91 protein-coding genes, 1 tRNA gene, 1 rRNA gene and 1 pseudogene (1 of these 94 running past the window's edge) are annotated in these 115,343 nt (G+C 71.1%); 55 read left to right on the forward strand and 39 right to left on the reverse strand.

Features of this window, described 5'->3' with window-relative positions; translation table 11 throughout:
• The 3 genes from rrf to CI089_RS09125 form a co-directional block, all read left to right on the forward strand.
• Window positions 1-78, forward strand: a 5S ribosomal RNA gene (rrf, locus tag CI089_RS09115); the annotation flags it as partial.
• A 99-nt stretch (window positions 79-177) separates the two neighbouring features.
• A complete protein-coding gene (locus CI089_RS09120) occupies window positions 178-834 on the forward strand; it encodes a GntR family transcriptional regulator (protein ID WP_094261329.1) in 657 nt (218 codons plus the stop codon).
• Window positions 835-859: 25 nt separating this feature from the next.
• Window positions 860-1,882: a 1-aminocyclopropane-1-carboxylate deaminase gene (locus CI089_RS09125; protein ID WP_094261330.1), complete on the forward strand. Its 1,023-nt coding sequence runs from the start codon at window positions 860-862 to the stop codon at window positions 1,880-1,882.
• A 6-nt stretch (window positions 1,883-1,888) separates the two neighbouring features.
• On the opposite strand, the gene CI089_RS09130 is transcribed toward CI089_RS09125, so the two are convergent.
• Window positions 1,889-3,013 (reverse strand): class I SAM-dependent methyltransferase, encoded by a 1,125-nt coding sequence (locus CI089_RS09130; RefSeq protein ID WP_094261331.1) that lies wholly within the window; start codon window positions 3,011-3,013, stop codon window positions 1,889-1,891.
• Window positions 3,014-3,081: 68 nt separating this feature from the next.
• Between CI089_RS09130 and CI089_RS09135 the strand changes: the two genes are divergently transcribed.
• Complete coding sequence (locus CI089_RS09135; protein WP_094261332.1) at window positions 3,082-3,477, forward strand: DoxX family protein; 396 nt, start codon at window positions 3,082-3,084, stop codon at window positions 3,475-3,477.
• Here the strand turns inward: CI089_RS09135 and CI089_RS09140 are convergent.
• Window positions 3,456-4,109 (reverse strand): response regulator, encoded by a 654-nt coding sequence (locus CI089_RS09140; RefSeq protein ID WP_094261333.1) that lies wholly within the window; start codon window positions 4,107-4,109, stop codon window positions 3,456-3,458. The genes CI089_RS09135 and CI089_RS09140 overlap by 22 nt on opposite strands.
• Entirely contained in the window at window positions 4,106-5,764 is a 1,659-nt protein-coding gene (locus CI089_RS09145) for a sensor histidine kinase (protein WP_094261334.1), read from the reverse strand. Before CI089_RS09145 ends, CI089_RS09140 begins: the two co-directional genes overlap by 4 nt.
• A gap of 152 nt (window positions 5,765-5,916) precedes the next feature.
• Here CI089_RS09145 and CI089_RS09150 point away from each other — a divergent pair, with 152 nt between their 5' ends.
• Window positions 5,917-7,446, forward strand: coding sequence for a CitMHS family transporter (locus tag CI089_RS09150; protein WP_094261335.1), 1,530 nt, complete (start codon window positions 5,917-5,919; stop codon window positions 7,444-7,446).
• A gap of 6 nt (window positions 7,447-7,452) precedes the next feature.
• Here CI089_RS09150 and CI089_RS09155 read toward each other — a convergent pair whose 3' ends face one another.
• On the reverse strand, window positions 7,453-8,466 hold the full coding sequence (locus CI089_RS09155; protein ID WP_094261336.1) for a Gfo/Idh/MocA family protein: 1,014 nt from the start codon (window positions 8,464-8,466) through the stop codon (window positions 7,453-7,455).
• A gap of 51 nt (window positions 8,467-8,517) precedes the next feature.
• On the opposite strand from CI089_RS09155, the gene CI089_RS09160 reads away from it, so the two are divergent.
• Window positions 8,518-9,849: a M20/M25/M40 family metallo-hydrolase gene (locus CI089_RS09160; protein WP_094261337.1), complete on the forward strand. Its 1,332-nt coding sequence runs from the start codon at window positions 8,518-8,520 to the stop codon at window positions 9,847-9,849.
• Here the strand turns inward: CI089_RS09160 and CI089_RS09165 are convergent.
• A complete protein-coding gene (locus tag CI089_RS09165) occupies window positions 9,842-10,348 on the reverse strand; it encodes a hypothetical protein (RefSeq protein WP_143738975.1) in 507 nt (168 codons plus the stop codon). The genes CI089_RS09160 and CI089_RS09165 overlap by 8 nt on opposite strands.
• A gap of 188 nt (window positions 10,349-10,536) precedes the next feature.
• On the opposite strand from CI089_RS09165, the gene CI089_RS09170 reads away from it, so the two are divergent.
• The 5 genes from CI089_RS09170 (at window position 10,537) to mmsB (ending at window position 16,494) form a co-directional block, all read left to right on the forward strand.
• Window positions 10,537-11,544 (forward strand): LacI family DNA-binding transcriptional regulator, encoded by a 1,008-nt coding sequence (locus CI089_RS09170; RefSeq protein ID WP_094261339.1) that lies wholly within the window; start codon window positions 10,537-10,539, stop codon window positions 11,542-11,544.
• A 160-nt stretch (window positions 11,545-11,704) separates the two neighbouring features.
• The gene (locus CI089_RS09175) at window positions 11,705-12,421 is read left to right on the forward strand and encodes an L-ribulose-5-phosphate 4-epimerase (RefSeq protein ID WP_373441606.1); all 717 of its coding nucleotides are present in this window, start codon (window positions 11,705-11,707) and stop codon (window positions 12,419-12,421) included.
• A 63-nt stretch (window positions 12,422-12,484) separates the two neighbouring features.
• Window positions 12,485-13,612 carry a multiple monosaccharide ABC transporter substrate-binding protein gene (gene chvE / locus CI089_RS09180; RefSeq protein WP_179223301.1) on the forward strand — a complete coding sequence of 376 codons (1,128 nt, stop codon included), beginning with the start codon at window positions 12,485-12,487 and terminating at the stop codon, window positions 13,610-13,612.
• Between the two features lie 96 nt (window positions 13,613-13,708).
• Window positions 13,709-15,238 carry a multiple monosaccharide ABC transporter ATP-binding protein gene (gene mmsA, locus CI089_RS09185; RefSeq protein ID WP_023950245.1) on the forward strand — a complete coding sequence of 510 codons (1,530 nt, stop codon included), beginning with the start codon at window positions 13,709-13,711 and terminating at the stop codon, window positions 15,236-15,238.
• Between the two features lie 23 nt (window positions 15,239-15,261).
• Complete coding sequence (gene mmsB, locus CI089_RS09190) at window positions 15,262-16,494, forward strand: multiple monosaccharide ABC transporter permease (RefSeq protein WP_094261340.1); 1,233 nt, start codon at window positions 15,262-15,264, stop codon at window positions 16,492-16,494.
• A gap of 107 nt (window positions 16,495-16,601) precedes the next feature.
• Here mmsB and CI089_RS09195 read toward each other — a convergent pair whose 3' ends face one another.
• From CI089_RS09195 to CI089_RS09255, 13 genes are all read right to left on the reverse strand, one after another.
• Complete coding sequence (locus CI089_RS09195; RefSeq protein ID WP_094261341.1) at window positions 16,602-17,543, reverse strand: quinone oxidoreductase family protein; 942 nt, start codon at window positions 17,541-17,543, stop codon at window positions 16,602-16,604.
• Window positions 17,544-17,563: 20 nt separating this feature from the next.
• Window positions 17,564-21,517 (reverse strand): ATP-dependent RNA helicase HrpA, encoded by a 3,954-nt coding sequence (gene hrpA / locus CI089_RS09200; protein ID WP_094261342.1) that lies wholly within the window; start codon window positions 21,515-21,517, stop codon window positions 17,564-17,566.
• 31 nt (window positions 21,518-21,548) lie between these two features.
• A complete protein-coding gene (locus CI089_RS09205; protein ID WP_256977748.1) occupies window positions 21,549-22,331 on the reverse strand; it encodes a hypothetical protein in 783 nt (260 codons plus the stop codon).
• Window positions 22,328-23,776 (reverse strand): serine/threonine protein kinase, encoded by a 1,449-nt coding sequence (locus CI089_RS09210; RefSeq protein ID WP_094261343.1) that lies wholly within the window; start codon window positions 23,774-23,776, stop codon window positions 22,328-22,330. The genes CI089_RS09205 and CI089_RS09210 overlap by 4 nt, the downstream gene beginning before the upstream one ends.
• A complete protein-coding gene (locus CI089_RS09215) occupies window positions 23,769-24,623 on the reverse strand; it encodes a PP2C family protein-serine/threonine phosphatase (RefSeq protein WP_023950256.1) in 855 nt (284 codons plus the stop codon). Before CI089_RS09215 ends, CI089_RS09210 begins: the two co-directional genes overlap by 8 nt.
• On the reverse strand, window positions 24,623-25,918 hold the full coding sequence (locus CI089_RS09220; protein WP_094261344.1) for an FHA domain-containing protein: 1,296 nt from the start codon (window positions 25,916-25,918) through the stop codon (window positions 24,623-24,625). The genes CI089_RS09215 and CI089_RS09220 overlap by 1 nt, the downstream gene beginning before the upstream one ends.
• 51 nt (window positions 25,919-25,969) lie before the next feature.
• Window positions 25,970-28,474 (reverse strand): transglutaminase domain-containing protein, encoded by a 2,505-nt coding sequence (locus CI089_RS09225; RefSeq protein WP_094261345.1) that lies wholly within the window; start codon window positions 28,472-28,474, stop codon window positions 25,970-25,972.
• Window positions 28,471-29,826 carry a DUF58 domain-containing protein gene (locus tag CI089_RS09230; RefSeq protein ID WP_094261346.1) on the reverse strand — a complete coding sequence of 452 codons (1,356 nt, stop codon included), beginning with the start codon at window positions 29,824-29,826 and terminating at the stop codon, window positions 28,471-28,473. Before CI089_RS09230 ends, CI089_RS09225 begins: the two co-directional genes overlap by 4 nt.
• A complete protein-coding gene (locus CI089_RS09235; RefSeq protein ID WP_094262425.1) occupies window positions 29,823-30,788 on the reverse strand; it encodes an AAA family ATPase in 966 nt (321 codons plus the stop codon). The genes CI089_RS09230 and CI089_RS09235 overlap by 4 nt, the downstream gene beginning before the upstream one ends.
• 30 nt (window positions 30,789-30,818) lie before the next feature.
• Complete coding sequence (locus CI089_RS09240) at window positions 30,819-36,749, reverse strand: Ig-like domain-containing protein (RefSeq protein ID WP_094261347.1); 5,931 nt, start codon at window positions 36,747-36,749, stop codon at window positions 30,819-30,821.
• A 1-nt stretch (window position 36,750) separates the two neighbouring features.
• Complete coding sequence (locus CI089_RS09245) at window positions 36,751-37,896, reverse strand: serine/threonine-protein kinase (RefSeq protein WP_094261348.1); 1,146 nt, start codon at window positions 37,894-37,896, stop codon at window positions 36,751-36,753.
• A 113-nt stretch (window positions 37,897-38,009) separates the two neighbouring features.
• Entirely contained in the window at window positions 38,010-39,053 is a 1,044-nt protein-coding gene (locus tag CI089_RS09250) for an FHA domain-containing protein (protein ID WP_094261349.1), read from the reverse strand.
• Window positions 39,054-39,085: 32 nt separating this feature from the next.
• Window positions 39,086-40,681: a dolichyl-phosphate-mannose--protein mannosyltransferase gene (locus CI089_RS09255; RefSeq protein WP_256977751.1), complete on the reverse strand. Its 1,596-nt coding sequence runs from the start codon at window positions 40,679-40,681 to the stop codon at window positions 39,086-39,088.
• 22 nt (window positions 40,682-40,703) lie between these two features.
• Here CI089_RS09255 and rsmI point away from each other — a divergent pair, with 22 nt between their 5' ends.
• On the forward strand, window positions 40,704-41,528 hold the full coding sequence (gene rsmI, locus CI089_RS09260; protein WP_094261350.1) for a 16S rRNA (cytidine(1402)-2'-O)-methyltransferase: 825 nt from the start codon (window positions 40,704-40,706) through the stop codon (window positions 41,526-41,528).
• Between the two features lie 89 nt (window positions 41,529-41,617).
• Here rsmI and CI089_RS16705 read toward each other — a convergent pair whose 3' ends face one another.
• From CI089_RS16705 to CI089_RS09285, 5 genes are all read right to left on the reverse strand, one after another.
• Window positions 41,618-43,963, reverse strand: coding sequence for a glycosyl hydrolase 53 family protein (locus tag CI089_RS16705; protein WP_094261351.1), 2,346 nt, complete (start codon window positions 43,961-43,963; stop codon window positions 41,618-41,620).
• Between the two features lie 105 nt (window positions 43,964-44,068).
• Window positions 44,069-44,962, reverse strand: a complete 894-nt coding sequence (locus tag CI089_RS09270) for a sugar ABC transporter permease (RefSeq protein ID WP_023950273.1) — start codon at window positions 44,960-44,962, stop codon at window positions 44,069-44,071.
• Entirely contained in the window at window positions 44,962-46,590 is a 1,629-nt protein-coding gene (locus CI089_RS09275) for an ABC transporter permease subunit (RefSeq protein WP_094261352.1), read from the reverse strand. Before CI089_RS09275 ends, CI089_RS09270 begins: the two co-directional genes overlap by 1 nt.
• 61 nt (window positions 46,591-46,651) lie before the next feature.
• Window positions 46,652-47,884, reverse strand: a complete 1,233-nt coding sequence (locus CI089_RS09280) for a sugar ABC transporter substrate-binding protein (protein WP_094261353.1) — start codon at window positions 47,882-47,884, stop codon at window positions 46,652-46,654.
• 147 nt (window positions 47,885-48,031) lie between these two features.
• Window positions 48,032-50,053, reverse strand: coding sequence for a beta-galactosidase (locus tag CI089_RS09285; protein WP_094261354.1), 2,022 nt, complete (start codon window positions 50,051-50,053; stop codon window positions 48,032-48,034).
• A 198-nt stretch (window positions 50,054-50,251) separates the two neighbouring features.
• On the opposite strand from CI089_RS09285, the gene CI089_RS09290 reads away from it, so the two are divergent.
• From CI089_RS09290 to CI089_RS09300, 3 genes are read left to right on the forward strand one after another with little or no spacing between them, the layout of a single operon-like run.
• Window positions 50,252-51,268 (forward strand): LacI family DNA-binding transcriptional regulator, encoded by a 1,017-nt coding sequence (locus CI089_RS09290; protein ID WP_094261355.1) that lies wholly within the window; start codon window positions 50,252-50,254, stop codon window positions 51,266-51,268.
• Between the two features lie 59 nt (window positions 51,269-51,327).
• Window positions 51,328-52,896, forward strand: a complete 1,569-nt coding sequence (gene metG / locus CI089_RS09295; protein WP_094261356.1) for a methionine--tRNA ligase — start codon at window positions 51,328-51,330, stop codon at window positions 52,894-52,896.
• A gap of 2 nt (window positions 52,897-52,898) precedes the next feature.
• Window positions 52,899-53,837, forward strand: coding sequence for a TatD family hydrolase (locus CI089_RS09300; RefSeq protein ID WP_094261357.1), 939 nt, complete (start codon window positions 52,899-52,901; stop codon window positions 53,835-53,837).
• Window positions 53,838-53,841: 4 nt separating this feature from the next.
• Here CI089_RS09300 and CI089_RS09305 read toward each other — a convergent pair whose 3' ends face one another.
• Both CI089_RS09305 and CI089_RS09310 read right to left on the reverse strand, forming a co-directional pair.
• Window positions 53,842-54,819, reverse strand: a complete 978-nt coding sequence (locus tag CI089_RS09305) for a LacI family DNA-binding transcriptional regulator (RefSeq protein WP_094261358.1) — start codon at window positions 54,817-54,819, stop codon at window positions 53,842-53,844.
• Complete coding sequence (locus CI089_RS09310) at window positions 54,816-56,132, reverse strand: glutamyl-tRNA reductase (protein ID WP_094261359.1); 1,317 nt, start codon at window positions 56,130-56,132, stop codon at window positions 54,816-54,818. Before CI089_RS09310 ends, CI089_RS09305 begins: the two co-directional genes overlap by 4 nt.
• 116 nt (window positions 56,133-56,248) lie before the next feature.
• Here CI089_RS09310 and hemE point away from each other — a divergent pair, with 116 nt between their 5' ends.
• From hemE to CI089_RS09360, 10 genes are all read left to right on the forward strand, one after another.
• Window positions 56,249-57,319 carry a uroporphyrinogen decarboxylase gene (gene hemE / locus CI089_RS09315; RefSeq protein WP_256978069.1) on the forward strand — a complete coding sequence of 357 codons (1,071 nt, stop codon included), beginning with the start codon at window positions 56,249-56,251 and terminating at the stop codon, window positions 57,317-57,319.
• Window positions 57,316-58,722, forward strand: coding sequence for a protoporphyrinogen/coproporphyrinogen oxidase (locus CI089_RS09320; RefSeq protein WP_094262428.1), 1,407 nt, complete (start codon window positions 57,316-57,318; stop codon window positions 58,720-58,722). Before hemE ends, CI089_RS09320 begins: the two co-directional genes overlap by 4 nt.
• On the forward strand, window positions 58,719-59,411 hold the full coding sequence (gene hemQ / locus CI089_RS09325; protein WP_094261360.1) for a hydrogen peroxide-dependent heme synthase: 693 nt from the start codon (window positions 58,719-58,721) through the stop codon (window positions 59,409-59,411). Before CI089_RS09320 ends, hemQ begins: the two co-directional genes overlap by 4 nt.
• On the forward strand, window positions 59,411-60,625 hold the full coding sequence (locus CI089_RS09330) for a ferrochelatase (protein WP_094261361.1): 1,215 nt from the start codon (window positions 59,411-59,413) through the stop codon (window positions 60,623-60,625). The genes hemQ and CI089_RS09330 overlap by 1 nt, the downstream gene beginning before the upstream one ends.
• Window positions 60,622-61,602, forward strand: coding sequence for a hydroxymethylbilane synthase (gene hemC / locus CI089_RS09335; RefSeq protein ID WP_256977754.1), 981 nt, complete (start codon window positions 60,622-60,624; stop codon window positions 61,600-61,602). Before CI089_RS09330 ends, hemC begins: the two co-directional genes overlap by 4 nt.
• Complete coding sequence (locus CI089_RS09340) at window positions 61,599-62,369, forward strand: uroporphyrinogen-III synthase (RefSeq protein ID WP_094261362.1); 771 nt, start codon at window positions 61,599-61,601, stop codon at window positions 62,367-62,369. Before hemC ends, CI089_RS09340 begins: the two co-directional genes overlap by 4 nt.
• On the forward strand, window positions 62,366-63,361 hold the full coding sequence (gene hemB, locus CI089_RS09345) for a porphobilinogen synthase (protein WP_094261363.1): 996 nt from the start codon (window positions 62,366-62,368) through the stop codon (window positions 63,359-63,361). The genes CI089_RS09340 and hemB overlap by 4 nt, the downstream gene beginning before the upstream one ends.
• On the forward strand, window positions 63,358-64,677 hold the full coding sequence (hemL, locus tag CI089_RS09350; protein WP_094261364.1) for a glutamate-1-semialdehyde 2,1-aminomutase: 1,320 nt from the start codon (window positions 63,358-63,360) through the stop codon (window positions 64,675-64,677). Before hemB ends, hemL begins: the two co-directional genes overlap by 4 nt.
• 57 nt (window positions 64,678-64,734) lie before the next feature.
• Entirely contained in the window at window positions 64,735-65,580 is an 846-nt protein-coding gene (rsmA, locus tag CI089_RS09355; protein WP_094261365.1) for a 16S rRNA (adenine(1518)-N(6)/adenine(1519)-N(6))-dimethyltransferase RsmA, read from the forward strand.
• A 100-nt stretch (window positions 65,581-65,680) separates the two neighbouring features.
• Entirely contained in the window at window positions 65,681-66,601 is a 921-nt protein-coding gene (locus CI089_RS09360) for a phosphodiesterase (RefSeq protein ID WP_094261366.1), read from the forward strand.
• On the opposite strand, the gene CI089_RS09365 is transcribed toward CI089_RS09360, so the two are convergent.
• A complete protein-coding gene (locus tag CI089_RS09365; RefSeq protein ID WP_094261367.1) occupies window positions 66,546-68,180 on the reverse strand; it encodes a stealth conserved region 3 domain-containing protein in 1,635 nt (544 codons plus the stop codon). The genes CI089_RS09360 and CI089_RS09365 overlap by 56 nt on opposite strands.
• 86 nt (window positions 68,181-68,266) lie before the next feature.
• On the opposite strand from CI089_RS09365, the gene CI089_RS09370 reads away from it, so the two are divergent.
• The 8 genes from CI089_RS09370 (at window position 68,267) to CI089_RS09405 (ending at window position 75,182) form a co-directional block, all read left to right on the forward strand.
• Entirely contained in the window at window positions 68,267-69,337 is a 1,071-nt protein-coding gene (locus CI089_RS09370) for an aldo/keto reductase (protein ID WP_370877307.1), read from the forward strand.
• Entirely contained in the window at window positions 69,334-70,275 is a 942-nt protein-coding gene (locus tag CI089_RS09375; protein ID WP_094261369.1) for a 4-(cytidine 5'-diphospho)-2-C-methyl-D-erythritol kinase, read from the forward strand. Before CI089_RS09370 ends, CI089_RS09375 begins: the two co-directional genes overlap by 4 nt.
• Window positions 70,272-71,585: a GNAT family N-acetyltransferase gene (locus CI089_RS09380; protein ID WP_094261370.1), complete on the forward strand. Its 1,314-nt coding sequence runs from the start codon at window positions 70,272-70,274 to the stop codon at window positions 71,583-71,585. Before CI089_RS09375 ends, CI089_RS09380 begins: the two co-directional genes overlap by 4 nt.
• Before the next feature lie 113 nt (window positions 71,586-71,698).
• Entirely contained in the window at window positions 71,699-71,989 is a 291-nt protein-coding gene (locus CI089_RS09385; protein ID WP_094261371.1) for a DUF427 domain-containing protein, read from the forward strand.
• Between the two features lie 4 nt (window positions 71,990-71,993).
• Entirely contained in the window at window positions 71,994-72,815 is an 822-nt protein-coding gene (locus CI089_RS09390; RefSeq protein ID WP_094261372.1) for an ABC transporter ATP-binding protein, read from the forward strand.
• Between the two features lies 1 nt (window position 72,816).
• On the forward strand, window positions 72,817-73,500 hold the full coding sequence (locus CI089_RS09395) for an ABC transporter permease (protein ID WP_094261373.1): 684 nt from the start codon (window positions 72,817-72,819) through the stop codon (window positions 73,498-73,500).
• Entirely contained in the window at window positions 73,497-74,210 is a 714-nt protein-coding gene (locus CI089_RS09400) for an ABC transporter permease (protein WP_094261374.1), read from the forward strand. Before CI089_RS09395 ends, CI089_RS09400 begins: the two co-directional genes overlap by 4 nt.
• 54 nt (window positions 74,211-74,264) lie before the next feature.
• Window positions 74,265-75,182: an ABC transporter substrate-binding protein gene (locus CI089_RS09405; RefSeq protein WP_094261375.1), complete on the forward strand. Its 918-nt coding sequence runs from the start codon at window positions 74,265-74,267 to the stop codon at window positions 75,180-75,182.
• 57 nt (window positions 75,183-75,239) lie between these two features.
• On the opposite strand, the gene CI089_RS09410 is transcribed toward CI089_RS09405, so the two are convergent.
• Together CI089_RS09410 and CI089_RS09415 are read right to left on the reverse strand one after the other, a co-directional pair.
• Window positions 75,240-77,063: an ABC-F family ATP-binding cassette domain-containing protein gene (locus CI089_RS09410; RefSeq protein WP_094261376.1), complete on the reverse strand. Its 1,824-nt coding sequence runs from the start codon at window positions 77,061-77,063 to the stop codon at window positions 75,240-75,242.
• A gap of 59 nt (window positions 77,064-77,122) precedes the next feature.
• Complete coding sequence (locus CI089_RS09415) at window positions 77,123-77,641, reverse strand: MarR family winged helix-turn-helix transcriptional regulator (RefSeq protein WP_094261377.1); 519 nt, start codon at window positions 77,639-77,641, stop codon at window positions 77,123-77,125.
• 98 nt (window positions 77,642-77,739) lie between these two features.
• Here CI089_RS09415 and CI089_RS09420 point away from each other — a divergent pair.
• The 7 genes from CI089_RS09420 to CI089_RS09450 all read left to right on the forward strand — a co-directional run bounded on the left by CI089_RS09420 (window position 77,740) and on the right by CI089_RS09450 (window position 86,158).
• Window positions 77,740-77,811 (forward strand) — tRNA-Gln (locus CI089_RS09420).
• Window position 77,812: 1 nt separating this feature from the next.
• On the forward strand, window positions 77,813-79,285 hold the full coding sequence (gene glmU, locus CI089_RS09425) for a bifunctional UDP-N-acetylglucosamine diphosphorylase/glucosamine-1-phosphate N-acetyltransferase GlmU (protein ID WP_094261378.1): 1,473 nt from the start codon (window positions 77,813-77,815) through the stop codon (window positions 79,283-79,285).
• Window positions 79,260-80,294, forward strand: coding sequence for a ribose-phosphate diphosphokinase (locus CI089_RS09430; protein ID WP_094261379.1), 1,035 nt, complete (start codon window positions 79,260-79,262; stop codon window positions 80,292-80,294). Before glmU ends, CI089_RS09430 begins: the two co-directional genes overlap by 26 nt.
• A gap of 162 nt (window positions 80,295-80,456) precedes the next feature.
• Window positions 80,457-83,162, forward strand: coding sequence for an HAD-IC family P-type ATPase (locus CI089_RS09435; protein ID WP_094261380.1), 2,706 nt, complete (start codon window positions 80,457-80,459; stop codon window positions 83,160-83,162).
• A gap of 88 nt (window positions 83,163-83,250) precedes the next feature.
• Window positions 83,251-83,745, forward strand: a complete 495-nt coding sequence (locus tag CI089_RS09440; protein ID WP_094261381.1) for an FMN-binding protein — start codon at window positions 83,251-83,253, stop codon at window positions 83,743-83,745.
• Complete coding sequence (locus CI089_RS09445) at window positions 83,742-84,614, forward strand: FAD:protein FMN transferase (RefSeq protein WP_094261382.1); 873 nt, start codon at window positions 83,742-83,744, stop codon at window positions 84,612-84,614. Before CI089_RS09440 ends, CI089_RS09445 begins: the two co-directional genes overlap by 4 nt.
• Window positions 84,611-86,158 (forward strand): FAD-dependent oxidoreductase, encoded by a 1,548-nt coding sequence (locus tag CI089_RS09450; protein WP_094261383.1) that lies wholly within the window; start codon window positions 84,611-84,613, stop codon window positions 86,156-86,158. The genes CI089_RS09445 and CI089_RS09450 overlap by 4 nt, the downstream gene beginning before the upstream one ends.
• Window positions 86,159-86,265: 107 nt before the next feature.
• Here CI089_RS09450 and CI089_RS09455 read toward each other — a convergent pair whose 3' ends face one another.
• From CI089_RS09455 to CI089_RS09465, 4 genes are all read right to left on the reverse strand, one after another.
• The gene (locus CI089_RS09455; RefSeq protein ID WP_143738978.1) at window positions 86,266-86,916 is read right to left on the reverse strand and encodes an HNH endonuclease signature motif containing protein; all 651 of its coding nucleotides are present in this window, start codon (window positions 86,914-86,916) and stop codon (window positions 86,266-86,268) included.
• Window positions 86,917-86,962: 46 nt separating this feature from the next.
• Window positions 86,963-87,670, reverse strand: a complete 708-nt coding sequence (locus CI089_RS16265; protein ID WP_143738980.1) for a hypothetical protein — start codon at window positions 87,668-87,670, stop codon at window positions 86,963-86,965.
• 181 nt (window positions 87,671-87,851) lie between these two features.
• The gene (locus CI089_RS09460; protein WP_306426967.1) at window positions 87,852-89,537 is read right to left on the reverse strand and encodes a sensor histidine kinase; all 1,686 of its coding nucleotides are present in this window, start codon (window positions 89,535-89,537) and stop codon (window positions 87,852-87,854) included.
• Window positions 89,534-90,265: a response regulator transcription factor gene (locus CI089_RS09465; protein ID WP_094261384.1), complete on the reverse strand. Its 732-nt coding sequence runs from the start codon at window positions 90,263-90,265 to the stop codon at window positions 89,534-89,536. The genes CI089_RS09460 and CI089_RS09465 overlap by 4 nt, the downstream gene beginning before the upstream one ends.
• An 88-nt stretch (window positions 90,266-90,353) precedes the next feature.
• Between CI089_RS09465 and CI089_RS09470 the strand changes: the two genes are divergently transcribed.
• Window positions 90,354-91,367, forward strand: a complete 1,014-nt coding sequence (locus CI089_RS09470; protein ID WP_256977758.1) for a magnesium and cobalt transport protein CorA — start codon at window positions 90,354-90,356, stop codon at window positions 91,365-91,367.
• Window positions 91,368-91,447: 80 nt separating this feature from the next.
• On the opposite strand, the gene gndA is transcribed toward CI089_RS09470, so the two are convergent.
• Entirely contained in the window at window positions 91,448-93,040 is a 1,593-nt protein-coding gene (gene gndA / locus CI089_RS09475) for an NADP-dependent phosphogluconate dehydrogenase (RefSeq protein ID WP_094261385.1), read from the reverse strand.
• A 68-nt stretch (window positions 93,041-93,108) separates the two neighbouring features.
• A complete protein-coding gene (gene eda, locus CI089_RS09480) occupies window positions 93,109-93,771 on the reverse strand; it encodes a bifunctional 4-hydroxy-2-oxoglutarate aldolase/2-dehydro-3-deoxy-phosphogluconate aldolase (RefSeq protein WP_094261386.1) in 663 nt (220 codons plus the stop codon).
• A gap of 97 nt (window positions 93,772-93,868) precedes the next feature.
• On the opposite strand from eda, the gene CI089_RS09485 reads away from it, so the two are divergent.
• Window positions 93,869-95,311 (forward strand): gluconokinase, encoded by a 1,443-nt coding sequence (locus CI089_RS09485; protein ID WP_179223303.1) that lies wholly within the window; start codon window positions 93,869-93,871, stop codon window positions 95,309-95,311.
• Between the two features lie 8 nt (window positions 95,312-95,319).
• Window positions 95,320-96,276: a phosphoglycerate dehydrogenase gene (locus tag CI089_RS09490; RefSeq protein ID WP_179223304.1), complete on the forward strand. Its 957-nt coding sequence runs from the start codon at window positions 95,320-95,322 to the stop codon at window positions 96,274-96,276.
• Here CI089_RS09490 and CI089_RS09495 read toward each other — a convergent pair.
• The gene (locus CI089_RS09495) at window positions 96,251-96,946 is read right to left on the reverse strand and encodes a FadR/GntR family transcriptional regulator (RefSeq protein ID WP_094261389.1); all 696 of its coding nucleotides are present in this window, start codon (window positions 96,944-96,946) and stop codon (window positions 96,251-96,253) included. The genes CI089_RS09490 and CI089_RS09495 overlap by 26 nt on opposite strands.
• Window positions 96,947-97,110: 164 nt before the next feature.
• Between CI089_RS09495 and CI089_RS09500 the strand changes: the two genes are divergently transcribed.
• The 3 genes from CI089_RS09500 to CI089_RS09510 are packed head-to-tail and all read left to right on the forward strand — an operon-like array spanning window position 97,111 to window position 100,324.
• Complete coding sequence (locus CI089_RS09500) at window positions 97,111-98,499, forward strand: GntP family permease (protein ID WP_094261390.1); 1,389 nt, start codon at window positions 97,111-97,113, stop codon at window positions 98,497-98,499.
• Between the two features lie 28 nt (window positions 98,500-98,527).
• Window positions 98,528-99,295 (forward strand): glucose 1-dehydrogenase, encoded by a 768-nt coding sequence (locus CI089_RS09505; RefSeq protein ID WP_094261391.1) that lies wholly within the window; start codon window positions 98,528-98,530, stop codon window positions 99,293-99,295.
• A gap of 15 nt (window positions 99,296-99,310) precedes the next feature.
• A complete protein-coding gene (locus tag CI089_RS09510) occupies window positions 99,311-100,324 on the forward strand; it encodes a zinc-binding dehydrogenase (protein WP_094261392.1) in 1,014 nt (337 codons plus the stop codon).
• 50 nt (window positions 100,325-100,374) lie between these two features.
• Here the strand turns inward: CI089_RS09510 and CI089_RS16615 are convergent, their stop codons facing one another.
• On the reverse strand, window positions 100,375-100,497 hold the full coding sequence (locus tag CI089_RS16615) for a hypothetical protein (RefSeq protein WP_023950368.1): 123 nt from the start codon (window positions 100,495-100,497) through the stop codon (window positions 100,375-100,377).
• Window positions 100,498-100,709: 212 nt separating this feature from the next.
• Here CI089_RS16615 and CI089_RS09515 point away from each other — a divergent pair, with 212 nt between their 5' ends.
• From CI089_RS09515 to mfd, 3 genes are all read left to right on the forward strand, one after another.
• A complete protein-coding gene (locus CI089_RS09515; RefSeq protein ID WP_094261393.1) occupies window positions 100,710-101,348 on the forward strand; it encodes a 50S ribosomal protein L25/general stress protein Ctc in 639 nt (212 codons plus the stop codon).
• Between the two features lie 66 nt (window positions 101,349-101,414).
• Complete coding sequence (gene pth / locus CI089_RS09520; RefSeq protein ID WP_094261394.1) at window positions 101,415-101,996, forward strand: aminoacyl-tRNA hydrolase; 582 nt, start codon at window positions 101,415-101,417, stop codon at window positions 101,994-101,996.
• 57 nt (window positions 101,997-102,053) lie between these two features.
• Entirely contained in the window at window positions 102,054-105,650 is a 3,597-nt protein-coding gene (mfd, locus tag CI089_RS09525; protein WP_179223305.1) for a transcription-repair coupling factor, read from the forward strand.
• Window positions 105,651-105,665: 15 nt separating this feature from the next.
• Here mfd and CI089_RS09530 read toward each other — a convergent pair whose 3' ends face one another.
• The 3 genes from CI089_RS09530 to CI089_RS09540 form a co-directional block, all read right to left on the reverse strand.
• Entirely contained in the window at window positions 105,666-107,057 is a 1,392-nt protein-coding gene (locus CI089_RS09530; RefSeq protein WP_094262433.1) for a basic amino acid/polyamine antiporter, read from the reverse strand.
• Window positions 107,058-107,178: 121 nt separating this feature from the next.
• A complete protein-coding gene (gene gdhA / locus CI089_RS09535) occupies window positions 107,179-108,537 on the reverse strand; it encodes an NADP-specific glutamate dehydrogenase (RefSeq protein ID WP_094261395.1) in 1,359 nt (452 codons plus the stop codon).
• A gap of 127 nt (window positions 108,538-108,664) precedes the next feature.
• Entirely contained in the window at window positions 108,665-111,337 is a 2,673-nt protein-coding gene (locus tag CI089_RS09540; RefSeq protein ID WP_094261396.1) for a phosphoenolpyruvate carboxylase, read from the reverse strand.
• A gap of 116 nt (window positions 111,338-111,453) precedes the next feature.
• Between CI089_RS09540 and CI089_RS09545 the strand changes: the two genes are divergently transcribed.
• From CI089_RS09545 to CI089_RS09570, 6 genes and pseudogenes are all read left to right on the forward strand, one after another.
• Entirely contained in the window at window positions 111,454-112,113 is a 660-nt protein-coding gene (locus tag CI089_RS09545; RefSeq protein ID WP_094261397.1) for a MazG family protein, read from the forward strand.
• 31 nt (window positions 112,114-112,144) lie between these two features.
• On the forward strand, window positions 112,145-113,401 hold the full coding sequence (hisS, locus tag CI089_RS09550) for a histidine--tRNA ligase (protein ID WP_218823050.1): 1,257 nt from the start codon (window positions 112,145-112,147) through the stop codon (window positions 113,399-113,401).
• A 60-nt stretch (window positions 113,402-113,461) separates the two neighbouring features.
• Window positions 113,462-113,713 (forward strand): hypothetical protein, encoded by a 252-nt coding sequence (locus tag CI089_RS09555; RefSeq protein WP_094261399.1) that lies wholly within the window; start codon window positions 113,462-113,464, stop codon window positions 113,711-113,713.
• Window positions 113,710-114,297 carry a hypothetical protein gene (locus CI089_RS09560; RefSeq protein ID WP_256977764.1) on the forward strand — a complete coding sequence of 196 codons (588 nt, stop codon included), beginning with the start codon at window positions 113,710-113,712 and terminating at the stop codon, window positions 114,295-114,297. Before CI089_RS09555 ends, CI089_RS09560 begins: the two co-directional genes overlap by 4 nt.
• Window positions 114,298-114,576: 279 nt before the next feature.
• A pseudogene (locus tag CI089_RS09565) lies at window positions 114,577-115,116 on the forward strand (SGNH/GDSL hydrolase family protein); the annotation flags it as partial.
• Between the two features lie 96 nt (window positions 115,117-115,212).
• A protein-coding gene (locus tag CI089_RS09570; RefSeq protein WP_094262435.1) for an O-methyltransferase crosses the window boundary here: on the forward strand, window positions 115,213-115,343 show its start. The gene runs 547 nt beyond the window's last position; the window shows 131 of its 678 coding nt (coding positions 1-131); it begins with the start codon at window positions 115,213-115,215; the stop codon falls past the right edge of the window.

Genomic DNA, 115,343 nt, shown 5'->3' on the forward strand with positions numbered 1-115,343 from the left:
CCGAACCCGGAAGCTAAGCCTCACAGCGCCGATGGTACTGCAGGGGGGACCCTGTGGGAGAGTAGGACACCGCCGGACTTCTTTCGTAAGAGGGCCACCCAATGTTGGGTGGCCCTTTTTCGTGCCCGCGTGACGGCTGAGTTGACTCTCGTGGCTGTGTGGTGTGCAATATACTGCATGTCGCTGACCCCCGTCTCCCGTCCGTCATCGCTGCGCGACCACGCGTACACGGCGCTGCGCGACGCGATCGTGAGCGGCCGGCTCGAGCCCGGCGCGCGTCTGCGGGACAGCGAACTGGAGGAGTGGCTCGGCGTGAGCCGCACGCCCATCCGCGAGGCGATCGCCCGCCTCGAACTCGCGGGCCTGGTACGCACGCGTCGCGCGAAGGCGACGGAGGTCGCGCCACTCGACGAGCGCGAGGCTCTGGCCGCGCAACGCATCGCGGCCTCGCTGCACGAACTCGCCACCCGGGAGGCGGTGCCTCAGCTGACGGCGTCGGGGCTCGATGCGATGCGCGCCGCCAACGAGCGCTTCGCGCTCGCGCTGCGGGTCGGCGACGTGGACTCGGCGGTGGCGGCGGACGACGACTTCCACGGCGTCGTCGTGACGGCGAGTGCGAACCCCTTGCTGAGCACGTTGCTCGACCAGGTGACCCCGCTGCTGCGGCGTCTCGAACGTGCGCGATTCTCGAGCCTCGCGGGGCGCGACTCCGTGTCGGCTCACGAGCGCATCATCGAGCTCGCTGCCGACGGCGACGTCGACGGAGCGGCAGCCGCGACGCGCGAGAACTGGTTGACCCTCGAGCGTCTTCTGACCCATCCCGATCCCGCGTGAGCTCCACCCGACTCCAGGAGAACCCATGTCCCTCGCCGACTTCCCGCGCCACCCGTTGACCTTCGGTCCGAGCCCGGTCCATCCTCTCGATCGTCTGTCGGCGCATCTCGGGGGTGCGCGGATCTGGGCCAAGCGGGAGGACGTGTCGAGCGGTCTCGCCTACGGCGGCAACAAGACCCGCAAGCTCGAGTACATCGTTCCCGACGCGCTCGCACAGGGCGCTGACACGCTCGTGTCGATCGGCGGTATTCAGTCGAACCACACGCGTCAGGTCGCTGCGGTCGCCGCCCACCTCGGACTCCGCGCCGTGGTCGTCCAGGAGAACTGGGTCGACTGGCCGGATGCCGTCAACGACCGTGTCGGCAACATCCTCCTCTCCCGCTTGATGGGCGCCGACGTGCGTCTCTCGCCCGCAGGATTCGACATCGGCTTCCGGGACTCGTGGAAGGAGGCCATTGCGGATGTCCAGGCCGCGGGCGGCAAGCCCTATGCGATTCCCGCGGGGGCGAGCGACCACCGCCTCGGCGGTCTCGGCTTCGCCAACTGGGCGCACGAGGTGCGGCAGCAGGAAGAGCAGCTCGGGGTGTTCTTCGACACGATCGTGGTCTGCACGGTGACGGGGTCGACCCACGCGGGGATGGTGGCCGGCTTCGCAGACCTCGCGGCCAACTTCGGCGACCGGCCGCGGCGTGTCCTCGGGATCGATGCATCGGCGACGATCGAGAAGACCCGCGCCCAGGTCGAGCGCATCGCGCGCCGTACGGCCGAGCTGATCGGTGTCGGCCGTGAGCTTCGTGACGACGAGATTCAGGTGTTGGAGGGCTGGGCGGGAGAGAAGTACGGCATTCCTGTCGCTTCCACGGACGAGGCGATCCACCTCACGGGCCGGCTCGAGGGGGTCATCCTCGACCCTGTCTACGAGGGAAAGTCCATGGCGGGTCTGATCGACCTGGTCTCCTCCCGCGACATCCCCGCCGAGTCGAACGTGCTCTACGCGCACCTGGGCGGCCAGCCGGCGATCAACGCCTACAGCGGCCGCTACCACTGAACGGCGTCAGTGTCGCGTCGAGGCCGTCACGGTGAACTTGGGGTCACGAGCGATCTGACGCGTCGGCCCGATGATCCGCTCGAGCTCGGGGCGGTACCGCAGGGCGGAGTTCCACACGCACCAGAGCTCGCCGCCGGGGCGCAGCACCCGAGCGGCGTCTCGGAACAGGCGCGGCGCGACGCGGTCGCTCACAGCGGCGCCGGAGTGGAACGGCGGGTTCAGCGCGATCAGAGATGCACTCGCGTTCGGCCGGCGAGACAGCAGGTCGTCGCGAGCGACCTCGACGCGGTCGGAGACTCCGTTGGCGTGCATGGTGGCGGTCGCAGACGCGACGGCCACGGCGGACTGATCGGAGGCGTAGACACGGGCGCCCGGGTGGCGCCGAGCCCACGTGGCCGCGACGACGCCCGTACCGCACGCGAAATCGATCCACGGGTCCTCAGCGGTGCCGCCCGCGGGGGAGGACGGGAGGTTCGCGAGCAGCAGCCGCGTGCCGATGTCGATGCGCGCGCCGGCGAAGGCGCCTCCGAAGGCGCGGATCTCGAGTCCATCGATCCGGGCCGCGCGCGCCTGGGGAGGCGAGACCGCGCGAGGTGTCCGCGCGATGAGCACCCGGGACTTCGCTCGCGCGTGCGTGACATCGACCCGCTCGAAGGCGCCGCGCAGGACGTCGTTCATCGCGATGGTCATGTGCTTGACACGGCCACCGGCGTAGACGACGACATCGGGGGATGCCGCTGCCGCGACGGTCGCCGCGATGTCGGCCAGGGCCTCGAGCGAGCGAGGCAGGCGGAGCAGCACGACGTGGGCGGCGGAGACGAGCGCTGCATCGAGCGGGAGTGAGCCGAATGTCGCCTGCGGCATGAGACGCTTCGCGTTGGCGGCGAGAGCGGCCTCGCCGCTCAGGGGATCCTGGTGGACCCGGATGCCCTGGGCTCCCGAGGCCGCGGCGCCCAGGGTGAGCGCTCCGTAGCTGTCTCCGATGATGGTCAACTCGCCCGGCCCGATCGCTGCGCGGGCCGCGCTGGATTCGTCGAGGATCAAGTGGTCGGCGCCGTCTGCGGCGACCAGGCCGGGCGCCTCGACATCGGGCCAGCGGCGGAGACGGGACAGATCGAGCGCGCCGGACACCCGGGTAAGCCTAGTGCGATCGAATGCAAGGGCTCGTCGGACGGCCGTGGAGCGCGCAGACTGAACGCATGAGAACCGTGCTTCGCTGGCTGCTCGCCGGCGCCATGATCTTCGCCGGTCTGAGCCACCTGTTCTGGGCGCGACGCGACTTCCAGGCGCAGGTGCCGGATGCCATCGTCGACAAGCTTCCGATCGATCGCGACGGCGTGGTCGTCGCCTCGGGCGCCGTCGAGGCTCTGTTCGGGGTGGCCCTTCTCGCGCTGCCGCGCGAGCGCTCGCGAATCGGCGCCCTGCTCGCGGCTTTCTTCATCGCGGTCTTTCCCGGCAACGTCGACCAATGGCGGAAGGGACGCAGCGCGTTCGGGCTCGACACCGATCGGCGTCGCTTCGTCCGGCTCTTCTTCCAGCCGGTGCTCGTCGCGTGGGCGTGGTGGTCGACGCGTCAGCCGCGCGACACCGCGTAACGGTGTTCCGGCCGGCCCGTCGAGCCGTAACGCAGCCGCACCTCGACGACGCCTCGGCCGGCCATCGTGGCGAGATGACGCTGCGCCGTCGCGCGTGAGATGCCGCACTCGGCCGCGATCTCACCTGCCGACGCCTCTCGGCTGCCGAGTGTCGTGAGGATCATCTGCTCGGTCGCCGAGCGCGTCGTCGTCACGGGACCGCCGTGGACGATCGACAGTGCTCGGTCGACGTCGTCCTGCTCGAGCTCGACGGCATCGAGGACGTTGCGGTAGCGGGCGTACCGCTCGAGGCGCTCGCGCAATGCTCGCGCCTCGAAGGGCTTGATCAGGTAGCCGATGGCGCCGGCGCGCAGAGCGCGGCGCACCGTCTCGGCGTCGGCCGCGGCCGACAGCACGATGGCATCGACGTCGATCGAGCGCACGAGCTCGACACCTTCGCCGTCGGGCAGGTAGTTGTCGACGAGAACGAGGTCGGGTCGCTGCTCCGCGATAGCGGAGCGGGCGGCCGCGACGGACCGGGCCGGCTCGAGCGCCCGGAAACCGGGCACCGCGTCTACCGCGTCGCGGTGCAGGCCGGCGACGCGGAAGTCGTCGTCGACGACGAGCACGCGCAGCGGGTCAGTCGTGGTCATGAGCCGTCCTCCTCGGGGCGGGACGCGGTGGGGTCGTGGGATGCGGCGGTGCGGAGCACGCCGGGCAGACGCGCGGCGAAGACGGCTCCGGATGCCGCGGGGCCGGGGCCACCGGGATCGATCAGCCACACGTCGCCGCCCAGACGGCGCGCGAGCTCGCGCGACAGCGGCAATCCGATCCCGCGCCCTCGGACGCGGTCGTCGCTCGGCTCGGTCGACGGCGCGAACACATCGCGGCCGGCCGGAACCCCCGGTCCCGAATCGGCGACGGTCGTCACGAGCGCATCGCCGTCGCCGAGGAAAGTGACCTCGACCCAGCGGGGCTCAGTTCCGCGCCCGGCGGCCGTCACCGCGTTGTCGATGAGATTGCCGATGACTGCGGCGGCATCCTCCACGCGCGCGAGCTCGCCGAGCACGAGGGTGTCCTCGCCGACCGCGATGCTCACACCGCTCGTGGCCGCGTCGGCCGCTTTCGCCGCGAGCAGGGCCTGCAGGAACAGGTCGTCGACTCGCTCGATGTGTGCGACGGCTGTCGGCACGCTGCCCCGCTCCAGCAGCTCGTCGAGGAACGCCCGCGCGTCGGCGACCCGCTCGGCGTCGATCAGGCCCGCGGCGACGTGCAGACGATTCGAGAACTCGTGCCGCTGCACCCGGAGGGCACCGGTCACGGTCTGGACCGAGGAGAGCTGCTCGCCGAGCTCGGCGACATCCGTCCGGTCGCGGACGATGACGACGTCGCCGAGCTCGCGGCCACCGCGCCGCACAGGATGGACGTCCACGGCCACCACGCGCGCGCCCACCACGACGTCATGCAGGGGGATCCCGCCCGCGATCGCGGACATGACGGTCTCGGGCAGGGGCAGCGCGGTGAGAGGCCTGCCCACCGAGCCCTCGATCCCGAGCAGCCGTTCTGCCGCCTTCGACGCGACGCGGACGATGCCGTTCTCATCGAGGGCGAGCACGCCGTCGCCGATGCCGTCGAGCACGGCGCTCTGCTGCTGCACGAGGGCCGTCAGTTCCTCCGGCTGCAGTCCCAGGGTCGTCTTCTCCCAGCGGCGACGCAGGACGGAGCCCGCCGCGACGCCGACGCCGAGCGCGAGCAGCGCGGCGATCCCGATCGCGAGCAGGACCGTCGGCAGGTCATCGAGTACGCTGCCCTCTTCGAAGCCCACGCTCACCTCGCCGACCGGCTCACCGCCGTCGGGCGCCAGGACGGGCACCTTCGCCCGCGCCGACCGTCCGAGGGTTCCGACCTCCCAGTCGACGACCTCCTCGCCGGCGAGGACACGATCGAACGGGGTCGACACGGTCTCGCCGAGCCGCTGCGGGTTGGGATGCGCGAGTCGGATGCCGTGATCGTCCGTGATCACGACGAAGAGTGCATCCGTCCGCTCGGCGACGGCCGCGGCGGTGTGCTGCAGCGGCCCCTCGATGAGATCGGCGGCGGCCGGGGTGCCCGGGTCGGCCGACCACCGGGCGACGGCGGCTCGCACCTCCGGCGCCGCCGCGACCGAGCGAGCGATGTTGAGGGCGTTCTCCTCCGCCGCTGCGCGCACCTGCGTCACCGCGATCACGGCGAACGCGGCCGTGCACACGAGCAGCACGGTGGCGACGACCGCCAGCTGCACGAGGAAGAGCCGCGTGGTGAACCGCATCCGACCCTCCTCGCTCGCGCGCAGAATGCGCAGAACACACGCTACGCGCTCAAGTCGCCGGAATGCGCCCAAGCGCGCGACTCGGGCGCGACGCGGCCTAAGTTCGACGGATCGCACCGCTGGCCCGTGCGCCCGCCGACGAAGGAGTCGACATGACCCACCCCGCCATCCTCGCGGCCGCTGCCGCCGCAGACGAGGGCTACGACCTCGCCTTCATCCCGCCCGAGGGCGTGCTCGTCGCGCTCGGGTTCACGATGGTGCTCACCTTCATGGCGCTCATCATGACCCGCCGGCTCACCCCGATGGTCGCCCTCATCCTCGTGCCGACGGCCTTCGGCCTCTTCGCCGGCGCCGGCCTGGGTCTCGGCGACATGATCATCGACGCCATCACGAGCATGGCGCCGACGGCGGCACTGCTCATGTTCGCGATCATGTACTTCGGCATCATGATCGACGTGGGCCTGTTCGACCCGCTCATCCGGGTCATCACGCGCGTGCTGAAGGACGACCCCGCGAAGGTCGTGCTCGGCACCGCCGTGCTCGCCGCGGTCGTCTCGCTCGACGGCGACGGCTCGACGACCTTCATCATCACGACCTCGGCGATGTTGCCGATCTATCTGCGCCTGGGCATGAGCCCGGTCGTGCTCACGTGCGTCGCGGGCCTGATGAACGGCACGATGAACATCGTTCCGTGGGGCGGTCCGACGGTGCGCGCAGCGTCGGCGCTCGGCCTGCAGCCGACCGACGTCTTCGTGCCGATGCTGCCCTCGCTCGCGGCCGGCATCGTCGTCTCGCTGACCTTCGCCTGGTTCCTCGGGCTCTCGGAGCGTCGCCGGCTCGCCGGCAGCGTCGACACGTCCCGCCTCGGCGGGGGAGACGGCGTGCTCGGCGGCCCGAAGCTCTTCCGCGGCGCCGATCCCCGCCCGGGCGCTCTCGCGACGCTGCGCACCGGCAACGTCGTGACCGTGCGCGGCCGGAAGCCGGTTCCGGCGGCGCAGTGGGTCGAGGAGCGCGACACCGCGATGGCCGACACCATGCTCGACCCGAACCGTGCGACCCTGCGTCCGCGCCTGGTGTGGGTCAACCTCGCCCTCACGCTCGTGGTGATGGTCCTGCTGGTGCTCGACCTGTTCCCGCTCGCCTACGTGTTCATGGTGGGTGCGGCACTCGCGCTCGTCATCAACTTCCCGAAGCTCAAGCAGCAGGCCGATGAGATCGTCGCCCACGCGCCGTCGATCGTCGGCGTGGTCTCGATGGTGCTCGCCGCGGGCGTGCTCGTGGGCGTGCTGAACGGCACCGGGATGGTGGCGGCGATGGCCTCGTGGGTCACCGAAGTGATCCCGTCGCAGCTCGGACCGCACCTGGCGGTGATCACGGGCGTCCTGTCGATCCCGTTCACGTTCTTCATGTCGAACGACGCCTTCTACTTCGGCATCCTCCCGATCCTCGCCGAGAGCGCCGCGACCTACGGCATCGAGCCGGTCGAGATGGCGCGCGCATCCATCACGGGACAGCCGGTCCATCTGCAGAGCCCGCTCGTTCCCGCGATCCTGCTGCTGGTGTCGCTCGCGAACGTCAACCTCGGCGACCACCACAAGAAGGTGCTGTGGCGCGCGTCGATCGTCTCGCTCGTCATGCTCGCCGTCGCCGTGCTCGTCGGGGTGGTGCCCTTCGCGGCGTGAGGGCGCTCAGCTCTCCTGCGGGTAGCGCACGCCGATCTGAGCGCGGATGTCGTCGAGGACGCCCATGATCGCGACGGTCTCGGCGATCGGCAGGATGTCGCCGTCGGTCCGCCCGGCGGCGACGAGGGCCTCGGCCTCGAGCGCCTGGAACTGCATCCCGCGCCCCTCGATCTCGGACCGGTACTCCTCGAGGACGGTGCCGTCATGCGAGAGGACCCGGAAGTCGGTGGCGGCGTACCAGACGCCCGAGATCTCGATGCGGGCCTCGGTTCCGACGATATGAGCGGTGTTGGGCCCGGCACCGCGCGAGGACGACACGGTGGTCGAGACCGCACCCGAGGGGTGCGTCATGACCGTGGCGACCTCGGCATCGGCGCCGGTCTCCATCAGCCGCGCGACGGCGCGGGTCTGCGTCGGCAGTCCCAGCAGGTCGCAGACGAACGAGACCGGGTAGATGCCGAGGTCGAGCAGCGCCCCGCCGCCGAGTGACAGGTCGTTGAGCCGGTGGGCGGGATCGTCCGAGATGCGCTGCGTGTGATCGGCGAACACCGTCCGGACCTCTCCCAGGGTCCCCGCGGCGACGATCTCGCGCAGCCGCACCATGTGCGGGAGGTACCGGGTCCACATCGCCTCCATGACGAGGACGCCCGCGTCCGCCGCGAGGTCGCGCAGCGCGACGGCCTCGTCGCGGTTCAGCGTGAATGGCTTCTCGACCAGGACATGCTTGCCGTGCTGGATCGCCAGCGCGGCGGCATCGCGGTGACCGGGGTGGGGCGTGGCGATGTAGATGATGTCGACCTCGGGATCGGCCGCGAGCTGCTCGTACGAGCCGTGGGCATGAGGGATGCCGTACTCGTCCGCGAAGCGGGCGGCGGACTCCTGCGTCCGCGAGCCGACCGCCACGACCTCGCGGCCGGCCGTCCGCAGATCGCGGGTGAACGCGTGGGCGATCCCGCCGGTCGCCAGGATGCCCCACCGCAGGCCGGCGTGCGAGGCGCCGGAGGTCGTCTGATTCGTCATACCGCGAGCCTAGCCAGGGGTGCGCCCGCGCGCGCGGCGTAGGCTCGCAGGGTGGACACCGCCGCCGTCGAACGCTTCCGCGAGCTGCTGCGGATCCCGACCGTCTCGCACACCGATCCGGCCGCGTCCGACGCGGCGTCGTTCGCCCGCTTCCGCGACACGGTCCGCCGGCTCTACCCGCTCCTGCACGCCGAACTCGAGCACGCGCTCGTGGGTGAGCACGCGATGCTCTACCGCTGGCGCGGCCACGCGCCCGACGCGCCGCTCGTGCTCATGGCGCACTACGACGTCGTCCCCGTCGTACCCGGCGAATGGACGCATCCGCCCTTCGAAGCCGTCCTGACCGGCGAGGGGGAGGAGGCGACGATCCATGCCCGCGGAGCGATCGACGACAAGGGCTCGCTCGTCGCGATCCTCGAAGCCGTGGAGGCTCTCGTCGGTGAAGGGTGGCGGCCGGCGCGCGACGTGTACCTCGCGTTCGGTCACGACGAGGAGGTCGCCGGGCTCGGCGCCCCCGCGATCGTCGAGGTGCTGCGCGCCCGGGGCGTTCGGCCCGCCCTCGTCCTCGACGAGGGCGGCGCGGTCGTCTCGGGCGCGGTGCCGGGCGTCGGCGTCGAGACCGCAATGATCGGCGTCGCCGAGCGCGGGGTGATGACCCTGGGCCTCACAGCCCGCGAACCGGGCGGCCACGCATCCACGCCGCCGCCCCTTCCCGCCACCGCGAGGCTCGCACGAGCGATCGACCGGCTGCAGCGGCATCCCGCTCCGGTGCGGCTCGTCCCGCCGGTGCGGGCGATGTTCCGCACGCTCGCGCCGTTCGCCCGTGAGCCCTTCCGCTCCGTCTTCGCGAACCTCGCGGTCACCGGTGCCCTGCTCGCGCGGGCGCTGCCCCGCTTCGGAGCCGAGACGAACGCGCTCGTGCGGACGACCGCCGTCGTCACCGAACTCAGCGGCGCGGACGGCGAGAACGTCCTCGCGACGACGGCTCGCGCGGCGGTCAACATCCGCCTGCTCACAGGCGACTCGGTCACCGCCGCGACCGAGCGCGCGCGCCGGGCGATCGCCGACCCGTTGATCGAGATCGAGGTCCGCCACGGCTCGGATCCCTCACCCGTGTCGCCCTGGCGCGGTGAGGGGTGGCGCCGCATCGCGACGGCGGTCGGCTCGGCCCTCGGTGCCGATGTCGTCCCGACGCCGTACCTGCAGCTCGGCGCGAGCGACAGCAGATGGTTCGCCGCGATCTGCGAGAACGTCTACCGGTTCGCGCCATTCCGGCTCACGACATCCGAACGCGAAGCCCTCCACGCGCACGACGAGCGCATCAGGGTCGACGTGTGGCTGCGGGGGATCGGCTTCTACCGCGACCTGCTTCGTCTCAGCTGATCGGCGTCCGCCGCGGCGGGGTGTCGGATACGCCCGTGAGGAACGCCACGATCTCGTCGGCGCTCGCCGAGATCTCGGGACCGCGACCGAATGTCCAGCCGGCATCGGTCGCGCGGACGGTGTGCCCCGCGATCGCCGCTCGTCGCGCGAACGGAGCTTTCGTCGAGGCTGCGAGCGCGACCGCGCCCGCGATGTCGAAGGGGAGCGGCGGCCGGTCGTCCGGCAAGCCGAGGTAGGCGCGCGTGACCGCGGTCAGTTCGCGGATGCTGCGCCGGCGTCCCTTCGCGATCTCCTCGGCGAGCTCACCGAGGGACGCGCGGTCGTCGTCGTGCGACAGTCCCGCCTCCTCGAGAAAGGCGCGCCGGCGTTCGCCGGAGGCCGCGTCGAGCACCGGGGCGGCGAGGGCGAGGAGGGTCGCGATCTGAGCGCGCCGGTCGGGCGTTGCCACGTCGTCCGGAGAACGGTGACTCAGGGGCAGGAAGCGCGCCACGTCGGACATGCGGTCAGCATACGGCGGCGGCGGGGTCTCGGCCTCGCGAGTCGACGGTGTGACGATGAGGGACGCCGTCACACGCGCGCGGCGCCCTCCCGTGTGACTGTCACATTCCGCAGGCGCGTGTTTTCGAAACTTGCCGGTGCATAATGGGCTCGAGCCGATGTGAACGTGCGCATCGGGCCGGAGGAAGCATGAGCGAAGACGCTGCGGGCCGTCGTCCGAGCATTCGCGATGTCGCGCGTCTGGCCGGCGTCTCGCACCAGACGGTGTCGCGCGTCCTGAACAACCACCCGAGCATCCGCCCCGAGACCAAGGAGCGCGTGCTCGCCGTGATGGCCGAGCTCGACTACAGCCCCAATCGTGCCGCCCGTGCACTCGTGACGAGCAGGTCGCACACGATCGGCGTGCTGACCTCGTCCGCGACGCAGTACGGTCCGGCATCCTCCATCGCGGCCATCGAGTCGGCCGCCCGCGAGCGCGGCTACTGGGTCTCGACCGCCAACGTCGACGCCCGGGACCCGAGTTCCATCCAGGCTGGGCTCGCCCATCTGGTGGCGCAGGCGGTCGAGGGGCTCGTGGTGATCGCGCCGCAGGTGCGCGTGTTCCGTGCCCTCGCCGCCCAGCCGATCGGCATTCCGTACGTGACCCTGCAGTCCACCGAGGTCGACCCCGGCCACGCGCTGTCGGTCGACCAGATCGCGGGAGCCCGGCTGGCCACGCGTCATCTCATCGAACTCGGCCACCGGTCGATCTACCACATCGCCGGCCCGCAGGACTGGATCGAGGCGGAGGCGCGGATGCGCGGATTCCTCGAAGAGATGAGCGACTCGGACATTCCGACGACGGCTCCCGTGCTGGGGGACTGGACCGCGGAGTTCGGCTACTACGCCGGTCGTGAGCTGCTGCGCGTCCGCGATTTCACCGCGATCTTCTCGTCGAACGACCAGATGGCGCTCGGGCTTCTGCACGCGATCCGCGACGAGGGGCTGGACTGCCCGCGCGACATCAGCATCATCGGGTTCGACGACATCCCCGAGGCGGCGCACTTCTGGCCGCCCCTGTCGACCGTGCGCCAGGACTTCGCCGAGCTGGGGCGCCGCTGCGTCGATCTGCTGCTCGGCCAGGGCTCGGGCGAGGTGGACCCGGCCGTGCTCGTTCCCGAGCTGGTCGTGCGTTCCTCGACCGGCCCGCGCCGCTGAGTAGCCGTCGTTATCGATCCGAGACACGCCGGGAGTTGACACCCCCGTTCGGACCGTGGCTATAGTGTCGCAATGTGAACGGTCACATCGACCGTCACACGATCGAGGCCCGCCGATGGTGGCCGGGCGAAGGAGCACTCGAGTGGCACGCAACGCAGCGATCAGCAGCGAGTACGTCGACGGCGTGAAGATCGAAGTCGCGGTTGCGCGGGTTCGGGCCGAGGTGGCGTCGTTGCACGCGGAGCTGGTGCGTTACGGGCTGGTCGTGTGGACCGGCGGCAACGTGTCGGGGCGGGTTCCGGGGGCTGATCTGTTCGTGATCAAGCCGTCGGGGGTGTCGTATGACGAGTTGGCGCCGGAGAACATGATCGTGTGCGATCTGGACGGCGTTGTGGTGCCGGGGACGCCGGGCAGTGACCGGGCGCCGTCGAGTGATACGGCGGCTCATGCGTATGTGTATCGGAACATGCCCGAGGTGGGTGGTGTGGTGCACACGCATTCGACGTATGCGGTGGCGTGGGCGGCGCGGGGTGAGGAGATCCCGTGTGTGATCACGGCGATGGCCGATGAGTTCGGGGGTCCGATCCCGGTGGGGCCGTTCGCGATCATCGGTGATGACTCGATCGGCCGGGGGATCGTGGAGACCCTGCGGGGGCATCGTTCTCGGGCGGTGCTGATGCAGAATCACGGGCCGTTCACGATCGGGTCGAGTGCGAAGGATGCGGTCAAGGCCGCGGTGATGGTCGAGGACGTCGCCCGCACGGTGCATATCGCCCGGCAGGCGGGGGAGTTGATCCCGATCCCGCAGGACGCGATCGATGCGCTGTACGACCGGTATCAGAACGTTTACGGACAGACCACCGACGACCGCCGGTAGCCCCGCACCGGGGCGCGGTCACCATTTCCCGCAAGACAGTGAAGTCACTGGAAAGGACACACAGTGAACAAGAAGTTCCTGTTCGCAGCAGCGACGCTCGCCGTCGGCGCCCTGGCGCTCTCGGCCTGCTCCAACACCGGCGGCGGCTCCGGCGGCGGTGAGGGCGGCGGAGACGGCGGCCTCATCGGCGTCGCGATGCCCACGAAGAGCTCGGAGCGCTGGATCCAGGACGGCGACGCCGTCAAGAAGGCACTGGAGGACCAGGGCTACCAGGTCGACCTGCAGTACGCCGAGGACGACATCCCGACCCAGGTCTCGCAGATCGAGAACATGATCACCAAGGGCGCCGAGGCGCTCATCGTGGCCTCGATCGACGGCACGACGCTGACCGAGGCGCTGCAGAACGCTGCAGACGCCGACATCCCCGTCATCGCCTACGACCGCCTCATCAAGGGCACCGAGAACGTCGACTACTACGCCACGTTCGACAACGCGCTCGTCGGCCGTCAGCAGGCATGGACCGTCCTCAACGGACTGGGCCTGACCGACCTCGAGGGCAACCCGATCGACGGCGCCCCCGCGGGCCCCTTCAACATCGAGCTGTTCGCCGGCTCGCTCGACGACAACAACGCGTTCTTCTTCTGGGACGGCGCGATGGAGGTGCTCAAGCCCCTCATCGACGACGGCACGCTCGTCGTGAAGTCGGGCCAGACCGACATCGAGCAGGCCGCGACGCTGCGCTGGGACGGCGAGACCGCTCAGAGCCGCATGGAGGACATCCTCACGGCCAACTACTCCGACGGCACGCAGGTCGACGCGGTCCTCTCGCCCTACGACGGCATCTCGCGCGGCATCATCTCCGCGCTCGAGGGCGCGGGATACTCGCTCGGCGCCGAGTGGCCGATCATCTCGGGCCAGGACGCCGAGGTCGACTCGGTCAAGGCGATCCTCGCCGGTGAGCAGTACGCCACCATCTTCAAGGACACCCGCGAGCTGGCCAAGGTCGCTGCCGACATGGCCGCCGCTGCCCTCAAGGGCGAGGAGCCCGAGGTCAACGACACCGAGACGTACGACAACGACGTGAAGGTCGTGCCCTCGTTCCTGCTGGCCCCGGTCCCCGTCGTGAAGGACAACGTCGAGTCCGCTCTCGTCGAGACCGGCTACTGGACCGCCGCCGAGCTCGGACTCTGAGCCGCGGCATCCGCCCATCCTCGGTGCGGCGGCGGGAGCTCATTGCTCCCGCCGCCGCACCCGAGAAACCATCCACCCCACAAGGAAGTCGGAGACGTGAGCGAAACCATCCTCGAGATGCGCGGGATCACCAAGACCTTCCCCGGCGTCAAGGCGCTCTCGAATGTCAATCTCGCCGTCCAGCGCGGCGAGATCCATGCGATCTGCGGTGAGAACGGCGCGGGGAAGTCGACCCTCATGAAGGTGCTGTCGGGGGTCTACCCGCACGGCACCTACGACGGCGAGATCGTCTACGCGGGCGACACCGTCGAGTTCAAGAATCTGCGCGACAGCGAGGCGCGCGGCATCGTCATCATCCACCAGGAGCTGGCGCTCAGCCCGTACCTCTCGATCGCCGAGAACATCTTCCTCAACAACGAACGGAAGGGCGTCGGCGGCCTCATCGACTGGAACAAGACCAACTTCGCCGCCGCCGAGCTGCTGCGTCGCGTCGGGCTCAAGGAGAACCCGACGACGAAGGTCAACCAGATCGGCGTCGGCAAGCAGCAGCTGGTCGAGATCGCGAAGGCCCTGTCGAAGGAGGTCAAGCTCCTCATCCTCGACGAGCCGACCGCCGCGCTCAACGACGAGGACTCCGACCACCTGCTCGACCTGATCCTGAGCCTGCGCGAGCAGGGCATCACGTCGATCATCATCAGCCACAAGCTGAACGAGATCAAGAAGGTCGCCGACACCGTCACGGTCATTCGCGACGGCAAGACCATCGAGACGATCTCGAAGAACGACGTCACCGAGGACCGCATCATCAAGGACATGGTGGGCCGCGACCTCGAGCACCGCTACCCCGACCACGAGCCGCAGATCGGCGACGAGCTGCTGCGGGTCGAGAACTGGACCGCGCACCACCCGCAGGACCCGACCCGCGTCGTCGTCGACGACGTGTCGGTGACCGTCCGTGCGGGCGAGATCGTCGGCATCGCGGGGCTGATGGGCGCCGGGCGCACCGAGTTCGCGATGAGCCTGTTCGGTCACAGCTACGGCACCCGCATCTCGGGCAAGGTGTTCATGCGCGGCAAGGAGATCCGCACGCGCACCGTCTCCGAGGCGATCGCCAACGGGCTCGCGTACGCCACCGAGGATCGCAAGACCTACGGTCTGAACCTCATCGAGGACATCAAGCGCAACATCTCCATGGCGTCGCTGAAGAAGCTCGAGAAGGCCGGTCTGGTCGACGACAACGAGGAGTTCTCGGTCGCCAACCAGTACCGCAAGAGCATGAACATCAAGGCGCCGACCGTCCTCGCCAAGACCGGGAAGCTCTCCGGCGGCAACCAGCAGAAGGTCGTGCTGTCGAAGTGGATCTACTCCGACCCCGAGGTGCTCATCCTCGACGAGCCCACCCGCGGTATCGACGTGGGGGCGAAGTACGAGATCTACACGATCATCAACAAGCTCGCCGCAGCGGGGAAGGGGATCATCGTGATCTCGTCCGAGCTGCCCGAACTGCTCGGCATCTCCGACCGCGTGTACGCCCTCTCGGAGGGGCGCATCACGGGTGAGCTGCCCATCGCCGACGCGACCCCCGAGTCGGTCCTCAAACTCATGACCATGGAGAAGCCCCGCTGAGCGGGGCCGCAGGAGATCCTCGAATGTCTCAGAACACGATCGCTCCCGAAACCGCTGCCGGCGGCGGGATCAACCCGAACGAGAACCGCTTCACGCGGTGGCTCGGACACATCCTCGCCGACCTCGGCAAGAACGGCATCTTCATCGCGCTGATCGCGGTGGTCGCCCTCTTCGCCATCCTCACCAACGGCATCCTGCTGCGCCCGCAGAACCTGTCGAACCTGGTGGTGCAGAACGGTTACATCCTGGTGCTGGCCATCGGCATGGTGATGATCATCATCGCCGGCCACATCGACCTCTCCGTCGGCTCGGTCGCCGCGTTCATCGGTGCCGTGTCCGGTGTGTTCGCCGTGAAGATGGGGATGCCGTGGTGGCTCGCCATCGTCCTGTCGCTCCTGATCGGCGCGCTCGTGGGGGCTTGGCAGGGCTTCTGGGTCGCCTACGTCGGCATACCCGCGTTCATCGTGACATTGGCGGGCATGCTCATCTTCCGCGGTCTCGCGCTCGTGGTCCTGGGCAACGCGAACATCGGTTCGTTCCCCACCGAGTACCGAGCTCTCGGCAACGGCTTCCTGGCGGGCATCTTCGGTGAATCCGATCCCGACCTGTTCACCCTCGTCATCGGTGCGCTCGGTATCGTCGCGCTGATCGTGCAGCAGTGGCGTACCCGCGCCGGACGCCAGAAGTACTCGCAGGACGTCGAGCCGCTCGTGTGGTTCGTCGCGAAGCTCGCTCTCATCGCGGTCGTCATCGGTTGGTTCACGTGGGCCCTCGCCTCGTACAAGGGCATCCCCGTCACCCTGATCGTGCTCGCGGTGCTGGTGCTGGTGTACGGCATCGTCATGAACCGCACGGTGTTCGGTCGCCACATCTACGCGATCGGCGGCAACCGCCACGCGGCCGAGCTCTCGGGCATCAAGACGCGCCGCGCGGACTTCTGGCTGTTCGTCAACATGGGCGTGCTCGCCGCTCTCGCCGGTCTCATCTTCACCGCGCGACTGAACCTCGCCGGCCCCAAGGCCGGTGACGGCTTCGAGCTCGAGGCGATCTCCGCGGCCTTCATCGGAGGCGCGGCGGTGCAGGGTGGCGTCGGCACCATCGGCGGCGCGATCATCGGTGGTCTCATCATCGGTGTGCTCAACAACGGCATGTCGATCATGGGCATCGGCATCGAGTGGCAGCAGGCCGTGAAGGGTCTCGTGCTGCTGCTCGCGGTCGCCTTCGACGTCTACAACAAGCGGCGCTCGGGCAACTGATCCCAGCGCGCACATGAAGCGGCGCCCGTGCCGGCATCCCCCTGGGGGATTGCCGGTGCGGGCGCCGCTTCGCTGTGGTCGGGCGTGGCGGCCGGGCGGTCAGCCGGTCAGGGCACGAGGGTGATCTTGCCGGGCGTGTGGGCGGCGACGAGACGGTGGGCCTCGGCGGCCTCGGCGAGGGGCAGCTCGGGTCCGAGCTCGACGCGGAAGGCGCCGGCGGCCAGCAGCGCCGCCACCACCGGGATCGCCTCGGCCCGCCACGCCAACTGCTGCTCGGTGAGCGGGTCGGGGCTTCCTCCAGAGAATGCGCGGATGCCGAGCCCCGCGGCATCCGCTCCCCGCACGATCGTCGCGATGCGGGAGCGGTCGGCGACGAGCTCGAGAGAGACCTCGAGCGCCTCGTCGGTGCCGGCGCAGTCGAGAGCCACGGTCACCCCGTGCGGTGCGGCCGCCCGCACGCGGTCGGCGAGTCCGTCGCCGTACCCGACGGGCGTCGCGCCGAGGTCGCGGACGCGGTCCGCGCGGGCATCGCTCGCCGTGGCGATGACGGACGCTCCCCGGAGCCGGGCGAACTGGATCGCCGCCTGACCGACCGAGCCGCTGCCGCCGTGGAGCAGCAGGGTGTCGGCGGGGCCGACATCGAGGGAGCGCAGCGACTGATAGGCCGTCGCCACCGGGATGCCGAGCGCCGCGCCGACGGCGGGGGAGACGCCGGCGGGGAGAGGCATGAGCTTGTCGGGCGTGACGACGATGTCGGTCGCATAGACGCCGCTCGCGCCGAAGACCACGACGTCGTCACCGACGCGGAAGCCGTCGACATCCGCGCCGACCTCGGTGACGACGCCGGCGCCGTCGTTGCCGACGCGTCGGGGCTTCGAGATCGTGGCGGAGGGCCGAAGACCCGCACGCAGCTTGTGATCGATCGGGTTGACCCCGGCCGCGGTCACGCGCACCCGTACCTGGCCGGGACCCGGCGCGGGCACCTCGATCTCGCGGAGGGTGAGGACCTCGGGTCCGCCGAACTCGGAATACGTCACTGCGTGTGCCATGGGGCCACGCTACCGACTGATCAGTCCTTGCCGGCGAGGGTCTTGGTGATCCGCTGGATCGACACCGGCTCGGCGGTGCCCAGGCGCTGGGCGAACAGGCTGACGCGGTACTCCTCCAGCAGCCATCGGGCATGCCGGAGGTTCGGCGGAGCGTCGTCGGCCGGCGGGATCGTCCCGCCCGCCTCGGAGAAGAGCGCCGCGGCGCGCTCGAACTCCGTGAGGCGCTGCCGGTCGCGTCCGGGATTGTCGCTCAGGGTCGACACACGGTCGAGGGCACCCTGGAGGTAGCGGGGCAGGTGCGTGAGACGGGCGGTTCCCGTGCGCGAGAGGAACCCGGGGAACACCAGCCCGGCGAGCTGCTGCTTCACGTCGCCGAGAGCGGCGAGCAGGACCATCGAGTTCTCCTTGCGGATCGCCCGCTCGACGTCGCGCTGGAGGGTGAGGATGCGGGCGCTGAGCGAGACGGTCTGGAACAGCTCCTCGACCACGGCCGCCGAGAACGCGGCGCGCACCGCCTGGAACTGCGCCGGCGTGCGGACGGATGCCGCGGTTCGGCCGATGACGGCATCCGCCACGGCGACGCGCGCGTCTTCGATGAGCGCCTTGGCCGACGGATAGGGGGATGCCGCGAGCGCGAGCTTCTCGGGCGCCGTGAGATGGTCGAGGACATAGGTCGCCGGAGATGGGACGGACAGCAGGACGAGTCGCCTGACGCCCGCGCGGGTCAGGCGGTGGGCTCGTTCCGGGGTCGCCTCGATGCGCAGGGCGACGGAGGCTCCCTCGTCGACGAGGGCGGGATATCCGCGCACGACGCCGCCCGCGACCCTCGTGTCGACGAGCTCGGGAAGATCGCCGAAGGTCCAGTCGGTCAGCCCGGTCTGCTCGGCGATCCCGGACCGCTGGTCGCCGCCCGGACCGGCTCCCGTCGCCCCGGCGGGTGACGGTGCGGGCTGCGCGCCGGGACGCGGGGCGGCCTTCGCGAGGGAACGCGCGACGGAGGCCCGGCTGCGGTTGGCGAGTCGCTGCTGCAGCTCGGCGAGGTCGCGCGACGAGCCGAGCGGGCGCCCGCGCTCGTCGACGGCGCGGAACGACATCGACAGGTGGGCGGGCACGCGCTCGAGGTCGAAGTCGGCCGCCGTGACGGGCTGGTTCGCGACGCGCTGGATGCGAGCGGCGAGCGCGTCGCGCAGGGTGCGTGCGGGAAGGCCGTCGCGCGACTCGGGGCCGTCGCCGGCCAGCTCCTCGGCGAAGCGCGACGCCCAGTCGGCCGCGGGGACGACGTGCCGGCGGATCGCCTTGGGGAGCGCGCGCAGAAGGCCTGCGATCAGCTCGTCGCGCAGCCCCGGCACCTGCCAATCGAACCCGTCTGGGCGGAGGGAGGCGAGCAGTGCGAGCGGGACGACGACGCTGACGCCGTCATCGGGAGCGCCGGGCTCGAAGCGGTAGGCGAGCGAGAGCACCTGGTCGCCCTGACGCCAGCGCGCGGGGAAGGCGCGCTCGTCGCTGCCCGCGGCATCTCCCGCCAGGTCGCCCTCGGTCATGTCGAGCAGGCGCGGCGTGCGCGCTGCGGCATCGCGCCACCATGCCTCGAACGACCGCACGTCGAACACGTCGCGCGGGATGCGGGCGTCGTAGAAGGCGAAGACCGCCTCGTCGCCGACGAGGATGTCGCGGCGGCGCTCGCGTTCCTCGATCTTCTCGAGGCGTCGCCGCAGCTCGAGATTGCGCCGTTCGAAGGCCGTCAGGCGCTTGTCGAGGTGCGCGGAGTTCCAGTCGCCCTCGACGAGCGCGTGCCGGAGGAACAGTTCGCGGGCGAGCTCGCGGTCGCGTCCGGCGAGCTGCACGCGCCGGCGCGGGACGATCTCGACCCCGAACAGGGTGACCTTCTCGGCGGCGACGGCGGCTCCGGCATCCTTCGACCAGTGCGGGTCGCTCATCGACCGGTGGGCGAGATCGCCGGCGAGCTCCTCGGCCCAGGCGGGATCGATCGCGGCCACCGTGCGCGCATACAGTCGCGACGTCTCGACGAGCTCGGCGGCCATCACCGCGTCCGGCGAGGCCTTGCGCAAGCCCGACCCGGGGAAGATCGCGAACTTCGCGCCGCGCGCGCCGCGGTACTCGGCACGCGGGCGCGTGGGCTTGCCCCCGCCGCTCCGGGCGGTCGCGGCGCGGGCGGTCGTGGTGCTCCGGGTGTCGAGCACACCGATCTGCGAGAGGAGACCGGCGAGGATCGCGCGGTGGATGCGGTCGGGATGCGCGGCGCCCGTTCCGTTCGAGGTGCGCTCGTCGCGCCCGCTCCGTGCCCGGTCGCGATCGCCGCGGGCGAGCGTGCTCAGCTGCCGGTGGACGTCGAACCATTCCCGCACGCGGACGTAGTTCAGGTGCTCCGCCCGGCAGGCGCGGCGGAACGCGCTGGAGCCGAGCTCGCGCTGCTGGTCCTGGAGGTGGTTCCACAGGTTCAGCAGCGTCAGGAAATCGCTCGTCGGGTCGGTGAACCGCGCGTGCAGCCGGTCGGCTTCCTCGCGTCGCTCCTCGGGGCGTTCGCGCACGTCCTGGATCGACATGCCGGCCACGATCGCGAGGACATCGCGGGTCACGCCGAGCGCGCGCGCCTCGGCGAGCATGCGCGCGAATCGCGGATCGATCGGCAGGCGCGAGATCTCGCGGCCGGTGTCCGTGAGCCGCCAGGCGCCCTTCTCGTCGCGGCGTACCGCACGCAGCTCCACGAGCAGATCGAAGGCGGCCTTGACGCCGCGGGAGTCCGGCGGGGTCAGGAACGGGAAATCCGCGATGTCGCCGAAGCCGAGCGCGAGCATCTGCAGCACCACCGACGCGAGGGAGGTGCGGAGGATCTCCGGCTCGGTGAACTCCGGACGTGCGGCGAAGTCGTCTTCGGCGTAGAGCCGGATGGCGATACCCGCCGAGGTCCGGCCGGCTCGCCCGGCGCGCTGCTGCGCGGATGCCTGCGACACGGCCTCGATCGGCAACCGCTGGATCTTCGACCGGTTGCTGTAGCGCGAGATGCGCGCCGTGCCCGCGTCGACGACATAGCGGATGCCGGGAACGGTCAGGCTCGTCTCGGCGACGTTGGTGGCGAGGATGACCCGGCGCCGGACGCCCGCGACCCGCGAGGGCTCGAAGACGCGGTGCTGCTCGGCGGCGGAGAGCCGCCCGTACAGGGGAAGCACCTCGGTGGGGCGGGCGTCCTTCGCGTACGCCGAGCGCACGGCATCCATCGCGTCGCGGATCTCGGCTTCGCCGGGAAGGAAGACGAGCACGTCGCCGTCGGCTTCGCGGTCGAGCTCGCGCAGTGCCGCGACGAGCCCGTCGACGTCATCGGCGGCCGTCTCCTCATCGCCGGAGTCGTCGTGCGGCCGGTACCGCACCTCGACGGGGTACGTGCGCCCCGACACCTCGATGATCGGCGCGGGGGCGCCCTGGGCATCGGCGAAGTGCGCGGCGAAGCTCTCGGGGTCGATCGTCGCCGAGGTGACGATGACCTTCAGATCGGGGCGGCGGGGGAGGATGCGGCGCAGGTAGCCGAGGAGGAAGTCGATGTTGAGCGAGCGCTCGTGCGCCTCGTCGATGATGATCGTGTCGTACCGGCGCAGCATCCGGTCGCGGTGGATCTCGTTGAGCAGGATGCCGTCGGTGACCAGCGCGACCTGGGTCTCGGCCGAGACCTGGTCGGTGAAGCGGACCCTGTAGCCGACGGCCCCGCCGAGCGGGACCTCCATCTCGGCGGCGATGCGCTCGGCGACCGTGCGCGCGGCGATCCGGCGCGGCTGCGTGTGCGCGATGCTCGTGCGCCCGAGCTCGAGGCAGATCTTCGGCAGCTGCGTCGTCTTCCCCGAGCCGGTGGCACCGGCGACGATCACGACCTGGTGATCGCGGATGGCGCGCGCGATCTCGTCCCGTGCGGCGCTGACGGGCAGCTCGGGCGGGAAGGAGATCACAGGGGCGGGCGTGGACACAGCCCTCCATCGTACGGCGCTGTGGCGCGTTTCAGGCCTGTTCGTTGCGGATCTCGTCGAGGAGCGGCAGATCCGCCGCCGTGACGAGCCGGGACAGGACGGCATGCTCCACGAGACGCGCTCGGCGATTGGTGGCGAGCTTGCCCACGCCGCCGCGGAGGCCGCGCACGCCCTCGCGGTCGAGCTTGTCGCACACGTTGTCGAGCTTGCGGTTGAACGTCGTCAGCGGCCAGCCCAGCCGCTCCGCCGCAGCCGCCGACGTGGGCACCTGGCTCGTGCCCACCATGCCGCCGCGCAGGATCGGCTCGCACATGGCCAGCAGCAGCAGGCGCTGGCTGGCGGTCAGTGCGACCGCGCCGACGGTCGTCGTGCCGACGTGCTCGTCTGCGGTGCGGGGGAAGCTGTCGCGGACGGTGAAGCGCGACCCGTCGGTGTGCACCGTCAGCTCGTACGTGTACGCGCCGGCCGTGAACATCACCACGAGAGCGGGGAACACCAGCGGAACCCGAGCGCCGGGGCCCAGCACCGCCTGATACGCCCCGTCGGGCGTGGCCAGACTCACCGAGATCGACTGCCCGATGTTCGACAGCCACCACAGGCCGTGCTCGGCGTCGATCGCGAGCAGCCGTCGGTGCAGGTAGGGGTTCGTGTCGATGATCAGGTCGGCGTCCCGACCGATCGCGTAGGTGGTTCCCGCGACGGGGCGGAACCACTCGCCGCAGAACTCGATCGCGACGCTCTCGGCGGTCTCGCCCGCGGTGGCGCCCACCTCCTCGCGGTCGTGCTCGTCGGTGTCGTTGCCGATGGCTGTCATGCTCCTCCTCCGATCATCATCACGACGGCTGTCGCAGCGGCGCCGAGGACGATCGCCCCGACCCCGATGACCGCGACGACCGTTCCCGCGCCGCGACGTCGCGACGCGGTTGTCGGCGTGGTCTGTCGAACCGGCGCCTCCACGCGGACTCGGGAGACCTCGGCGAGCTGGGGTGCCGCTCGGACCCGGTAGCGCTCGCCGTCGTCGGGCCCCGTGGCCAGACGCTCGGTGTCGACGCGGCCCCGCACGAGGTCGCCGCGCCGCTCCCGGCGCACGAACGCCGTCGGCTCGCTGTCGGGATCTGCCGCAGGAAGCTCTTCGCGAGCGGGCGGATCCGTCGCCGCGGGCACCGACCGGGACACCAGGCGCGTGCGGTCGTCGTCCGGGCCGGTGTTCCGGACGGACAGCACGGTGCGGTCGTCGTCGAGGCCGGACGTCCGGGCCGAGAGGACGGTGTGCTCGTCGGAATCCTGATCGACCGGGCCGTCAGCCCCGGGGCCGCGCCGGCGATGGGCGAGAACGGTGTGGTCGACATCGTCGGGCTCGGGTCCGGCGTCGTCTCCGACCCGGCGCCGGCCGGCCCGCACGGTGTGGTCGTCCGCGGGGGCATGCCGGGCCGACAGCACGGTGTGATCGTCACCGTCGTGGGAGTCCGCGCTCGGCTCGCGCACGTCGAGGTGCGTGATCGGGAGGTGCCGGTCCGCCTCGATGCGCTGCAGCGCCAGACCCAACTCCGCGGCAGTCGGACCGCCGTCCGCCTCGCTCGCCGCGAGAGTCGCGAGCACGAGCGCCTCCAACTCCGAGGGCACCGAATCGGCGCCCTCGAGGGGCGAGGCCGTCTCGGCGATGGGCCGTCCCGTCAGCAGTTCGGTGGCCGCGACGGCCAGGCCGTGCACATCGGCTGCCCGCGCCGCCGGGGTCACGTGATGCTCGTCGCGGCGGAGCAGGGCATCGGTGTCGAAGCCGATCAGCGCCGGCCACCCGTAGTCGGTCGTCAGGACGTTCTCGATGCGGATGCGCCCGTGAGCGAGGCCGTGCCGGTGGGCGGTCTCGACAGCGCCGCACAAGCGGACCAGCAGCCGCAGGGCCTCGGGCACGCTCATGGGGCGACGCGACGCCGTCTCGGCCAGGTCGGCGCGAGAGCAGTACTCCATCACGAGGTACGGGCGGCCGTCCTCGGTCGTGCCGGAGGCGTGGACGGTCGCGACGCTGGGGTGGGTCGACAGGGCGACGAGCCGCGAGGAAGCCGCCGTGAAGACCGTGCGCTCGTCATCGTCGAGCGGATCACGGAGCACCTTCACGGCCGCGGGGTTCCGGCCCGCGGCATCCCGGTACAGGTGCACGTCGGCGCGGTCGCTCGACGCCAGGATCCGGTCGGGCCGGCGGCCGTCGATGTCGCCCGGAGCCGGCAGCGGATGACGCGACCGCCGGCGCAGCTCAGCCATGGTCCGCTCGGCGGCGTCGGGAGCGCGCCGTGGCGACCTCGACCGTCGCGGTGACGGATTCGCTGTTCATGATGCCCCCGGTCGTGTCCTCGAGGCGGGGACTGATGCCGCCCGCGACGACGTCCAGCACGATCGTGCTGATGTTGTCGCGGCCGCCGTGCGCCAGAGCCTGGGCGACGAGCGACTCCGCCGTCTGGGCGGGGGAGCCGCCCATCATCAGGCCGGCACGGAGCGCCTCGTCGGAGAGCTCTCCGGTCAGCCCGTCGGAGCAGACGACGATGCGCTCACCGGTGACGATCGGGATGAGCCAGAAGTCGGCGCGGCTGCGCTCGCCGCCGATGGCCCGGGTGATGACGTTCCGGCCTTCGTAGGTCGCCATCTGCTCGCGCGTGAGCTGACCGGCGTCGACCAGCTCCTGTGCCACCGAATGGTCGATCGTCAGCTGCTCCAGCCGCTCGGCGAGCAGCCGGTAGACCCGCGAGTCTCCGACGTTGACGATGAGCCAGCGCCGCACACCGCCCTGCTGGACGGCCACGACTCCCGACAGGGTGGAGCCGGCTCCGCGGGAGGTTCCGGCAGCGACGACGGCGACCGCCGAATGAGCCCGCTCGACGGCGTCTGCGACCTCTTCGGGACGCAGGTCGTCGCGACCCACCAGAGGCCGGAAGACCTCGATGACCGCGGCCGAGGCCCGGTCGCCCGCGTCGTGTCCGCCCATGCCGTCGGCCACGACGAACACGGGATACTCGGCCAGCAGAGCATCCTCGTTCACGGACCGACGGCGCCCCGTGTCCGTGCGGCTGCCGCTCGTCACGTGGACATCGATCGGAGGCGTCGCGGTGGTCATCAGGCCTCGGTGAGCTCGAGCTCGGCGTCGCCGAGGTGGAAGACGCCCGACACGGGCGTCGGCCCCGAGGCCTCGACGTCGTCGGGGCCCACGAAGACCCCGTTGGTGGAGGCGAGGTCGGTGATCGTCCAGCCCGTGCCGGTGTGCTCAAGCAAGGCGTGCGTCTTCGAGACGGTGCGGGTGACGTCGTCGATCGCGATCGCCTGCGCGTCCGGCGCCCGATCGGGCGCGAGCGGGTTGCGTCCGAGCACGACGGCCGTGGCAGACAGTGCGACGGATGACCCGTTCGGCAGCCGGAGGGTGGCCTGCGGGCCGCGGCGCGCGGCGAGGACGGTGCGTTCGTCGACGTCCGCATCGTCGGCCGCGGGAGCCGGCCCGGGAGCCGGAGTGGGAGCGGGCGTGGGAGTGGGAGCGGGAACCGCAGCCGGGGCGGGGGTCGGGGCCGACCACGACTGCGGAGCCGGATCGGCCCCTGCCGCCTCGGCCGGCGGAGGCGGGGGAGCCCATGGGCTCGCGCTGATGGGCTCGGATGCCGCGGGCGGTGCCGGCGCGGCGGGCGGAGCGGGAACACCGGGTACGGGGCTCGACGGCGCGAAGAGCGGCGGGGCGGGCACGGCCGCGGGTGCCGGTGTCGCGAGCGACGCCGCGACGGGCGATGACGGCACCGCCGGACCCGCGGCCGGGGCCGCGGACGTACGGAACGGCCCGGGCTCGGCCGGTGCCTCACGGCCGAGCCAGCGCGCCGAGCCCCAGCCGACGACGCTCGCCCACACCGGGAACAGCAGGGCGCCCAGCACGACGTACCCGGTGCCCAGTCCGAACCCGCGGCACAGGGCGCGCAGCATCCGGACATGGATCACCAGGGCGAACGCGATGAAGGCGAGCCAGATGAGAGAGGGCACGATCGCGGCGGCGGCGAGCGCGCCGGCCGCGCTGCCGGCGTCACCACCGAAGCCCGCGTTGAGCGCGATCCCGGCGAAGATGCCGGCGACGACGCCGGAGATGATCGTCACGAGGACGGCGCCGCCGGCGAGCACCGCCGCCCACCACCCGCGCATGCCGGCCAGGACGAAGAGCTCCCAGATGTTCAGCACCGGCACCCAGGCCCGCCACGGGTCGATCCCCGTCTTTCGGAACACCGCGGTGAGCGCGAATGCCGTCCAGACGTAGATCCCGATGCCGAGCACGACCTGCACGACCCCGAGCGCTGCGAAGGCGCCCGTGGGGCCGCCGTCCGAGCCGCCGAGCGCGATGACCGCCGTTGCGTGGTCGATCGTGAAGCCCTGTGCCGTCACCTGTTCTCCTGACCTCGAGCGCGGACCGTTCCGCGCGTGCCGCGTGCCACCTTATCGATCCCGCAGGCCGCGCGGCAGCCGTTGCGCTCGGCCGATGCGCCGCTGCGGTCGCACCAGCGAGCGAAGCGACACCCGCGCACGGAGCCGGGCCCAGAAGCCCAGCCCCTCGTCGAGCCGTGAGCGCTCGGATTCGACGATGCGCCAGAAGCGATCCGCGTCGTCCTCGTCGGGCGGTGCGACGTCGAACACCGACCGGTCGGCGAGCGTCGCCAGTTCGGTCGCCCCGGCCGATCCGCCGTACGCTGCCACGAGCTCCTGCCGTGTCAGCGAGCCGGGCCCGGGGAGCCCGTGGTCCACCGCGGAATCGACGAACTCCTGCCAGCCGCCGGTGAACCGCTCCACCGGGTCGGTGCTGGCGCGGCGGCCGCGGCGCCGCACGAGCTTGACCAGCACGATGAGAGCGAAGGGCCCGACCAGCAGAAGCAGCACGAGGAGCGAGATCCCGCCGACCCGAAGAGCCGTCCACAGCGCGGTGAGGTCCCGCGAGGTCGCCGTGTCGTCGCTGGGGCTGCGGCCGCCGTCGCTGGGGTTCGCGTCGGCGGGCTGAACCGTCTCGGCCTGTTCCTGCCGCACATCGGTCGGGATCTTCGGATCCTGCCGCTGCTGCGTGTCGGGGGAGGGGAACACCGCGTGCTGGGGCGTGACGTCGACGGCGACCCAGTCGGGACCGAGACCGCGCACCTCGAGCCACGCGGAGATGTCTCCGGCCGTGCAGAGCCCGTCATCGCAGGTCGCGAGCGTCTCGTCGGTCGACTGCAGCCGCGTGCCCACGACGATCCGGGTGTCGAAGCCGAGCCGGTCGGCGATCATCATCGCGGCCACGGCGAACTGCTCATCGTCGCCGATGGCCGCGACCAGTGCCGCGTCGTCGTCACCACCGACCTCGTCCTCGCGAGCCAGAAGGTCTGCGAAGAGCTGGTCGATGCGGTCGGTGGAGTGGCCCGCCCGGCTCGGCTGGAACGCGTAGTCGCCCAGGTCGGTGGTCCACGCCGGCGGTGCCGCCGCGTCGATCGTGAGGGCGTGACTGAGGAATCCGCGTGCGCGGAGCAGGTCGATGAGGTGCTCCAGTCCCGCCCCGCCGGAGCCGTTCGCGTGCTCGTCCACCCACCGCACGAGGCTCTCGGGCACGACGTCGTCACCGAGCGTGGGAGTGGCCCGTGCGGGCTCCAGCGAACCGAGGGCGGGAACGGCCTCGGGATGAGCGGTGCCCTGCCGGTACTCGGCGCCGGGCTGCAGGCCCGGGTCGGACAGCTGCACACCCGCCGACGTCTCGGCGTTGTAGTAGAAGCCGTCGGCCAGGGTCGCGGCATCCGCGCCGTCGAAGTCGACGGAGGTGACGGCGCCGACCGTCGGCATCCAGACGCCGTCCCAGCCCTCGATCGCGATGCGCGCGGATCCCGTGACCGATCCGGCGCCGGCGGGGAGCGCCGAGGGGACCCGGGTGAAGGACGAGCGCGGGTCACCGGCGGGCGCGGCAGGGTCGACGACCCGCGCGACCCTGCCGTCGTAGAACGGCAGCGTCGCGAGCCTCACGCGGTCGACGCCCTCGGGCGCCGTGACGCGGAACATCGGCTGGTCGAAGCGATCGTCGGAGAACCAGGTGCGGTACTGCCCGAGCGGGCTCAGCTCGGCGGCGAGCTCGAGACGCGGGTCGACGTCGGCCCGCAGCACGTCGCGCGGCGTCCCCGCGAGCGCCCACGGCGCGACGATCGTCGCGCCGACCAGGCCGACCGCGACCATCCCCGCGGCGGTGGCGATCCGCCCGGCGAGCCCGCGGATCGGCCGGCTGCCGCTTCGGACGCCGGTCGCGGCCGTCGCCGTCGCGATCGCGCGCCGCCGGTCTGCCGTGGTGCGCCACACGATCGCGACGAGCGCCGCCACCAGAGCTGCCATCCCCACGAGCGCTTCCCGGTCGAGCGTCACCGGCCCGACGGTCGGGCCGGGCATCGGCGCCGTGGATCCGAACGCGACGCCGAACACCGCGGGGACGAGCGCCGTCACCACGGCGAGCGGCCACCATCGTCCGCCGCGCCACGCGACCGACAGTGCGAGCACCGTGGCCCCGAGGAAGACCAGCAGCGCGGGCGCGAGCGTGGCCTGATAGCTGCCGAGCGGCAGCTCGAGGGTCAAGAGGTCCTTCCACCCGGTGACCGGTGCCGTCACGACGCCCCTCAGACCCTGCAGCGCCTGCGGGAGCGAGCCGAGCGACCCGGGGGCCGCGAGCGGGAGACCCAGGACGATGTACGTCGCGATCGCGACGAGCGCGATCCACCAGCCGTTCAGGCGCCAGCGCAGTCCGGCCGCCGCGATGGCCGTCCCCGCGATCAGCGCCGCGGCGACGACGACGACGAAAGCCGTACTGCGGTAGATCGGCCACGCTGCGAACGCGCCCACGGCGAGCACGAGCAACAGCACGAGGGCCTGCAGGACGAGGAAGCGCCACGCGATCCGGGAGGTGCGTCGAGCGCGCAGGTCGCGCCGTGCGGGGGCGCTCACGACTGCGCCGCCCGCGACAGCAGCTGGCGGAGGTCGTCCAGCAGTCCGATCGAGAGCACCGACATGCCCCCGAGCGTGCGGAAGCCGGGCTCGGCCTCGAGCGAGCAGGTCACCGCGATGACGCCGACGTCGGCGGGGAAGGCGAGAGCCGCGGACTGCAGCTGGGCAGCGGTGAGCGCTGAGCCGCAGACGAGGAACCCGATCGAGACGTCGGGGTGGCTCTCCGCGGCGAGCGACGCGGCATCGCGCAGCGGGCTGACATGCTCGATGCGGTCGAGGCCGGCGAGGTCGTCGAGCAGCGTGCGGGTCGTGATCGTCGTGAGCTCGCGGATGGTGCGGATGCGGCGGCGGGCGAACTCCGGCACCTCTCCGCCGACCACGACGTCGACGTCGCGGCCATCGCGGATGCCGCGGATGCCGAGCGAGGCTGCGGCGCTGACGGCGAGCTCGAACTCGTCGTCGGAGGCGTACTCGTCGTCACCGACCGCGAGGGCGATGACCATGCGGCTGCGCCGCGTCTCCTCGTACTGCCGCACCATGAGGGTGCCGGTCTTCGCGGTCGACTTCCAGTGGATCTGGCGCTGCGAGTCGCCGGCGACGTAGGGGCGGATCGCGTGGAAGGAGAAGTCGGCATCGACGACCGTGCGCGACGCGCTGCCCTCGAGATCGCGGATGTAACCGGTCGTCGTGCTGCGGAGCGCCGTGGTGACGGGATGGATGTAGAGCGTGTGCACGTCGTCCCACGTGCCCTCGCGCTTGAGGATGCCGAGGGGGTCGCCGCGCACGGTGCGAGCGGGGCCCACCGTGATGATGCCGCGCCGGTGGGTGGGCACCACGACCTGTTCGGTGTGGGTGTGGCCGTGGCGCAGCAGGGGAACGTGCACGTCGACGATGCCGTCTCCCACGGGCACGTCGATGCGGCCGGGGAGGGCGGGCGCCGCGCCGACGTTGGTCACGACGAGCGTTCCTTCCACCTGCGTGCCGGCGACGACCCGGTCGTGCTCGAGACGCAGGTCGACCTGGTAGGCGCGGGCGCTGAAGAGGAAGGGCACCGACAGCACGAGGAGCACGAGGGCGACGACGCCGGCGGCGGTGAACTCCATGAGACCGAGGGGCAGGCCGATGCCGAGCCCGAGGGCAGCGGTGACCACCATCAGCCACCCGGCGACCGTGACCGTCTCGGCGACCCATCGCGCCGTCGCCGTGGCGGCCCGCCGCAGACGTCGCCACGACTGCACGCCGCGCACCGCGAGCACGGTCGTGCGGCCGGTCGTCCCGAACCGCGTGCGCGCGAAACCCGTGCCCTCCGAGACGGAGGTACGGGTCAGGCGGGACTCGGTGTCGAAGCTCACACGGTCTCTCTCTGGCTGGGCGGCACCGTGTCGAGCAGAACCTGCCCGATGACCGCCCCGGCCGTCACGCCGTCGAACTCCGCCTCGGGGTCGAGGATCAGACGGTGCGCGAGCACCGGCTCGGCGAGGGCCTTCACATCGTCGGGCGTGACGTAGCTCCGGCCGTGCGCGATGGCCCAGGTCTTCGCGGCCTTCGTCAGCGCGATCGCCCCGCGGACGCTCACCCCGAGTCGCACCTCGGTCGCCAGCCGCGTCGCCTCGATGAGGCGGGCGATGTAGTCGAGGACGAGGGCGTCGAGGTAGACCCCGCGTGCGATGTCGGCCATGCTCACCACGCCCTGGGGCGTGATGACGGGGGAGACCTCGCGGCGCGTCTCGGCGGCACCCTCGAGGATGCGCACCGTCGCGGCGTGATCGGGGTAGCCGAGCGTCGTCTTCATCAGGAAGCGGTCGAGCTGCGCTTCGGGCAGACGGTAGGTGCCCGCCTGCTCGACGGGGTTCTGCGTCGCGACGACGAGGAAGGGCACGCCCACGCGGCGGCTCACCCCGTCGACCGTGACCTGGCCCTCCTCCATGACCTCCAGCAGCGCGGACTGCGTCTTCGGGGAGGCGCGGTTGATCTCGTCGGCGAGGACGACGTTGGCGAAGATCGGGCCCTGATGGAACTCGAACTCGCCGCGGCTCTGGTCGTAGACCGTGATGCCGGTGACGTCGCCCGGGAGCAGATCAGGCGTGAACTGGATGCGGCTGCTCGTGCCCTGCACGGTCTGCCCCATCGCGCGGGCGAGCGACGTCTTGCCGGTTCCCGGGTAGTCCTCGAGCAGGAGGTGACCTTCGGAGACCATCGCGGTGAAGGCGAGCTCGATGACGTGGCGCTTGCCGAGGACGACCTTCTCGACGTTGTCGACGAGCGTCGCGAACGTCTCCTGGAACCAGGTGGTCTGCTCCGGTGTGATGCTCATGGGGTCCTCTCGGTTCGCCATCCGGCGGGGTCAGGGGTTCGTGGGTTCGGCCGGCTGGCTCGGCTCAGACGACGGCGGCGCGTCGCATGTCACCGTCACCGTGAACGGGCGGAGCGGTTGAAGACGGCCGGTCCAGGTCACGGTGTACTCGACCGAGGAGATCGCACCGGCCGTCCCCGAGATCTGCGAACCGATGTCGTATGTCAGCTGACGGTCCCATCCGGGGTTCCATCGAGGCGCAGCCTGGTCGGATTGGACACACGTCGGCAGGTTCTGGATCGCGACCGAGACGGGGCTCGATGCACTTCCGGAGGCGGGCGAGATGGCGATGGGGTCGGAGCAGTTGCTGTCGAAACCGAGGAAGCTGTCGCACCACTTCGCCGTCCACTGATCGTCGGGACGGTTGTACTCCGGCGAGAACGAGTCGCGCCGGTTGCCGTTGACGAAGTAGACGAGGCGGGCGTCCTCGAACGGCTTCGCGCCGGGATCGCTGTGCGTTCCCTCGAGCGCGTAGGTGAAGCCGCTCTGGGCGTTTCCGCTCGGCGTCGACGACACCCGGAACGTCATTCCGGCGGGCGCCTCGACGTTGCCGACCGGGCGTGCCGAGATCTCGGCGCCGGTGACGCCGAAGCCCCGCTTGCCGTTGAACGTGTGCTCGGCGCACGCCCAGACCGTCTTGCGCTTGAACGCCTGCGCCTCGAACTGCTGGCTCGTCGCCGACCCGGTGGGAACGCAGGCCTCGGCCGACACGTCGCTGAACCCGATGAGGGTCTGCGTGCCGTCCCCGTTGGGGGTGACCGACGCGGTCACGCGCATCGAGTTCGAGGTGTTGGTCTCCGACAGGGTCAGGCCCGGGGCGCCGACACCGTGCGCCGTGACGGCACGCGACTGTCCTTCGCTCGAGCCCGCCGCGATCGGCGGCAGGTCGAACGTCGTCAGCGGCGTCGCGGTGAGCGTGGTCGCCGAGTTCGATCCGACGTCGTAGTTGGTGAAGGTCGCGGTGCCGCCGACGACAGGACGCGTGTCGGATCCGGCGCGCCCGCCCGTCAGACGGACGCTGCCGGTGGTGGCATCCAGTCCGGTCACGGTGATGGTCGCGCGGCCCCCGTCGCGTCCGTTGGGCGTCGGCTCGAACGACGATCCGGCGGGCTGCGCCGGCGGGCGGTAGGCCCACGCCTGGGTGCGCACGGTCGAGCGCGACTCGCCGACGGAGCTGTAGGCCCGCGCCTCGTACGTGATCTTCTCGCCGACGGGGGCGGAGATCGGGGAGCACGACCCGGATGCCGGGCAGGTGGCGACCTCGCGGCCGCCCGCGGTGATCCGGTAGCCCTGGACAGCGGGATAGGAGCCGCCGTCGGAGCTCACGCGCAGGCTCACCGAGTCACCGGTGTACGCCGTCCATTCCACGCGGGCGGGATTGGCCGGAAGGCCCTGCAGGTCGAGGATGACCTGCCCGTTGCGGGCACCGCTGGATTGACGCCCCTGCGCGTCCTCGACCGTGAAGCTGCCGGTGCAATCGGCTGCGCCCGGCGCATCCGCGCTCCACGTCGCCCGCACGGCGGTGTCGCTCGCGCGCGAGAACGACACGCCGGTGCAGTTGCCGGGGCCGCTGGCGCCCACGAGCCGCAGCGGCGTGCCGGGCAGCGGGTTCACTTCGCCGGCCCCGCCGATCACCTCGATCGTGCACGAGGTCGCGCCGCCGGACTGCGAGCACGTCTGCACCGCCGACCCGCCCTTGGGAAGCGTCGAGGGCGCGGGACCGACCGTCAGGAGGAGATTGGCGGGCGCGGCGTCGGAGTGGCTCGGGAGCGAGATCGCGACCGGTTCCTGACGCCCGGGGCGCGCGGCATCCGCTGCCGTCACCGTCGCGGTGCCGTCCTCGACGGTCACGGTGAACTGGTCGCCGCCGTACGAGCCCGCATAGCGGACGGAATCCCAGTCGGCGCGGCCGGCCCACTGGACCATCTGCGCCAGGTCATAGGTCTGCGTCGAGCCCGGGCTGACGGTGAGCGACGCGCTGCGCAGGGTCGGCTGCGGGATCTCGGCTTCGATCGTCACCCGGAGCGTCAGGAAGGTGGCGACGTCCTGCGTGCTCAGTCGCGCGGGGACGATGCAGCTGTCGGTCCACGGAGCGCCGGCGCCGGCGGAGTACCGGATCGTGGTGCCCGACACGACGCTGCACACGGCTTCGCCGCGAGCGCCGCCCGCGCGGATGCCCTCGTCGATGACCAGCGTCGCGCCGCGGGGGACGCGCACGGCATCGGCGAGATCGACCTCGACGCTCTCCTTCTCGCGCACCTGCAGGGGCGGGAAGCCCTCGCGCAGCGCGAGGCGGACGTCGGCCTCGCCCGGCACGCGGAGGAATCCGTAGGAGGTGACCTCGGTGCCGTCGAACGCGGTGCCGGTGACCTCGAAGGGGATGAGGCGCGAGCGCTCGGGGAGCTCGCCCGAGATCTTCCAGCCGTCGACGGCGAGATCGGTCGGCTCGCCCCACAGCGAGAGACGGAGGCCCGAGACGTCGCCGGTGTTCCACGACACCTGTCCGTCGAGCACGTCGATGCCGCGGGGGAAGTCCTCGCGGTTCTCCAGCGTCAGGACGGTGTCGCGCACGACCGGGTAGTCGGGCACCGGCTCGCGGACGGTCTTGACGACGATGAGTCCGATGGCGGTGTCGCCCCGCTCGTTGCGGACGGTGTAGGTGTACGAGAAGGTGCCGAGCACGTCGCCCGCGCGAAGGGTCACGGCGCCGTTCTCGATCGGTCCGATCAGCCCTCGCAGGGTGTCGTACTCGCTCGAGCCCTCCTGCGCGTTCGGTGCGACGTCGATCAGCTCGAGATCGGTGCCCGCGGGGTCGATGTCGTTGTCGGTGGGGCGCACGACCACGGTGCTCTCAGCGCCGACCTGGACCTGCAGGTAGTCGCTGTAGGTCACCGGGCTCGGGTCGGTCTGGGTGTCGATGACCCCGACGCGCACGTCCGCCGTCCCGGTGGCGCCGCTGGGGTCGCGCACCGCGTACCGGAACCTGATCTGACCGCTGAACCCGTCGGGGCTCGTGTAGACGATCGCCGAGCCGTCGGCCGAGATCGTCGCCGACCCCTGCTCGGGCTGCGAGACGATGCGGTCGAGCACGACGGGGTCGCCGTCGGGATCGACGGCGTAGGCGTCGAGCGGGATGCTGACCGATTGGCCGCTGAGGACCCGTCCGACCAGCGTCCGCGGGAGCGGCGCCTGGTTCGACTCGTCGCCCACGACGGTCACGGTCACGCGCGCGGTGTCTCTGACCTCGGGGAACCCGAGCCGGAAGATCGTGTACGTCAGGGCGTACGTCCCGGGCTCCTCGGGCGCGAGGTACCGCACCAGCCGGCTCGTCGCGAACGCGAGCCCGCCCCCGGTCTCGTTCACGATCGACGACGGATCGATGGCGATCGGGGCGCCCGACGGCGCGGTGTCGTTCTCGAGGACCGGAATGTCGATCTGCGTGCCCGCGCGCACCGTCACCGCGTCGTCGACCGCGATCGGCGGTTCCGCGGTCGCGGCGGGGAGCAGGACGACGGTCAGCTCGCCCTGCGCCGTCGCCGCTGCGCTGCCGGTTCCGTCCGACACGGTGTAGCGCACGACGCCGAGGCGGCCGGGCTCGCCCGAGTCGGTCGTGCCGCTCACCCGGAGCAGGCTCTGGGCGACCAGGTCGACGCCGAGTGAGGCGAAGGGGTCGCTCTCGGGCCGGATGTCGCTGAGCAGCAGCACCGAGCCGGCCGGATTCGACACGGCGGCGGCGACGTCGATCGTCGCGTCCTCGTTCGGCCGGACGAATGCGGTGAGGGGCGGAGTGGTGATGCCGGCCGTCTCGGGCGCGAGCATCGTGACCCGCACGGTCGCCGTGGCCTCGGTCAGCGAGTCGCGCACCGTGTACTGCACGAGATAGGAGCCCGGCGCCGAGGCGGTGACGACCATGCTCAGCGCGGCGGGGTTCGCCGCCGCCGTCGACTGGGCCTCGTCGAGCGGTACGACGCCGGTCAGGGACACCGGCCCGGCGGCGCCGGTGACGTACGGCGCGACGGACACGTCGAGAGGCTCGCCGACGACACCCGTGACCGCGAACGACTCGGCGGTCAGCTCGGGCGTCGGGGTGACGGTGATCGTGAGCGGCTGGGTCGCGGTCGCGCCGCGCGCGTCGGAGACCGTGACCGTGATCGTCACGGTCAGGCCCTCCGTGGCGTTCGGATCGGGATGCTGGTATGTCAGTGTTCCGTCGGGGGTGGTCGTGACCGTTCCGACGCCGGTGTCGTTCGTCGCGCCGGCGAGGAAGACCGGGTCGCCTTCCGGATCGACCCACCCCTCGAGCAGCTCGGCCGAGACCGTTCCGCCGGGAGCCACGGTGAGCGACGGCCAGGTGGCGAGGCATCCCTCGACACCGCACCACACGGGAGCGGTGTTCTGCTCGTCGTCGACGACCGTGAGTGTCACCGTCGCGAACTCGGAGAGCAGGCCGTCGGCGGTCGTGCCGTCGGTCACCCGGTAGCGGAGCGTCGCGGTGCCCGTGGCATCCGGAGACACGGCGACCGTCAGCTGCTGCTGCGCGCCGGTGATCGACGCGGTGCCGAACGACGGATCGAGGTTCTCCAGCGAGCCCGGGTCGATGCTGAGCACGTCCTCGTTCGGGTCGTGGTCGTTCAGCAGCACCGGGAGGAGGGTCACCGAACCGGCTCGGACCCCGAAGGCGTCGTCGACGGCGACCGGCGGCTTCGGGTCGACGACACGTTCGGAGGTGGCGTCCTCCTGCTGTTCGACCTCGACCTGACGGTCGAGGTCCCACTGCTGCGACGACGCGACGAGCTCCCCGTCGGGGACGTTCCAGACCCAGCCCGAGCGGCGATCGTTCAGCGCGAGCCTCGTCCCGTTGCCGATGAAGGCGGGATCGACGTTGTCACCGATGTCGGCGCCGCGGTAGTCCAGCGGCGTGACGGTGCCGGGGTCATCGCTCGACCACAGCGCACCGGCCGATTCGCCGTCGCCCAGCCAGGCGGCGTACACGGTCGAGCCGAGCACCGCGGGCTTGGCGGCGCTGCCTGCCCCGGGGCGGTCGAGCGCGCGGCTCGCCGCGGCACCGGCGAGATCCACGGCGACGACGCCCTCCGCGTCGGCGATGTAGGCCCGGTCGCCGGCGCCTGCGGCATCCTGCAGTCTCGCGCCGCCGGCGAGGCCGGTCGTGATCGCCTCGTCGCGCCCCCGCACCCAGACGTCGCCGCTCGCGTCGTCGAGCAGGACCCAGCGCGAGCCGACGACGCTCAGCTGCGCCGTCTCGAGGTCGCTCGGCGCCGCGTCCTCCCCGAGGATGCGGCCGGTGCGGGAATCGGCGCGGACGACCCGACTCTCCGCCGCCGAGAAGGCGTACACGACGCCGTCCGTGCCGACGGCGACCGACGTGGCCACGAATCGCGGCCGGTCCTCGCCCTCGGGCACCTCGGCATCCGCGTAGGGGTCGATCGGGATCCCCTCGCCACCGCCGGACAGGCTCGAGCCGAACACGGCCCCCGCCTCGGTGCGGTAGGCGATGGTGTCGCCGGTCACGGCGATGTCGGTGGTTCCGGGAGGCGTCGGGGTGAAGACGTCCTGCGCGTCCTCGGTGAGGTCGGCCGGCCGGCCCATGTCGACGTCGGAGAACTGCGATGAGCCGTTGCTGTAGACGAACAGACGGTCGGTGGTCTGCGCCAGCGCGCTGCCGTTGTCGACGCGCTTGACGGTGTCGATCTCGCCGAGCTCGAGGTTCACGCGGGCGTATCCGCTGCCGGCGCCGTTCTGCAGCGCCCAGACCGTCGGATCGTCGGGAGGCGTCGACTGCGCGTCGTACCCCGGCCAGACGACGGCGAGCGTCGCGGTGACCGCGAGCACCGCCGTCACCGCACCCGCCGCGATCCAGGTCGTCCGGCGCACGCGGGGACGCGCGCTCTCGCGCCGCGCCATCTCAGAAGCCCCCGCCGACGATGAGCAGCGTCGTGACGGCTCCGGCCCCGGCCACCAGCAGCGCGCCGCCGGCGATCAGGGCCACCCGGGCTGCGGTCCCGAGGCGGCGGACCGGTTCGGCGCCCGCGAGGATCGTGCCCTCGTCGGGACGACGATCCACGACACGCGCCGCCCGCGCCGGCCGGCGCGACTCGTACGCCACCGAGGGCCGGACGGGCCCGCGTGCGCGGTCATCGGCGAAGTCGACGGTGGCCCCCGCAGCGGCCCACTCGTCGACCGCCACCTCCATCGGCGTGTGCGGGAGCCCGAGCTCGTGCTGCACGAGCTGGAGGTCGTGCGCGAGATCGGCCGCCGTCGCGTGCCGCGCACCCGGGTCGCGGCTCATCGCGCGGGCGAGGACCTGCTCGAGACGCTCGGGCACGTCGGCCCGGCCGATCGGCGTGTACGCGGCTTTGCGGATGCGCGACTTGAGCTGCTCGCGACTGTTCTGACCGCTGCCGGCGCGCTCGAACGGGCTGCGCCCGGCGAGAAGGGAGTAGAGCGTCGCACCGAGTCCCCAGACCTCGGCCGCGACCGACCCGGAGACGCGCTCGTCGATGATCTCCGGAGCGCTCCAGGGCACCGACATCGCGAAGACCTCCTCACCGTCGGAGCGTCCCGAGATGGCGGCAGCGATGCCGAAGTCCGACAGCACCGGGGTGCCGAAGGTCGTGATGAGGATGTTGGAGGGCTTGATGTCGCGGTGGAGCAGACCGGAACGGTGCGCGGTCTCGAGAGCCGAGCCGATCTTCACCCCGAGCTGCAGCACCTCGGCGACGGGGATGACCTCGCGGCGATAGCGGTTGGTGAGCGATGTGGGGCAGTACTCCATGACGATGTACGGCCGGCCGTCGGAGGAGATCGACGCTTCGTAGATGGTCAGGATCGAGGGATGCGAGCTGAGGCGCGCCATGACGTCGGCTTCGGCGTTGAACATGCGCAGCAGGCTCTCGTCGACGATGTCCTCGAGGAGGACCTTCACCGCGACGGGGCGGCGGGGCAGGTTCTGTTCGAAGAGGAAGACATCGGCGAATCCGCCGGTTCCGAGGGGGCGGACGTAGGTGAATCCCGCAAGACCGGGCGGCGCGGAGGGCAGTCTCGACGCCACGAGTCATGCACCCCCTGTCAACGGGGGCACGATGACGTCGTCCCCCGGAATCCGAATCCGGTGAGATTTTTCTAACACACCGAGGTCGGGCCGGGAAATCGCTTGACCGGATGTCACGAGAGCGGCTCGAAGGATGCGAGCACGCCGTCACCGAGATCGAGCACGGCGCCAGGCGCGACCCGCGCTGTCGCCCCGCTCCGCAGCAGCTCGGCGTCACCCGATGCGTCGCGCACGATCGTGCCGTTGGTCGACCCCAGGTCGCGCACGACGAGCACGTCGGCGTCGAGGCGGACCTCGACGTGCGTGCCCGAGACCTCCTTGCGGGGCGAGGGCACGGCGACGATGCGGGCTCCCGGATGCTGCGCTGCGCGCGGAGCACGTCCGAGCACGATGGGGTGATCGAGCGGGTACACCCCGCCCGGCTCGAGGCGCAGGACGTAACGGCGCGGCGACGCACCGACGGGCGCGGCGGGTGCGCGGCGGGAACCGAGAACGGTGCTGTCGTCGATCTCCGCTCGCCGTTCGGCTTCGGGCTCGGGCGCCGGGTCGGGGTGCGGCTCGGGTTGCGGACGGCGCCGGGGGCCGAAGGACTCGGTCAGGGTCCGACGGTCGACCGAGACGGTCTCGAGCGGGTCGAGGTCCTCGAGCGCCGCGACGGGAGGCGCGGCGGCGACGGCGGGGGCGGCGACGCCAGGGCCGGCGACGGGCGCGGTGGAACCCCATTCCAGGGCGTCGGTGCGCACGACGCCCCGACCGATGGGGAGGAGCGAGGGGCCGGTCGCGGCACCGAGCCCGAGGGAGATGCCGGCGACGTGCTGAGCCGAGCCCTCGACCCACGTGCCGACCCCCGTGCCGGCGTAGCTGCTGCGCTGAGGACCGTGCAGGTCGATCGTCGCCGCGCCGCGCACGGCGACGGACACCGCGCTGGAGCCCGCATCGACGAGTTCGACCAGGGCGAAATCGGGCAGAGCACCGATGCCGACGGCCGCGATGACCGAGAGGACATCCTCGAACGCGGCATCCCGCGCCGTCATCGCCTCCCAGACGGCCCCGGCCAGCGCTTCGCCGGCGCTCGGGCCGAGGAGCAGCGCGAACCGATCGGTGACCATCGCGAACCCCGAGCCGCGGGCGTCGTCGGGCGTCGGGTAGCGGAACACGCGCCTAGCCTACGGGCCGCGACCGGCGGGCGTCAGACCCAGCCGGGAAGCCAGTTGTGCAGTCGATAGAACTCGTAGGGGACCGAGATCGCCGACCACAGCGGGAACCAGAACGCGGCGAGGAGCAGCACGACACCCAGGAAGACGAGCACGACCCGCTCGACGCCCCGCGTGCTCCCGCGGTCGCGCCGCGCGGACCGGACCGCTGACCGGATGACGAACACCAGCGCCAGCAGCAGGAACGGCTGGATCAGGACGGTGTAGAACTGGAAGATCGTGCGCTCGGGGAAGAGCAGCCACGGCGTGTACGTCGCGATGACACCGGTCAGGACGATGCCGTAGGCGCCGTCGCGGGTGCGGAAGAACAGGTAGGCGAGGTACAGCACGCTCGCGACGCTGGCCCACCAGACGATCGGGTTCGGCATGCTGTAGAGGATCTCCCAGCATCCGTTCGGGTCCGTGCACGATCCCGTGCCGCCGGGCGTGCTGCCCGCATACATCGAGGTCGGGCGCAGCAGGAGCGGCCACTGCGCGGCCGGACTCGCATAGGCGTGCGGCGTCGACATCCCCGCCGTCGAGCCGTACATCGACTCGTGATAGCGCCACAGGCTCTGCAGCGGCAGGGGTACCCATGACCAGAATCCCGTCGCCGGGTTCGCATCCGCCGCGTGCCGGTCGTAACCGCCGTCGGTGACGAACCATCCGGTCCACGACGCCAGATACACCACCAACGCCACCGGGACGAGGAGCACGAACGACACCACTCCCTGGCGGAGCGTCGCGTCGGCGGGCCAGTACAGGATGCCCGCGCTGCGGCGTGCCAGCGCGTCGCTGACGACGAGGTAGATGCCGATCGCCGCCAGCACCCAGACGCCCGACCATTTCACGGCCGTCGCCGCGCCCGCCGCGGCCCCCGCGGCGATCACCCAGGGCCGGTTCCACAGCACCGGGCCCCAGGCCGGGGCGCCGATGTCGTCCCACCGCGCCGCGATGCGCTCCGCGAGCACGGCGCGGGTGCGGTTGCGATCGAGGACGACGAACCAGAACGCCAGCAGCGTGAACATCGTCAGGAAGATGTCGAGCAGCGCGACCCGGCTCATCACGATCCCGAGGCCGTCGATCGCGAGCAGACCGGATGCCAGCGAGGCGAAGACGACCGAGCGGGTGAGACTGCGCGCCAGGAGGTACAGCACGAGCACGCATGCCGTGCCGGCGAGGGCCGTGCCCAGGCGCCACGCGAACGTCGAGTCGGCCCCGAACAGGGCCATCGGCAGTCCGATCAGGTACTTGCCGAGCGGCGGGTGCACGACGAAGCTGCCCGTCGTGGTGAAGATGTCGGTCTCGCCCGCGAGGAAACGCTCGTCGGCGCCGTCGGGCCAGGTCGCTGCGTACCCGAGCACCCACTGGCTCCAGGCGTCCTTGACGTAATAGGTCTCGTCGAAGACCACGGCGTGGGGATGGGCGAGGTTCCACATCCGCAGGACGGCGGCGATCAGAGTGATCACGAGCGGGGCGATCCAGGCCATCCGTCGGGCGAAGACCGGGTCGCCGCCGAATCGGGCGTGCCACCGCTCGAGAAGCGTCGTCCGACGTGTCTCGGGGAGCAGCGGCTCAGCGGTCGTCGTCACGCCGCCAGCCTATGCTGGGGCGGTGATCATCCTCGCCGCGACGCCCATCGGCAACCTCGGCGACGCCACGACGCGGCTCGTGACCGCGCTCGAACAGGCGACGACCATCGCGGCCGAGGACACGCGCACGACGCAGCGTCTGCTCCAGGCCCTCGGGGTGACCAATCGCCCTCGTCTGATCGCCCTTCACGACCACAACGAGAAGCAGCGGGCCGACGAGCTCGTCGAGCGGGCGCGGACGGAGGACGTCCTCGTCCTCAGCGACGCCGGGATGCCCACCGTCAGCGATCCGGGCTTCGGGCTCGTCGCCGCGGCCGCCGCAGCGGGGGTCACCGTGACCGTCCTGCCCGGGCCGAGCGCGGTGCTCGCGGCGCTCGCCGTGTCGGGGCTTCCCACCGACCGGTTCGCGTTCGAGGGCTTCCCGCCGCGCAAGCCGGGCGAGCGACGCAGACTCTTCGACCAGCTGGCCGGCGAGCAGCGCACGCTCGTCTTCTTCGAGGCGCCTTCCCGGATCGCGGAGGTGCTCCGTGCGATGGCCGACGCCTTCGGAGGCGACCGACGTGCGGCCGTCTGCCGCGAGCTGACGAAGCTGCACGAGGAGGTGGCGCGCGGCACGCTCGACGAGCTCGCCGCGTGGGCGGCCGACGGCGTCCGCGGCGAGATCGTCATCGTTGTCGACGGCGCCGGTGCGCGTGAGACGGACCCTGCCGACGCGCTGGCGCAGGTGCAGCGGCTCGTGGCCGACGGCATCCGACTCAAGGACGCCGCCGCCGAGGTCGCCGCCGCGACGGGCCTGTCCTCCCGCGACCTGTATCAGGCCGCGCTCGCTGCCCGAGCCCGCCCCTGACGCGGCGCAGCCTGACGCGAGAACGCACCGTCCCCGCGAGTGCGTACCGTTGACGGCACGTTTTCGCGGGGACCGTACGTTCTCGGCGGTCAGCTGCGTCGCGCGACGAGGGGGAGCCCGGCGAGGAGCAGCAGGGCGGCGGCGGCCAGCATGGCGAGGGGGAGCGTGCCGCCGGATGCGGGGAGCGAGCCGGTCGCGGTGGTTGTGGTGGCACCGGGTTCCGTGCCGGGCTGCCCCGGTGCGGGTGCGGGCGGTGCGGATGCGGCCGGGGCGGGTGCCGGGCTTCGCACGACGAGCGCATCGACGGCGGCGGTGAGGGCCGAGGTCGCGGCGTCCACCTCCGCCTGCGGCGTCGCCGTTGCGGACAGGACCGAGCGGGCCGAGGCCAGCGCATCATCGAGCGAGGCCAGTGATGCCGCGGCGTAGGGCGTCCGGTCGATCGCTTCGGCTCGGAGCACAGCGGCCGCCAGCGCCGAGAAGTCCGCGGCGGGTGCGGCGCGGACGAGAGCGACGTCGTCGATCGTTCCCCACGCGCCGGCGGGCAGATCACCCGCGATCCGCACGGTGAGTGTGTCGCCGGCAGACGCGAAAACACCGTCCGTGACGGGGGTCGACCACACGCACCAGCCGTCGAGGGCGACGTCGGCCTCGGCGGGCGCCGCGCGCGCAGCATCCGCCCCGTTGGACAGGCTCAGTCGCACGCGTCCGTCGGCGCCGGCAGCTCCGCCCTGGGCTGCGGCGGACGCGGTGTACCAGCCAGCCTCCGGCACGACGACGTCCTGCTCGAGCGAGAACGCGTACGCGGCGTCGGACCAGAAGTGCGCCGAGCGCGTTCCCGAGCGGGGGTCGTCGGTCGCCCGCAGGGTGAGTCCGCTTCCCGCCGCGCGCCACATCGAGACATCGGGGTCTTCGAAGCCGCCGTTGCGGAGCAGATTGCGCGCGATCACCGTGACGGTCGCCGACGTGGCGTGCCCCGCCGAGGTGGTGCCCGAGAACGTGTACACGCCGATGCCGTCGACGGCATCCGGCCCCGGTGTCCAGGTGACGCTCTGCGCTTCGCTCGTGCCGTCGGTGTACGACACGGTGACGGTCTCGGGCAGAGCGATCGGGTCGCCGTCCTCCACCGTCAGCGCGACGCGCTGCACGTCGCTCACGCTGCGCGGCGCGACCGCACCCGTGCGCACGTACGAGAAGACGTTCAGCGAGGCCAGCGGGTTGCCGTCGTGGTCGAAGAGCGCCTGGTTGTCCCAGGCCGATCCGCCGAACCACTGTCCCGCGTCGTGGGGCTCGTAGCCGCCGGCGTAGCTCGACGCCCAGCCGGATCCGTCGCGCTCCCAGAGCACGCGGTTGGACTCGAGCTGCTCCGGCGGTCCGACCGGCAGCCACGCGGGCTCCCAGTAGAAGACGCCGAGTCCCGCCTCGCCCACGTTCGCCACGGCTTGCACGACGTCGCGGACGGCGGTGGCCTGGCCCTGCACGCTCACGGGGTAGCGGGTCGCGTCCTCGGGCGCCTTCACGACGTTCGGATGCCCGTCGCCGTCGTCGAGCGTGTACGCCCACGAGGTCTCGGCCACCAGGACCTTCTTGTCGTACGTCGTGGCGATCTGCGACAGCACCGCCGTGAGGTTCTCGGGCGTACCGTGCCAGAACGGGTAGTACGACGACGCGAACACGTCGTAGTCGACATTCCGCGCGTCCAGCTCGTGCGCGACGTTCGCGTAGAAGCCCTCGCGTTCCGGGTTGGTGAAGTGCAGCACGACGCCGGCCGCGGGCAGGACGTCGCGGACGGCGGCCGATCCGGCGCTGAAGATCCTCGCCATGTCGTCCCAGCCGGTCACTCCGGCGATGCCGCCGTTGGTCTCGTTCCCGACCTGCACCATCGTCACGGCGACCCCGGCGTCGCGGAACCGCGTGAGCGCGTCGCGGGTGAAGGCGCCTGCTGCGGTGGCCTTCTCGTCGACGGTCATCCCCGCCCAGGCCTTCGGCGCCTGCTGCTTGGCGGGGTCGGCCCAGAAATCGGAGTAGTGGAAGTCGACCAGGACCCCGAGACCCGCCGCCGTCGCCCGCCGGCCGATGTCGACCGCCCGGGTGACATCGACATCGCCGCCCCCGTACCCGTTGCCGTCGGCGTCGAAAGGGTCGTTCCAGACGCGCACGCGGATGTCGCTCACCCCGGCATCCCGGAGGATCGCGAACAGATCGCCGGGGTTGCCGTCCGCGTCGCGGAACACGACGTCCGACTCTTCGAGCGACAGCATCGACGACACATCGACGCCGCCGATGAAGCCAGCCGGCAGATTCTCGACCCGTGGCACGGTGATCGTGCTCGGGACCGGCGCCGGGTCGTCGGCCGCCGACGCCGGCAGCGCGAGCGCCCCGACCGCCAGGACCGCCGCCGTGATGGCCGCGGCCAGCCGCGGGATGGTTCGTTGCATGGGCCTCTCCTTCGAGGTCGGGGCGCGCGGGCGCGCGACAGCGTACGTTCCCGGTGACCGTGTACCGGGGACGGTGTGGTTTCGGCGAGAGGGTGCGTACTCGCGTCAGCCCTTGACGGAGCCCGCCGTGAGCCCGCCGATGATGTACCGCTGGAGGCCGAGGAACAGCGCCAGCACGGGGATCGACGCAAGCACGGCGCCCGCCGCGAAGAGGCCCCAGTTGCTCGCGAGCTGGTTCGAGACCCACTGGAACATCCCGACGGCGAGTGTCCAGTTGTCCTGCGACACCAGCACGATCTTCGAGATGATGTAGTCGCCGAACGAGGCGATGAACGCCAGCAGCGCCACGACGGCGAGGATCGGCGTGACGAGCGGCATGATGATGCGCCAGAACACCTGAGCGTGCGTCGCGCCGTCGATCTTCGCCGACTCGTCGAGCTCCATCGGGATCGTGTTGAAGAACCCGTACATGAGGAACGTGTTCACACCCAGCGCGCCGCCGAGGTAGACGCAGATGAGCGCGAGCTTCGAGTTCAGACCGAGGGCCGGGAACACCTCGCCGAGGGCGAGGAGCATCAGGAAGATCGCGACGAACGCCAGCGCCTGCGGGAACATCTGGATGATGAGCAGCGAGGTCAGGCCCGCTCGGCGACCGCGGAAGCGGAACCGCGAGAAGGCGTACGCCGCCGCGGCTCCCATCAGCACGGCCCCGACGGCGGATGCGCCGCTCACGATCAGCGTGTTGCCGTACCAGGTCCAGTACGACGTGCTGCCGAGCGAAGCGAAGTTCGCGAGGTCGAAGACGCCGAACAGCTGATTGCTCGCGGCCAGACTGCCCCGCGGGTTGAGGGCCGCCGAGACGACGTAGAGCAGCGGGAACATCGCGTAGAAGAGGATGACGAGCGCGACGAGGTACTTCCAGCCCACCTCGAGCACCCACCGGCGACGGCGAGCGCCGGCACGGCTGGGCGGGGTGGCGACGGTGGTTGTTGCAGACATCACTGGTACTCCTCCAGCTTGCGGGTCTGGCGGAACGCCAGGGCGGAGATCACGCCGATCACGATGAACACGAGGATCGACAGGGCGCTGGCCAGGCCGTAGTCGGCAGCACCGCCCGAGACTCCTGAGATGCGCCAGATCGCGGAGATCAGGATGTCGGTGGAGCCGAGCGCGTAGGGCGCGCCGGGAATCGCCGGCCCGCCGCTGTTGAACATGTAGATCACGGTGAAGTTGTTGAAGCTGAAGGCGAACGACGAGATCAGCAGGGGAGCCGTCGACACCAGCACGAGCGGGAGGACGATCGCGCGGAACTGCCGGAACCTCCCGGCGCCGTCGATCGATGCGGCTTCGAGACTGTCGGACGGCAGTGCCTGCAGGGCACCCGTGCACACCAGGAAGTAGTAGGGATACGTCAGCCAGACGTTCACGAACAACACGGCGATGCGGGCGAGCCACGGATCACCGAGCCAGTCGATGTTCGCGCCGCCGAAGAAGAACTCGTTGATGACCCCGAACTCGGCGTTGAACATGCCGCGGAAGAGCAGCGCCGACATGAACGCCGGGAAGGCGTACGGGAGGATGAACAGCGTCCGGAGGATCTTCCGGCCCTTCACCCGCGGGTCGTTGAAGATGAGCGCCACGACGAGCCCCATCGCGAACGGGATGATGACCGAGAGCGCGGCCCACACGAACGTCCAGAGCGTCACCAGCGCGAGCGGCTCGAGGAGGCCCGGGTCGGTGACCAGCCGCAGGAAGTTGTCGAATCCGACGTTCACGACCCACCCGGTCGGGAGGGCCGCGCCGTCGGCGGAGACGAATCGGCCGTCGTCGGTCGCGGTGTAGACGACGCCGGATGCCGTGTCGGTGATGGTCTGCGCGTCGGCATCCCAGGTCAGCGTCGAGAGGTAGACGGCTCCCGTCGAGCCGTCGCGCGTGCGGATCGAGCCGTCGTTGGGGTCGTCCGAGACCGGGACGCGCAGCTCGACGATCTGCTCCTGGAGGGCGGGGTCGCCGAGGAACGTGCCGCGGGGGACGACGTTCCAGCCGGGGACGTCGGTGGGCGCGCCCGAGCCGGATGCGTCACCGACGACCTCGAGCGGACGATCGGTGGCCCCGGCCTTGATCTCACCGTCGTCGACGATGGCGAAGCCGTACTCGCCGCCCTGCTCGACGACCGAGAGCGGGTAGGACGGCGACGTGTCGATGCGCCGCTCGCCCTGGGCGAGGGCCGCGGCCACCGCCTGGTCCTGCGAGCCGACGTGCCCGGCGCCGTAGTTCGTGAAGGCGATGTACGCCGTGTAGCCGAAGATGAAGACCTGGAAGACCAGCAGGAACGCCAGTCCCGGCAGCAGGTACTTCAGCGGCAGAGCGCGCTTGGTGAAGTAGACGATGTCGGCGGCGATGAGCAGGACGGCCGCGGCGGTCGCGATGATCCACGACTCGGCTTGGACGGCGGCGAACACCCCCATCAGGCCGAAGGCGTTGACGATCGCCATCAGCACGAGCTTCACGACGAAGCCCCAGCCGATGCCGGACCAGCGCCGCCCGTGCGGCTCGGATTGCTGCGACCGTTCGGGGGAGCGGCGCGGCGGTGCGCTCTCGCTCACGGTTCCCTGGGGGACCGACATGTGCATCTCCTTCACGAGAGGGGTCCGGGGGCGGAGCTGGGCGCTCCGCCCCCGGAGGGGATCAGCCGATCGCGGCCTGGACGTCGGTCACCATGGTGTTCCAGGTGCTGACGGGGTCGCCGCCCTTGATGATCTGCACCTGTGCGGCGTTCCACAGGTCCCAGACCGAACCCATCTCGGGGATCGAGGGCTGGGGCACGCCGTTCGCGGCGGAGGCGAGGAATCCGGCGACGATGGGGTCGGACGAGACCTCGGCGGCGAGGGTCTTCCATGCGGGCAGGCGCGGGTCGGCCTCGTAGAGGGCGCGCTGCGCGTCGTCGGTCGCGAGGTAGGTGGTCAGGAACTCCTGGGCGAGCAGCTTGTTCGCGCTCTCCGAGCTGATGTAGAAGCCCTGGACGCCCACGAACGGCGCCGCGGTCTCGCCGCCGGCCGAGGGGATCGGGTTGACCTTGACGTTCACGCCGTTGGCCGTGAGCGTCTCGATGGCCCACGGGCCCTGCACCGTGTACGCGGCGGTGCCGGCGGCGAACAGCTCGTTGTTGGTGTCGTAGTCGATCGTGGTCGAGATCTCGCCCGAACCGGCCTCGCCGTGAGCACCGAGCCACGTGGCGAACGCCTCGCCGCCCGCGCCGCCCATGCCGACCTCGTTCGTGTACGAGCCCGAGGCGTCCTGCACGAAGACGGGCGCGCCGAACGACGTCTGGAAGCCGTACATCGTGTACGCGTCGCCCTTCTGGCCCGCCGTGTTGATGACGAACGGACGCTCGGCACCCGCGGCCTGGGCGCGGGCGATCATGTCATCGAAGGACGACGGCGCCTCTTCGCCGACGAGGCCGGTGTTCTGCACGAGCGCGATCGTCTCGAGCGCGTAGGGGAAGCCGTAGAGCTGACCGTCGTAGGTGAACGCGTCGACCGCGACCTTCTCGATCTGGTCGGCCTTGTCGCCGAGGTCGATCGTGTCGACGACGCCGGCCGAGACGAAGGAGCCGAGGAAGTCGTGGGCGCCCACGGTGATGTCGGGGCCCTCGCCGGTCGGCACCTGGTTGATGAAGTCGTTGCGGATGTCCTCGAAGTTCTTCTGGACCAGCTCGATCTTGGTGCCGGTCTCCTCTTCGAACGCCTTCGCCGCGGCCTCGATGGCCGGCGCGCGGTTGGCGTCGGTCCAGACGACGAGCGAGCCGCCGGAACCTTCGGCGGCGTTGCCGCTCTCGCTGGGGGTGCTGCCGCCGGAGCAACCGGCGAGCAGGACGGTGGTCGCCGCGATGGCGACGATTCCGGTCCCGATCTTGCGCATGGATCTTCCTTCCGAAGTGGTCGATCGGAAGGGCCTCGTGCGAGGTCGCTCCGTCACGACCGGTGTGGATGCCGCCGCCGGATGGCGTCGGCTTTCTCTCTCAGTGCCTGCCGCGAGACGTCGACTGTCTCCCGGTGCCGGGGGCGGTCATCGACCGCTCCCGTGTGCTGTGCGCGGAGTGCGGATGACGGCGACGTCGCCCGCACTCACCTCCAGCGTGCCCAGGACGGCGCGACCGGTCATCAGGTCGACGCCCTCCAGGGCGAGCTCAGCGTCCGTCGCCGCGTGGTTGATCGCGATGACGTAGTCGTCGGCGTCGCCCGCGCGGCGGACGATCTCGAGGCCGGCCGGTGCGTCGAGCGGGGCGATGCCCGCGTCGGCGTACACCTCGGCCATGATCGCGGCCAGGCCCGCGGCATCCGGTCGCGTGCTCACGTACCAGCCGGTCCCGGCGCCGTGCCGCTTGCGCGTCACCGCCGGCATCCCGGCACCGGGCCCGTCGACGTAGGTCGCGCGCACCTCGGCCTCGGAGACGACGAGGTGCTCGTGCCAGACGTCGGCGGTGTGCGACGCACCGTCGAACTCGATCGTGGTGGTCACCCCGGCGCGCAGCGGCAGGTGCTCCTCGACGCGGATGCCGAGCGCGGGCTCGAGCGGAGCGGCGAAGCCTCCCGCGTGCACGGCGTCGTTCTCATCGACGACGGCCGAGAAGAACGAGACGACCAGCGTGCCGCCGGCGTCGACGTACCGGTTGAGGTTGTCGGCGTCGGCCTGACGCAGGAGGTACTGCGCGGGCGCGATGACGAGCTTGTAGCCCGACAGGTCGTGACCCGGCAGGGCGAAGTCGACCGTGATGTTGTCGCGCCACAGGCGCTCGTAGTACGCGCGGATGCGCTCGTCGTGCGAGACGTCCTCCGAGGGGCGCCACTCGAGGTCCTGCGCCCAGAACGACTCGAAGTCCCACAGGATCGCGACGTCGGCGTGCACGCGCGATCCGCGCACCTCGGCGAGCCGGTTCAGCTTCGCGCCGAGATCGACGACCTCGCGGAAGACCCGCGACTCGGTGCCGGCGTGCGGGAGCATCGCCGAGTGGAACTTCTCGGCGCCGGACCGGCCGGCACGCCACTGGAAGAAGAGGATGCCGTCCGCGCCGCGTCCGAGGTGCGACAACGAGTTGCGGGCCATCTCGCCCGGGCGCTTGGCGATGTTCCGCGGCTGCCAGTTGACCGCCGAAGTTGAGTGCTCCATGAGGATCCAGGGCTTGCCGCCCCCGACCGAGCGGGAGAGGTCCGCGGCGATCGCGAGACCGATCTCGCCCTCGACGTCCGCCGCCCAGAGGTAGTGGTCGTCCGAGACGATGTCGACCTCGCGCGCCCAGGCCCACAGGTCGCAGCCGTGGTGCTGGTTCGCCATGAAGTTCGTCGTGACCGGGAGAGACGAGAAGCGCCGGATGGCGTCGCGCTCGGCGACGAAGCACGCGCGCAGCTGCGCGTCGGTGAACCGGGCGAAGTCGAGCCGCTGCGCGGGGTTCACGACCGACGGCGCGGCGGCCGGGACGCCCACGTGGTCCCACACGCCGTAGTGCTGGCCCCAGAAAGCGGTGCCCCACGCCGCGTTGAGGGCGTCGAGCGAGCCGTACTTCTCCTGGAGCCAGATGCGCCAGGCGCGCTGGGCGTGCTCGGAGTAGTCCTCGCCGACGGGAACGCCGTACTCGTTGTGCACGTGCCACATGACGACGGCCGGATGATCGGCGTACCGCTCGGCGAGCGTCGAAGCGATGCGGACGGCGGCCTCGCGGTACGCGGGAGCGGAGTGCGATGCCATGCCGCGCGAGCCGAAGCCCATCACCACGCCGTCGCGGCTGACCGCACGGGCATCGGGGTGCTCGGCGAAGAACCAGGCGGGCGGGGATGCCGTCGGGGTGCCGAGGTCGACGGCGATGCCGTTCTCGTGGAGCAGGCCGATGATCTCGTCGAGCCAGTCGAAGTCGAACACACCCGCGCTGGTCTCGATGAGCGCCCACGAGAAGATGCCGACGCTGACCAGGTTCACCCCGGCTTCGCGCATGAGGCGGACGTCCTCGCGCCAGACCTCGCGGGGCCACTGCTCCGGGTTGTAGTCGCCGCCGTAGGCGATCCCGTCGATGGCCGGCCAAACGCTCGCAGGCATGAAACGCGTCCTCGTGTCTCTCGAATGCGCCGGTCGTACTGTGACCGGTCACAGGGTGTGCGACAACTGTAAGCGAGGCCGTCATCCCGAACACGCGTCGTTATCGAACTGTGACCGGTCCCAGTGGGCGTGCCAGGCTCGGCGCCTCCTCGCGCCGCGTGCCGACCGGGCCGCGCCGCGCGGAGTAGGCTCACCGACGTGAACGGCTCCACCGGCGCGTCGCGCAAACCGACCATCCGCGATGTCGCGGCAGCGGCCGGCGTCTCGCACGGCACCGTGTCGCGGGTGATCAACGGCGGGCACTGGGTCTCGCCCGAGGCCCGCGACGCCGTCGACCGAGCGATCCGCGAGACCGGCTATACCGCCAACCATGCGGCCCGCAGCCTCGCGACCGGGCGATCGAACTCGCTGGCCTTCCTGCTCACCGAGCCTCAGCACCTGCTCTTCGCCGACCCGACCTTCGCCCTGCTCCTGCGGGGAGCCACCGAGGCGCTCGCGCAGCGCTCGATGACCCTCGTGCTCATGATCGCCGACACCGCGGCGGAGCGGGCGAACGTCGAGCGCTACGTGCGCGCGGGGCACGTCGACGGAGTGCTGCTCATCTCGTCTCACGAGTCGAACCCGCTGCTCGCCTCGCTCATCGCCGCGGGCGTCCCCACGGTCTGCACCGGCGTCCCGCTCGGCGACCGCGCGCACGTCCCCACCGTGTCGGTCGACGAGCAGGAGTCCGCGCGCACCATGACGCGCCACCTCCTCGCGCGCGGCCACCGCCGGATCGCCGTCATCACCGGCCCCGACGACACCCCGGGCGGACGGTACCGCCTGCAGGGCTTCCGCGAGGAGATGGGCGACCTGTTCGACCCCGAGCTCGTCGAGCAGGACGTCTATTCGAGCGACGCCGGTTCGGCGGCGATGACACGTCTGCTCGAGCGCGCCCCCGACATCGACGCCGTCTTCGCGGCATCCGACGTCATGGCGGTCGGCGCGATCGCCGCCATCCGCCGCAGCGGCCGGCGCGTCCCCGACGACATCGCGGTCGCCGGCTTCGACGACTCCGGCCTCGCCGAGACGCACGACCCGCCGCTGACCACGATGCGGCAGCCGTGGAACGAGATCAGCTCGGCCATGGTCGACATGGTGCTGCAGGTGATCGCGGGGGAGCAGCCCGAGCCGCTCGTGCTGCCGACATCCCTCATCGTGCGCGAGACCGCGTGACGCCTCGTCGCGGCGACACACGGCACCGGCGGTCGGCGCACTCGAACTAGAATCTCGGGGTGAGCAACGGCCGCAGCTTCTACATCACCACACCGATCTACTACCCGAGCGACCTGCCCCACATCGGGCACGGCTACACGACGGTGGCGGTGGACACGCTCGCGCGCTGGCACCGCCAGGCCGGCGACGACACGTGGATGCTGACGGGTACCGACGAGCACGGGCAGAAGATGCTCCGCGCAGCTGCAGCGAACAACGTCACGCCGCAGGAGTGGGTCGACAAGCTCGTCGAGGAGTCGTGGTTCCCGCTGCTGCGCACGCTCGACGTCGCCAACGACGACTTCATCCGCACGACTCAGGAGCGTCACGAGGAGCGGGTGAAGGTCTTCGTCCAGACGCTCTTCGATCGCGGCTACATCTACGCCGGCGAGTACGCGGCCCTGTACTGCGTCGGCTGCGAGGAGTTCAAGCCCGAGGCCGAGATCGCCGACGGCACCGGCGCGTTCGAGGGGCTCAAGGTCTGCGCCATCCACTCGAAGCCGCTCGAGCTGCTTCAGGAGAAGAACTACTTCTTCAAGCTCAGCGAGTTCCAGGACCGTCTGCTCGAGCTGTACAAGACCGAGCCCGACTTCGTGCGTCCCGAGTCGGCGCGCAACGAGGTCGTCTCGTTCGTGAAGTCGGGGCTGAAGGACCTCTCGATCTCGCGGTCGGCGTTCGACTGGGGGATCACGGTTCCCTGGGACCCCTCGCACGTCATCTACGTGTGGGTCGACGCGCTGCTCAACTACGCCACCGCGATCGGCTACGGCACCGACCCCGACGAGTTCGCCCGCCGCTGGCCGGCATATCACGTCGTCGGCAAGGACATCCTGCGGTTCCACGCCGTGATCTGGCCCGCGATGCTGATGGCGGCCGGCCTCGACGTGCCCCGCGGCGTCTTCGCGCACGGCTGGCTGCTCGTCGGCGGCGAGAAGATGTCGAAGTCCAAGCTCACCGGCATCGCGCCGACCGAGATCACCGACGTGTTCGGGTCGGACGCCTACCGGTTCTACTTCCTCTCCGCGATCGCGTTCGGCCAGGACGGCTCCTTCTCGTGGGAGGACCTCTCCGCGCGCTACCAGGCCGAGCTCGCCAACGGGTTCGGCAACCTCGCGTCGCGCACGATCGCGATGATCGAGCGCTACTTCGAGGGCATCGTCCCGCCGCCCGCCGAGTACACCGAGGGCGACCTCGCGATCCAGCGGGTCGTCGCCGATGCCGCCGTCGCCGCGGATGCCGCTATGGAGCGGTTCCGGCCCGATGAGGCGATCGCCGCCATCTGGACGATCGTCGACGCGCTCAACGGCTACATCACCGAGAACGAGCCGTGGGCCCTCGCGAAGGACGATGCCCAGCGGGCGCGCCTCGGCACCGTGCTGTACACGGCCGCGGAGGGGCTGCGCGCACTCGCCGTGCTGCTCTCGCCCGTGATGCCCGAGTCGACGCGCAAGCTGTGGGTGGCGCTCGGCATCGACGCCCGGCTCGAGGACCAGCCGCTTCGCGAGGCCGGCAGCTGGGGCGTGCTCCCCGCCGGAACCACGGTCAACGGCCTCGCCCCGCTGTTCCCCCGAGTCGAGCAGCCCGCCTGAGCATGGTCGGCTCGCCGAAGAACGCGGATCCGGCCGCCTCGACACCGGCACTTCGTGGCGAGTCGACGGATGACGTGTCGCAGTATGTGCGGCAGCGCTCCCAGGCGGCGCGGGATGTGCGCTGGCCGGAGGCGCCGGAACCGCTCGCGGTACCGGTCTACGACAACCACACGCACCTCGAGATCGAGGACGGCGACGAGCCCCGCTCCCTGGAGGAGCAGCTCGAGCTCGCGGCATCCGTCGGCGTCATCGGCGTCGTCCAGGCCGGCGGCGACATCGACTCGTCGCGCTGGTCGGCGTGGGCGGCGGCATCCCACCCGCGCGTCCTCGCCGCCGTCGCCATCCACCCGAACGAGGCGCCCCTGTACGCCGCGGCCGGACGCCTCGGCGAGGCCATCGCGGTCATCGACGAGCTGGCGGCGCAGCCCCGCGTGCGGGCGATCGGCGAGACGGGGCTCGACTTCTTCCGTACCGAGGAGGACGGGCTGCCCGCGCAGTTCGAGAGCTTCGAGGCCCACATCGAGCTCGCGAAGAAGCACGGCATCGCGATGCAGATCCACGATCGCGACGCGCACGACGCGGTCCTCGAGACGCTCGAGCGCGTCGGTGCTCCGGAGCGCACCGTGTTCCACTGCTTCTCGGGCGACGCCGAGATGGCGCGGATCGCCGCCGACCGCGGCTACTGGCTGAGCTTCGCCGGGAACGTCACCTTCAAGAACGCGCAGAACCTGCGCGACGCCCTCGCGGTCACGCCGCGTGAGCGCATCCTCGTCGAGACCGACGCGCCGTTCCTCACGCCGACTCCGCACCGCGGGCGGCCCAACGCGCCGTACCTGATCCCCGTGACGCTGCGCTTCATCGCGGCCGAGCTGGGAGCCGACGTCGACGAGCTGTCCGCTCAGATCGCCGCGAACACGCTCGAGGTCTACGGCGAGTTCTGAAGCCTCAGCGCGTCGACGAGCCGCGCACGATCTCCCAGGGCAGATCGATGACATCGGGCGCCCCGGCGTCGCGGATGCTGCTGAGGGCCTGGAACATCGCGGCGGGCGCGAGCTCGGGGTGCACGCAGACGTGCGTGACACCGAGGCGCGTGTTGACGGCGCAGTCGCTCGTGCACAGGGCGACGAACTGCATGTCGCGCGGGATGACGAAGTCCATCTCCTCGAGCTGGAGGTAGATGGCCGGGCCTTCCTCGGCGAACGAGAAGATCGCGTCGGCGCCTGCGTCGCGCAGCTCGCCGACCCGGCGGGGGAGCGCGCCGTGCTCGGCGTCGAGGTAGGCGACGAGGGGCTCGCGGCCGCGCACCGTGCTCCACGCGCGGTACGCGGTCTCGCCGATCTCGTCGCGGGGCGAGCCCGCGTCGTCGACGAGGAACCCGATACGCCGCGCTCCGCCGGTCTCGAGCAGGGCGAGGGCGGCGCGCACCGCTTCGTCGTACCCCGTCCGGACGGTGATCGACAGCTCGGTGTCGACGTAGAGGTCGTTCGTGGCGACGGGGATGCCGCGGGCGATGGCCTCGCGCAGCAGCAGGTCGTCGGCGGCCACCTCGGCGAAGTAGACGACGTCGATCTGCGCGCCGCGCAGCAGATCGGGCCGCGCGGCGGGCAGCATCGTGACCGTGAAGCCCTGATCGGCTGCAGCGCTGACGAGCGCGCCGATGTGCCGGCTGCGATGCAGCGCACCGCGCTTCGAGAGGTCGAGTTCGGCATCCTGGGGAACGACGAAGCCCACCGACATCGTGCGGCCGCTCCGCAGCGCCGCGGCGTACTTGTTGGGCTGGTATCCGAGCTCGGCCGCGATCGCCTTGATGCGCTCGCGCGTCTCGGGACGCAGGCTTCCGCGGTCGTTGAGGGCCTGACTGATGGCGGCCGTCGAGACACCCGCGCGCAGCGCGATGTCTTTCAGGGTCACCTGCCGGGTCATGACCGGCCGGCTCCCGCTTCGGTGCCGCCCGGGGCGCGCTCGGTCGGGACGGTGCCGCCCGGCGAGGTCGCTCCGGTCGCGGCGGGGAAGACCGTCGCCACCGCATCGGCCCAGGCCGCGCCCGAGCCGGAGGACGCGAGGGTGTGACCCTGCGCGATGAGACGGTGCAGCAGCACGCCGGAGAAGTGCCGCAGCGCCGCCTCGACCTGGGGTGACTCGCCACGCAGCCGGGCACGCTCGAGCTCATCGTCGAGGATGCCCGTGATGTAGCCGCGCATCGCCACGACGGACGGGGCGACCTCGTGCACGCGCCGCGCCGCCGCGTGGCGGGCCGCAGCGCCGGCGACGATCTCGCGTGCCTCGTCGAGGGTGGCGAACTCGTCGATCGGGGCGTGGATGCGGATGGTCTCGAGATCGAGCAGCTCGATGTCGGCGACGTCGCGGAGGGCGGGGTCGACGTTGCGGGGCAGCCCGAGGTCGATGATCAGCTGCGTGCGATCGGCGCCGGCCCGGCGGGCGGCGTGCTCGGCGGCCGTGAGCGCGTAGGTGTCGGTGGTCGTCGTGCAGGTCACGATGACGTCGGCGGCGGCCGCCTCATCGGCGTAGTGCTCGGCGTCGACGGCGACGAGGTGCTCGCGCTGCGCGAAGCGGCTGCGGCCCGAGCGCGAGTGCACGCGGACGTCGACGGCGCCCTTGTCGCGCAGGGCGGCGAGGGATGCCGCGGCGTAGCGGCCGGTGCCCACGAGCAGCACCCGCGCCGCGGACCAGTCCGCCACGCGCGAGGATGCGAGCTCGAGGGCGAGCCGCACGAGCGAACGGCCCGACTCGCCGATGCGCGTGCTGTTCTTCACGGCGCGCGAGGTCTCGGTGGCCCGCTGGAAGAGGTGCTCGAGGGGCGCCGTGGTCAGTCCGCCCCGTCGCGCGTCGTCGAGCGCGCGGCGCACCTGGCCGGCGATCTCGTCCTCGCCGACGGCGACCGAGTCGAGGCCGGACGCCACCGAGAAGAGGTGGTGGGCGACCTTGTTGCCGTGGGCGAAGTCGACGGTCTCGCGGACGGTGCGGTAGGGGAGATCGCTCAGCTTCGCGATCTCTTCCATCGCGGCGTCCATCGCCGGGATCGTCGAGGGGACGTCGGCGTCGTCGCGCAGGTCGAAGTACGCCTCGAAGCGGTTGCAGGTCGCGAGGACCACGGCACCCTGGATGGCGTCATGGGCCTGTGTCAACCGGGTGCCGACTTCGTCTCCGATGACGGAGAGTCGCTCGAGTGAAGCGAGCGGCGTGGAGCGCTGATGCGCGGTGAGAGCGACGAGCACGTGCGGAAGAACCCCCTGGAATCGTGACTAGTATATCGATTAACTCATTCGAGGAGATCATCATTCCGGCATCCGCCCACCCTCTCGTCACGCACGCCACCGGCACGAGCCGGCTCGTGCGCACCCTGCTCGGCGAACGCGTCGAGAAGACCCCCGTCTGGTTCATGCGCCAGGCCGGCCGGTCACTGCCCGAATACCGTGCGCTGCGCTCGCAGGGCACGATGCTCGACGCCTGCCTGACGCCCGAGCTCGCCAGCGAGATCACCCTCCAGCCGGTGCGCCGCCACGGCGTCGACGCGGCCATCTTCTTCAGCGACATCATCGTGCCGCTGGCGATCCTCGGCATCGAGGTGGAGATCGCGGCCGGCCGCGGACCCGTCTTCGCCCAGCCGCTGCGGACGGCGGCCGACATCGCCCGCGCGGTCGAGATCGATCCCGCGCTCGTGCGCGAGCGCGGCGAGGCGATCGCCCGCGCCGTCGAACTGACGACCGGGATGCTGGCCCAGGAGTCCGAGTCGCGCGGCGAGCCACTGCCGCTCATCGGCTTCGCCGGAGCCCCGTTCACCCTCGCCGCGTACCTCGTCGAGGGCGGACCGTCGAAGGACCACCTGGCCGCCCGCCGTCTGATCCACGAGGACCCGGCTGCCTGGCGAGCGCTGACGGAGTGGCTCGCCCGCGTGACGGGGGAGTTCCTCGCACTGCAGGTCGAGTCCGGCGCCAGCGCCGCGCAACTGTTCGACTCGTGGGCGGGAGGCCTGCCCCCCGAGGACTACCGCGCGGCGGCGCTGCCGGCGTCGGCGGCCTCGTTCGAAGCCGTGCGCGCGCTCCCGGTCCCCGCCGGCGCGGGCATCGACCACATCCCGCTCGTGCACTTCGGCGTCGGCACGGGCGAGATCCTGCGCGACATGGCGTCGATCGGCATCGATGCGCTCGGTGTCGACTACCGCGTGCCGCTCGACGAGGCCGCTCGTCGGGTCGGTGGCGGCCTGACGCTGCAGGGCAACCTCGACCCCGCCCTGCTCTTCGCGCCGGCCGAGGTCCGCGACGCGGCGATCGTGCGCATCCTCGAGGCCGGGCGCGCGGCACGCGCGCACGTGTTCAACCTGGGTCACGGAGTGCCCATGGAAGCGGATCCCGACGCGATCAGCTCCGTCGTGCGCACCGTCCACGCGTGGCGGTCGGCATGACGGTCGAGACCGACGTCGTCATCGTCGGGGCCGGCATCGCCGGACTCGTCGTCGCGCTCGAGGCCGTGACGGCGGGCGCGCGCGCCACCGTCGTCGAGTCGGACGACCAGATCGGCGGGATGCTGCGCCCCGGACGCATCGCCGGCGTCGACATCGACCTGGGGGCGGAGTCCTTCGCGAAGCGCACCGACGCAGTGCCGCGACTCATCGCCGATTTCGCCCTGCCGCTCGATGTCGTCGCACCGAGGTCGGGTCCGGCTCACCTGGTCTCGCAGCACGGCGTCGGCCTGCCCGGCGCCCGCTGGAGCCGGCTGCCGCTGCCGCGACGCACGGTGATCGGCATCCCGGCCGACCCGCTGGCTCCCGACGTCGTCGCGATCATCGGCGAGCGCGCGGCCGAGCGGGCCGCAGCCGAGGTGCTCGACGCACCCATCGATCCCACCGCCTCGCTCGCCGATGTCGTCGAAGAGCGCCTGGGCGAAGCGCTCCTCCGCGACCTCGTGGATCCGCTCTGCCGCAGCATCTACTCGCAGCCCGCTGCCGCCGTCCCCCTGCCGCGCCTGCACCCGAGGATGTGGTCGGCGTTCGAGCGCACCGGCTCGCTGCTCGCCGCGGCGGCGGAGGTCGCCCCGAATGCTCCGGGTGGAACCGCCGTCGGCGGAATCTCCGGGGGCATGTGGCGACTCGCCGACACCGTCGCACGCCTGGCCGTCGAACGCGGCGCCGTGATCCGCACCGGCACGGCGGTCGGCCGGGTCGACCGCGCATCCGGCCCCGGCGTCGCGGTGACGCTCGCGGACGGCGAGACGATCCGTGCCGAGCGGGTCGTCATCGCGACCGGCCCGCGAGGTGCCGCGGCCCTGCTCGGGCAGGACAGCGGTGCCATCGACGCGGCCGCGACGGCTCCGATCCAGCCCGCGGTCCGGCTGCTCACCGCCGCGGTCACCTCCGCAGACCTCGCGGCGGAGCCCGTCGGATCGGGGGTCATCGTCGCTCCTGACGCGCGCACCGCGGCCAAGGCCCTGACCCATATCGATGCGAAGTGGGCCTGGGCCCGCGAGGCGCTGCCGGAGGGGACGCACCTCGTCCGCCTGTCGGCGCGCGCCGACGACACCGCGGGCCTCGACTCCGCCGCGGCCGTGGCGCGCGAGATCTCCCACCTCACGGGCGCTCGCGTCGACCGCGGTGACATCGGGGAGATCATCACCACCCGATGGCGCGACGCCGTCGTGCCGGCCGAGTCCGACGCCTGGACGGCGACCGTCAGGGATGCCGCAGCCCGCGGCATCCACGTCACCGGAGCCGTCGCGGCCGGTACCGGACTCGCCTCCGTCATCCCGCACGCCCGCGCCCTCGCGCACGACCTCTTCGCCGCTCCCTCCGTTCGAAAGGACTCCCGATGACCGAAGAACAGATCCCGCTCGGTTACACCCTCTTCGCGATCCTCTCCGGTCCGCGACCGCGTCACCAGGCGCCCACCGACGCCGACCTGGCCGAGCTCGAGCGCGTCGTGGCCGGACTGCCCGAGGCCGGCGTCACCGTGCGCGGACTGTACGACGTCACCGGCATGCGCGCGGGCGCCGACCTGATGGTGTGGCTGCACACGGCGCCCCGGTCCGACGACGACCCGGCCGCCCTGCAGCGCGCGCTGCGCGAACTGCGCCGCACGGCGGCCCTCGCGTCCTTCGACCTGGAATGGAGCGCCATGGGCGTCCATCGCGAGGCGGAGTTCAACAAGCGGCACGTGCCGGGCTATCTGCGAGGTGAGCAGGCCCGCGACTGGTTGTGCCTCTACCCGTTCGTGCGCAGCTACGAGTGGTACCTGCTGCCCGAGGAGGAGCGCTCGGCGATGCTCGCCCAGCACGGCCGCCAGGGCGCGAAGTTCCGGGACGTCGTCGCCAACACCGTCTCGACCTTCGCCCTGAGTGACTACGAGTGGCTGCTGCCCCTCGAGAGCGACGAACTGATCAGCCTCGTCGACCTCATGCGCGACCTGCGCGCCACCGATGCGCGGCGGCACGTCCGCGAAGAGGTGCCCTTCTACACCGGCCGACGCGTCGAGGTGTCCGAGCTGGCGGAGGTGCTGTCCTGATGAGCGCGAGCGAGTTCCGTCCCAAGCCCCCGCGCGCCCAGAGCGCGCCGCCGTGCGCCCCCGGCTGCGCGGTTCCTGCCGCCGGTCCCGCGTCGTGCGGGGGAGCGCCGCACGTGAGCGAGCCCACGTCGTACGACGCGCTCCTCCTCCTCGGTTTCGGCGGCCCCGAGGGCCAGGACGACGTCCTGCCGTTCCTGCGCAACGTCACCGCCGGTCGCGGCATCCCCGACGAGCGCCTCGAAGAGGTCGCTCACCACTACCGTCACTTCGGCGGCGTGTCTCCCATCAATCAGCACAACCGCGAGCTGAAGGCCGCCCTCGAGGCAGAGATCGCCGCGCGCGGCCTCGGCCTGCCGGTCTACTGGGGCAACCGCAACTGGATGCCGTACGTCGACGACGCGCTGCGCGAGCTCCACGCCGACGGCCACCGTCGCGTCATCGCGATCGCCACGAGCGCCTACAGCTCGTACTCCTCGTGCCGCCAGTACCGCGAAGACCTGGCCGACGCCATGGAGGCGACGGGTCTGGCGGGTGAGGTCGAGATCGACAAGGTCCGACAGTTCTTCGACCACCCCGGGTTCGTCGCCCCCTTCGTCGACGGCATCCGCGATGGACTCGCGAAGGTCCGTGAGCGCGGGATCGCCGACGAAGACATCGAGATCCTCTTCTCGACGCACTCGATCCCGAACTCCGACGCCGACCGTTCCGGCCCGCCCGAGCGCCGCTTCGGACCCGGTGGCGCGTATGTCGCGCAGCACACGGCGGTCGCCGAGGCGATCGTGGCCGAGCTCGGCACGACGAGCCCCTGGCAGCTGGTGTTCCAGAGCCGGTCGGGCCCGCCGTCCGTGCCGTGGCTCGAGCCCGACATCAACGATGCGATCGCCGAGCTTCCCGCCGCGGGACGCAAGGCGGTGCTGATCGTGCCGCTCGGGTTCGTCAGCGACCACATGGAGGTGCTCTGGGACCTCGACACCGAAGCGATGGAGACCGCCGAGGAGCATGGGCTGTTCGCGGTGCGCACCGCGTCGCCCAGCACCCACCCGGCCTACGTCGCGGGTCTGGTCGACCTCGTCGAGGAGCGGGTCAACGGAACGCCCGTCGACGAGCGCCCCGCGGTGACGTCGCTCGGGCCCTGGTACGACGTGTGCCGACCGGGATGCTGCGAGAACAAGCGTCTGGGCTTCCAGCCGGCGCTCGCGGGGGTGGCGCCGTGACAGCCGGCACTCACGCCGCCGACGCGACCGCCGTTCCCGTCCTGCGTCTCGGGACCCGCGCGAGCCTGCTCGCCACGACTCAGTCGCGCCATGTCGCCGACGCGATCACGGATGCCACGGGCATCGCCGTCGAGCTCGTCGAGATCACCACTGACGGCGATGTCCTGACCGGCTCGCTCGCGCAGATGGGCGGTACCGGTGTGTTCGCCACCGCCTTGCGCGAGGCGCTGCTGCGGGGCGACTGCGACCTCGTCGTGCACTCGATGAAGGACCTTCCCACGGCGCCCTACCCGGGACTGACGATCGGTGCCGTGCCGCCACGGGCTCCGCAGCGCGACGTGCTGTGCGGTCCGACCCCCGAGACCACTCTCGACGGTCTGCCCGAGGGGTCCGTCATCGGCACCGGGTCGCCGCGCCGCGTCGCCCAGGTGCTGCGCCGCCGACCCGATCTGCGGGTGCGCGACATCCGCGGGAACATCGACACGCGCCTGCGGAAGATGCGCGATGGGGAGTACGACGCCATCGTCCTCGCCGAGGCGGGGCTTCGGCGCATCGAGCGCGACGCGGTCATCGGCGAGGTCTTCGGACTCGACCGGTGGCCGACGTCGGCCGGTCAGGGAGCCCTCGCGGTCGAGATCCGCACGGTCGACCTCGACGGGCCGATCGGTCGCGCGGTCTCGCTGATCGACGACGCCGAGTCGTCGTCGCGCGCCCTCCTCGAGCGCGCGGTGCTCCGCCGACTCGAGGCAGGGTGCGCGGCGCCGGTGGGGATCTCGGTCACCGGGCTCGCGGCCGAGTCCGTCTTCGTCGCCGAGGTCTACGCGCCCGGGGGCGACCGCACGGTGCGCGCCCAGCGCGCCCTGCGCGCCGACCTGACCTCCGAGGGCGAGCGCGAGTCGGTCGCCGCCGACGTCGTCGCCGAGCTGCTGGACGGCGGTGCCGCGGACATCGCCGATCTGCCGGGGACGAGCCGATGACGGGCGGTCTGCGCGGGCGCCGCATCCTGATCCCCCGCGGCGGCGCCTGGGGAGAGCGCGTGCGCGCCGAGGTCGAGCGCCGCGGCGCGACGGGCGTGATCGCGCCCCTCATCGAGTCGCGGCCCCCACGCGACCTCGCGGCCCGCGACGCGGCCTTCGCCGCTCTGGCGGCGGGGGAGTACGCCTGGGTCTTCATTACGAGCGCGGCCACCGTCGAGCAGCTCGTCGCGCAGCAGGTGAGCATCCCGATCGGAACGCGCATCGCCGCGGTCGGGCGGCCGACCGCGCGCGCCGTGGCCGATGCCGGCTTCGAGGTCGAGTTCGTGCCGGTCGGCACCTCGTCCGCGACGAACATGATCGCGCAGTGGTGCGCCGGCCGCTCGCCGCGATCGACGGGACGCTGTCTCGTGCTCCGATCCGACCTCGCGATGGCCGTCATCAGCGACGAGCTCGAGCTCCAGGGCTACGAGGTCGACGTCTGCATCGCGTACCGGACGGTGGGGGTCGATCTCACTCCCGAGATCGCCGAAGAGGTGCGCACCGGGAAGATCGACACCGTGCTCCTCACGTCGCTCAGCGTCGGGCGCGAGCTCCGCCGCCAGGTCGGCATCCCCGGGCCCGAGGTGTTCATCGCCTCGATCGGTCCCGGCACCACGCGCGACGCCGAGAAGCTCGGCTACACCGTGCACCACACCGCACACTCGCAGAGCGTCGACGCCCTCATCGCGGAGCTCGACGCGCGACCCGCACCAGAGGATTCCCCATGAGCACCTTCCCCGAGCGGCGCCTGCGCCGCACGCGCCGCACCCCCGCGATGCGCCGTCTGTCGACCGAGCACCACCTCGTCGCCGCGCAGCTCGTGCTGCCGGTGTTCGTCAAGGAGGGCATCGACGAGGCCCTCCCGATCGCCAGCATGCCGGGGGTCATGCAGCATCCGATCGAGGCCATCGCGAGCGTCGTGACGGATGCCGCGGACGCGGGCGTCGGCGGCATCATGCTGTTCGGCGTGCCCGCTGTCCGCGACGCCGAGGGCTCGGGGGCGGTCGCCGAGGACGGCATCCTCAACCGCGCGATCCGCGTGGCGCGCGACGCGGCCCAGGGACGCATCACGGTGCAGGCCGACCTGTGCCTCGACGAGTTCACCGACCATGGGCACTGCGGCCTGCTCGCCGCCGACGGATCGGTCGACAACGACGCGACCCTCGAGGTCTACGCCCGGATGGCGCTCGCGCAGGCCCGGGCCGGCGCCGAGGTGCTGGGACTGTCGGGGATGATGGACGGACAGGTGGCCGTCATCCGAGCCGCTCTCGACGAGGCCGGTCACAGCGACGTCGCGCTGCTGGCGTACTCCGCCAAGTACGCCTCGGCCTACTACGGGCCTTTCCGCGACGCGGTCGAGTCGACCCTGCAGGGCGACCGACGCACCTACCAGCTCGACCCCGCCAACGGGCGCGAGGGGCTGGCCGAGGCGATGCAGGACATCGCCGAGGGTGCTGACTACGTGATGGTCAAGCCCGCCGGGCCGTACCTCGATGTGCTCGCGCGCGTCGCGGACGCCGCCACGGTGCCGGTCTGGGCGTACCAGGTGTCGGGGGAGTACGCGATGATCGAGCTCGCCGCCCGTGCCGGTGCGATCGACCGCGAGCGCACGATCGCCGAGTCGCTCGTGGGCATCCGGCGCGCCGGCGCCGACGTCATCCTCACCTATTGGGCCCGCGAGGTGGCCGATTGGATCCGTGCCGGAAAGGACTTCGCATGACCCGTAACGACGATCTGTTCGACCGCGCCCGGGCGGTCATCCCCGGCGGCGTCAATTCGCCGGTCCGCGCGTTCGGCTCGGTCGGCGGCACGCCGCGCTTCTACGTGTCGGCGACCGGCCCCTACGTCACCGACGCGGAGGGGCGCGACTACGTCGACCTCGTCGCGAGCTGGGGTCCGGCGCTGGTCGGTCACGCGCATCCCGAGGTCATCGACGCCGTCGTCGACGCCGCTCGCCGGGGCCTGTCGTTCGGCGCGTCGACGCCCGCCGAGACCGAGCTGGCGGAGGAGATCCGCCGCCGGGTGCCGATCGCGGAGAAGATCCGTCTCGTCTCGACGGGCACGGAGGCGACGATGACCGCCATCCGGCTCGCACGCGGAGCGACCGGTCGCGACCTGCTCGTGAAGTTCTCCGGCCACTACCACGGCCACTCGGACGGCCTGCTCGCTCAGGCCGGCTCGGGGCTCGCGACCCTCGCGCTGCCGGGATCCGCGGGCGTCCCCGCCCCGATCGCGGCGCAGACCCTCGTGGTGCCCTACAACGACCGGGTCGCCCTCGAGGCCGTCTTCGCCGAGCACGGCCCGAACATCGCCGCGGTGATCACCGAGGCCGCCGGCGCGAACATGGGCGTCGTCCCGCCCGCACCCGGCTTCACGACGTTCCTCCGCGAGCTGACGGCCCGCCACGGCGCACTGCTCATCAGCGACGAGGTCCTGACCGGATTCCGCTCGGGGCCATCGGGATACTGGGGAGTCCTGCGCGAGGCGGGCGAGGACGTGGCCCCCGATCTGCTGACCTTCGGCAAGGTCGTCGGCGGCGGCCTCCCCGTCGCGGCCCTGGCCGGGCGTGCCGAGATCATGGATCTGCTGGCGCCCCTCGGGCCGGTGTACCAGGCCGGCACGCTCTCGGGTAACCCCGTCGCCGTCGCCGCGGGCCTCGCGACCCTCCGCCTCGCGGATGCCGACGTCTACGCCCGCATCTCGCGAGCGGCCGACACGGTCTCCGTGGCGGCATCCGCGGCTCTCGACACCGCCGGCGTCGCACACGTCGTCCAGCGAGCCGGAACGCTCTTCAGCGTCTTCTTCGGCCCCGCCGTCGTCGCGGGCGTTCCCGACTACGAGACGGCGACGCGTCAGGATGCCGCCGCCTACGCGGCCTTCTTCCACGCGATGCTCGATGCGGGGGTGTCACTTCCCCCCTCGGCTTTCGAGGCGTGGTTCCTCACCGCGGCGCACGACGACGTCGCCCTCGGCCGCATCCTCGAGGCCCTCCCGGGCGCCGCGCGGGCCGCCGCCGCTGCATCCGCCGACGCATGACCCGCGCGCCGCGTCGTCCGCGGGGCTGCGCGGCGCCGCGCAACTAGGCTGGTCCTCATGCCTGTGACCCTGCTCGGTGCCGCCGAGATCCGCGCCCTCGCGGCCGAACTCGACGTGACGCCGACGAAGAAGCTCGGGCAGAACTTCGTCGTCGACGCCAACACCGTCCGCAAGATCGTGCACGCGGCCCGGGTCCAGCCGGGCGAGCGCGTCGTCGAGATCGGACCGGGCCTGGGATCGCTGACCCTCGCGATCCTCGAGGCCGGTGCGCGTGTCACGGCCGTAGAGATCGACCACCGCCTCGCCGCGCACCTGCCGGTCACCGCCGCTCGGCACGGCGTCGCCGACGATGCGCTGACGGTCGTCGACGCCGATGCGCTCCGGGTGACCGAGCTGCCGGGTGAACCGACGGTGCTCGTCGCGAACCTGCCCTACAACGTCAGCGTGCCCGTGCTGCTGCATTTCCTCGAGACCTTCCCGTATCTGCAGCGCGGTGTCGTGATGGTTCAGGCCGAGGTCGCGGAACGTCTCGCCGCCGCACCCGGTTCGAAGATCTACGGCTCGCCGAGCGCCAAGGCCGCGTGGTACGGATCGTGGCGCCTCGCCGGTACGGTGTCGCGGCAGGTCTTCTGGCCCGTCCCCAACGTCGACAGCCTGCTGGTCGCCTTCGAGCGGGACGCCGAGTCCCGTGGCGACGACGACCTCCGCCGTCGCACCTTCCAGATCATCGACGCCGCCTTCGGCCAGCGCCGCAAGATGCTCCGCCAGGCGGTCTCGCCGCTGTTCGGCGGCACCGCGGCGACGGCCTCCGCCGCCCTCGAGGCCGTCGGCATCGACCCGACCCTGCGCGGCGAGCAGCTCACGATCGATGATTTCGTGCGGCTCGCGGCATCCGTTCACTGAATGATCATCAGCGCGTCATCGGGTTCTCCCGAAACATGCCGGTAACATTCGGGGCGAGCCGCGAGCGTCGCGGCGAGCATCACCCGACCCGGAAGAGACGATGCGAAGCGCCGAGTACCCGGCACCCGAGAGGGTGCTGCTGCACCTGAGCGACACCCACGTGCGAGCCGCCGGCTCCCAGCTCTTCGACCGCGTCGACGCGGCCGCGCATCTGCGCCGCGCCCTCGACGCGATCGAGGCGGCGGCCCTCCGTCCCGACGGCATCGTCTTCACCGGCGATCTCGTCGACCTCGGCGAGCGCGGCGCGTACGCGGAGCTGCGCGACCTCGTCGAGCCGTTCGCCGAGCGTCTCGAGACGCGCGTGTTCTGGGTGATGGGCAACCACGACGACCGTGCGGGGTTCCGCGAGACGCTGTGGCGCGAGCCCGGCACCGCCGAGGCGGCCGACCGGGTCGACGAGATCGATGGGCTCCGGCTCATCACGCTCGACACGAGCGTGCCCGGCGCGCATCACGGCGAAGTGCGCCCCGCCCAGCTCGCGTGGCTGCGAGAGGTGCTCTCGACGCCCGCGCCGCTCGGATCGATCCTCGCGATGCACCATCCACCGGTGCCGAGCGTGCTGCCGCTGGCCGCGAGCGTCGAGCTGCGCGACCAGCGCTCGCTCGCCGCCGTGCTGGCCGGATCCGACGTCCGCGCCATCATCGCCGGGCACCTGCACTACTCGACGTTCGCGACCTTCGCCGGCATCCCCGTCTCAGTGGCGTCGTCGACCTGCTACGCCCAGGACCTCACGGTCCCGGTGGGCGGCACACGGCCCCAGGACGGGGCTCAGTCGTTCAACTTCGTCCACGTCTACGACGACACCGTCGTCCACTCGGTCGTCCCGATCGACGCACCGACGACGCTCGAGTACACCGATGCCGGCGAAGCCCAGCGGCGCCTGGCCGAGGCCGGGATCGCGCCCGTCAGCGCTTCACGCCGGAGCGCGCCGCCGACGCGTCCCGTGCCTGTCCTTCGCTGACGGCCGGGATCTCCCACGGCGCCCGGATCGGGAACATCCGCTCGAGCACGTCGCGCAGCGCCGCGACCCGGATCTCTTCGGGAACCTCGGTCTCGCCGCCGTCGTTCAGGCAGAACATGTCGATGTCCCGTCGCTTCGCCAGACGCTCCATGCCGGCGAGTGAGCGGGCGAGCGTCGTCTGCACGTACCGCGTGCGCGGCACCGACGTCGGCAGCGCACGCCCGGTGAACATCGCGTAGTAGTGGTACAGCGAGTTCGTCACCGAGATGTCGGTCGCGGCGCGGAAGCGGGATGCCGCGGTGCGGCGGAAGTCCTCGGGGAACGTCTCCTCGAGCTCCTGCATGACGCTGCGGCGCAACGGGGCGGCGCAGTGCTCCAGGTCGCGCACGATGACGCGGCCGAACCGTTCCTGCAGCAGGGCGCGGTTGACGCGGAGGCCGTTGTCGTGACCCGAGCGCTCGACGCGCGGGTCGCCCGAGCCGATGCGGACGTCGCATTCGACGAACGACGAGATGCCGCCGGGCGAGAAGAACAGCTCCGGATGGACCGGTCGGCCGAAGAACATGTCGTCGTTCGAGTACAGGAAGTGCTCCGCGAGCCCCTCGATGCGGTGCAGCTGCGCTTCGACGGCGTGGGAATTGTGCGTCGGGAGCGTCGAGGGATCGGCGAAGAACTCCTCGCTGCGCACGATCGTCACCTTCGGGTGATCGGCCAGCCATGCGGGGGCGGGGGAGTCGGTCGCGATGAAGATGCGGCGGACCCAGGGTGCGTACATGTGGACGCTCCGCAGCGCATAGCGCAGCTCGTCGACGTGGCGGTACCGGGCCGGGCCGTCGTCGCCCTCGCCGACGACGTACTCCGACAGCTGCGCCGCGCGCTGTCGCTGGAACTCGCTCGCGGAGCCGTCGACCCACGAGAACACCATGTCGATGTCGTGGGTGATCTCGCGGGGGTGGGGATCGAGCATGCCGGCGACGGTCTGCCACTCGCGGCCGTACCGGGTCGCCGTGACGATGTCCACGTCCTGGGCGGGCGTGATGCGGCGCATGAGGGCGTTGGCCTGCGGGGCCTCCACGGAGGTCTCGCCGAAACGCCAGAACTCCACCCGCACGCCGTACTCGTGGTCGTAGCGCCGGCCTCCCGTAGCGCTCACGCGCGGCCGATACGCGCGCAGCGCGTGCGGCGCGGAGTCGGGGATGACGGCGTCGGCGGCGAACACCGGCGCCGCGCCCTTCGCCTTGAGGTACAGCGGCTCGCGCCGACCGAGAGCGCGCAGTGCCGTCGCCGTCCGCTCCGCGTCCGCGCGGTCGATCGCGAGCGCGGGGGTGTGGAGATCATGACGGATCAGCAGCGCGCGGATGCCGGCGGCGTCGAGCGCCTCCGCGAGCAGCAGCAGATCCGCGGTGCGGGCGGCATCGGGCGTCGTCGTGTCGTGGACGAGACGCAGAACGCCCTCGTCGAAGACGACGTCGTCGCGTCGCGCGGGCAGATCGATCCAGGGGTTCTCGCGGCGGGGCAGAGCGGAAAGGGCCAGGGTTTCCTCCTCGGGGAAAGATGTCTTCGTAGGCAGAGTAGACATTCTCCGTTACATCGGTGTTTCCGCGCACGTCGGACATCCCTCCGGGGGCGGGACTGGTCCCGGCGAGCTGTCGATAGGCTCGGATCGTGACCGCCTCGCCCCGCTTCCCCGCTTCGCGCGGCGGAGACCTGCACCGCCCCTACACCGCAGCACCCGATCGCTACGAGAGCAGCGGGTACCGACAGGTCGGGTCGTCCGGTCTCTTCCTGCCTCCGATCTCGCTCGGGCTGTGGTGGAACTTCGGCGACAACATCCCGTTCGACCGTCAGCGCGAGGTGCTGCGTCACGCCTTCGACCGCGGCATCACGCATTTCGACCTCGCGAACAACTACGGCCCGCCCTACGGCTCGGCGGAGACGAACTTCGGCCGCATGATGCGCGAGGATTTCGCCCCCTACCGCGATGAGCTGATCATCTCGTCCAAGGCGGGATACGACATGTGGGACGGCCCGTACGGCAACCACGGGTCGCGGAAGTACCTCATCGCGAGCGCCGAGCAGTCGCTGACGCGGATGAGCGTCGACTACGTCGACATCTTCTACTCCCACCGCGAGGACGACACGACCCCGATCGAGGAGACGGTGGGAGCCCTCGACGCGCTCGTGCGTCAGGGCAAGGCCCTCTACGTGGGGATCTCGTCCTACTCGGCCGAGAACTCCGCGCGCGCCGCCGCGGTGGCCCGCGAGCTCGGCACGCCGCTGGTGATCCACCAGCCCTCCTATTCGATCCTCAACCGCTGGATCGAGGACGGCCTCACCGACCAGTTGCGGACGGACGGGATGGGCGCCATCGGCTTCATGCCGCTGCAGCAGGGGCTCCTGACGGGGCGATACCTCGACGACGGCACGTCGGAGCGTTCGATGCAGCGGTTCTCGCTGCCCGACGATGGGCGACTGTCGGCATCGGCGCTGGCGGGGCTGCGCGAGCTGGGCGACCTCGCCCGCGAGCGCGGGCAGACCCTCGCGCAGCTCGCGATCCGCTGGACGCTGCGCGATCCCGTGGTCGCGTCCGCGCTCATCGGAGCCTCGCGAACGGCGCAGCTCGACGAGAACCTCGCCGCCCTCGACGGCCCCGACCTCACCGACGACGAGCTGCGGCGCATCGACGAGATCGCGGCTCGCATCGGCTCGATCTGGGACGGGCCGGACGGGTCATGAGCCTCAGTGCCGTCCCCGACCGCGTGCGTGTGCGGGCGCCCGGCAAGATCAACCTGTTCCTCGACGTCGGCTCGGTGCAGGACGACGGTTACCACGACGTCGCCTCCGTGTATCAGGCCGTCTCGCTCTACGAGGACCTGGTGGCCACCCCGGCGGACGACTTCACCGTGAGCGTCCGCGACGAGACCGGCGAGGCCGTGCCCGGCGTTCCGCTCGACGATCGCAACCTCGCCCTGCGTGCCGCGCGTATGGTGGCGCGCGAGGTCGGCTATCTCGGCGGCGTGCACCTCGACATCCGCAAGGCCGTCCCCGTGGCCGGGGGCATGGGCGGGGGCTCGGCGGATGCCGCGGCCGCGCTCGTGGCGTGCGATGCCCTCTGGGGGGCAGGGCTCACGTCGCCCGCTCTGCAGGAGATGGCGTCTCGCCTGGGCGCCGACGTCCCCTTCTCGCTCATGGGCGGCAGCGCCGTCGGCACGGGACGCGGGGATCGGTTGAGCCCGGCGCTCGGGCGAGCGCGCTTCGACTGGGTCGTGGTCGCCGACGGCGGCGGGCTCTCGACCCCCGAGGTCTACGCGGAGCTCGATCGACTGCGCGCCGCTCGGCGTCCCGACATCGCGCCGCGTCCGGAACCACCGGAGGTCGACCCCGTCGTGCTGCAGGCCCTGCGGTCGGGTTCGCCCGACCTGCTCGCGACCGCTCTGCGCAACGACCTGCAGGAGGCGGCGTGCGAACTGCGCCCCGATCTGCGTGTGCTGCTGGATCGAGCCGCCGAGCTCGGCGCCCTGGCGGGACTCGTGTCCGGTTCCGGGCCCACCCTCGCCTTCCTGGCGGCCGATGTCACGACCGCCCAGAGCCTCGAGCAGAACCTGTCCGCGATGGGCCACCGGGCCCGTCATGTCTCCGGCCCGGTGACGGGCGCGAAAGTGGTGACCCGATGACCGAAACTCCGAACCCCCTGCTGCACCGCGACGTCGACGAGGCGTCCCGTCATGCCCTCGCCGAGCGCGGCCTGGCGTACCGCACCGTGCCGCCGCACGAGCCGGCGTTCGAGGGGTGGATCCAGGCGGTCTCGCGCGGGTTCCAGGACGGCGAGCGCTCGGCCGAGCAGATCGCCGGAGCGCGCGGTCGCAACAGCGCACGGCGGTTGACGGGCGTGTTCGACGAGAGCGGCCCGATGCCCGAGGTCGCCGTCGGCACGATCGCGTCGTGGCCCTCCGAGCTCACCGTGCCGGGCGGAACGATCCCCGCCGGTGCCATCAGCGCCGTCACTGTCGCGCAGACGCACCGGCGCCGAGGCATCGCGCGGGCGCTCCTGGAGGGCGAGGTGCGCACCGTCGCGGCGGCCGGGCTTCCCATCGCCATGCTCACGGTGACCGAATCGACGCTCTACGGCCGCTACGGCTTCGCCTCGGCGGCATCGGCGGCCATCCTCGACATCGACACCCGTCGGGTGCGCTGGGCGGGTCCCACGCCCGACGGACGCCTCGACTTCATCGGCCGGACCTCCGCGCGCGACCTCGTCGCAACGCTCCACGAGCGCACGCGTCGCCGCACCCCGGGCGACATCGCGCTGCCGCCGGGACACGGCGACCGCTTCACCGGCACCGATCCCGACGAGAAGGACGGGGGAGCGATCCGCTGCGTGCAGTACCGGGATGCGGCGGGCGAGGTGCGCGGCATCCTCACGTACACGCTCGCGCCGCACGAGCGCGACATCGTCAAGGGCACGGCGAAGGTCACGATTCTCATCGCCGAGACCGACGACGCCTACGCCGCGCTCTGGCGGTTCCTGCTCGAGCTCGATCTGGTGGCCCACGTCCGCGCGGAGCTGTGCTCGGTCGATGAGCCGGTGCTCTGGATGATCGGAGATCGGCGGGCGGCGTCGGTCTCGGTCTTCGATCACCAGTACCTGCGCATCCTCGACGTGCCGGCCGCCCTCGGCGCGCGCACCTACGGCTCCGCGGGGCGCGCGTTGCTGCGGGTGAGCGATCCGCTCGGGATCGCGGCGGGGGAGTACCTCCTGGCCGTCGATCACGACGGCGCGGGCACCGTCTCGGCGGCGACGGAGGGCGATACTGCCGGCGTCGATGTGCTCGACCTGTCCGTCGTCGAGCTCGCCGCGATCTACCTCGGTGGCGTGTCGCCCGAGACTCTCGGGCGGGCCGGTCGCGTGCGCGGCACCGATCTGGCTGGAGCCTCGCGGATGTTCGCGTCGACGACGGTGCCTCGGGTCGGTCTCTGGTACTGACCCTCGCCGGGTCAGGATGCGCTGCTCTAGTCCATTTCACGACATGACGCAACACGGCCCGGTTGTCGGCTCCGAACGCTAGCGTGAGAGACCACAACGGGAGGGGCGGCGCCATGCGTGCACGACTGGGCGACACGATCATCGCCGAAGCCGACGAGAGCGATCTCGTGCGGATCGAGGGCAACTGGTACTTCCCGCCGCGGAGCATCGCGCCGGGAGTCCTGACCGAGAGCGACACGCCGTACACGTGTGCGTGGAAGGGCGACGCCCAGTACTTCGACGTCGCCGGCTCGCCCGACAAGGCATGGTCGTACCCGACGCCCTATCCGACCGCGATCGAGCGCGTGGGCACCGACTTCTCGGGGTACGTCGCGTTCGACCGCTCGGTCGTCATCGAGAGCTGAACGCGTGATCGAGTTCCGCGACGTCGTCAAAGAGTTCCCCGACGGCACCCGCGCGGTGCAGGACTTCTCGCTCGTCATCCCGTCGCACAAGACGACCGTGTTCGTCGGATCGTCCGGATGCGGCAAGACGACGCTCCTGCGCATGATCAACCGGATGGTCGAGCCGACCTCCGGTGCCATCGAGATCGACGGCGAGAGCGTCGCGACCGGATCGCCCGTGCAGCTGCGCCGCCGCATCGGCTACGTCATGCAGAACTCGGGTCTGCTGCCGCACTTCACCGTCGCCGAGAACATCGCCACGGTGCCCGTCCTCACCGGCACGAGCCGGCGCGAAGCGCGTCGCCGGGCGCTCGAGCTGATGGAGACGGTCGGCCTCGACACGCGCATGGCCGACCGCTATCCGAGCCAGCTGTCGGGCGGTCAGCAGCAGCGCGTGGGGGTGGCCCGGGGCCTCGCCAACGACCCGAACATCCTCCTCATGGACGAGCCGTTCGGGGCGGTCGACCCCATCGTCCGCGACGAGCTGCAGCAAGAGCTGCTGCGTCTGCAGCGCGAGCTCGGCAAGACCGTGGTGTTCGTCACTCACGACATCGACGAGGCGTTCCTCCTCGGCGACCAGGTCGTGATCCTCGCCGCCGGCGCGCGGAAGCTGCAGGTCGGCTCGCCCAGCGAGATCATCCGCGACCCGGCAGACGAGTTCGTCGCGAGCTTCATCGGCGTCGACCGCGGCAAGCGCGCCCTGCACGTCGAGCGGACGGCCAACGGCGCGGTGCTCGTCGATTCCGAGGGGCGCACGCAGGGCGCCCTGGTCGAAGGCGACGCCTGAGGTGTCGTGGATCTGGTCGAACCTCGACCTCATCTTCTCGCTCGCCCTCGACCACATCCGGCAGAGCGTCATCGCGATCGTGCTCGGGTTCGTGCTCTCGGTCCCGCTCGGGTGGGTCGCGTGGCGCTATCGCCTGCTGCGCGGGTGGGTCATCACCCTGACGGGACTGCTCTACACGATCCCCTCGCTCGCGCTGCTCGTGCTGCTGCCGAGCGCGCTCGGGTACGGCATCCGCACCGAGACGAACCTCATCGTCGGCCTGACGATCTACGCGATCGCGATCCAGACCCGCTCGGTCGCCGACGGCTTCGACTCGGTCGACCCGGGCGTCCGGCAGGCGGCGACGGCCATGGGATACGGCGGGTTCCGCCGTTTCTGGGCGGTCGACCTGCCGCTCTCCGGCCCGGTGCTGCTCGCGGGCCTGCGGGTCATGGCCGTCTCGACGGTGTCGCTCGCGACCGTCGGCATCCTCGTCGGCGTCACGAACCTCGGGTATCTCTTCACCAACGGCATCCAGCGCCGTCTGCTCGAGGAGGTGTTCGCGGGCATCCTCGCCGTCGCGATCATCGCCCTCGTCATCGACGCGCTGCTCGTCGTGGTCGGACGACTCGTGATGCCTTGGGCGCACGCGGGCTCGGCCCGTCGCGACCGTCGTGCGCGCCGCCGACGGGAGGCGACCGCATGAACGTCTTCGTCGACGCGATCGCCTGGGTGCTCGATCCCGCCCAGTACACCGGCAGCAACTCGGTGCCGTTCCTGATCGGCCAGCAGCTGTTCTACACCTTCGTCTCCGTCGCGATCGCCGCGCTCATCGCGGTGCCGATCGGCTGGGCCATCGGTCACACCGGCAAGGGGCGCGAGTTCGCCGTCGCCGTCTCGGGGGCGGCACGCGCCATCCCGTCGTTCGGGCTGCTGATCCTGCTGATCCTGCTGCTCGGCGTCACCCAGAAGACCGGGGCGGCGTTCATCACCTTCGTCGTGCTGGCGATCCCGCCGCTGCTCGCGGGGGCGTACAGCGGGCTTCAGGCGATCGACCGGCGCACGATCGATGCGGCTCGCGCGGTCGGCATGACCGAGTGGCAGATCCTCTGGCGCGTCGAGGTGCCTCTCGGCCTGCCGCTGCTCATCGGCGGGCTGCGCTCGGCCGTGCTGCAGGTCGTGGCCACCGTGACCATCGCGGGCTACACCGACCTCGGGGGGCTCGGCTTCCGCATCATCCAGGGCATCGACCTCCGCGCGATCGACCAGGTGCTCGGCGCCGCACTGATCCTCGCGCTCCTCGCGCTGCTGCTCGACGCCGTCTTCGCCCTCCTGCAACGTCTCAGCGTGCCGCGTGGCGTACGCGCCGCCGACGGGCCGCAGCGCAGCCGCCGGCCCATCGCCGCGACCGCCTGACCGACCATCCCGACCCACAGCACCGAACCTTCGCATCACCGAAAAGAGGAACCCATGTCCCGCTTCACCACCCGCCGCCTGTTGACGGCCGGTGTCGGCGTGCTCGCCGCCACCACCCTGTTCGCCGGATGCGCGAGCTCCGACCCGCTCGCAGAGAGCGGCGGAGAGTCGGCGGCCCCCGCCGACGGCACCATCGTCATCGGCTCGCAGGACTACTACTCCAACGAGATCATCGCCGAGATCTACGCGCAGGCTCTCGAAGGTGCCGGCAAGACCGTCGACCGGCAGTTCACGACCGGTCAGCGCGAGGCGTACCTGCCCGAGCTCGAGAGCGGGTCGCTGACGCTGTTCCCCGAGTACACCGGCAACCTGCTGCAGTACTTCGACGAGGACACCACGGCCCGCACCTCCGAGGACGTCTACGCCGCTCTCGCCGACGCGCTCCCCGAGAACCTGACGGTGCTCGATCAGGCGACTGCGAGCGACCAGGACTCGTACACCGTGACCGCGGCGTTCGCACAGCAGTGGAACCTGACCACGATCGCCGACCTTGCGAACGTGACCGAGCCGCTCACCCTCGGCGGTCCCGCTGAGCTCGAGCAGCGTCCCTACGGCCCGACGGGCCTCGCCGACACGTACGGCATCCAGGTCGGCTTCCAGGCGACCGGCGAGACGACGGTCGACGACCTCGTCGCCGGCACGGTCAACGTCGCGAACGTCTTCACGGCCGACCCGCGCATCCAGACCGACGACCTCGTCGTGCTCGAAGACCCCGAGGGGCTCTTCCTCGCCTCCAATGTCGTCCCCGTCGTGAACAAGGACCTCGCGGGCGAGGTCGAGGACACCATCAACGCCGTCAGCGCGAAGCTCACCCCCGAGGCCCTGGTCGCCCTGAACGTCCAGAGCACGGTGGACAAGCTCGAGCCGGCCGCGATCGCGAAGAAGTTCCTCGAGGACAACGGACTCGTCTGATCCGCCACGAAGCCCCCGGTGCGCAGCGCGCCGGGGGCTTCGTCGTGCGACGCGCAGTCAGCCGTCGATGGCTTCGCCGAGCTCGAGCCAGCGCTCCTCGAGCGTGGTCGTCTCGGCGACGAGCTCGTCGCGTCGTCGCTGCAGCCCCATGATCCGCTCGAAGTCGTCGTGCGCATCCGCGAGCTGCGCGTCGACGGCCGCGATCTCGCCCTGGATCTTCCCCAGTCGGCGATCGATGGCGGAGATCTCCTTCTCGGCGGCGCGACGCTCGGCTCCGCTCAGCGTCGGAGCTGCCGGGCTCGTCGATCCTGCGCCCGGACCCGTGGACGGGGCGGACGCCGCAGCGTTGGCGCCGGTGCTCTGAGGCTGCTCGCGCCGCAGCCGCAGGTACTCGTCGACACCGCCGGGAAGGTGTCGCAGCCGCCCGCCGAGGATGGCGTACTGCTGATCGGTCACGCGCTCGAGGAAGTACCGGTCGTGGGATACGACGATGAGCGTGCCCGCCCACGAGTCGAGGAGGTCTTCGATCGCCGCGAGCATGTCGGTGTCGAGGTCGTTGGTCGGCTCGTCGAGGATCAGCACATTGGGCTGGTCGAGCAGGATGAGCAGCAGCTGCAGACGCCGCTTCTGTCCGCCCGAGAGGTCTTTGACGGGCGTCGACAGCTGCGCCGAGCTGAACCCCATCCGCTCGAGCAGCTGCCCCGGGGTCAGCTCCTGCGCCTTCGACCCCGATCCGATCGTGTAGCTGGTGCGGAGGTTCGAGATGACGACGCGGACGGGCTCGTCGAGGTGCTCGTCGAGCTCGCTCATGCGCTGCGAGAGCGTCGCGACCTTGACGGTCTTGCCGTGCTTGACGCGTCCCGCGGTCGGCTCGACGGCGCCGGAGATGAGCCCGAGGAGCGTCGATTTGCCCGCGCCGTTCACGCCGAGGATGCCGGTGCGCTCGCCCGGCGCGATGCGCCACTCGACCTTCTCGAGCACGACGCGATCGCCGTAGCTGACACCGGCGTCGAGGACGTCGACGACATCCTTGCCCAGTCGCGACACCGCGAGCGACTGCAGCGCGACCCGATCGCGGATCTCGGGAACGTCGGCGATCAGCTCGTTCGCCGCGTCGATGCGGAACTTCGGCTTCGACGTGCGGGCGGGGGCGCCGCGGCGCAGCCAGGCCAGCTCCTTGCGGGCGAGGTTCTGTCGTCGGGCCTCGATGGCGGCCGCCTGCCGGTCGCGCTCGACCCGCTGCAGGATGTACGCCGCGTAGCCGCCCTCGAACGGTTCGACGATCCGGTCGTGGACCTCCCACGTCGCGGTGCAGATCTCGTCGAGGAACCAGCGGTCGTGCGTCACGACCAGGAGCGCGCCGGAACCCGCTGACCACCGGCGCTTCAGGTGCTCCGCGAGCCACGAGATGCCCTCGACGTCGAGGTGGTTGGTGGGCTCGTCGAGGAAGATGACGTCGTGATCGCCCGCGAGGAGCGCGGCGAGCGAGACGCGGCGACGCTGACCGCCCGAGAGACCGCGGATCGGGCCCTCCCAGTCGAGATCGCCGAGAAGCCCCGCGATGACGTCGCGCACACGGGCGTCGCCCGCCCACTCGTGATCGGCCAGGTCGCCCACGACGGCGTCGCGCACCCGGAGGTCGTCGTCGAGGTCGTCGGCCTGCGCCAGGACCCCCACCCGGATGCCGCCGCGGACGGTCACCCGGCCGGAGTCGGGCTCGACGAGCCCCGCGAGCATGCGCAGGAGGCTCGACTTGCCGTCGCCGTTGCGGCCCACGATGCCGATGCGGTCGCCCTCGTCGACACCGAGGGAGACCCCGTCGAACACCACTTTGGTCGGATACTCGAGGCGAAGGCCCTCGGCTCCCAGAAGATGCGCCATATTGCTTCCAGGCTAGGCCACCCCTGCCGGGCGCACGCTGTCAGCGAGTCTCGGACTCCTCAGGCGGACGGCGGCGGGGGAGAGCCGTCGAAGCCGAGCGACAGCTTGCGCAGGAGCGAGGCCAGTCGGTCGCGGTCGCTCTTGGACAGACCGGCCAGGAGCACCGCCTCCGCGTCGACGAGGCGCGTGATCGCGGCATCCACGCGGATGCGTCCGTCATCGGTCAGAGTGACCAGGACGCTGCGTCCGTCGCCCGGGTCGGACTCGCGCCGCACGAGCCGGCGGGCGACGAGCCGGTCGATGCGATTGGTCATCGTGCCGCTCGAGACGAGGGTCTGCTGGAGGAGCTGCTTGGGGCTCAACTGGTAGGGCTCGCCGGCGCGGCGGAGGGCCGACAGGACGTCCCACTCCCAGGGCTCGAGGTCACTGCGGCGGAACGCCTCGCGACGCGCGCGGTCGAGATGGCGCGACAGCCGATCCACGCGCGAGAGCACTTCGAGCGGCGAGAAGTCCAGGTCGGGACGCTGCAGCGACCACGCACCGACGATGCGGTCCACCTCGTCGGTCTCGTGTGCCATGGCCCCATTATCGCGAACCTCGCGCGCGACACCGGCGCCGCGGAGACGGGGCGCCGTGCGCTCTGGCAGACTTGTCGGGCTGCACCTCGGTGCGGCGGTCCGCCGTGGTGTAATGGCAGCACGACAGCCTTTGGAGCTGTGAGGTCTAGGTTCGAGTCCTGGCGGCGGAGCATGAGCGACACCCAACTCGACCCCCGTCTCGCCGTCGTGATCCTCGCCGCGGGGCAGGGGACGCGGATGAAGTCGTCCCTCCCGAAGGTGCTGCACCGCATCGGCGGTCGTCCGCTCGTCGGTCACGTGCTCGACACGGCGCGCGACCTCGCCCCCACCCACGTGCTCGTCGTCGTCCGCCACGAGCGCGATCGTGTCGCCGAGGCCGTGCTCGGCGTCTCGCCCGAGGTCGTGGTCGTCGACCAGGACGAGATCCCCGGCACCGGGCGGGCTGTCGAGGTCGCCCTCGATCAGCTGCCGGAGTTCACGGGCGACGTGCTGGTGCTGAGCGCCGACGTGCCGCTCCTCGACGACGGCACGCTCCGCGAGCTGCTGCGCACGCACCGCTCGACCGGCGCCGCGGCCACGATGCTGAGCGCACGGTTGTCCGACCCGACCGGCTACGGCCGCGTCATCCGCGATACCGCCGGCGGCGTCGACCGGATCGTCGAGCACAAGGACGCGACGGATGCCGAGCGCGCCGTCGACGAGGTCAACGCCGGGGTCTACGCCTTCCAGGCGGGGCCGCTGCGCGAGCGACTCGGCCGGATCAGCACGGCCAACGTCCAGGCCGAGAAGTACCTCACCGATGTCGTGGGGATGCTGCGTGCCGACGCCCTCGCCGTCGCCGCGCAGCCGGTCGCCGACCCGACCCTCATCGTCGGCGTCAACGACCGGGTGCAGCTGGCCGAGGCCGGGCGCCTGCTCAACGCCCGCACCGTGCGCCGCTGGCAGCTCGAGGGGGTCACGGTGCAGGACCCCGCGACGACATGGATCGACGTCACGGCGACTCTGGCGCCCGACGTGACCGTTCTGCCGAACACGCACATCCTGCGCGCGACGGTGATCGCGGAGGGTGCCACGGTCGGCCCCGACACGACACTGACCGACTGCGAGGTCGGTGCGGGCGCGTCGGTCACCCGGAGCGACGCGACGCTCGCCGTCATCGGGGCGGGGGCGACCGTCGGACCGTTCTCGTACATCCGGCCGGGCACGCAGCTGGGGGAGCGCGGCAAGATCGGCACCTTCGTCGAGACGAAGAACGCCGTCATCGGCGAGGGCAGCAAGGTTCCGCACCTGTCGTACGTCGGCGACGCCGAGATCGGCCGTGGTGTGAACCTGGGTGCCGGTGCCATCACCGCGAACTACGACGACCTCGCCAAGCACCGCACGGTCATCGGCGACGAGGTCCACGCCGGCTCGCACAACGTCTTCGTCGCGCCGGTTAAGATCGGTGAGGGCGCCAAGACGGGCGCCGGAGCGGTCATCCGCAAGGACGTCCCGGCCGGTGCTCTCGCGCTCAGCGTCGCCCCCCAGCGCAATGTCGCAGGGTGGGTCGAGAAGAACAGACCCGGTACTGCAGCCGCCGCAGCAGCGGCACGCGTGCGGTCTTCACAGGAAGCGGACGATGGCTCGCAAGAAGAACACGGTTGACCTCGACGTCTCGCGGGGCATCGCCCCGGGACTGGTCGCCAAGACCAAGAAGCGTCTCGTCGTGGCATCCGGTGGCTCGCACCCTGCGCTGTCGGCCGAGGTTGCGACTCAGCTCGGCACGGAGCTCGTCCCCACCGAGCACCGCACCTTCGCCTCGGGTGAGATCCTCACCCGCTTCGAGGTGTCGATCCGCGGCTGCGACTTCTTCCTCGTGCAGTCGTTCGGTCCTCCGGTCAACGAGTGGCTGATGGAGACGCTGATCATGCTGGATGCCGCCAAGCGCGCATCCGCCAAGCGCATCACCGTCGTCGCGCCGTACTACCCGTACTCGCGCCAGGACAAGAAGGGTCGCGGGCGCGAGCCCATCAGCGCCCGCCTCGTCGCCGACCTGTTCAAGACGGCCGGCGCCGACCGCGTGATGAGCGTCGATCTCCACGCGGCGCAGATCCAGGGCTTCTTCGACGGTCCCGTCGACCACCTGTTCGCCAAGCCGGTCCTGCTCGAGCACTTCGAGCGCACGCTGACCCCGGAGGACCGCGAGAAGCTCACCGTCGTGTCGCCCGACACCGGCCGCGTCCGCGTCGCCGACACCTGGTCCGACAGCCTCGGCGCTCCGCTGGCCATCATCCACAAGCGTCGCGACCCGAATGTCGCCAACCAGGTCACCGTCAACGAGATCGTCGGTGACGTGCGCGGGCGTGTCTGCCTGCTGGTCGACGACATGATCGATACCGGTGGCACCATCGTCAAGGCCGCGCAGGCCCTGAAGAACAACGGCGCCGAGCGGGTCATCGTCGCGGCGACGCACGCCGTCTTCAGCCACCCGGCAGTCGAGCGCCTGCAGGATGCCGCGATCGACGAGGTCGTCGTCACCGACACGATCCCGCTCGGTGACGACAAGCGGTTCCCGGGCCTCACGATCCTTCCGATCGCCCCGCTTCTGGCGCGCGCGATCAAGGAGGTCTTCGAGGACGGCTCCGTCACCAGCATGTTCGACGGCGCCGCCTGACTCGACCTGACCGCGGCCGTCTTACCCGGTGGGCTGGCCCCGGCGGGGCTGGCCCGGCGGGCCGACTGTCCCGTCATCAGGCTCGATGCCCACGCGGCACACGGGGATCTTCTCCGGCGGGCTCCGGTGTTTCGCAAAGCCGCGCGCCGTAGGATCGGCCCCATGGCTGCCCCTGTCTCCGAGGCGGACCTCGAGTCGCCTCGCTCCTACGCTCACCCCGTCGACGAGGTCGCTGCGGCGCTCGGGACCAGTGCCGACGGCCTGAGCTCGGATGAAGCCGCGCGGCGTCTCGACGCGGCGGGGCCGAACGTCCTTCCCGAGGGCAAACGCACCCCCGCGTGGCTGCGGTTCCTCTCGCACTTCAACGACACCCTGATCTACATCCTCCTGGCCGCCGCCGCGATCAAGGCGGTCATGGCGGACTGGCTCGATGTGTGGGTGATCCTCGCCGTCGCGATCATCAACGCGGTGATCGGGTTCGCCCAGGAGGGACGTGCCGAGAAGGCTCTCGCGGGCATCCGCGGCATGCTGTCCTCGGAAGCGAGCGTCCGCCGTGACGGTTCCTGGCGGAGTGTGCCCGCCGCCGAGCTCGTACCCGGCGACGTCGTGCGCCTGTCGCCGGGCGACAAGGTTCCGGCCGACCTCCGGCTCGTCCAGGCGAGCCAGCTGCGCATCGACGAGGCGGCGCTGACGGGCGAGTCGGTCCCGGCGTCGAAGCAGACCGATCCGGTCGACGCGGATGCCGGTGTCGGCGATCGGGCGTCGATGGCGTTCTCCGGCACGATCGTGTCGGCGGGACAGGGCCGCGGGATCGTGACGGGCACGGGCGCTCGTACCGAGATCGGCAAGATCCAGGCGCTGGTCGGCGGCGCCGGAGCCCTGACGACGCCTCTCACGAAGCAGCTCGACGCGTTCGGGCGGGTCCTGACCCTCGTCATCCTCGGCATGGCGGCCGCGATGATGCTCATCGGCCGATTCGTGCACGGGATGCCGTTCGGCGAGCTCGTCTCGGCCACGATCGGTTTCGCCGTGGCGGCGATCCCGGAAGGGCTGCCGGCGCTCGTGACGATCACGTTGGCGATCGGCGTCCAGCAGATGGCCCGGCGTCGCGCCATCACGCGGAAGCTCCCCGCTGTCGAGACCCTGGGCTCGGTGACGACCGTCTGCTCCGACAAGACGGGCACGCTGACCAAGAACGAGATGACGGTGCGACGGATCGTCACCCTCGTCGCCCGTTACGACGTCTCGGGGCTGGGCTACGAACCGGTGGGCGAGATCGAGCGCACCGACGGGGACGGGCGTTCCGGCGGTGATCTGTCGGCCGTCCTCGCCGTGGCGGACCTCTGCAACGACGCGAACGTCGTCTCGGATGACGACGGCTGGAAGCTTGTCGGTGAGCCGACCGAGGGTGCGTTGCGCGTCGTGGCGATGAAGGGCGGACACGACGGCGAGGCCGACGGCGTCCGGCGGGTCGACGTGCTCCCGTTCGACTCGGAGAACAAGTTCATGGCGACCCTGAACGAGGGTGCCGACGGCTCGCGCGCCCTCCTCGTCAAGGGCGCGCCCGACCGGCTGCTGGACCGCTCCACGCGCCAGCGCGGGGCCGCGGGGCCGGAGGAGCTCGACCGCGAGTTCTGGGAGGCGGCCGTCGCCGACCTGAGTGCCGAGGGCCTGCGCGTGCTCGCCGCCGCGCGCAAGCCGTCGCGCCTCGACGAGGTCGGGATCGATGACGTCGACGAGCTGGAGTTCCTCGGCCTCTGGGGGATTCTCGATCCCCCGCGCCCCGAGGCCGTCGAGGCGATCGCCGACTGCCACCGTGCCGGCATTCGCGTGAAGATGATCACGGGCGACCACGCGGGGACCGCCGTCGCGATCAGTCGCGAGATGGGGCTGGTGTCGGACGACGAACCCCGCGTGCTCACCGGCGGCGAGCTCGAGTCGCTCAGCCAGGAGAAGCTGAAGGATGTCGTCCGCGACGTCGACGTCTACGCCCGGACGAGCCCCGAGCACAAGATCCGCATCGTCCGTGCGCTCCAGTCGCACGGCGAGGTCGTCGCGATGACGGGTGACGGCGTCAACGACGCGCCCGCCCTCACCCGCGCGAACGTGGGGGTCGCGATGGGCATCAAGGGCACGGAGGCGACGAAGGAAGCCGCCGAGATCGTGCTCGCCGACGACAACTTCGCCACGATCCGTTCCGCGATCCGCGAGGGGCGCCGGATCTACGACAACCTCCGCAAGTCGATCGTGTTCCTGCTGCCCACCAACGGGGCGCAGTCGCTCGTGATCCTCGTCGCCGTCGTCTTCGGGTTGGCGCTGCCGCTGTCTCCCGTGCAGGTGCTGTGGGTGAACATGGTCACAGCGGTGACGCTCTCGCTCGCCCTCGCGTACGAGCCGGCCGAGCCGGGGATCATGTCGCGACCGCCCCGGTCGAGCGGAGGATCGATCATCTCGCTGCGCGAACTCCTGTTCGTGCTCGTCGTGTCGGTGATGATCGGCGGAGCGACGCTCGCGGCGTTCGCGATTGTCCGAGCAACGGGCGCCGAGCTCGACGTCGCCCGGACGGTCTCGGTCTCCGTACTCGCGCTCGGACAGCTGGCGTTCCTGTTGAACTGCCGGTTCTTGAGCCGCTCGAGCGTGACCCGAGACGTCCTGCGCGGCAACCGGGTCATCTGGTTGTCGGCTGCAGCCCTCGTCGGCCTGCAGCTCGTCTACACGTACGTGCCGTTCATGAACGCCCTGTTCGACTCGCGGCCGCTCTCGGTGCAGGCGTGGCTGCTGCCGCTGGGTTTCGCGGTGGCGATCTTCTTCGCCGTCGAAGGGCTGAAAGTGCTGTGGCGCGCATCTGAACTCGATGCAAACGCATAGGAACAACAGAGGGGAGCCATGGCGACGGCCCGCTAGCGTGAGATCAGCCCACCTCCCCCCGGAGGGGCACGACACAGGAGGACCCGTCATGATCCGCGCCACTGCCGTACCCCGTTCGCTCCGCGTGACCGCCGCCGCGGCATCCGTCGCCGGCCTCGCCCTCCTCGCCGGCTGCGCCGGGCAGGCCGAAGCCGAGCAGCCCGCCTCGGGCGCGGGGCCTTCCGCCGACGCGACGACCCAGTCCGGTTCGGCCGGTTCGGCGGGATCGTCGGGGGCGACCGGTGGCACCTACACGGACGGCACGTACACGGCGGAGGGGACCTATCAGACCCCCGAGGGCCCCGAGACGATCACCGTGAAGCTCACGATCGCGTCTGACGCCGTGACCGCGGTCGAGGTCACCGGCGAGCCGACCCGCCGCGAGAGCAAGCAGTACCAGTCGCAGTTCATCGGCGGCATCTCGGACGCCGTCGTCGGCAAGAGCCTCGACGACGTGAAGGTCGACCGCGTGGCGGGCTCGTCGCTCACGAGCGGTGGCTTCAACGCGGCGGTCGAGGAGATCCGCACCGACGCGGCGGCATGATCGCCGCGACTGCCGGCTTCGGGCGGTGGGAATTCGGCGCCATCGGAACCGCATGGTGCGTCGACAGCGAGGTGCCGCTGCGTGACGACGATCGGGCAGCTGTCATGTCGCTCGTGGAGACGTTCGACCGGGACTGGTCGAGGTTCCGCCCGGACTCGACCGTGAGCCGGGTCGCGGCCGGCGGGTCGGTCGCGGCGCCTCCTGACGCGGCAGCCATGCTGGCGCTGTACGGCGAGCTGGCCGACGCCACGAACGGCTCGGTCAACCCGCTCGTCGGCGACGCGCTCGCGCGGCGCGGTTACGACGCGTCGTACTCCCTGCGCGATCGCGGCGCGCTGGCTGCGCCGGACCGGTGGCGCGACGTCATCGAGCTGGCGGACGACCGCCTCACGCTCCACAGCCCGGCGACGATCGACGTGGGGGCCGTAGGCAAGGGTCGCCTCGTGGATCTCGTGATGTCGGAGCTGCGGCGGCGCACGCCCGGCTGGCTCGTCGTCGACGCGAGCGGCGACCTCGCGATCGACGGGGTGCGGCAGCGTGTCGCGCTCGAGCACCCGTATGACGCGTCTCGGGCCGTCGGAGTCTGGACGCTGGACGTCGGGGCGCTGTGCGCCTCCGCGACCAATCGTCGAGCGTGGGGCGATGGCCTGCATCACGTTCTCGACGCCCGCACGGGCGAACCGGTTCGGGAGTACGCGGCGACGTGGGCGGTCGCTTCGGACGCGATGACGGCGGATGCCGTCGCCACAGCCCTCTTCTTCGACGGCGGCCCGCGCTTCGCGGAGCGCAGCAGGGCTTCGTGGGTGCGGATGCGCACCGACGGATCCGTCGAATGGTCACCCCACTGCGAAGCGGAGTTGTTCGTATGACATCCCTGACGGCCCTTTGGAACCGCGTCGTCGGCGCGCTCGGACGCGTGTCGATGTACCGGTTCGTCCTCATGGCGCTCTCCGTGCTCGCGGTCATCGCCTTCGTGCTGACCGTCGCCGGTCAGATCGCGGGCGATCCGCTCGCGCTCCCGGTGTCGCTCGTCGTGCTGGCCGCCGCGATCATCGTGGTGGATGCCGTGGCGCAGCGGCTGCTCGGCCGGACGTGGCGCATCGAATCGGCGGTCATCACCGCGCTCATCCTGCTGTTCGTGCTGCGCCCGACGCTCGATCCGGCGGGGCTCGCGGGGCTCGCCGTCGCCGCTGCCGTCGCTTCCGCATCGAAGTACCTGCTGGCCTGGCGCGGGCGGCACATCTTCAATCCCGCCGCGGCGGGCGCGACCGTGCTGACTGTCCTCAGCATCCCGTTCCCCGACCTGGGCGCGTCGGCCTGGTGGGTGGGTTCGCCCGTTCTCGCGGTGCCCGTCATCCTGCTCGGCGGTCTCGTGCTCGTGCGCACGGAGAAGGTGCGCGTGGTCGCGGTCTTCCTCGTCGTCGCGGTCGTCGTCGCGCTCGTGCGGACGTTCGTGCAGTACTCTCAGGTCTCGCTCCCCGTCGATGCGACCGTCATCGGGCAGGTGCTGTGGTCGTCGCCGTTCCTCTTCCTGGGTGCGTTCATGCTGTCGGAGCCGCTGACTCTTCCGCCGCGTCGGAGGCAGCAGTACGCGGTCGCCGCGCTGGTGGGGGCACTGGCCGGCTGGCCGATCCTCATCGGTGACGTCAGTCTCGGACAGGAGCGTGCGCTGCTGATCGGCAACCTGCTCGCGTTCTTCTTCGCCTACCGCGCGGCGGTGCGGCTGACCTTCGTCGAACGCAGGGCGCTGACCCCCTCCGTGCGGGAGCTGACGTTCCGCGCTCATCGTGGCTTCCGATTCCGTCCCGGACAGTACCTCGAGCTCGAAGTGCCGCATCGCCGGCCCGACGCGCGGGGCACGCGGCGCGAATTCTCGATCGTTTCGGCGCCCGCGGAGCTGCCGGAGGTGCGGATCGCCATCCGCGAGGGGTCGCAGTCGAGCTACAAGAAGGCCCTCGCCCTCGTTGAACCCGGCCGCGATCTTCCCGTGACGGGCGTCTGGGGCGACTTCGTGCTGCCCGCGCGGACGGAGGCCAAGGTGCTGCTGGTGGCGGCGGGGATCGGCGTGACGCCGTTCGTGTCGCAGCTGCGCGAGATGCGGCTCGCGGGTGAGCAGCGCGACGTCGTCATGATCTATGTCGCGTCGGATGCCGAGGAGCTGGCGTTCCGCGACGACATCATCGCCGCGGGCATCCCGGTGATGGTGGTGACGCGGAATGAACCTCGGAACCTTCCCGACCATTGGCGATGGACCGGGGGAGAGCGGCTGAGTGCGGCTTCCCTGGCGGGCCTCGTGCCGGACCTCAACGAGCGGCACGCGTTCATCTCGGGTCCGCCTCGGCTCATCGCCGACCTCGCCCCCGCGCTGTCGAAAGCCCGATCGCTCACCACCGATGCGTTCGCCGGCTACTGACCTCGCAGCCTGCCCGGATCCGACACGCGCCTCGGCCCTCGCCGAGTCCGTCAGGTGAGTTCGGCGCCCGTCGCTCTTCGCGGCCCGTCCCGAGATCGCTCGATTCCTCAGAAGGGTGGCGGTTGTCCCGGCGGTGGTCCGCCGGTTCCGGCATCCGGTGGCGGATCGGCGGTGTCGACGGTGAAGCACACCGCCGGTATGGGGACGTCTTCGCGGTAGACCCGGCCGAGGGGTGAGGTCCATTCGAGGACCCCGCCGCCGACCTGTCGGACTTCCCACTTGGTGAATTGCTTCATCGAGTGGTGCCTTTGGCAGAGGTGGGCGAGGTTGAAGATGTGGGTGTGCCCGCCGAGGGCGTGGTCGATGGTGTGGTCGAGTTCGCATCGGATGGCGGCTCGTCGGCATCCGGGGAACCGGCAGTGCTGATCCCGGGCGGTGAGGAGTTTCTTCATCGATGCGGTGGGCCGGTAGGTGTCGATCTCGACCGGGGTTCTGGTGACGGGGTCGATGAAGAGCCGGTCCCATTCGCTGACCTGCCCGGCGAGCTGTCGCGCCGTGTCGGCGTCGATCAGCGCGCCCCCGACTGCTTCGGCGGGGTGCTCGTCGCGCCCCATCAGGGTTTCCGCGGTGACGGCGACTTGCACGCGTGCTCGGATCGCGCCGAGCCCACCGGCCCGGTCGGTGCCGTAGGTGGGGTCGACGACGGGTGCTCCGCCGAGGACGAGGTCTCCGAGGATGTCGGCGCGCAGCTGATCCATCGTCCGCGTGTCGGCGGGCTCGTCTGCGCCCGCGGTATCCGGTCCACTAGCCGCCCCGGCACCGCCAGCATCCGCCCCCGGCACCACCAGCGCCCGCCGCCCGGGCGTCCTTGACGGACTGTCCCATCTGCGTGAGCCGGTCGAGCATCCCCACCGCGATCACGGTCGGGACGGTCGCGATGACATCCGACATCCCGTCCGCGCCGTGCGAGACCCGCACGCACCGTCCGGCGGCGGCTTCGCGGTGCCGGTCGGTGAACGTGCGCTCGTGCAGCCTCTCAGCCAGGGACCGCAGGGCCGGTCTCACCCGGGTGGCGATGTCGCGCTCGCACACCGCGATCGCCGCGACCTCGAACTCGCCCCGCACCTCATCGGGCAGCCCGGTTCCCGCTGTGACGACCGCGTCGACGTGGTCGCGGGTGATCCGCCGCTCCTCCCATGCCGCGAACACGGTGGGGTAGTCGTCGACGACCGTCAGCGCATGGTCGATGTCGGCCTGCAGGCGCCTGTCGGTCCGCCGGGCAAGCCCCGCGGCTTCGGCTGCGACCGACCGCAACTCCATGTCCGACGCCATCCCACGCACTCCTTCACGGCGCGCCTCACGCAACGCGGACCGGCCCAGCTCGGCCAGAGCCCGCACCGACGCGACCTCCGCGTCATGCACCAGCGCGAGCGCCTCGCCGTAAGCCGCGATCGCGGGACCGTGCGGCGAGACCTCGATCTCGTCCGAGCCGCCACCCCTGTTCGCTGACATGTTCCCATTGTGGCAGCGGCGTCAGACATTCAGATCGAAGAAAGATGCGATGTGCAAACCCCGTCGCGCCCCGACCCTGGGGAGGACCGAACGTTGCTGTGCTGGACCGTGGACCGTGGACCGTGGACCGTGGACCGTGGACCGTGGACCGCGCGAGCGCTCGATCAGCGTTCCGCCGTCGTTACGGTCGATCCGTACCGGAGCCCGCATCGCCGGCCGCACCCGACGCCGACCCGGCAGCCGCCCCTGATCCGGCATCCGACCCTGATCCGGTACCCGACCCCGGCCCGACATCCGACCCCGCCCCGATATCCGATTCCGACCCCGCGTCGGCTCCCGCGGCCGAACTCGACCCCGACCCGGGATCGGCCGGTCGCGCGGTCAGGCGCAGCTCGAACGTGGTCGATCCGGGTTCGCTCTGCACCGTGAGCGAGCCTCCGTGCGCCGCGACGATGGCGCGGGCGATCGAGAGGCCGAGGCCCGTGCCGCCCGTCTGCCGTGCGCGCGAGCTGTCGCCTCGCGAGAAGCGCTCGAAGATCTCATCGACGACGGCAGGGTCGATGCCTGGGCCGTCATCGTGCACCGACAGGATCGCCGTCCCGTCGGCGACGCGCACCGCGGTGGTGACGGTCGTTCCGGCGGGAGTATGGACGCGGGCGTTGGCCAAGAGGTTCGCGACGACCTGCGTGATGCGGGTGGCGTCCGCCGCGACGACGACCGGTTGGTCACCGACATCCAGCCGCCACTCGTGGTCCTGTCCCGCTGCGCGCGCGTCGGCCACGGCGTCGATCGCGAGCGCGGTGAGGTCGACGGTTCCGTAGACCAGCTCCTGCCCTTCGTCGAGACGCGCGAGGAGCAGCAGGTCTTCGACGAGGCTGGTCATGCGCAACGACTGCGCCTGAATGCGCTCGAGCGCGGCGGTCGTGGTCTCTTCGACCCCGGGCACGCCCTGCCGCATCGCGCGAAGCGAGAGCTCGGAGTATCCGCGGATCGAGGCGAGCGGTGTGCGAAGCTCGTGACTGGCGTCCGCGACGAACGACCGCATGCGCTCCTCGTTGCGCTGTCGTGCGACGAGGGATTCGTCGACGTGGTCGAGCAACGTGTTGAGGGCGGCTCCCACGCGGCCGATCTCGTCGTGGTCGTCCGTCTCCTCCGCGGGAACCCGCTCGGTGATCGAGACAGCGCCCTGTGAGAGGGGGAGCGATGCCACCCGCGTCGCGGTGTCGGCGACGACGCGCAGCGGCCGCAGCGAACGCTGGATGACGACCGCGATCGCTGCGCTCAGCAGCAGCAGGCCGCCGATCGTGACGATCGCGATCGTCGTGACGACGGTCGCGACGGTCGTGTCTACCTGGGCGAGCGGCAGCGCCCCCAGTCCCGTGATGTCGCCGGCTTTGAACGACACGACGCGGAACGCGCCGAGATCACCGATCTCGATCGTCGCCGGGAGGGCGCTCAGGTCTGTCGAAGCCAGACCGTTCAGCTCGGCGGCCGTGAGGCTGCGCACTCCCTCCTCGCCGTCGAAGGTCGCGCCGGTGACCGGACCGCGTGGGTCCTGCACGAGCAGCGTGTAACCGTAGGGGAGTCCCGGTGTGCCCGCGATCGTCTCTTCCGCCGACCGTGCTCGCACGACGTAGCCGCTGCTGTCGAACAGCTTGAGGCTCCGGGTGAGCGACTCGGTGTTCGTGTCGACGGTGGAGACCAGAACGGTCCCGATGGTGGTGGCGAGTCCGACCGCACTCGCGATCAGCGTCAACGCGACGACGCTGACCACCGTGAGCATGAGCCGCGTCTGCAGCGTCCAGCGCTTGCGGGGCTGCCGATCCGCGCGTCCGCGCGCAGCGGAGCCATCCGGGGAGGGCGTCACTGCGGAGCTTTGATCATGTAGCCCACACCCCGGACGGTGTGGATGAGCGGCTCGCGACCGGCATCGATCTTCTTGCGCAGGTACGAGATGTACAGCTCGACGACCGAGGAGCGCCCGCCGAAGTCGTAGTTCCAGACGCGGTCGAGGATCTGCGCCTTCGACACGACGCGCCGCTGGTTGCGCATGAGGTAGCGCAGGAGCTCGAACTCGGTGGCGGTGAGTTCGATGCTCGTGCCGGCGCGCTCGATCTCGTGCGAGTCCTCGTTGAGCGTGAGGTCCCCGACACGGAGCACGGGGTCGGCGCCGCCGGCGGTCGCGGTTCCGGCGCGTCGCATGAGGCCCCGCAGCCGCGCGACGACCTCCTCGAGGCTGAAGGGCTTCGTGACGTAGTCGTCGCCGCCCGCCGTGAGCCCCGCGACGCGGTCGCCCACGGAATCCTTCGCGGTGAGGAACAGCACGGGAACATCGTCACCCGACTGGCGCAGCCGCTGCAGCACCGACATCCCGTCGAGGTCGGGCATCATGATGTCGAGCACCATCGCGTCGGGTTCGAACTCCCGCGCCATCGAGAGGGCCTCGAAACCGGATGCCGCCGAGCGGACCTCCCACCCTTCCATCTTGAGCGCCATCGAGAGCAGATCGGTGAGCATCTGCTCGTCGTCGACGACGAGGACGCGCAGCGGAGAGCCGTCGGGACGCTGCAGGGTGGCGGGTGCTGGGGTGGTCATGATGCCATTGTGAGGCGTTTTCTATGGAGAAGCTATGGGCGACGCTATGTCTGAGCTGTGAGCATGCGCGGTGGCATACGGTGACCTCATGACGAACGTTGAGACGGCGGTCTACGTCGACGGCGCGATGGCGGGCGACGGTCTCCCGCCGGCAGAGGCGGCCGCGCTCGCACGAGAGCGGGACGGGTTCGCGTGGATCGCGCTGGTCGATGTCGACGACGCCGCGCTCGAGTCCCGCGCGATCGAGCTGGGCGTGCCTCCCATCGCGGTGAAGGAGGCGCTCCGGCCCCACCAGCGGTCGATCTTCGAGCGCTACGGGGATCACGCGTTCGTGGTGCTGCAGCCCGCGCACTACGACGACGCCTCCGAGACGGTGCGCTGCGATGAGATCGACGTCTTCCTCGCACCTCACCTCATCGTGACCGTCACGCGGTCGGATCGCATCGACCTCGCCCAGCTCCGCGAGCGGCTCCAGACGCATCCGCAGCTTCTTCGTCGGGGACCGGCATCCGTCATGTGGGTGCTCGCCGAACTCGTCACGACCGGTTACCGTGCCGTGCTCGACGGTGTGGAGAACGACATCGATGAGATCGAGGACCAGCTGTTCGGCGACGACCCCGGAGTGTCGAGGCGCATCTTCGACCTGCAGCGGGAGGTGATCGACCTCGCTCACGCCACGACGCCCCTGCCGGACGTCCTGACGCGGCTCGGTTCGACCCTCACGGATGCCGCGGCGGGCGCGGAGCCGGCCGGATGGGACGACGTCCGAGGCCGCGCGCAGTACGTGGCGGAGCGCGTGCAGTCGATGCGCCACACGCTCGACGACGCACTGACGATTCACGCGACTCTCGTCAACCAGCGGCTGGACGAGAAGATGGCCGACCTCACCGTCGTGCAGGTGCGCCAGAACGAACAGGTCAAGAAGATCTCGTCCTGGGCGGCGATCGGATTCGCCCCGACGTTCGTCGCGAGCGTCTACGGCATGAACTTCAGGTTCATGCCCGAGCTCGCACAGCCGTGGGGATACCCGATGGCACTCGGGCTGATGGTGCTCCTGAGCGCCGGTCTCTACGGCATCTTCAAGCGCAACGACTGGCTCTGACACCGTCGGCGCCCGCCCGGTACGGCGAAGGCCCCGCCGAGCGGAGATGCTCGACGGGGCCTTCGTGAACCCGGAACGGGTCAGTGCGTGTCTTCGGCCTCGACCTCGGAGCGGTCGCCCGACCACAGGGTGTGGAAAGTGCCGTCCTTGTCGATGCGCTTGTAGGTGTGCGCGCCGAAGAAGTCGCGCTGGCCCTGGATGAGGGCGGCGGGCAGGCGCTCCGCCCGCAGGCCGTCGTAGTACGACAGCGACGAGCTGAAGGCCGGAGCCGGGATGCCGGCACCGGCAGCGGCCTGCACCACGTGACGCCAGGCGTCCTGAGCGCGGCCGAGCGCCTCGACGAAGTACGGCGCGGTCAGGAGGACGGGGAGCTCGTCACCGGTCGCGTAGGCGTCGGCGATGCGGTTGAGGAACTGTGCACGGATGATGCAGCCGCCGCGCCAGATCTTCGACACCGCACCGAGGTCGATGTTCCAGCCGTACTGCGCGGCGCCGGCACGGATCTCGTCGAAGCCCTGCGAGTACGCGACGATCTTCGAGGCGTAGAGCGCGAGGCGCACCTGCTCGATGAAGGCATCGGCGTCCTCGACGGTGAACGACGCGTCGTCGGGCCCGGGCAGCGAGCCCGAGACGTCGCGCTGCTCGCGGTGGCTCGAGAGCGAACGCGCGAAGACGGCCTCCGCGATGCCCGAGACGGGCACGCCGAGGTCGAGCGCCGTCTGCACGGTCCACGCGCCGGTGCCCTTGGCGCCGGCCTGGTCGACGATCACGTCGACGAGGGGCTTGCCGGTGGCGACATCCGTCTGGCGCAGCACCTCGGCGGTGATCTCGATGAGGTACGACTCGAGCTCGCCGCGGTTCCACTCGGCGAAGATGTCGGCGATCTCGGCGGGCGACTTGCCCGTGCCGCGGCGGATGAGGTCGTAGGCCTCGGCGATGAGCTGCATGTCGGCGTACTCGATGCCGTTGTGCACCATCTTCACGAAGTGGCCGGCGCCGTCGTGGCCGACGTGCGTCACGCACGGCTCGCCCTCGGCGACCGCGGCGATCGACTTCAGGATCGGGCCGAGGGTCACCCACGACTCGTCGGGGCCGCCGGGCATGAGGGACGGGCCCAGCAGGGCGCCCTCCTCGCCGCCGGAGACGCCCATGCCGACGAAGTTGAAGCCGGCCTCGCGGACCGCCTTCTCTCGGCGGATGGTGTCGGTGAACAGCGAGTTGCCGCCGTCGACGATGATGTCGCCCGGCTCGAACACGCGCATCAGTTCATCGATGACGGCGTCGGTGGGGCGACCGGCCTTGACCATGATGATCGCGGTGCGCGGCTTCTGCAGGCTGGCCGCGAACTCCTCGTACGAGAAGGCGGGGATGAAGCCCGCCTCGGGGTGGGCTTCGATGAGCTCGTCGGTCTTCGACGGCGACCGGTTGAACACGGCGACGGTGTTGCCCTCGCGGCTGGCGAGGTTGCGGGCGAGGTTCGAGCCCATGACGGCGAGTCCGACCACGCCGATGTTGGCGGCGCCCGAACCGGCGTCCGCGGGAGCAGCGCTCTCGTCGGGGGTCGGGCGGTCGACCTCCTCGGGACGCGGCGCGCCCTCGTGAGCAGTGGCCGCTTCGTGCGGCGCCTGATCCTGATCGGTCGAGGGTCCTGTCGGTGAGGGGGTCGACGCCATGCGTAGCTCCAGGTTCGCGTGCGGGTGGAATGGCAGGGACTGCGAGAGAGCCCGGCTCTCTCGCCACTTTATCCGTTCGGCAGGCCGGCCGGAGCGGCTTGCGACGAGGCCGAGACACGTGCGACGGCGTCGGATGTCGCCCGCGCGATGCGCGCCGCGTCACGTGCCTCGACGGCGTCGCGCGGCAGCATCCAGGAACCGCCGACGGCCGTCACCCGGGGATGGGCGAGGTAGGCGTCGAGGTTCGCGGCGTCGATGCCTCCGGTGGGCACGAAGCGGACGTCTCCGAACGGGGCTGCCAGCGCGCGGAGCGCGGGCAGGCCGCCCGAGGTCTCGGCAGGAAACAACTTCACCGTCGTGATGCCGGCGGCCAGCGCCGCCATGATCTCGGAGGCGCTGATGGCTCCGGGGACGAGGGGAACCCCGCGCTCCGCGGCGCGATCGGCGACCGCCGGGTGGAAGCCGGGGGAGACGAGGAAGCGCGCTCCCGCGTCGACGGCGGTGTCGACCTGCGCCGGCGACACGATCGTGCCGGCACCGACGAGGATGTCGCCGCGTGACGCGATCGCCGCGATGGCGTCGGGTGCTGCGGCGGTGCGGAAGGTGATCTCGGCTACCGGGAGCCCGCCTTCGGCGAGGGCATCGACGATGAAGGAACCCTCGGCGACGGAATCGGCCACGACGACCGGAACGAGCCGGTGACGGGCGATCTCTTCGAGAACAGCGACCATGGTGTTTCTCCTCCGGGGTGTTCATCTTCGACCGAATGATCATATCATTGGAGCTCGGCGACGCTGCTGCCCGCCGGACACCCGACGATGGGCCCTCATGAAGATCCTCGCTCTCGAAGCCAGCACCACCTCGGCGAAGACCATGCTCTTCGACACGGACACCGGCGCGGTCGCCGTGCGCAGCCGGAGGTTCGAAGTCGACGGACCCGATTCCGCGGTCCGGGACGCCGATGCGATCTACATCCAGCTCATGGCCCTCGGTCGCGAGGCCGCGGCCGGCCAGCGGATCGACCTCATCGTGCTGAGCGGCACGTGGCACGGCCTGACCCTTCGCTCCGACGACCTCTCGGCGGTCACCCCGGTGATGGAGTGGCCCTACACCGGCGCGCAGGACCTCAGCGCGGCCCTCCGCGCGGACGACGACTTCACGTGGTGGTTCTACGAACGCACCGGTTGCATGGTCAACGCGATCTATCCCGTTTTCAAGCTCCAGCATCTGCGCTCGCAGGGCCTCGACATCGACGGGCTGCTGGCCCTCGACCAGGCCAGCCTCATCTTCGCCCGGATGACGGGTGAGATCTGGACGAACGACTCCCTGGCCTCCGGCAGCGGGCTGCTCTCCGCCACCGATGCGACGTGGGACCGCGAGGTCATCGACCGGTTCGATCTCGGCCGGGTGCGGCTGCCCGAGCTGCACGGGACGACGGCGACGGCGCCGCTGTCGGACGAGGCGGCGGTGCTCCTGGGTCTCGCCGCGGGCACCCCGGTGCTGACCCCCGGCCCGGACGGCGGCCTGAACCAGGTCGGCGACCTCGCGACCGAGCCCGGGGAGATGACCTTCTCGATGGGGACGAGCGGCGCCCTCCGGGTCGCCTCGCGTCATCCGGCGTTCTCGCCCACCCTCAGCACCTGGTCGTACCGCTCGCCGCTCGGGGCTCTCAGCGGCGCAGCGACCTCGGGATGCGGCAACTGCGTCGACTGGGCGCGCGACCGCCTGTTCGGAGCCTCGACCGACTACCTCGACATCGAGCCGTCGCTGTCGACCGACCGCGTCGACCTCCCGGTCTTCCTGCCCTTCCTCTTCGGCGAGCGGAGCCCGGGCTGGCAGGACCAGCGCCGCGGCGGCTTCGTCGATCTCGCACCGGCGCACTCGCGTGTGGACATGTACCAGTCGGTGCTCGAGGGCATCGTCTATTCGCTCTACCACTGCTACAAGGAGCTCACCGCGCTCGGCGGCGCACCGCGTCGGATCATCCTCTCGGGCGGCGTCCTCTCGTCGCCGTTCTGGACCCAGCTGACAGCCGATGTCTTCGGGGTGGAGATGCAGGTCTCGGCGCAGCAGCACACCTCGATCGTCGGTGCAGTCCGGATGGGGATGCTCGCGAGCGGGCTCGACCTGCGGCATCCGGCGTTCGACGACGTCGAGGTCCGCACGATCGCACCCCGGACGGAGCATCGCGATCGCTACGATGAGGGCTTCGCCCGCTACCTCGACCAGTACCAGCGCACGGTGCCCGGGTCGCAGGGAGCCGCGCGATGAAGGTCCTGGTGACGCCGACCTCCCTGTGCCGTGATCCGCAGGGCGCGTCGCTCCGCAGGCTCCGTGACGAGGTCGGCGAGGTCGTCCTCAATCCCCACGGACGCCCGCTCACGGCGGCGGAGCTCGTCCCGCTCGTCGCGGACGTCGACGGCATCATCGCCGGGCTCGACGACTATGACGCCGCCGTGTTCGAGGCTGCGCCCCGTCTGCGCGTCCTCGCGCGCTACGGCGTCGGCGTGGACCGGGTCGACCTGGATGCCGCGGCGGCGCGGGGCGTCGTCGTGACGCGGACGCCCGGCGCCAACGCGATCGCCGTCGCCGAGCTCGCGATCGGCCTCGTGCTCGCCGCAGCGCGGGGCATCCCGCGGCTCGACGAGGCGGTGCGTGCGGGGGAGTGGCCGCGCCTCGAGGGCAAGGAGCTCACGGGCGGCACCGCCGGGGTCGTGGGCTTCGGGGCGATCGGCCGCCTGGTCGCCGAGCGTGCGCGGGGCCTCGGCATGACGGCGATCGCCTACGACCCGATGCTGCCCGACGAGGCGTTCGCACAGGCCGGGGTCGAGCGGGTCGACATCGACGAGCTGTGCCGCCGCAGCGACGTCGTCAGCCTCCACGTCCCGCTGCTTCCCGAGACCCGTCATCTGCTCGACGAGCGCCGGCTGGGGCTGCTGCCACCGCGAGCGATCGTCGTCAACACGGCTCGCGGCGGGCTGCTCGACGAGGCCGCGGCACGTCGGGCGCTCGACGACGGACGCCTCCACGGTGTCGCCGTCGACGTCTACGAGACCGAGCCGCCCTCGAGCTCGCCGCTCGTGGGCCACCCCGGCGTGGTGGCGACGCCTCATGCGGGCGGGCACACGAGCGGCGCGGTGCAGCGGATGACGGATCAGTCGATCGATGCGCTCGTGACGGCGCTCCGCGGCGGCCGGCCCGACGGGCTGGTCACACCAGCGCCCGCACCTCGCTGAGGACCGCGTCGACATAGCCCCGCGTGTGGCGCTCCGCGCCGTCGGCGTCGCCGCGCGCGATCGCCGCGGCGGTCTGGACGTGGTTGTCCAGGGCCTCTTCGTAGGGGATCGCGGGCGTGAGACCCACGTCGGACCGCCCGGCGATGACGGCGGCGATCGCGGCCTTGTTCGCGGCGAGCATGAGGTTGCCGCTCATGTCGAGGATGAGGTCGTGGAACTGGATGTCGACCTCGAGGTACTCCGGCGAGGCGCCGCGCCCGCTGTGGCCTAGCTCTTCGAGGCGCGCCGCGAGCCGCAGCAGCTCCGACCGCTGCACGTCGGTGCCGCGCTGTGCGGCCAAGCGCGCCGCGATCGGCTCGACCGCCGAGCGCAGCTCGTTGACCACGACGATCTGATGATCGCGCCGGGGGGAGGCGAGCTGCCAGCCGATGAGGCGGGTGTCGAGCGCGCTCCACTCGCTCGTCGGGGTGACGGTCAGACCGACCCGGCGGCGGGACGAGAGCATGCCCATGGCCTCCAAGACCCGGACGGCTTCTCGTACGACCGTCCGGGAGACGCCGAACTCGGCTTCGAGATCGGCGAGGGTGCACACCGACCCGGGTGCGAGCTCACCCGACGCGATACGCAGCCCGAGGGCGTCGAGCACGGATCCGTGGGATGCCTGCGCCATGACGCCTCCGATAAATACGATCAGTGGTTGTAAAAGATACGATCATTGTGCGAGGATCGCTCTGCTCCGCTGCCGTGGCACGGGGCAGCTCGAATACTAACGCGGGACGATCCGCGGGGCTCGGCCCCCCGGTCGTCCGCTTCCCGACATCAACGGAGATACCGATGGAAGACTGGACCCAGACCCTGGGTGCCGGACCGCTGCTGCTCATCGCAGTCGGCGCGATCGCCCTCATCCTGTTCCTGATCATCGTCTGCAAGGTCCACGCCTTCCTGACGCTGATCATCGTCTCGCTGCTCACCGCGTTCGTCGCTCAGGTGCCGGTCTCGGCGATCGCGAAGACGCTCACCGACGGATTCGGCGGGACACTCGCCGGAGTCGCCCTCCTCGTCGCCCTCGGCGCGATGCTGGGCAGGCTCATCGAGCACTCCGGCGGCGCCAAGGCGCTCGCCGACAAGTTCGTCGAGGTCTTCGGCGAGAAGCGAGCACCCTTCGCGCTCGGCATCGCCTCGCTCATCCTCGGCTTCCCGATGTTCTTCGACGCGGGCCTGGTGATGATGCTCCCGATCATCTTCGCGATCGCCCGCCGCGTCTCGAAGGCGAACGTCCTGCTCTTCGGCATCCCCGCCGCCGCGGCGTTCTCGGTCATGCACGTCTTCCTGCCGCCGCACCCCGGCCCCGTCACGGCGACCGAGGCGTACGGAGCCAACCTCGGTCTCGTCCTGCTCCTCGGTCTCATCATCGTCTTCCCCGTCTGGTACGTCTCCGGTTACCTGTGGGGCAAGTTCATCGCCGCCCGGATCCCGCTGCCCGTGCCGGCGCTGTTCGGCGAGAAGGACGACGACCAGCCGGCGAACCCGCCGCGTCCGCTGACGATCGTGCTCCTGCTGCTCCTGCCGATGATCCTCATCTTCATGAACACGGGGCTCACCACCCTCGCCTCCGCGGGCGCCGTGTCGACGGACGACCTGTGGGTGCAGGTCCTGGTGCTCCTCGGCAACTCGTTCGTGGCACTGCTCATCACCGTCATCGTCGCCACCTTCGTGCTGGGCACTCGTCGCGGCGAGAAGGGCACGGCGCTCGAGAAGGTCGTCGACTCGGCACTCGGCCCCGTCGCCTCGGTCATCCTCATCACCGGTGCCGGCGGCATGTTCGGCGGCGTCCTGCGCGCCTCGGGCATCGGCGACGCCCTCGCCGACACGCTCTCCGACCTCGGGCTCCCGATCATCGTGGCCGCCTACGTCATCGCGGTGATCATCCGCCTCGCGCAGGGCTCGGCCACCGTCGCCCTCGTGACGGCCGCCGGCCTCGCCGCCCCCGCGGTCGCCGCCGGTGATTTCAACCCGCTCCAGGTGGCCGCGATCGTCCTGGCCACCGCAGCCGGCTCGGTGTTCGCCGGACACGTCAACGATTCGGGCTTCTGGCTCGTCGGACGCCTCATGGGCATGGACGTCAAGACGACCCTGAAGACCTGGACCGTGCAGCAGGCCATCGAATCCGTGACCGCGTTCGTGCTCGTGCTCGGCGTCTTCGGCCTCGCGTCGCTGATCTGATCCGCCCTCTTCACGACAAGGAGATCCGATGTCCTCTCTGTTCGATGTGACCGGCCGCGTCGCCCTCGTGACGGGCTCGTCGCGCGGGCTCGGGCGATCCCTCGCACTCGCCCTGGCCCGGGAGGGCGCACGTGTCGTCGTCCACGGCCGTGATGCCGAGGCCGTCGAGCGCACGCGCCGCGAGGTCGCCGAGGCCGGCTCGCCCGAGCCGGTGTCCACGGTCTTCGACGTCACGGATGCCGCTGCGGTCGAGGCAGGGGTCGCGGCGATCATCGCCGAGGTCGGAGTGCCCGACATCCTCGTGAACAACGCGGGGATCCAGCGGCGCGCGCCGTTCACGGAGTTCCCCGTGGCCGACTGGGACGAGATCGTCGCGGCGAACCTCAACGGCGTCTTCTACGTCGCACGGTTCGTCGCCCCCGGCATGGTGGAACGCGGATCGGGCAAGATCGTCAACATCGCCTCGGTGCAGTCGGCGCTCGCGCGCCAGACGATCGCGCCGTACTCGGCGACCAAGGGCGCTGTCGCGCAGCTGACGAAGGGGATGGCGGCCGACCTCGCCCGGCACAACGTGCAGGTCAACGCACTGTCGCCCGGGTACTTCGCGACCGAGATGAATCGGGCGCTCGTCGACGACGCCGACTTCAGCGCGTGGCTCGCGCAACGCACGCCGGCTCAGCGATGGGGCGACTTCAGCGAACTCGACGGAGCCCTGCTCTTCCTCTGCTCGGACGCCTCGAGCTTCGTGTCGGGGCAGAACATCTTCGTCGATGGCGGCATGACCGCCGTCGTCTGACCCGGAAGGACCTCCATGCGCGCAGCACACATCCACGGCAAGCAGCACATCGAGATCTCGGACGTCGCCGAGCCGGAGCCCCGCGGGGGGGAGGTGCGGATCCGCGTCGACTACGTCGGCATCTGCGGGTCGGACCTGCACTACTACTACGAAGGCGCCAATGGAGCCTTCGTCGTGCGGGAGCCCCTCATCCCCGGGCACGAGCTCAGCGGCCGCATCGATCTCGACCCCACGGGGCAGTGGGAGCCCGGCACGCCGGTGACGCTTCACCCCGCCACCTTCGGGCGGAAGGTCGAGGCGATCGCCGACGACCCGCACCTCTGGCCAGGCGGAGCGTATCTGGGCAGCGCCTCGACGACGCCGCACACCCAGGGCGCCCTCGCCGAGCTCATCGTCGCCGATCGGTCCATGGTGCGACCCCTCCCGCCGACGCTGCCGGTCCGTCGTGCCGTGCTGGCCGAGCCGCTCGCGGTCGCCCTGCACGGGCTGAGCAAAGCAGGCGACGTCGCGGGTGCGCGGGTCCTCGTGACCGGTGCCGGGCCGATCGGGCTGCTCGCGGTGGCCGCGGCGACCGCTGCCGGGGCGGCGGAGGTGCACGCCACCGATGTGCTGGCCGGACCCCTCGACCGTGCGAGCCGACTCGGCGCGACCCGAACGTTCGACGTCACCACGGAGCAGCCCCCCGCTGACTCCTACGACATCGTGCTGGAGTGCTCGGGTGTCGCGGTCTCGGTGTCCGCGGCGCTGCGGGCGGCCCGGCCGGCAGGGCGCGTCGTGCAGGTGGGAATAGTCCCGAACGAGCCGCGACCGATCAACCTGGCGCCCTTCATCTCCAAGGAAGTCGTCTACGTCGGCACCTTCCGCTTCAAGGACGAGATCGACGAGGCGGTCCGGCTCCTCGACGAGCGCCCCGAGATCGAGCAGGTGATCACCCACGTCGTCGACGCCGGTGACATCGTCGAGGCGTTCGCGACGGCCAAGGACTCGGAGGCGTCCGGCAAGGTCGTCGTCGCGGTCTGGCCCGCTTGAGTGCCTCGCGCTTTCGTCGATCGGGGCGTCACGGCGACGCCCGGGTCGGGTCAGCCCTTGCGGTAGCCCTGTCGTCCCATCGCGAACAGCGCGAGGCTGACGGAGACGATCGAGCCGAGCGTCATCGCACCGATGACCCACAGAAGCACGTGCGAGAACCAGCCGTAATCCATTTTTCCTCCGGGCGTAGACGACGTCTCAACCACCCTACCCAGCGCTGGTAGAGTAGGGGTGTACTTCGGCGAGGGATGCCGCGTGCCCGCTGTGCGGGAACCGGGATCCGTGATCGACGAGGGTGTGTGCAGGACGTTCCTCTCCACGCGCTCGCGTTCGCGTCGAACCCGCATACCGCTGAGCAGGGCCTCGGGCCCACAAGGAGAAACGCATGTCCACCGAGACCGACACCAAGGTCGTTGCAGAGACGCGCACCAACTTCGGCAAGGGCTTCGCCCGCCGTCTGCGTGCCGCCGGTCAGATCCCCGCCGTCATCTACGGCCACGGCACCGACCCCGTCCACGTCGCCCTGCCGGGCCACCAGATGCTGCTGCTCGTCCGTCGCGCGAACGCCGTCATCGAGCTGACCATCGACGGCAAGGAGCAGCTGGTCCTCGTCAAGGACGTGCAGCGCGACCCCGTGCGTCAGATCATCGAGCACATCGACCTCCTCGTCGTGAACAAGGGCGAGAAGGTCCAGGTCGACGTTCCCGTCGTCGTGACCGGCGAGCCGTTCTCGGGCACCATCGCGACGCAGGACGCGTCGTCGATCACGCTCGAGGTCGAGGCCACCCACATCCCCACCAACGTCGAGGTCGACGTCGAGGGCCTCGAGGACGGCGCGCGCATCACGGCCGCCGACCTGACGCTGCCCCGCGGCGCCGTGCTGGTGACCGACCCCGAGACGCTCGTCGTCGCCGTGTCGGTTCCCGCAGCGACGCTCGCCGCCGTCGACGAGATCGAGGCCGCCGATGAGGCGACCGCGGCCGAGCAGTCCGACGAGGCCGAGGGCGACGAGAAGTCCGAGTAATTCTCACCCCCGCGGAGCCCGTTCTCACCTCGGTGGGGGCGGGCTCCGTCGTTCGAAAGGCGATCCATGGCGGACACCTGGCTCATCATCGGTCTCGGCAACCCGGGGCCGCGTTACGAGGCGACCCGGCACAACATCGGCCAGATGGTCATCGACGAGCTCGCCGGCAGGCGCGGAGAGACGCTCCGTTCGCACAAGGCGAACGCGTGGGCCGCCGAATCGTGGCTCCGCCCCGGTGCCGCCAAGATGGTGCTGGCCAAGCCGAAGACGTTCATGAACGTCTCGGGAGGCCCGGCCGCCGCGCTCGCCTCCTTCTACGGCGTCGACCCCGGCCACGTGGTCGTCGTCCACGACGAGCTCGACATCCCCTTCGACACCATCAAGCTCAAGACGGGTGGCGGCCACGGCGGACACAATGGCGTGCGCGACATCGCCAAGGCCCTCGGCACTCCCGACTTCGCCCGCGTCCGCGTGGGGATCGGACGCCCCCCGGGCGCGCAGGACCCGGCGGACTGGGTCCTCGACCCGTTCTCGTCGGCCGAGCGGAAGACCCTCGGCATCCTCGTGTCGGATGCTGCCGATGCGGTCGAGACGGTGGTGGGCGAGGGGCTCCTCGCCGCGCAGCAGCGCTTCCACGCGCCGCGCTGAGCCGGCCGTCCGGCCAGACCGAGCGCCCGTGTCGGCGGCCGGCGGTAGGCTTCTGTGGTGACAGTTCCCGGGATCGTGCGCGCCCTTTCGCAGGCTGACTCCTTCCGGGAGGCGGTGACATCCGGCGCCGTCGGCAGTCTCGACTACTCGCTGGTCGACGGGCTCGACGCCCCGCTCCTCGCGGCTCTGCTCGAGCAGCGTCGCCGCGATGGCCGGCCCGCCGTCGTCCTCGCGGTCGCCCCCACCGGGCGCCGCGCCGAGACCCTCGGTGCCGCGCTGCAGTGCCTCGTGCCCGAGGCCGAGATCGTGCACTTCCCCGCGTGGGAGACCCTGCCGCACGAGCGGCTCAGTCCGAGCCCCGAGACGGTCGGTCGTCGTCTCGCCGTGCTCCGCCGTGCGGCGTCGCACGACGGCAGCACTCCGCTGGTCATCACCGCCTCTGTCCGCGCCGCCCTGCAGCCGCTCGCGGCCGGCCTGACCGACGCCGACCCGGTGTCGCTGTCGGTGGGTACCCGGGGGAGCGACCTCGAACAGGTCGTCCGTCGGCTCGTCGAGCTCGCCTATCACCGGGTCGACATGGTCTCGCGGCGCGGCGAGTTCGCCGTGCGCGGCGGCATCCTCGACGTCTTCCCGGCCGCGGCCGATCATCCGCTGCGCATCGACTTCTTCGGCGACGAGGTCGACCAGATCCGGGCGTTCTCGATCGCCGACCAGCGGTCCCTCCCGGGCGAGGTCGGCGAGGCCGTACTCCTCCCGGCGCGCGAGCTGCTGCTGACGCCGGCCGTCCGCGAGCGGGCTGCGGCGATGGCCCCGACCTTCCCGAGTCTGACGGGCATGCTCGAGAAGATGTCGCAGGGCATCCCCGTCGAGGGAATGGAGTCGCTCCTGCCGGCGCTCGCTGAAGGCGTCGTGCCGCTCGTCGACTACCTGCCCCGCGGCTCGGCGATCGCGCTCGTCGACCCCGAGCGCTCGCGTACGCGCGCCCGCACCCTCGGCGAGACCAACCGCGAGTTCCTCGAGGCGGCCTGGAGCGCCGCGACCGCCGGAGCGGACAGCCCCGTCGACCTCGGCTCGGGCGACTTCCTGACGCTTCCCGCGCTCCGCGAGGCGATGCGTGAGCGCTCCGGGGTGTGGTGGACGCTGAGCGCGTTCGACTCGGGAGCCGCGGATGCCGCCGACGAGGGCTTGACCGAGACCGGCGACGACCTCCGCATCGACGGCACCCCGGTCCCGTCGTTCCAGGGCAACGTCGACGGCGCCACCGCTCATATCGGCGACCTGCTGGCGCGCGGCTGGCGCGTCGTCGTGTGCGCCTCCGGTCCTGGCCTCGTCGACCGTGCCCGCGACGTGCTCGCCGAGCGCGGTATCGCCGCGCGCACGAGCGAGGGGATCGCCGAGATCGCCGACGAGGCCGTCGCGGTCTGCGTCGTGGCGTCGCTCGAGCGCGGCTTCGAGTCCGCCGAGGCGAAGCTCGCCGTCCTCACCGAGAGCGAGTTCTACGGGCGCACGATCGGCAGCGACGGGCGCGTCGTGAAGAAGCTCGCGACGCGTCGGCGCAACGTCGTCGATCCGCTGCAGCTCAAGCCCGGCGATGTGGTCGTTCATTCGACGCACGGCATCGGCAAGTTCGTCGAGCTCGTGCAGCGCGAGGTCTCCAGCGGCGGTCGCAACGCCGTGAAGACCCAGCGCGAGTACCTCGTGCTCGAGTACGCGCCCGCCAAGCGCGGCTATCCCGGCGACAAGCTCTTCGTGCCGACCGACCAGCTCGACCAGCTCTCGCGCTACGTCGGCGGTGAGGCTCCGGTGCTGTCGAAGATGGGCGGCAGCGACTGGGCGGCCGCCAAGGGCAAGGCGCGCAAGGCCGTGCGCGACATCGCGGTCGAGCTCGTCAAGCTGTACTCGGCGCGGATGGCCTCGAAGGGCCACGCATTCGGGCCCGACACCCCGTGGCAGCGCGAGCTCGAAGAGGCGTTCCCGTTCGCGGAGACGCCCGACCAGCTGCAGACGATCGACGAGATCAAGGCCGACATGGAGAAGCCGATCCCCATGGATCGCCTGCTGTCGGGCGACGTCGGCTTCGGCAAGACCGAGGTCGCCGTCCGTGCGGCGTTCAAGGCGATCCAGGAGGGCAAGCAGGTCGCGATGCTCGTGCCGACCACGCTTCTGGCCAAGCAGCATCTCGAGACGTTCACCGAGCGTTTCGCGGGCTTCCCGGTCAAGGTGCGGCCGCTGTCGAGGTTCCAGACGGCGAAGCAGGCCCGCGAGACGGTCGACGGCCTCGCCGACGGCACGGTCGACATGGTCATCGGAACCCACCGCATCCTGACCGAGAAGGTCGTCTTCAAGGACCTGGGGCTCCTCATCATCGACGAGGAGCAGCGGTTCGGCGTCGAGCACAAGGACGCCCTCAAGAAGCTCAAGACCGGCGTCGACATCCTCGCGATGAGCGCGACGCCGATCCCGCGGACCCTTGAGATGGCCGTCACCGGCATCCGCGAGATGTCGACACTCGCGACGCCGCCGGAGGAGCGGCATCCGATCCTCACCTACGTCGGACCGCGCAGTGACAAGCAGATCGCGGCCGCCATCCGGCGCGAGCTGCTGCGCGAGGGCCAGGTGTTCTTCGTGCACAACCGGGTCCAGTCGATCCAGCGCGTCGCCGCGCAGCTCGGCGAGCTCGTTCCCGAGGCTCGCATCGCCGTCGCGCACGGTCAGATGGGGGAGCACCAGCTCGAGCAGGTCGTCGACGACTTCTGGGAGCGTCGTGCCGACGTCCTCGTCTCGACGACGATCGTCGAGACGGGCCTCGACATCTCGAACGCCAACACGATCATCATCGACCGGGCCGACAAGTACGGCCTGAGCCAGCTGCACCAGCTGCGCGGCCGGGTCGGGCGGGGGCGCGAGCGCGCGTACGCGTACTTCCTGTACGACGAGAACAAGCCGCTCAGCGAGACCGCCGCCGACCGGCTCGAGACGATCGCGGTCAACAACGACCTGGGCTCGGGCATGCAGGTCGCGCTGAAAGACCTCGAGCTGCGCGGCGCCGGCAACCTGCTGGGGGCCGAGCAGGCCGGTCACATCGCCGGGGTCGGGTTCGACCTCTATCTGCGGATGATCGGCGAGGCCGTCTCGACCTTCCGGGGCGAAGAGGTCGACGGGCCGGCCGAGCTGCGGCTCGAGTTGCCCGTGGCCGCGCGCATCCCCGAGGACTACATCGACAGCGAGCGCCTGCGCCTCGAGGCCTACCAGAAGCTGTCGGCGGCGGCAGCGGTCAGCGCCAAGGACGAGGCGATCGACCTCGTCGTCGAGGAGCTCACCGACAGGTACGGGCGCCCGCCGGCCGAGGTGGAGGGGCTGCTCGCGGTCGCCCGCCTGCGCCGGCGAGCAGCGCAGGCCGGGCTGACCGACGTCGTCGCGATGGGGCCCAACCTGCGAGTCGCGCCGGCGCGGCTGCCCGAGTCGATGCGCATCCGGCTGCAGCGGCTGTATCCGAAGGCCAAGCTGCTCGCCGGCGGCGAAGCCCTCGTGGTCCCGCTGCCGACGGCAGGAGGCGCCATGCTCGGCGATGCGGATCTCATCGCCTGGACGGGTCAGCTGCTCGAGCAGCTCTTCCCGGTCACCGCGCAGGCGACACCGGCCGCGTCGTCCTGACGGTGCGGCCGCGGGTCAGATGCTGATCTGGCCCGTGGCCAGCAGCACGACGGCGGACACCGCGCCCGCAACGGCGGCCGCGAACACGATCCACTCCACCTTCGTGAAGACGCGTGCCCCCGCGCGTCGGCGCGCAGCGGCGAACAGCGCGGTGCCGGGCACGATGATCAGCAGCGAGAGCAGGAGGTAATGCGCGCCGGCCGCGATCAGGAGGAAGATCGTGTAACCCGTCGCGATGACGGCGACGACGAGGTCGCGGGAACGCGCACGGTCGCCCCGGCGGTAGGTCTCACCGGTGACGGTGAGCTTCAGCGCGTAGCCGGCCGAGAGGACGAAGGGGATCAGCACGAGCGCGCTCGTCAGATCGAGCGCCACCGAGAAGGCGTTCTCGGCGAACAGGACCACGACCAGGAGCACCTGGACGAGTGCCGTCGACAGCATGAGCGCGCCGACCGGGGTGTCTTCGGCGTTGGTGCGCGAGAGGAACGCCGGCAGATCGCCGGACCGCGACGCCTCCAGCAGCACCTCGGCGGCCATGAGCGTCCAGGAGAGGTAGGCGCCGAGCACAGCCACGATGAGCGACACACCGATGAACACAGCGCCGGCGGGACCCACGATCGACTCGAGCACCCCGCCCAGCGAAGGCTCGGGGAGCGCTGCGATCTGCTCCCGCGGCATCACCCCGAACGAGACGATCGTCACCGAGGCGAAGACCGCGAGCACGCTGAGGAAGCCGAACAGGGTCGCCCGTCCCACGTCGCGGCGGGAGCGGGCGTGGCGCGAGTTGACGCTCGCACCCTCCAGGCCGATGAAGACGAAGACGGTGACGAGCATCGTCGCGCGGATCTGGTCCCACAGCGGGGCTCCCGACGGGCCCGCCCAGTTGGCGGCGAACACCGCGGGGTCGAAGACCGTCGCGCAGAGCACGACGAAGACGACGATCGGGAGCGTCTTGGCGATGCTGACGACGCGGTTCACGGCCGCCGCCGATCGCACTCCGCGCCGGATGAGGATGAAGAACAGCCAGAGCCCCGCCGACGACACGGCGACGGCGGCCACGGTGTCGCCTGCGCCGAGGGCCGGGAACACCGCTCCCAGCGTCGAGGTGATGAACACCCAGTAGAAGACGTTGCCCGCGCACGCGCTGGCCCAGTATCCGAACGCGGAGAAGTATCCGAGGTACCTCCCGAAACCGGCTCGCGCGTAGCTGTAGACGCCCGCGTCGAGGTCCGGCCGGCGGTTGGCCAGCAGCTGGAACGCGAAGGCGAGGGCGAGCATCCCGCCTCCTGCGACCGCCCACGCGACGAGCGTCCCGGCCACGCCGGTCTCGGCGGCGAAGCCGGCGGGAAGGGAGAACACCCCCGCGCCCACCATCGAGCCGACGACGAACGTCGACAGCGTGAGCATCGACACGGTCGCGGGGCGGGTTCCCGGACGCGTCAGAGCGGACTCCGTGGGGGAGGAGGGATCGGAAGGCACGGGGTGAAAGCCTAACCCGGCTCGCGCCCCACCCGGCTCCCGGACGGCGTCAGATGACCCCCTGCGCGAGCATCGCGCGCGCGACGCGCTCGAAACCGGCCGCGTTCGCCCCGACGACGTAGTCGCCCGCATGTCCGTAGCGCTCGGAGGCGGCGAAGGCCGCGTCGTGGACGTTCTTCATGATCTCGCGCAGCTTGTTCTCGCTGTCGGCGAAGCCCCAGCGCTGGCGCGACGCGTTCTGGCTCATCTCGAGCGCGGAGGTCGCGACGCCGCCGGCGTTCGCCGCCTTGCCGGGACCGAACAGCACACCGGCGGCGCGGAACGCGTCGACCGCTTCGGGGGTCGAGGGCATGTTGGCTCCCTCCACCACGACGCGCACGCCGCCGTCGACGAGGGCGCGCGCATCGTCGCCGTCGAGCTCGTTCTGCGTCGCGGACGGAATGGCGACGTCGACCGCGGTGCGCCACGGGCGGCCACCTTCGACGAACGTCGCGCCCGGCCGGTGGTCGAGGTACGCCGAGATGCGCCGGCGGTCGATCTCCTTGACCTGTTTGAGCACGGCCAGGTCGATCCCGTCTTCATCGACGATCGTGCCCGACGAGTCGGACGCCGTGATCGGGGTCGCGCCGAGCTGGTACGCCTTCTCGATGGCGTATGTCGCCACGTTCCCCGAACCCGACACGGCGACGCGCTTGCCCTCGAGCGAGTCGCCCTCGACGGCGAGCATCTCCTGCGCGAAGAAGACCGCGCCGTAGCCCGTCGCCTCGGTCCGGACCTCGGCGCCGCCCCACTGCACGCCCTTGCCCGTGAACATCCCCGACTCGTGGCGGTTGGTGATCTTGCGGTACTGCCCGAACAGGTACCCGATCTCACGCGCGCCCACGCCGATATCGCCGGCGGGGACGTCGGTGTGCTCACCGAGGTGGCGGTACAGCTCGTTCATGAAGGACTGGCAGAAGCGCATGATCTCGGCATCCGATCGCCCGTGCGGGTCGAAGTCGCTGCCGCCCTTGGCGCCGCCGATCCCCTGACCGGTGAGCGCGTTCTTGAAGATCTGCTCGAAGCCCAGGAACTTCACGATCGACAGGTTCACCGTCGGGTGGAACCGCAGTCCGCCCTTGTACGGGCCGAGCACCGAGGAGAACTGCACGCGGTAGCCGCGGTTGACCCGGACGGTGCCGGCATCGTCGAGCCACGGCACGCGGAACATGATCTGCCGCTCGGGCTCGACCAGCCGCTCGAGGATGCCGTCGCGCGCGAGCTCGGGCTGTGCCTCGACGACCGGCGCGATCGCCTCGAGCACCTCGTGCACGGCCTGCTGGAATTCGGGCTCGTGCGGATTGCGCTGCAGCACGGTGTCGAACACCGGCTGGACGGATGAGGGCAGGGGAGCGTGGTGTTCGGTCATGGTGGAGCTTTCTGGCCGAGCGGGCGGGACCCGATCCACGCTAGCGGGCGCGGCGGCGCCCGCCCGGCCATGTGACGATCGGGACGGTGTCGTGGGTCGGTCGGTGACCGTGGTCACCGACGAACGGTCATCCGGTGTTCTGGAGACCCGCCGCGACGCCGTTGACGGTGAGAAGCAGCAGGCGCTGCCACTCGGGCGGGGTAGGCGCATCGTGCTCGGTGGAACGGAGCACCCGCAGGGCCCGCAGCTGCAGGAGCGAGAGGGCGTCGACGTACGGGCTGCGCATCTTCACCGCGCGCTGGAGCACGGGCTTGTTGGCGAGCAGGCCGTCACCGCCGGCGATGCGCACGACCCAGTCGCGGGTGAGCAGCATCTCATCGATGACGAGCTGCGCGAGGTCGTCGCGGTCGGCCAGCGCGAGGTGGCGACGCGCCATGCGCGGGTCGGCCTTCGCGAGGCTCATCGCCACGTTGTCGATGACCGTCCGCAGGAGCGGCCACTGCTCGTACGCCTCGCGCAGCAGGGCTTCGTCGCCGACCGCCTCGAGCGCGGTGCCGAGGCCGAACCAGCCGGCGAGGTTGATGCGCGCCTGCGTCCAGGCGAAGACCCAGGGAATGGCGCGCAGGTCTTCGAGCGACTCGACGGACAGTCCCCGGCGTGCCGGGCGCGAGCCCAGGGCGAGGAGTCCGATCTCCTCCATCGGCGTCACGGCGGCGAACCACGGCGCGAACCCGGGCGCCTTCACGAGCGAGAAGAAGCGCTCGCGGGAGGCGGCGTCCATCGTCGCCGCAACGTCGGCGTACCGCTCCGCGGCGCGACTGTTGCGCTCTTCGATCGATGGCGCCGACGCCAGCAGGATCGCGGCGGCCACCTGATCGATGTGGCGGAGGGCGATGTCGGGGTCGCCGTAGCGGGCGAAGATGACCTCGCCCTGCTCGGTGAGCTTGAACCGGCCGTCGACGGAGTGCGGAGGCTGCGCGAGAATCGCAGAGTTCGCGGGGCCGCCGCCCCGGCCGAGCGCGCCGCCGCGCCCGTGGAACAGGGTCAGCTCGATCCGCTGCTCCTGCGCCCACGCGGCGATGCGTGCCTGGGCCTCGTAGAGAGCGAGGTTGGCCGCGACCGGTCCGACGTCCTTCGAGGAGTCGGAGTAGCCGAGCATGACCTCCAAGCGACGGCCGGTCGCGTCGAGGCGCGCGGCGAACGCCGGGTGGTCGACGATCTCCGCGAGGATCCCGGGCGCCGCCTGCAGATCGGCGAAGGTCTCGAACAGGGGGATGACGTCGAGCACGGGGGGCGTGCCGTCCGGACCGACGGCGTGCCGGGCGAGGGCGTGCACGTTCGCGAGGTCGTCCGCCGACTGCGTGAACGACACGATGTACCGGCCGGCCGCCCGCGGGCCGAAGCGCTTCTGCACCTGCGAGATGGTGCGGAAGACCTCCAGCACCTCGACCGCGAGATCGCTCAGCTCGCCGCCTGCCTCGCACTCGGCGAGAACCTTGGCGTGGACCGCCGAGTGCTGGCGGACCTCGAGCTCGGCGAGGTGGAAGCCGAAGGTCTCGACGGCCCAGATGAGCTGCTGGAGCGCTCCGAACGCCTGACGCTTCGCGCCGGCCTGCTCCAGCGAGCTCTGCACGACGCGCAGGTCGGCGAGGAACTCCTCGGGGTCGCTGTAGGCGAGATCGGCGTTGCGCGCCCGGGTCGCGCGGATGCGCCGTGTGAGCAGCATCATGACGCGCTTGTGGTGCTCGCCGGGCGCACGCTTGACGGCGTCGGCCGCGCCGTCGTCGTCGGATGCCGCCAGGCGATCCCAGAGAGCCCGCAGGGCGCTGCTCGGCGGGGTGGTCTCTCCCGACATCGTCAGCCCGCGGCCGACGCGCTCGGTGCTGCGCTCGAGTCCGAGCAGGACGTGCTCGGCGGCGATGCCCGCTGCCTTCTTCGTGACCGACGCGGTGACGAAAGGGTTGCCGTCGCGGTCGCCGCCGACCCACGTGCCCAGGCGAACGAACGGCGCCACGACCGGGGGACGGCTGCCGGCGACCTCGCCCTGCAGCGCGTCGTCGAGGCGGCGGTAGACCAGGGGGATGGTCGTGTAGAGCGTGTCGTCGAACACCGCCATGACGGCCCGCACCTCGTCGGTCGGCGTCGGCTTCTCCGCGCGCAGCGGCGAGGTGCGCCACAGGGTGTCGATCTCCTCGAGCATGCGCCGGCGTGCGCGGCGGTGCTCGGCGCCTCCCGCGGCGGAGTTCTCGAGCGTCTCGAGCAGGGTCACCAGGCGCCGGATGCTCTGCGAAACCGCGCGCCGCCGCGCCTCGGTCGGGTGAGCGGTGAAGACGGGGTGGAAACGCAGCTCGCGCAGACGCCGAGCGGCCTCGTCTTCGCCGACCTCGCTCGAGAGCTGGGCGTAGGCGGCGGGAATCGAGTCGCTCGCGCTGTCCTGGTCGGAGATGCCGGCGCGCTCGCGCAGCAGCCGGACACGCTGGTGCTCCTCGGCGAGGTTCACGAGGTGGAAGTAGACCGTGAACGCGCGCGCGACCTCGTCGGCGCGGTCGACGCTGAACGATTCGGCGATCGCGGCAGCCCGTTCGAACGCCTCCGGGGAGTCGTCGGTGTAGGCCTGGATGGTGGCGCCCCGCAGCCGTTCGACGTCGTCGAAGAGCCCGGGGGAGCCGCTCTCTCGCAGCACCTGTCCCAGCATCGAACCGAGCATGCGCACGTCGGAGCGCATCGCCTCGGGAATCTCCTGCTCGGCCTCGTATCGGCCGACGAGATCGATCGCTTCGGTTCGGGTCAGCTCGCGCATGCCTCCCAAATTACTGGCACGCGCGGGGTCCGATTGACACGGTCGTCATACACGAGCCGCCCGACCCCGCTGTGTTACGCCGGACTAGCCTGGGACTCCCCGTCCGAAGGAGCCCGATGTCCGATCCGCTGCGCGCTGCCGCCGACACGATGCGCGCCGTCCGCGACCGATGCGTGTGGACGGCGCAGGTCTCCCATCGCGACCTCGTCCCGTACCTCGTCGAGGAGTCGGCGGAGGTCGTGGACGCCGTGGAGGCCGGTACCGCTGCGGATCTTCGCGAGGAGCTGGGCGACCTCCTCTGGCAGGTGCTGTTCCATGCCGAGATCGCGTCGCGATCGGCATCCGAGCCCTTCGACATCGACGACGTCGCCCGTGGGCTCACGGAGAAGATGGTGCGGCGGCATCCCCATGTCTTCGGCGACGAGACGGCCGAGACGCCGGAGCAGGTGCTGGTGCTGTGGAACGCGGCGAAGGCGGCAGAGAAGCGAACCCGCACGAGCGTGCTCGACGGCGTGTCCGTCCACATGCCGACGCTCGCTCTCGCGCAGAAGATGCTCGCGAAATCGGCTCCTGTCCTGTCGGCGGCACCGGCGCTCCCCGCGGAGCCGCCCGCCGACGAGGCCGAGCTCGGCGATGTGCTGCTTGCGCTGGTCGCGCACGCCCGCGCCCAGGGATGGGATGCCGAACGCGCGCTTCGCGAACGGCTGCGCATCCTCGACGCCGACATCCGCGCGGCCGAGGGCGCCGGTGGCGCCGCCGCCGACCTGGAAGGATAGGACGGTGCCCACCGTGAACCCGCCGCGCGGCATGCGCGATTTCCTCCCCGCCGACAAGGCCCGCCGCGAGCGCGTTCTCGCCGTCGTCCGCGAGCGCTACCGCGCGCACGGCTTCGACGAGATCGAGACGCCGGTCATGGAGGAGTACGGACGGCTCCACGCCGGCATCGGCGGCGACAACGAGAAGCTCGCCTACAACGTGCTCGCCCGCGGGCTCGACGCCGACGGCATCCGTGCCGCGGCCGACGACCCGGCCTCGTTGACCGATCTGGGGCTCCGCTACGACCTCACTGTGCCGCTCGCCCGCTTCTACGCCTCGCACCGTGCCGAGCTGCCGACGGTGTTCCGCGCGATCCAGATCGCGCCGGTGTGGCGCGCCGAGCGGCCGCAGAAGGGTCGTTACCGGCAGTTCGTGCAGTGCGACATCGACATCATCGGCGACGCGACTCCGCGCGCGGAGGCCGAGCTGATGACGGCGAGCCTCGACGTGCTCGACGCGCTCGGACTGTCCGGAGCCTCGGTGCGCGTCAACGACCGGCGCGTGCTCGACGCGATGCTCGCGACGTTCGGTTTCGCCGAGGCCGAGCGCCCGGGCGTGCTCATCACGATCGACAAGCTCGACAAGCTCGGCACCGACGGAGTCGTCGCCGAGCTGCGCGAGCGCGGCGCGACGCCGGCCGCCGCTGATGCGTTCGAGGCGTTCCTTCGTCGTCCGCAGTCGGATGCCGCGGGGTTCGACGCCGACGGCATCCGCTCGCGACTGCCCGAGGGCGTCGGCGATGACGTCATCGCCCACCTCGTCGGCATCGGAGAGGCCGTGCGCGCCGCGCGCGGCGGCTCGGCCGAGGTGCCGCTGGTCTTCGACCCGTTCCTCGTGCGCGGCATGGGCTACTACACCGGCACGATCTTCGAGCTCGCGCACCCGTCGGTGTCGTACTCGCTGGGCGGGGGCGGTCGCTACGACGGCATGATCGGCCGGTTCCTCGGCTCGGACGTGCCCGCCGTGGGCTTCTCGCTGGGGTTCGAACGGCTCGTCGACCTGCTGGGCTCGTCTGCGGGCGGTGACCGCACCGGCATCGTGCTGGTCCACGATCGTGACGTGCCGCTTCCCGAACTCCTCGCCGCGAAGTCGCACCTGGTCGCGACCGGCTCCCGGGTGCGGCTCGAGCAGCGCCCGAAGAACCTCAAGGCGCTGCTGGAGCGCGCCGCCGCCGACGGCTACGCCTCGTTCGTCGCGCTGCGCGCGGGGGAGGATGTCCGATCGGCCGAGCCACGCCCGATCGGCTGAGCACGAGCTCGTCGTCAACGAGAGGTTGACGCTATCCATATGTCAACTTAAGCTTGACGCATGGACGAGCGCACCTCACCCCACCGAATCATCCGGCTCCGACGGGCGGCCGCGGTGGCCGCTATAGCCGGAGCGCTCCTCGCTCTGGTGGCCGTCGGGTTCGATTTCTCGGGTTTCTGGGGCGGCTTCGCGCTCGGAACGGGGGTCGGATTGATCGTGGTCGCGGCCTATCTCTCGGGTCTGGTCACCGGAATGAGGCGTGCTCTGCCGGCTTCGATGTGGCTCCCCGCTCGCGAGAACGGCTCAGTGTGAGCCCTCGCCGCGTCAGCGGTCCCGACGGCGGAGCCAGCACCGCCCCAGCGAGCATCGACAGCATCGGCGACGACATCGGTCGCATCGTTCTCGATGCCGCAGGGGTGGAGGAGGCGGAGGGAATCGACGCCGAGGGGCACGTGCGGGTCATCGCTGCCAGCGCCGCTGCCGAGCGTGCGGCGCGCACACTTCTGCACCGGTCGGTCGTGGCGGCGCGAGCCGGCGGAGCCAGCTGGTCGCGCATCGGTGCGGAGCTCGGGATGTCTCGTCAGGCCGCCCAGCAACGCTTCGGAGCTGAGCCGTCGGCGGGGGAGGCGTCGGGGGAGGAACGTTGGCTCGGACCCGTCACCGCGTTCGACGAGCTGCCCGAACTCGAGGCGGCGGGGCGGCAGGGGTGGCGGACCGTGGGAGCCGGGATGCTCGCGCACCGGATGCGACGCACCGACACTCAATGGGAGCATCGCCGCATCTTGTGGCGGGTCTCGCTGGATCGGGAGCGTCAGGAAGGCTGGGAGGTCGGCTGCCGGGCGTTCCCCTGGATCTACCTCGTGCGGGATCTCGGCATCCCACCCGTCGCGGACTGAGGAACCCCGGTCACGTTCGCATGAGCGTCGGACGGCCTTCCGCGTCCGTTCACCCGGCGGTGTTGTGCTGGCCCCATGACCACACCTGCGGTGCGCATCGCCGCTGCCGTCGGCGGCGCCGTGATCTCGGCCGGGGCCGTCGCGCTCACCTCGCGCGTCGTGCTCACCCGGCAGGCCGCCCTCGCACGGGAGCGAATCGGGAAGCCGCTGGGCGAGCTCGCCGTCGACGCGGACCGACTGTGGCGCCGCTCGTACGCGGGTGAGCCCGTGCGTCTCGTCATGCTCGGCGACTCGCTTGCCGCGGGCCTCGGCGCCGAGCGCCGGAAGGACACCCTCGGTGGTCGGATCGCGCGGGGCATCGCGCAGCGGGCGCGCCGCCCGGTGCGGCTGCGGACCGGTGCCGTCGTCGGAGCGGAATCGTCGACCCTGCTCGACCAGATCGCAGCCCTCGGCGACGACGCTGCCGCGGACATCGCGGTCATCGTCGTCGGCGGCAACGACGTGACGCACCGGATCCCTCCCGGAGACGCCGCGCGCAGTCTCGCCGATGCGGTCGAGGCGCTGCGCTCCCGAGGGTGCGCCGTCGTGGTCGGCACATGCCCCGACCTCGGCGCCCTCCGTCCCGTGCCGCAGCCGCTGCGGAGCTTCGCGTCGCGGGCGTCGCGTGCGCTCGCGGACGCCCAGGAGACGGCGGCGCGGGCCGCCGGCGCGCGGGTGGTCTCCCTCCGCCGCGCCGTGGGGCCGGTATTCGTCGACCGCCCGGACGAGATGTTCTCTCTCGACCGGTTCCACCCCAGCGCCCTCGGATACCGGCGCACCGCCGACGCGCTGCTCCCGGCGGTGTCCGCGGCCCTCGATGAGGTGACGGCGGCGCGGATGCTGGCGCGCGCGGACGTCGTGCGGTTGGCTGAGAGCATGACGACCGACCCCACTCCCGACACCTGGAGACGCACCGACGCGTACCTGACGGCCACCCTCGTGACACCCGATCCGGATCTGGATGCCGCTCTCGCGGACCAGCGTGCGGCCGGGCTCCCCGCGATCGA

Origin of the sequence: Microbacterium sp. Yaish 1 (assembly GCF_002245215.1) — a bacterium.
In the GTDB taxonomy this organism is placed as follows: Bacteria; Actinomycetota; Actinomycetes; order Actinomycetales; family Microbacteriaceae; genus Microbacterium.

What these genes read in the sequence shown, in the direction of transcription:
- CI089_RS09470 (WP_256977758.1), top strand. Translation starts at nt 90,354, where the DNA reads ATGACGAACGTTGAGACGGCGGTCTACGTCGACGGCGCGATGGCGGGC.
- CI089_RS09140 (WP_094261333.1), bottom strand. Translation starts at nt 4,109, where the DNA reads ATGACCACGACTGACCCGCTGCGCGTGCTCGTCGTCGACGACGACTTC.
- CI089_RS09320 (WP_094262428.1), top strand. Translation starts at nt 57,316, where the DNA reads ATGACGGTCGAGACCGACGTCGTCATCGTCGGGGCCGGCATCGCCGGA.
- CI089_RS09145 (WP_094261334.1), bottom strand. Translation starts at nt 5,764, where the DNA reads ATGCGGTTCACCACGCGGCTCTTCCTCGTGCAGCTGGCGGTCGTCGCC.
- CI089_RS09530 (WP_094262433.1), bottom strand. Translation starts at nt 107,057, where the DNA reads ATGCTCACGCTGTCGACGTTCGTCGTCGGCTCGATGGTGGGCGCGGGG.
- CI089_RS09455 (WP_143738978.1), bottom strand. Translation starts at nt 86,916, where the DNA reads ATGGATCAGCTGCGCGCCGACATCCTCGGAGACCTCGTCCTCGGCGGA.
- CI089_RS09280 (WP_094261353.1), bottom strand. Translation starts at nt 47,884, where the DNA reads ATGCGCAAGATCGGGACCGGAATCGTCGCCATCGCGGCGACCACCGTC.
- CI089_RS16265 (WP_143738980.1), bottom strand. Translation starts at nt 87,670, where the DNA reads ATGTCAGCGAACAGGGGTGGCGGCTCGGACGAGATCGAGGTCTCGCCG.
- CI089_RS09500 (WP_094261390.1), top strand. Translation starts at nt 97,111, where the DNA reads ATGGAAGACTGGACCCAGACCCTGGGTGCCGGACCGCTGCTGCTCATC.
- hemB (WP_094261363.1), top strand. Translation starts at nt 62,366, where the DNA reads ATGAGCACCTTCCCCGAGCGGCGCCTGCGCCGCACGCGCCGCACCCCC.
- hemQ (WP_094261360.1), top strand. Translation starts at nt 58,719, where the DNA reads ATGACCGAAGAACAGATCCCGCTCGGTTACACCCTCTTCGCGATCCTC.
- CI089_RS09555 (WP_094261399.1), top strand. Translation starts at nt 113,462, where the DNA reads ATGGACGAGCGCACCTCACCCCACCGAATCATCCGGCTCCGACGGGCG.
- CI089_RS09495 (WP_094261389.1), bottom strand. Translation starts at nt 96,946, where the DNA reads ATGGCGCAGGCATCCCACGGATCCGTGCTCGACGCCCTCGGGCTGCGT.
- CI089_RS09445 (WP_094261382.1), top strand. Translation starts at nt 83,742, where the DNA reads ATGATCGCCGCGACTGCCGGCTTCGGGCGGTGGGAATTCGGCGCCATC.
- CI089_RS09270 (WP_023950273.1), bottom strand. Translation starts at nt 44,962, where the DNA reads ATGTCTGCAACAACCACCGTCGCCACCCCGCCCAGCCGTGCCGGCGCT.
- CI089_RS09235 (WP_094262425.1), bottom strand. Translation starts at nt 30,788, where the DNA reads ATGAGCATCACACCGGAGCAGACCACCTGGTTCCAGGAGACGTTCGCG.
- glmU (WP_094261378.1), top strand. Translation starts at nt 77,813, where the DNA reads ATGAGCGACACCCAACTCGACCCCCGTCTCGCCGTCGTGATCCTCGCC.
- CI089_RS09165 (WP_143738975.1), bottom strand. Translation starts at nt 10,348, where the DNA reads ATGTCCGACGTGGCGCGCTTCCTGCCCCTGAGTCACCGTTCTCCGGAC.
- CI089_RS09385 (WP_094261371.1), top strand. Translation starts at nt 71,699, where the DNA reads ATGCGTGCACGACTGGGCGACACGATCATCGCCGAAGCCGACGAGAGC.
- mmsB (WP_094261340.1), top strand. Translation starts at nt 15,262, where the DNA reads ATGTCTCAGAACACGATCGCTCCCGAAACCGCTGCCGGCGGCGGGATC.
- CI089_RS09210 (WP_094261343.1), bottom strand. Translation starts at nt 23,776, where the DNA reads ATGGCTGAGCTGCGCCGGCGGTCGCGTCATCCGCTGCCGGCTCCGGGC.
- CI089_RS09205 (WP_256977748.1), bottom strand. Translation starts at nt 22,331, where the DNA reads ATGACAGCCATCGGCAACGACACCGACGAGCACGACCGCGAGGAGGTG.
- CI089_RS09340 (WP_094261362.1), top strand. Translation starts at nt 61,599, where the DNA reads ATGACGGGCGGTCTGCGCGGGCGCCGCATCCTGATCCCCCGCGGCGGC.
- CI089_RS09240 (WP_094261347.1), bottom strand. Translation starts at nt 36,749, where the DNA reads ATGGCGCGGCGCGAGAGCGCGCGTCCCCGCGTGCGCCGGACGACCTGG.
- CI089_RS09150 (WP_094261335.1), top strand. Translation starts at nt 5,917, where the DNA reads ATGACCCACCCCGCCATCCTCGCGGCCGCTGCCGCCGCAGACGAGGGC.
- CI089_RS09215 (WP_023950256.1), bottom strand. Translation starts at nt 24,623, where the DNA reads ATGACCACCGCGACGCCTCCGATCGATGTCCACGTGACGAGCGGCAGC.
- CI089_RS09410 (WP_094261376.1), bottom strand. Translation starts at nt 77,063, where the DNA reads ATGGCGCATCTTCTGGGAGCCGAGGGCCTTCGCCTCGAGTATCCGACC.
- CI089_RS09300 (WP_094261357.1), top strand. Translation starts at nt 52,899, where the DNA reads ATGGTCGGCTCGCCGAAGAACGCGGATCCGGCCGCCTCGACACCGGCA.
- CI089_RS09505 (WP_094261391.1), top strand. Translation starts at nt 98,528, where the DNA reads ATGTCCTCTCTGTTCGATGTGACCGGCCGCGTCGCCCTCGTGACGGGC.
- CI089_RS09540 (WP_094261396.1), bottom strand. Translation starts at nt 111,337, where the DNA reads ATGCGCGAGCTGACCCGAACCGAAGCGATCGATCTCGTCGGCCGATAC.
- CI089_RS09380 (WP_094261370.1), top strand. Translation starts at nt 70,272, where the DNA reads ATGACCGAAACTCCGAACCCCCTGCTGCACCGCGACGTCGACGAGGCG.
- CI089_RS09545 (WP_094261397.1), top strand. Translation starts at nt 111,454, where the DNA reads ATGTCCGATCCGCTGCGCGCTGCCGCCGACACGATGCGCGCCGTCCGC.
- CI089_RS09195 (WP_094261341.1), bottom strand. Translation starts at nt 17,543, where the DNA reads ATGGCACACGCAGTGACGTATTCCGAGTTCGGCGGACCCGAGGTCCTC.
- CI089_RS09305 (WP_094261358.1), bottom strand. Translation starts at nt 54,819, where the DNA reads ATGACCCGGCAGGTGACCCTGAAAGACATCGCGCTGCGCGCGGGTGTC.
- CI089_RS16705 (WP_094261351.1), bottom strand. Translation starts at nt 43,963, where the DNA reads ATGCAACGAACCATCCCGCGGCTGGCCGCGGCCATCACGGCGGCGGTC.
- CI089_RS09120 (WP_094261329.1), top strand. Translation starts at nt 178, where the DNA reads ATGTCGCTGACCCCCGTCTCCCGTCCGTCATCGCTGCGCGACCACGCG.
- CI089_RS09275 (WP_094261352.1), bottom strand. Translation starts at nt 46,590, where the DNA reads ATGTCGGTCCCCCAGGGAACCGTGAGCGAGAGCGCACCGCCGCGCCGC.
- hisS (WP_218823050.1), top strand. Translation starts at nt 112,145, where the DNA reads ATGCGCGATTTCCTCCCCGCCGACAAGGCCCGCCGCGAGCGCGTTCTC.
- eda (WP_094261386.1), bottom strand. Translation starts at nt 93,771, where the DNA reads ATGGTCGCTGTTCTCGAAGAGATCGCCCGTCACCGGCTCGTTCCGGTC.
- CI089_RS09515 (WP_094261393.1), top strand. Translation starts at nt 100,710, where the DNA reads ATGTCCACCGAGACCGACACCAAGGTCGTTGCAGAGACGCGCACCAAC.
- CI089_RS09135 (WP_094261332.1), top strand. Translation starts at nt 3,082, where the DNA reads ATGAGAACCGTGCTTCGCTGGCTGCTCGCCGGCGCCATGATCTTCGCC.
- gdhA (WP_094261395.1), bottom strand. Translation starts at nt 108,537, where the DNA reads ATGACCGAACACCACGCTCCCCTGCCCTCATCCGTCCAGCCGGTGTTC.
- hemL (WP_094261364.1), top strand. Translation starts at nt 63,358, where the DNA reads ATGACCCGTAACGACGATCTGTTCGACCGCGCCCGGGCGGTCATCCCC.
- pth (WP_094261394.1), top strand. Translation starts at nt 101,415, where the DNA reads ATGGCGGACACCTGGCTCATCATCGGTCTCGGCAACCCGGGGCCGCGT.
- CI089_RS09125 (WP_094261330.1), top strand. Translation starts at nt 860, where the DNA reads ATGTCCCTCGCCGACTTCCCGCGCCACCCGTTGACCTTCGGTCCGAGC.
- CI089_RS09485 (WP_179223303.1), top strand. Translation starts at nt 93,869, where the DNA reads ATGAAGATCCTCGCTCTCGAAGCCAGCACCACCTCGGCGAAGACCATG.
- CI089_RS09285 (WP_094261354.1), bottom strand. Translation starts at nt 50,053, where the DNA reads ATGCCTGCGAGCGTTTGGCCGGCCATCGACGGGATCGCCTACGGCGGC.
- CI089_RS09430 (WP_094261379.1), top strand. Translation starts at nt 79,260, where the DNA reads ATGGCTCGCAAGAAGAACACGGTTGACCTCGACGTCTCGCGGGGCATC.
- CI089_RS09400 (WP_094261374.1), top strand. Translation starts at nt 73,497, where the DNA reads ATGAACGTCTTCGTCGACGCGATCGCCTGGGTGCTCGATCCCGCCCAG.
- CI089_RS09360 (WP_094261366.1), top strand. Translation starts at nt 65,681, where the DNA reads ATGCGAAGCGCCGAGTACCCGGCACCCGAGAGGGTGCTGCTGCACCTG.
- CI089_RS09415 (WP_094261377.1), bottom strand. Translation starts at nt 77,641, where the DNA reads ATGGCACACGAGACCGACGAGGTGGACCGCATCGTCGGTGCGTGGTCG.
- CI089_RS09170 (WP_094261339.1), top strand. Translation starts at nt 10,537, where the DNA reads ATGAGCGAAGACGCTGCGGGCCGTCGTCCGAGCATTCGCGATGTCGCG.
- CI089_RS09450 (WP_094261383.1), top strand. Translation starts at nt 84,611, where the DNA reads ATGACATCCCTGACGGCCCTTTGGAACCGCGTCGTCGGCGCGCTCGGA.
- CI089_RS09510 (WP_094261392.1), top strand. Translation starts at nt 99,311, where the DNA reads ATGCGCGCAGCACACATCCACGGCAAGCAGCACATCGAGATCTCGGAC.
- CI089_RS09435 (WP_094261380.1), top strand. Translation starts at nt 80,457, where the DNA reads ATGGCTGCCCCTGTCTCCGAGGCGGACCTCGAGTCGCCTCGCTCCTAC.
- CI089_RS09405 (WP_094261375.1), top strand. Translation starts at nt 74,265, where the DNA reads ATGTCCCGCTTCACCACCCGCCGCCTGTTGACGGCCGGTGTCGGCGTG.
- CI089_RS09330 (WP_094261361.1), top strand. Translation starts at nt 59,411, where the DNA reads ATGAGCGCGAGCGAGTTCCGTCCCAAGCCCCCGCGCGCCCAGAGCGCG.
- rsmA (WP_094261365.1), top strand. Translation starts at nt 64,735, where the DNA reads ATGCCTGTGACCCTGCTCGGTGCCGCCGAGATCCGCGCCCTCGCGGCC.
- CI089_RS09465 (WP_094261384.1), bottom strand. Translation starts at nt 90,265, where the DNA reads ATGACCACCCCAGCACCCGCCACCCTGCAGCGTCCCGACGGCTCTCCG.
- CI089_RS16615 (WP_023950368.1), bottom strand. Translation starts at nt 100,497, where the DNA reads ATGGATTACGGCTGGTTCTCGCACGTGCTTCTGTGGGTCATCGGTGCG.
- CI089_RS09375 (WP_094261369.1), top strand. Translation starts at nt 69,334, where the DNA reads ATGAGCCTCAGTGCCGTCCCCGACCGCGTGCGTGTGCGGGCGCCCGGC.
- CI089_RS09365 (WP_094261367.1), bottom strand. Translation starts at nt 68,180, where the DNA reads ATGTCTACTCTGCCTACGAAGACATCTTTCCCCGAGGAGGAAACCCTG.
- CI089_RS09440 (WP_094261381.1), top strand. Translation starts at nt 83,251, where the DNA reads ATGATCCGCGCCACTGCCGTACCCCGTTCGCTCCGCGTGACCGCCGCC.
- gndA (WP_094261385.1), bottom strand. Translation starts at nt 93,040, where the DNA reads ATGGCGTCGACCCCCTCACCGACAGGACCCTCGACCGATCAGGATCAG.
- CI089_RS09155 (WP_094261336.1), bottom strand. Translation starts at nt 8,466, where the DNA reads ATGACGAATCAGACGACCTCCGGCGCCTCGCACGCCGGCCTGCGGTGG.